112 protein-coding genes (2 of these 112 only partly in view) are annotated in these 115,343 nt (G+C 54.2%); 46 read left to right on the top strand and 66 right to left on the bottom strand.

The window, feature by feature from the left end:
* The 3 genes in view from astD to astC are tightly spaced (each overlapping or abutting the next) and all read right to left on the bottom strand, a layout consistent with a single transcriptional unit that may run on beyond the window.
* Positions 1-1,422 carry the 5' portion of a succinylglutamate-semialdehyde dehydrogenase gene (astD, locus tag HV242_RS08930; protein WP_020884423.1) on the bottom strand. It extends 66 nt beyond the left edge of the window, so the window shows 1,422 of its 1,488 coding nt (coding positions 1-1,422); its start codon is at positions 1,420-1,422; its stop codon lies beyond the left edge, outside the window.
* Entirely contained in the window at positions 1,419-2,453 is a 1,035-nt protein-coding gene (gene astA / locus HV242_RS08925) for an arginine N-succinyltransferase (RefSeq protein WP_014169664.1), read from the bottom strand. The genes astD and astA overlap by 4 nt, the downstream gene beginning before the upstream one ends.
* Positions 2,450-3,670, bottom strand: coding sequence for a succinylornithine/acetylornithine transaminase (gene astC, locus HV242_RS08920; protein ID WP_014169663.1), 1,221 nt, complete (start codon positions 3,668-3,670; stop codon positions 2,450-2,452). Before astC ends, astA begins: the two co-directional genes overlap by 4 nt.
* Before the next feature lie 433 nt (positions 3,671-4,103).
* Here astC and xthA point away from each other — a divergent pair, with 433 nt between their 5' ends.
* From xthA to HV242_RS08890, 6 genes are all read left to right on the top strand, one after another.
* Positions 4,104-4,910, top strand: a complete 807-nt coding sequence (gene xthA / locus HV242_RS08915; RefSeq protein ID WP_020884424.1) for an exodeoxyribonuclease III — start codon at positions 4,104-4,106, stop codon at positions 4,908-4,910.
* Between the two features lie 6 nt (positions 4,911-4,916).
* Complete coding sequence (locus HV242_RS08910; RefSeq protein WP_032677962.1) at positions 4,917-5,600, top strand: TVP38/TMEM64 family protein; 684 nt, start codon at positions 4,917-4,919, stop codon at positions 5,598-5,600.
* Between the two features lie 15 nt (positions 5,601-5,615).
* A complete protein-coding gene (locus HV242_RS08905) occupies positions 5,616-6,776 on the top strand; it encodes an ABC transporter substrate-binding protein (protein ID WP_458309219.1) in 1,161 nt (386 codons plus the stop codon).
* Entirely contained in the window at positions 6,749-8,278 is a 1,530-nt protein-coding gene (locus HV242_RS08900; protein ID WP_050736655.1) for an ABC transporter permease family protein, read from the top strand. Before HV242_RS08905 ends, HV242_RS08900 begins: the two co-directional genes overlap by 28 nt.
* Positions 8,278-8,898 (top strand): ATP-binding cassette domain-containing protein, encoded by a 621-nt coding sequence (locus tag HV242_RS08895; protein ID WP_032677960.1) that lies wholly within the window; start codon positions 8,278-8,280, stop codon positions 8,896-8,898. The genes HV242_RS08900 and HV242_RS08895 overlap by 1 nt, the downstream gene beginning before the upstream one ends.
* Positions 8,899-8,971: 73 nt before the next feature.
* On the top strand, positions 8,972-10,279 hold the full coding sequence (locus HV242_RS08890) for a sulfurtransferase (protein WP_050736654.1): 1,308 nt from the start codon (positions 8,972-8,974) through the stop codon (positions 10,277-10,279).
* On the opposite strand, the gene HV242_RS08885 is transcribed toward HV242_RS08890, so the two are convergent.
* The gene (locus HV242_RS08885; RefSeq protein ID WP_032677958.1) at positions 10,276-10,893 is read right to left on the bottom strand and encodes a CDP-alcohol phosphatidyltransferase family protein; all 618 of its coding nucleotides are present in this window, start codon (positions 10,891-10,893) and stop codon (positions 10,276-10,278) included. The two genes, HV242_RS08890 and HV242_RS08885, sit on opposite strands and share 4 nt — an antisense overlap.
* A complete protein-coding gene (locus tag HV242_RS08880) occupies positions 10,886-11,455 on the bottom strand; it encodes a carboxymuconolactone decarboxylase family protein (protein ID WP_032677957.1) in 570 nt (189 codons plus the stop codon). Before HV242_RS08880 ends, HV242_RS08885 begins: the two co-directional genes overlap by 8 nt.
* A 75-nt stretch (positions 11,456-11,530) precedes the next feature.
* Here HV242_RS08880 and HV242_RS08875 point away from each other — a divergent pair, with 75 nt between their 5' ends.
* Positions 11,531-11,947: a pyrimidine (deoxy)nucleoside triphosphate diphosphatase gene (locus HV242_RS08875; RefSeq protein WP_025204417.1), complete on the top strand. Its 417-nt coding sequence runs from the start codon at positions 11,531-11,533 to the stop codon at positions 11,945-11,947.
* Here the strand turns inward: HV242_RS08875 and HV242_RS08870 are convergent.
* On the bottom strand, positions 11,907-12,179 hold the full coding sequence (locus HV242_RS08870; protein WP_032677956.1) for a YnjH family protein: 273 nt from the start codon (positions 12,177-12,179) through the stop codon (positions 11,907-11,909). The two genes, HV242_RS08875 and HV242_RS08870, sit on opposite strands and share 41 nt — an antisense overlap.
* Before the next feature lie 228 nt (positions 12,180-12,407).
* Here HV242_RS08870 and gdhA point away from each other — a divergent pair, with 228 nt between their 5' ends.
* Complete coding sequence (gene gdhA / locus HV242_RS08865; protein ID WP_020884434.1) at positions 12,408-13,751, top strand: NADP-specific glutamate dehydrogenase; 1,344 nt, start codon at positions 12,408-12,410, stop codon at positions 13,749-13,751.
* Between the two features lie 49 nt (positions 13,752-13,800).
* Here gdhA and HV242_RS08860 read toward each other — a convergent pair whose 3' ends face one another.
* The 3 genes from HV242_RS08860 to HV242_RS08850 form a co-directional block, all read right to left on the bottom strand.
* Positions 13,801-15,708: a DNA topoisomerase III gene (locus tag HV242_RS08860; RefSeq protein ID WP_050736653.1), complete on the bottom strand. Its 1,908-nt coding sequence runs from the start codon at positions 15,706-15,708 to the stop codon at positions 13,801-13,803.
* A gap of 4 nt (positions 15,709-15,712) precedes the next feature.
* Entirely contained in the window at positions 15,713-16,756 is a 1,044-nt protein-coding gene (gene selD, locus HV242_RS08855; RefSeq protein WP_020884436.1) for a selenide, water dikinase SelD, read from the bottom strand.
* A gap of 116 nt (positions 16,757-16,872) precedes the next feature.
* Entirely contained in the window at positions 16,873-17,424 is a 552-nt protein-coding gene (locus HV242_RS08850) for an NAD(P)H nitroreductase (protein ID WP_014169648.1), read from the bottom strand.
* Between the two features lie 167 nt (positions 17,425-17,591).
* On the opposite strand from HV242_RS08850, the gene sppA reads away from it, so the two are divergent.
* The 4 genes from sppA (at position 17,592) to HV242_RS08830 (ending at position 22,609) form a co-directional block, all read left to right on the top strand.
* A complete protein-coding gene (gene sppA / locus HV242_RS08845) occupies positions 17,592-19,448 on the top strand; it encodes a signal peptide peptidase SppA (protein ID WP_050736652.1) in 1,857 nt (618 codons plus the stop codon).
* 63 nt (positions 19,449-19,511) lie between these two features.
* The gene (ansA, locus tag HV242_RS08840) at positions 19,512-20,528 is read left to right on the top strand and encodes an asparaginase (protein ID WP_020884438.1); all 1,017 of its coding nucleotides are present in this window, start codon (positions 19,512-19,514) and stop codon (positions 20,526-20,528) included.
* Between the two features lie 9 nt (positions 20,529-20,537).
* Positions 20,538-21,179 carry a bifunctional nicotinamidase/pyrazinamidase gene (gene pncA / locus HV242_RS08835; RefSeq protein ID WP_050736651.1) on the top strand — a complete coding sequence of 214 codons (642 nt, stop codon included), beginning with the start codon at positions 20,538-20,540 and terminating at the stop codon, positions 21,177-21,179.
* Positions 21,180-21,349: 170 nt separating this feature from the next.
* On the top strand, positions 21,350-22,609 hold the full coding sequence (locus HV242_RS08830; RefSeq protein WP_181616922.1) for a glycoside hydrolase family 18 protein: 1,260 nt from the start codon (positions 21,350-21,352) through the stop codon (positions 22,607-22,609).
* Between the two features lie 55 nt (positions 22,610-22,664).
* On the opposite strand, the gene HV242_RS08825 is transcribed toward HV242_RS08830, so the two are convergent.
* Positions 22,665-22,928 (bottom strand): YeaC family protein, encoded by a 264-nt coding sequence (locus tag HV242_RS08825; RefSeq protein WP_153852331.1) that lies wholly within the window; start codon positions 22,926-22,928, stop codon positions 22,665-22,667.
* A 56-nt stretch (positions 22,929-22,984) separates the two neighbouring features.
* Positions 22,985-23,398 (bottom strand): peptide-methionine (R)-S-oxide reductase MsrB, encoded by a 414-nt coding sequence (gene msrB / locus HV242_RS08820; protein ID WP_020884441.1) that lies wholly within the window; start codon positions 23,396-23,398, stop codon positions 22,985-22,987.
* A 341-nt stretch (positions 23,399-23,739) separates the two neighbouring features.
* Between msrB and gapA the strand changes: the two genes are divergently transcribed.
* Both gapA and HV242_RS08810 read left to right on the top strand, forming a co-directional pair.
* Complete coding sequence (gene gapA / locus HV242_RS08815) at positions 23,740-24,735, top strand: glyceraldehyde-3-phosphate dehydrogenase (RefSeq protein ID WP_020884442.1); 996 nt, start codon at positions 23,740-23,742, stop codon at positions 24,733-24,735.
* Positions 24,736-24,809: 74 nt separating this feature from the next.
* Complete coding sequence (locus tag HV242_RS08810; protein WP_044858683.1) at positions 24,810-25,694, top strand: D-hexose-6-phosphate mutarotase; 885 nt, start codon at positions 24,810-24,812, stop codon at positions 25,692-25,694.
* A 47-nt stretch (positions 25,695-25,741) separates the two neighbouring features.
* Here the strand turns inward: HV242_RS08810 and HV242_RS08805 are convergent, their stop codons facing one another.
* Together HV242_RS08805 and HV242_RS08800 are read right to left on the bottom strand one after the other, a co-directional pair.
* Positions 25,742-26,596, bottom strand: coding sequence for an aldo/keto reductase (locus HV242_RS08805; RefSeq protein WP_050736649.1), 855 nt, complete (start codon positions 26,594-26,596; stop codon positions 25,742-25,744).
* 91 nt (positions 26,597-26,687) lie between these two features.
* The gene (locus HV242_RS08800; RefSeq protein ID WP_014169638.1) at positions 26,688-27,437 is read right to left on the bottom strand and encodes a MipA/OmpV family protein; all 750 of its coding nucleotides are present in this window, start codon (positions 27,435-27,437) and stop codon (positions 26,688-26,690) included.
* Between the two features lie 432 nt (positions 27,438-27,869).
* On the opposite strand from HV242_RS08800, the gene yeaG reads away from it, so the two are divergent.
* The 4 genes from yeaG (at position 27,870) to HV242_RS08780 (ending at position 33,684) form a co-directional block, all read left to right on the top strand.
* A complete protein-coding gene (gene yeaG / locus HV242_RS08795) occupies positions 27,870-29,804 on the top strand; it encodes a protein kinase YeaG (protein WP_014169637.1) in 1,935 nt (644 codons plus the stop codon).
* Positions 29,805-29,905: 101 nt separating this feature from the next.
* A complete protein-coding gene (locus HV242_RS08790) occupies positions 29,906-31,186 on the top strand; it encodes a YeaH/YhbH family protein (protein WP_025204423.1) in 1,281 nt (426 codons plus the stop codon).
* Between the two features lie 640 nt (positions 31,187-31,826).
* Entirely contained in the window at positions 31,827-32,930 is a 1,104-nt protein-coding gene (locus HV242_RS08785) for a glycosyltransferase family 9 protein (protein WP_044868256.1), read from the top strand.
* Between the two features lie 253 nt (positions 32,931-33,183).
* Positions 33,184-33,684 (top strand): YbaK/prolyl-tRNA synthetase associated domain-containing protein, encoded by a 501-nt coding sequence (locus HV242_RS08780; RefSeq protein ID WP_014169635.1) that lies wholly within the window; start codon positions 33,184-33,186, stop codon positions 33,682-33,684.
* 20 nt (positions 33,685-33,704) lie between these two features.
* On the opposite strand, the gene yoaI is transcribed toward HV242_RS08780, so the two are convergent.
* Positions 33,705-33,809 carry a small membrane protein YoaI gene (gene yoaI / locus HV242_RS24220; RefSeq protein WP_014169634.1) on the bottom strand — a complete coding sequence of 35 codons (105 nt, stop codon included), beginning with the start codon at positions 33,807-33,809 and terminating at the stop codon, positions 33,705-33,707.
* 145 nt (positions 33,810-33,954) lie between these two features.
* Here yoaI and HV242_RS08775 point away from each other — a divergent pair, with 145 nt between their 5' ends.
* Positions 33,955-34,401 (top strand): DUF441 domain-containing protein, encoded by a 447-nt coding sequence (locus tag HV242_RS08775; protein ID WP_014169633.1) that lies wholly within the window; start codon positions 33,955-33,957, stop codon positions 34,399-34,401.
* On the opposite strand, the gene HV242_RS08770 is transcribed toward HV242_RS08775, so the two are convergent.
* Positions 34,385-35,176, bottom strand: a complete 792-nt coding sequence (locus HV242_RS08770) for an AraC family transcriptional regulator (protein ID WP_014169632.1) — start codon at positions 35,174-35,176, stop codon at positions 34,385-34,387. The two genes, HV242_RS08775 and HV242_RS08770, sit on opposite strands and share 17 nt — an antisense overlap.
* A 99-nt stretch (positions 35,177-35,275) precedes the next feature.
* On the opposite strand from HV242_RS08770, the gene HV242_RS08765 reads away from it, so the two are divergent.
* Positions 35,276-36,463 (top strand): CynX/NimT family MFS transporter, encoded by a 1,188-nt coding sequence (locus HV242_RS08765; RefSeq protein WP_181616921.1) that lies wholly within the window; start codon positions 35,276-35,278, stop codon positions 36,461-36,463.
* Between the two features lie 30 nt (positions 36,464-36,493).
* Here HV242_RS08765 and HV242_RS08760 read toward each other — a convergent pair whose 3' ends face one another.
* Positions 36,494-37,201, bottom strand: a complete 708-nt coding sequence (locus HV242_RS08760) for a CTP synthase C-terminal region-related (seleno)protein (protein ID WP_014169630.1) — start codon at positions 37,199-37,201, stop codon at positions 36,494-36,496.
* 151 nt (positions 37,202-37,352) lie between these two features.
* Between HV242_RS08760 and HV242_RS08755 the strand changes: the two genes are divergently transcribed.
* Complete coding sequence (locus HV242_RS08755) at positions 37,353-37,697, top strand: DUF488 domain-containing protein (RefSeq protein WP_014169629.1); 345 nt, start codon at positions 37,353-37,355, stop codon at positions 37,695-37,697.
* On the opposite strand, the gene HV242_RS08750 is transcribed toward HV242_RS08755, so the two are convergent.
* Entirely contained in the window at positions 37,698-38,003 is a 306-nt protein-coding gene (locus tag HV242_RS08750) for a nuclear transport factor 2 family protein (protein WP_181616920.1), read from the bottom strand.
* Between the two features lie 80 nt (positions 38,004-38,083).
* Positions 38,084-38,338: a putative hemolysin gene (locus HV242_RS08745; protein ID WP_050736648.1), complete on the bottom strand. Its 255-nt coding sequence runs from the start codon at positions 38,336-38,338 to the stop codon at positions 38,084-38,086.
* Positions 38,339-38,642: 304 nt separating this feature from the next.
* On the opposite strand from HV242_RS08745, the gene HV242_RS08740 reads away from it, so the two are divergent.
* Genes HV242_RS08740 through yoaJ form a run of 3 tightly spaced genes read left to right on the top strand, consistent with a single transcriptional unit; the run spans position 38,643 to position 39,890 of the window.
* Positions 38,643-39,671, top strand: a complete 1,029-nt coding sequence (locus HV242_RS08740) for a sensor domain-containing diguanylate cyclase (protein WP_050736647.1) — start codon at positions 38,643-38,645, stop codon at positions 39,669-39,671.
* Positions 39,672-39,716: 45 nt separating this feature from the next.
* A complete protein-coding gene (locus HV242_RS08735) occupies positions 39,717-39,815 on the top strand; it encodes a YoaK family small membrane protein (protein ID WP_014883431.1) in 99 nt (32 codons plus the stop codon).
* Positions 39,816-39,890: a protein YoaJ gene (gene yoaJ / locus HV242_RS24450; RefSeq protein WP_071605476.1), complete on the top strand. Its 75-nt coding sequence runs from the start codon at positions 39,816-39,818 to the stop codon at positions 39,888-39,890.
* Between the two features lie 54 nt (positions 39,891-39,944).
* Here the strand turns inward: yoaJ and HV242_RS08725 are convergent, their stop codons facing one another.
* The 3 genes from HV242_RS08725 to HV242_RS08715 form a co-directional block, all read right to left on the bottom strand.
* Positions 39,945-40,193: a GlsB/YeaQ/YmgE family stress response membrane protein gene (locus HV242_RS08725; protein ID WP_006174788.1), complete on the bottom strand. Its 249-nt coding sequence runs from the start codon at positions 40,191-40,193 to the stop codon at positions 39,945-39,947.
* 275 nt (positions 40,194-40,468) lie between these two features.
* Positions 40,469-41,941: a sensor domain-containing diguanylate cyclase gene (locus tag HV242_RS08720; RefSeq protein WP_032679672.1), complete on the bottom strand. Its 1,473-nt coding sequence runs from the start codon at positions 41,939-41,941 to the stop codon at positions 40,469-40,471.
* Positions 41,942-42,122: 181 nt separating this feature from the next.
* A complete protein-coding gene (locus HV242_RS08715) occupies positions 42,123-43,643 on the bottom strand; it encodes an EAL domain-containing protein (protein WP_080471946.1) in 1,521 nt (506 codons plus the stop codon).
* A 237-nt stretch (positions 43,644-43,880) separates the two neighbouring features.
* Between HV242_RS08715 and HV242_RS08710 the strand changes: the two genes are divergently transcribed.
* The gene (locus HV242_RS08710) at positions 43,881-45,392 is read left to right on the top strand and encodes an EAL domain-containing protein (RefSeq protein WP_050736646.1); all 1,512 of its coding nucleotides are present in this window, start codon (positions 43,881-43,883) and stop codon (positions 45,390-45,392) included.
* Here the strand turns inward: HV242_RS08710 and HV242_RS08705 are convergent.
* The 5 genes from HV242_RS08705 to icd all read right to left on the bottom strand — a co-directional run bounded on the left by HV242_RS08705 (position 45,389) and on the right by icd (position 50,086).
* Entirely contained in the window at positions 45,389-46,084 is a 696-nt protein-coding gene (locus HV242_RS08705) for a hypothetical protein (protein WP_050736645.1), read from the bottom strand. The genes HV242_RS08710 and HV242_RS08705 overlap by 4 nt on opposite strands.
* A gap of 243 nt (positions 46,085-46,327) precedes the next feature.
* A complete protein-coding gene (locus HV242_RS08700) occupies positions 46,328-46,573 on the bottom strand; it encodes a YmjA family protein (protein WP_047744441.1) in 246 nt (81 codons plus the stop codon).
* Positions 46,574-46,649: 76 nt separating this feature from the next.
* A complete protein-coding gene (locus HV242_RS08695) occupies positions 46,650-47,000 on the bottom strand; it encodes a DUF1304 domain-containing protein (protein WP_020884453.1) in 351 nt (116 codons plus the stop codon).
* A 199-nt stretch (positions 47,001-47,199) separates the two neighbouring features.
* Complete coding sequence (locus tag HV242_RS08690) at positions 47,200-48,246, bottom strand: glycosyl hydrolase (RefSeq protein ID WP_050736644.1); 1,047 nt, start codon at positions 48,244-48,246, stop codon at positions 47,200-47,202.
* A gap of 589 nt (positions 48,247-48,835) precedes the next feature.
* Positions 48,836-50,086: an NADP-dependent isocitrate dehydrogenase gene (gene icd / locus HV242_RS08685; protein ID WP_014169617.1), complete on the bottom strand. Its 1,251-nt coding sequence runs from the start codon at positions 50,084-50,086 to the stop codon at positions 48,836-48,838.
* Between the two features lie 117 nt (positions 50,087-50,203).
* Between icd and rluE the strand changes: the two genes are divergently transcribed.
* The 8 genes from rluE (at position 50,204) to HV242_RS08645 (ending at position 58,011) form a co-directional block, all read left to right on the top strand.
* Positions 50,204-50,857 (top strand): 23S rRNA pseudouridine(2457) synthase RluE, encoded by a 654-nt coding sequence (rluE, locus tag HV242_RS08680; RefSeq protein ID WP_032681233.1) that lies wholly within the window; start codon positions 50,204-50,206, stop codon positions 50,855-50,857.
* A 9-nt stretch (positions 50,858-50,866) separates the two neighbouring features.
* Positions 50,867-51,340 carry an NUDIX hydrolase gene (locus HV242_RS08675; protein ID WP_020884456.1) on the top strand — a complete coding sequence of 158 codons (474 nt, stop codon included), beginning with the start codon at positions 50,867-50,869 and terminating at the stop codon, positions 51,338-51,340.
* 40 nt (positions 51,341-51,380) lie between these two features.
* Positions 51,381-52,493, top strand: a complete 1,113-nt coding sequence (mnmA, locus tag HV242_RS08670; protein ID WP_032670452.1) for a tRNA 2-thiouridine(34) synthase MnmA — start codon at positions 51,381-51,383, stop codon at positions 52,491-52,493.
* Between the two features lie 27 nt (positions 52,494-52,520).
* Positions 52,521-53,150, top strand: a complete 630-nt coding sequence (hflD, locus tag HV242_RS08665) for a high frequency lysogenization protein HflD (RefSeq protein ID WP_014169611.1) — start codon at positions 52,521-52,523, stop codon at positions 53,148-53,150.
* A gap of 19 nt (positions 53,151-53,169) precedes the next feature.
* A complete protein-coding gene (gene purB / locus HV242_RS08660; protein ID WP_020884458.1) occupies positions 53,170-54,540 on the top strand; it encodes an adenylosuccinate lyase in 1,371 nt (456 codons plus the stop codon).
* A gap of 122 nt (positions 54,541-54,662) precedes the next feature.
* A complete protein-coding gene (gene phoP / locus HV242_RS08655; protein WP_032670531.1) occupies positions 54,663-55,334 on the top strand; it encodes a two-component system response regulator PhoP in 672 nt (223 codons plus the stop codon).
* Complete coding sequence (phoQ, locus tag HV242_RS08650; protein WP_044867219.1) at positions 55,335-56,798, top strand: two-component system sensor histidine kinase PhoQ; 1,464 nt, start codon at positions 55,335-55,337, stop codon at positions 56,796-56,798. It begins immediately after the preceding gene.
* 91 nt (positions 56,799-56,889) lie between these two features.
* Entirely contained in the window at positions 56,890-58,011 is a 1,122-nt protein-coding gene (locus HV242_RS08645; protein WP_032677894.1) for a ribosomal protein uL16 3-hydroxylase, read from the top strand.
* Between the two features lie 58 nt (positions 58,012-58,069).
* Here the strand turns inward: HV242_RS08645 and pepT are convergent, their stop codons facing one another.
* On the bottom strand, positions 58,070-59,293 hold the full coding sequence (gene pepT, locus HV242_RS08640; RefSeq protein ID WP_020884649.1) for a peptidase T: 1,224 nt from the start codon (positions 59,291-59,293) through the stop codon (positions 58,070-58,072).
* A 233-nt stretch (positions 59,294-59,526) separates the two neighbouring features.
* Between pepT and potA the strand changes: the two genes are divergently transcribed.
* The 4 genes from potA to potD are packed head-to-tail and all read left to right on the top strand — an operon-like array spanning position 59,527 to position 63,338.
* Positions 59,527-60,678 (top strand): spermidine/putrescine ABC transporter ATP-binding protein PotA, encoded by a 1,152-nt coding sequence (gene potA / locus HV242_RS08635; protein WP_171032980.1) that lies wholly within the window; start codon positions 59,527-59,529, stop codon positions 60,676-60,678.
* Positions 60,662-61,519 carry a spermidine/putrescine ABC transporter permease PotB gene (potB, locus tag HV242_RS08630; protein ID WP_020884651.1) on the top strand — a complete coding sequence of 286 codons (858 nt, stop codon included), beginning with the start codon at positions 60,662-60,664 and terminating at the stop codon, positions 61,517-61,519. Before potA ends, potB begins: the two co-directional genes overlap by 17 nt.
* Positions 61,516-62,307 carry a spermidine/putrescine ABC transporter permease PotC gene (gene potC / locus HV242_RS08625; RefSeq protein ID WP_014169603.1) on the top strand — a complete coding sequence of 264 codons (792 nt, stop codon included), beginning with the start codon at positions 61,516-61,518 and terminating at the stop codon, positions 62,305-62,307. The genes potB and potC overlap by 4 nt, the downstream gene beginning before the upstream one ends.
* Positions 62,304-63,338, top strand: coding sequence for a spermidine/putrescine ABC transporter substrate-binding protein PotD (gene potD, locus HV242_RS08620; protein ID WP_014169602.1), 1,035 nt, complete (start codon positions 62,304-62,306; stop codon positions 63,336-63,338). The genes potC and potD overlap by 4 nt, the downstream gene beginning before the upstream one ends.
* A 47-nt stretch (positions 63,339-63,385) precedes the next feature.
* On the opposite strand, the gene HV242_RS08615 is transcribed toward potD, so the two are convergent.
* A complete protein-coding gene (locus HV242_RS08615; RefSeq protein WP_050736643.1) occupies positions 63,386-64,615 on the bottom strand; it encodes an EAL and HDOD domain-containing protein in 1,230 nt (409 codons plus the stop codon).
* Positions 64,616-64,852: 237 nt separating this feature from the next.
* Here HV242_RS08615 and HV242_RS08610 point away from each other — a divergent pair, with 237 nt between their 5' ends.
* Entirely contained in the window at positions 64,853-66,784 is a 1,932-nt protein-coding gene (locus HV242_RS08610) for a methyl-accepting chemotaxis protein (RefSeq protein WP_050736642.1), read from the top strand.
* Positions 66,785-66,830: 46 nt separating this feature from the next.
* Here HV242_RS08610 and cobB read toward each other — a convergent pair whose 3' ends face one another.
* Genes cobB through lolC form a run of 5 tightly spaced genes read right to left on the bottom strand, consistent with a single transcriptional unit; the run spans position 66,831 to position 71,770 of the window.
* Positions 66,831-67,652 (bottom strand): Sir2 family NAD+-dependent deacetylase, encoded by an 822-nt coding sequence (gene cobB, locus HV242_RS08605; protein ID WP_014169599.1) that lies wholly within the window; start codon positions 67,650-67,652, stop codon positions 66,831-66,833.
* 14 nt (positions 67,653-67,666) lie between these two features.
* Positions 67,667-68,578: an N-acetylglucosamine kinase gene (gene nagK / locus HV242_RS08600; RefSeq protein ID WP_044867442.1), complete on the bottom strand. Its 912-nt coding sequence runs from the start codon at positions 68,576-68,578 to the stop codon at positions 67,667-67,669.
* A 54-nt stretch (positions 68,579-68,632) separates the two neighbouring features.
* Positions 68,633-69,877: a lipoprotein-releasing ABC transporter permease subunit LolE gene (lolE, locus tag HV242_RS08595; protein ID WP_063858493.1), complete on the bottom strand. Its 1,245-nt coding sequence runs from the start codon at positions 69,875-69,877 to the stop codon at positions 68,633-68,635.
* Positions 69,877-70,578 (bottom strand): lipoprotein-releasing ABC transporter ATP-binding protein LolD, encoded by a 702-nt coding sequence (gene lolD, locus HV242_RS08590; RefSeq protein ID WP_063858494.1) that lies wholly within the window; start codon positions 70,576-70,578, stop codon positions 69,877-69,879. Before lolD ends, lolE begins: the two co-directional genes overlap by 1 nt.
* The gene (lolC, locus tag HV242_RS08585; RefSeq protein ID WP_032681244.1) at positions 70,571-71,770 is read right to left on the bottom strand and encodes a lipoprotein-releasing ABC transporter permease subunit LolC; all 1,200 of its coding nucleotides are present in this window, start codon (positions 71,768-71,770) and stop codon (positions 70,571-70,573) included. Before lolC ends, lolD begins: the two co-directional genes overlap by 8 nt.
* Before the next feature lie 256 nt (positions 71,771-72,026).
* Between lolC and HV242_RS08580 the strand changes: the two genes are divergently transcribed.
* The 3 genes from HV242_RS08580 (at position 72,027) to ldtC (ending at position 77,810) form a co-directional block, all read left to right on the top strand.
* Positions 72,027-73,100: an acyltransferase family protein gene (locus HV242_RS08580; RefSeq protein ID WP_014169594.1), complete on the top strand. Its 1,074-nt coding sequence runs from the start codon at positions 72,027-72,029 to the stop codon at positions 73,098-73,100.
* Positions 73,101-73,248: 148 nt separating this feature from the next.
* Complete coding sequence (mfd, locus tag HV242_RS08575; RefSeq protein ID WP_050736640.1) at positions 73,249-76,695, top strand: transcription-repair coupling factor; 3,447 nt, start codon at positions 73,249-73,251, stop codon at positions 76,693-76,695.
* Between the two features lie 149 nt (positions 76,696-76,844).
* Positions 76,845-77,810: a L,D-transpeptidase LdtC gene (gene ldtC, locus HV242_RS08570; RefSeq protein ID WP_181616919.1), complete on the top strand. Its 966-nt coding sequence runs from the start codon at positions 76,845-76,847 to the stop codon at positions 77,808-77,810.
* A 79-nt stretch (positions 77,811-77,889) separates the two neighbouring features.
* Here ldtC and bhsA read toward each other — a convergent pair whose 3' ends face one another.
* Positions 77,890-78,147 (bottom strand): multiple stress resistance protein BhsA, encoded by a 258-nt coding sequence (bhsA, locus tag HV242_RS08565; protein ID WP_013097102.1) that lies wholly within the window; start codon positions 78,145-78,147, stop codon positions 77,890-77,892.
* Between the two features lie 244 nt (positions 78,148-78,391).
* Between bhsA and comR the strand changes: the two genes are divergently transcribed.
* On the top strand, positions 78,392-79,027 hold the full coding sequence (gene comR, locus HV242_RS08560) for a TetR family copper-responsive transcriptional repressor ComR (protein WP_014169591.1): 636 nt from the start codon (positions 78,392-78,394) through the stop codon (positions 79,025-79,027).
* A 60-nt stretch (positions 79,028-79,087) separates the two neighbouring features.
* Here comR and HV242_RS08555 read toward each other — a convergent pair whose 3' ends face one another.
* The 8 genes from HV242_RS08555 to hinT all read right to left on the bottom strand — a co-directional run bounded on the left by HV242_RS08555 (position 79,088) and on the right by hinT (position 85,175).
* Positions 79,088-79,627, bottom strand: a complete 540-nt coding sequence (locus tag HV242_RS08555) for a glycine zipper 2TM domain-containing protein (RefSeq protein ID WP_008500779.1) — start codon at positions 79,625-79,627, stop codon at positions 79,088-79,090.
* Positions 79,628-79,819: 192 nt separating this feature from the next.
* The gene (locus HV242_RS08550; protein WP_025204449.1) at positions 79,820-81,124 is read right to left on the bottom strand and encodes an NAD(P)/FAD-dependent oxidoreductase; all 1,305 of its coding nucleotides are present in this window, start codon (positions 81,122-81,124) and stop codon (positions 79,820-79,822) included.
* Between the two features lie 238 nt (positions 81,125-81,362).
* Positions 81,363-81,905, bottom strand: a complete 543-nt coding sequence (ycfP, locus tag HV242_RS08545; protein WP_013097106.1) for an alpha/beta hydrolase YcfP — start codon at positions 81,903-81,905, stop codon at positions 81,363-81,365.
* A 34-nt stretch (positions 81,906-81,939) separates the two neighbouring features.
* Positions 81,940-82,965 carry a beta-N-acetylhexosaminidase gene (gene nagZ / locus HV242_RS08540; RefSeq protein ID WP_020884661.1) on the bottom strand — a complete coding sequence of 342 codons (1,026 nt, stop codon included), beginning with the start codon at positions 82,963-82,965 and terminating at the stop codon, positions 81,940-81,942.
* A gap of 11 nt (positions 82,966-82,976) precedes the next feature.
* Entirely contained in the window at positions 82,977-83,801 is an 825-nt protein-coding gene (gene thiK, locus HV242_RS08535) for a thiamine kinase (RefSeq protein ID WP_050736639.1), read from the bottom strand.
* Positions 83,782-84,429, bottom strand: a complete 648-nt coding sequence (gene lpoB / locus HV242_RS08530; RefSeq protein ID WP_014169586.1) for a penicillin-binding protein activator LpoB — start codon at positions 84,427-84,429, stop codon at positions 83,782-83,784. Before lpoB ends, thiK begins: the two co-directional genes overlap by 20 nt.
* A gap of 10 nt (positions 84,430-84,439) precedes the next feature.
* Complete coding sequence (locus tag HV242_RS08525; protein ID WP_014169585.1) at positions 84,440-84,814, bottom strand: YcfL family protein; 375 nt, start codon at positions 84,812-84,814, stop codon at positions 84,440-84,442.
* A 1-nt stretch (position 84,815) separates the two neighbouring features.
* Positions 84,816-85,175: a purine nucleoside phosphoramidase gene (hinT, locus tag HV242_RS08520; protein WP_014169584.1), complete on the bottom strand. Its 360-nt coding sequence runs from the start codon at positions 85,173-85,175 to the stop codon at positions 84,816-84,818.
* 350 nt (positions 85,176-85,525) lie between these two features.
* On the opposite strand from hinT, the gene fhuE reads away from it, so the two are divergent.
* On the top strand, positions 85,526-87,715 hold the full coding sequence (fhuE, locus tag HV242_RS08515) for a ferric-rhodotorulic acid/ferric-coprogen receptor FhuE (RefSeq protein ID WP_050736638.1): 2,190 nt from the start codon (positions 85,526-85,528) through the stop codon (positions 87,713-87,715).
* A gap of 57 nt (positions 87,716-87,772) precedes the next feature.
* On the opposite strand, the gene ptsG is transcribed toward fhuE, so the two are convergent.
* The 14 genes from ptsG to yceD all read right to left on the bottom strand — a co-directional run bounded on the left by ptsG (position 87,773) and on the right by yceD (position 100,097).
* Complete coding sequence (gene ptsG, locus HV242_RS08510) at positions 87,773-89,206, bottom strand: PTS glucose transporter subunit IIBC (RefSeq protein WP_014169582.1); 1,434 nt, start codon at positions 89,204-89,206, stop codon at positions 87,773-87,775.
* Positions 89,207-89,503: 297 nt separating this feature from the next.
* Entirely contained in the window at positions 89,504-90,298 is a 795-nt protein-coding gene (locus tag HV242_RS08505; RefSeq protein ID WP_032677884.1) for a metal-dependent hydrolase, read from the bottom strand.
* A gap of 10 nt (positions 90,299-90,308) precedes the next feature.
* Positions 90,309-91,313 carry a DNA polymerase III subunit delta' gene (gene holB / locus HV242_RS08500; RefSeq protein WP_050736637.1) on the bottom strand — a complete coding sequence of 335 codons (1,005 nt, stop codon included), beginning with the start codon at positions 91,311-91,313 and terminating at the stop codon, positions 90,309-90,311.
* Positions 91,310-91,951, bottom strand: coding sequence for a dTMP kinase (tmk, locus tag HV242_RS08495; protein ID WP_014169579.1), 642 nt, complete (start codon positions 91,949-91,951; stop codon positions 91,310-91,312). The genes holB and tmk overlap by 4 nt, the downstream gene beginning before the upstream one ends.
* Positions 91,941-92,963 (bottom strand): cell division protein YceG, encoded by a 1,023-nt coding sequence (gene yceG, locus HV242_RS08490; protein ID WP_020884666.1) that lies wholly within the window; start codon positions 92,961-92,963, stop codon positions 91,941-91,943. Before yceG ends, tmk begins: the two co-directional genes overlap by 11 nt.
* Before the next feature lie 2 nt (positions 92,964-92,965).
* On the bottom strand, positions 92,966-93,775 hold the full coding sequence (pabC, locus tag HV242_RS08485) for an aminodeoxychorismate lyase (RefSeq protein WP_050736636.1): 810 nt from the start codon (positions 93,773-93,775) through the stop codon (positions 92,966-92,968).
* Between the two features lie 121 nt (positions 93,776-93,896).
* Positions 93,897-95,138 (bottom strand): beta-ketoacyl-ACP synthase II, encoded by a 1,242-nt coding sequence (gene fabF, locus HV242_RS08480; RefSeq protein ID WP_014169576.1) that lies wholly within the window; start codon positions 95,136-95,138, stop codon positions 93,897-93,899.
* A gap of 89 nt (positions 95,139-95,227) precedes the next feature.
* The gene (gene acpP, locus HV242_RS08475; protein ID WP_003857954.1) at positions 95,228-95,464 is read right to left on the bottom strand and encodes an acyl carrier protein; all 237 of its coding nucleotides are present in this window, start codon (positions 95,462-95,464) and stop codon (positions 95,228-95,230) included.
* Between the two features lie 154 nt (positions 95,465-95,618).
* Positions 95,619-96,353, bottom strand: coding sequence for a 3-oxoacyl-ACP reductase FabG (gene fabG / locus HV242_RS08470; protein WP_014169575.1), 735 nt, complete (start codon positions 96,351-96,353; stop codon positions 95,619-95,621).
* Positions 96,354-96,365: 12 nt separating this feature from the next.
* Positions 96,366-97,295 carry an ACP S-malonyltransferase gene (fabD, locus tag HV242_RS08465; RefSeq protein ID WP_014169574.1) on the bottom strand — a complete coding sequence of 310 codons (930 nt, stop codon included), beginning with the start codon at positions 97,293-97,295 and terminating at the stop codon, positions 96,366-96,368.
* A 15-nt stretch (positions 97,296-97,310) separates the two neighbouring features.
* Positions 97,311-98,264: a beta-ketoacyl-ACP synthase III gene (locus HV242_RS08460; RefSeq protein WP_014169572.1), complete on the bottom strand. Its 954-nt coding sequence runs from the start codon at positions 98,262-98,264 to the stop codon at positions 97,311-97,313.
* 6 nt (positions 98,265-98,270) lie between these two features.
* On the bottom strand, positions 98,271-99,305 hold the full coding sequence (gene plsX / locus HV242_RS08455) for a phosphate acyltransferase PlsX (RefSeq protein ID WP_014169571.1): 1,035 nt from the start codon (positions 99,303-99,305) through the stop codon (positions 98,271-98,273).
* 80 nt (positions 99,306-99,385) lie between these two features.
* Entirely contained in the window at positions 99,386-99,559 is a 174-nt protein-coding gene (gene rpmF, locus HV242_RS08450; protein WP_003857964.1) for a 50S ribosomal protein L32, read from the bottom strand.
* Positions 99,560-99,575: 16 nt separating this feature from the next.
* Positions 99,576-100,097 carry a 23S rRNA accumulation protein YceD gene (gene yceD / locus HV242_RS08445; RefSeq protein ID WP_014169570.1) on the bottom strand — a complete coding sequence of 174 codons (522 nt, stop codon included), beginning with the start codon at positions 100,095-100,097 and terminating at the stop codon, positions 99,576-99,578.
* A gap of 140 nt (positions 100,098-100,237) precedes the next feature.
* Here yceD and HV242_RS08440 point away from each other — a divergent pair, with 140 nt between their 5' ends.
* A complete protein-coding gene (locus HV242_RS08440) occupies positions 100,238-100,822 on the top strand; it encodes a Maf family protein (protein ID WP_032677877.1) in 585 nt (194 codons plus the stop codon).
* 63 nt (positions 100,823-100,885) lie between these two features.
* Here the strand turns inward: HV242_RS08440 and rluC are convergent, their stop codons facing one another.
* Positions 100,886-101,833, bottom strand: coding sequence for a 23S rRNA pseudouridine(955/2504/2580) synthase RluC (rluC, locus tag HV242_RS08435; protein ID WP_014169568.1), 948 nt, complete (start codon positions 101,831-101,833; stop codon positions 100,886-100,888).
* Positions 101,834-102,405: 572 nt separating this feature from the next.
* Here rluC and rne point away from each other — a divergent pair.
* The gene (gene rne, locus HV242_RS08430; protein WP_063858496.1) at positions 102,406-105,516 is read left to right on the top strand and encodes a ribonuclease E; all 3,111 of its coding nucleotides are present in this window, start codon (positions 102,406-102,408) and stop codon (positions 105,514-105,516) included.
* A 40-nt stretch (positions 105,517-105,556) separates the two neighbouring features.
* On the opposite strand, the gene HV242_RS08425 is transcribed toward rne, so the two are convergent.
* Positions 105,557-106,582, bottom strand: a complete 1,026-nt coding sequence (locus HV242_RS08425; protein ID WP_080471941.1) for a LysR family transcriptional regulator — start codon at positions 106,580-106,582, stop codon at positions 105,557-105,559.
* 19 nt (positions 106,583-106,601) lie between these two features.
* On the opposite strand from HV242_RS08425, the gene HV242_RS08420 reads away from it, so the two are divergent.
* A complete protein-coding gene (locus tag HV242_RS08420; RefSeq protein ID WP_025204459.1) occupies positions 106,602-107,816 on the top strand; it encodes an MFS transporter in 1,215 nt (404 codons plus the stop codon).
* A gap of 75 nt (positions 107,817-107,891) precedes the next feature.
* Here the strand turns inward: HV242_RS08420 and flgL are convergent, their stop codons facing one another.
* The 8 genes from flgL to flgE all read right to left on the bottom strand — a co-directional run.
* On the bottom strand, positions 107,892-108,845 hold the full coding sequence (gene flgL, locus HV242_RS08415) for a flagellar hook-associated protein FlgL (protein WP_050736632.1): 954 nt from the start codon (positions 108,843-108,845) through the stop codon (positions 107,892-107,894).
* Positions 108,846-108,859: 14 nt separating this feature from the next.
* Complete coding sequence (gene flgK / locus HV242_RS08410; RefSeq protein WP_050736631.1) at positions 108,860-110,500, bottom strand: flagellar hook-associated protein FlgK; 1,641 nt, start codon at positions 110,498-110,500, stop codon at positions 108,860-108,862.
* A 75-nt stretch (positions 110,501-110,575) separates the two neighbouring features.
* Positions 110,576-111,529: a flagellar assembly peptidoglycan hydrolase FlgJ gene (flgJ, locus tag HV242_RS08405; RefSeq protein ID WP_014169562.1), complete on the bottom strand. Its 954-nt coding sequence runs from the start codon at positions 111,527-111,529 to the stop codon at positions 110,576-110,578.
* Positions 111,529-112,626: a flagellar basal body P-ring protein FlgI gene (locus HV242_RS08400; protein WP_014169561.1), complete on the bottom strand. Its 1,098-nt coding sequence runs from the start codon at positions 112,624-112,626 to the stop codon at positions 111,529-111,531. Before HV242_RS08400 ends, flgJ begins: the two co-directional genes overlap by 1 nt.
* 12 nt (positions 112,627-112,638) lie before the next feature.
* Positions 112,639-113,337, bottom strand: coding sequence for a flagellar basal body L-ring protein FlgH (gene flgH / locus HV242_RS08395; protein WP_023311139.1), 699 nt, complete (start codon positions 113,335-113,337; stop codon positions 112,639-112,641).
* Positions 113,338-113,394: 57 nt separating this feature from the next.
* Positions 113,395-114,177, bottom strand: coding sequence for a flagellar basal-body rod protein FlgG (flgG, locus tag HV242_RS08390; protein WP_008500810.1), 783 nt, complete (start codon positions 114,175-114,177; stop codon positions 113,395-113,397).
* An 11-nt stretch (positions 114,178-114,188) separates the two neighbouring features.
* Positions 114,189-114,944 carry a flagellar basal body rod protein FlgF gene (locus tag HV242_RS08385; protein WP_014169559.1) on the bottom strand — a complete coding sequence of 252 codons (756 nt, stop codon included), beginning with the start codon at positions 114,942-114,944 and terminating at the stop codon, positions 114,189-114,191.
* A 20-nt stretch (positions 114,945-114,964) separates the two neighbouring features.
* Positions 114,965-115,343: the 3' end of a flagellar hook protein FlgE gene (flgE, locus tag HV242_RS08380; protein WP_014169558.1), read on the bottom strand. 830 nt of this gene lie beyond the right edge of the window; the window shows 379 of its 1,209 coding nt (coding positions 831-1,209); the start codon falls outside the window, past its right edge; it ends in the stop codon at positions 114,965-114,967.

Below are 115,343 nucleotides of genomic sequence, written 5' to 3'. Positions count from 1 at the left end.
CAGCGCAGGCGTTTCCAGGCTCGCCATCGGCCACGCGCAGTAATCTGCGGCATACCACGCGCTGGCGCGGTGGTTACCCGAAGCGCCTACCCCGCCAAACGGTGCCGTACTCGCCGCACCGGTAAGCGGTTTATTCCAGTTCACAATCCCGGCGCGTGCTTCGAGCAGCAGCTGATCAAATTTCTCACGATGCGGGGAAATCAGACCGCTCGACAGTCCATAGCGGGTGTGATTGGCCATCTCAATGGCGCTGTCAAAATCGTCATAACGCCAGACGCAGAGCAGCGGGCCAAAGACCTCTTCATCCGGCACGTTGCGTGCGCCACTCATCTCAACAATGCCCGGCGTCAGGAGCGATGTTCCTGGCTTGATTTGCTTTGGTTCAAGCAGGGTTTTCGCCCCGCGCGCCACGTGATCCTGCCAGGCTTTCAGCACGTTCAGCGCGGCCTGCTCGGAAATCAGCCCCCCAATAAACGGCTGTGGGTCGGCATCCCACTGCGCAGGCACCAGACGCGCGCTGATTTCCACCAGCCGCGCGAGGAAGGCATCGCCCTGGGCACCCCGTTTCACCAGCAGACGACGCGCGCAGGTGCAGCGCTGTCCGGCGGTAATAAACGCTGACTGGAGGGTCAAATGCACCGCCGCGTCGATATCATCGGGATCTTCAACGATCAGCGGGTTGTTACCGCCCATCTCCAGCGCGAGAATTTTTTCCGGCTGCCCCGCCAGCTGGCGATGCAGTTGGTAGCCCGTTCCGGCGCTGCCGGTAAACAGCAGGCCGTCGATATCACTCAACGCACTCAGCGCCTGGCCGGTTTCACGTCCCCCCTGCACCAGGTTGAGCACCCCGTGCGGCAGACCAGCCTGTTCCCAGAGCTTCACCACCACCTCACCGGTCAGTGGCGTTAACTCACTCGGCTTGAAAATCACGCTATTGCCCGCCAGCAGCGCGGGCACGATATGCCCGTTCGGCAGATGCCCCGGGAAGTTATAGGGGCCAAATACCGCCAGCACGCCGTGCGGACGGTGGCGCAGCGTGGCCGCACCGTCAGGCATATCGGTATGTTGCTCGCCGGTACGGGTATGGTACGCCTTCACCGAAATGGCGATTTTATTGATCATCGCCGTCACTTCGGTGGCCGCCTCCCAGCGCGGCTTGCTGGTTTCCTGAGCGATAACGCGCGTCAATTCGGCTTTATTGGCCTCCAGCAGTGATGCAAATTTCTCGACAATTCCCTGACGCACGGAGAACGGTTGTTTCGCCCATCCCGGGAAGGCGCGACGGGCGGCGTGACAGGCCTGTTCGACCTGCCCGGCGCTGGCATCATTTCCCTTCCAGAGCACTTCTTGTCCGACCGGATTGGTCTTTATGCGCGGCTCGCCTTCGCCCGTGACCCAGTCACCGTTGATCCATAAAGTCATGCTGTTTTCTCCTCAGGGCAGAGACGCACCAGGCGAACCGTGTCGCCGGCGTTACATTTCAGGGCATCCAGTTGCGCGGCCGTCAGCACCAGACGTTCACTTTTCGGGTTGGTTCGCACCAGCATGGCGCGGAAATTGTTGTACTGCTCGTTAGCCACCAGACATGCCGGCCACTCACCCGGTGCAGGCTGGCCTTCGGAAACCTCAACCAGCCGGCTTTTACGGATCGCACGCACGCGGTCGATATCGCACTCCAGGGTAGGTCCGCCGTCAAAGATGTCCACATAGTTACGGTAGCGGAAACCCTCTTTTTCCAGCACCGCCCGGGCCGGCGCGGTTTGCGGGTGCACTTCGCCAATCACCGCCTGCGCCTGGGGGCTTAAGAAATGGGTATAGATGGGGTGTTTCGGCATCAGTTCGGCGATAAACGCTTTCTGCCCGGTGCCGCACAGATAGTCCGCGCGGCTGAACTCCATCGAGAAGAAGCGCTCGCCGAGGCTCTCCCAGAAAGGTGAATAGCCGGTGTCGTCGATTACGCCGCGCATCTCGGCGACGACCTTTTCGTTAAAACGATCGCGGAACGCGGCCATAAACATGAAGCGCGACTTGGAGAGCAGATAACCGTTGCCCTCTTTTCGCCACGCAGGATCGAGGAACAGCGTGCAAAGCTCGCTGGCTCCCGTGTGGTCATTACAGAGAAAAAGCGTGGGCAGCGCGTTATAGACGTTCAGCTCTTTTGAGGCGTGAACCATCGTACCGACACGGTAGTTGTACCACGGGTCGTTAAGCCCGACGGCCACTTCGATTGCGCAAATACCGGCCACGGTACCGGTGTCGGTATCTTCGAGAACGAACACATAACCCTGTTCGCTTTTTGGCAACGTCCCCTGCCAGGTTTGCAGGGCGCGCTCAATGCGCGCCGACAGCGTTTTTTCATCGGCAGGAAGCGAGGTCAGCCCGCCTCCCGTCTTACCGGCAAGCTGCATGAGCCCGGCGATATCGCCGCGCTCAACGGGACGGATGACCATCATGATGACACCCCGGACTTCACATGTTCACAGGCCAGTGCAAAACGGTCTAAACCGGTTCTCACCTCTTCCTCGCTGACAATCAGCGCAGGGGCAAAACGCACCACGTTGGCACCGGCAATCAGTACCATCACGCCCATTTTTGCCGCTTCCTGTGAAATAAGTTTAGCTTTTCCGGCAAACTCAGGTGTGAGTTCGCAGCCAATTAACAGACCCAGACCGCGGATCTCTTTAAACAGTCCCGTCTTGCTGTTGATGGCGTTCAGGCGCTCAACAAACCAGTCATGACGTTGTTTAACGCCCTTGAGCACTTCCGGCGTGTTAATGATGTCGAGAACCTGCCCGGCCACGGCGGTAGCCAGCGGGTTACCACCGTACGTTGTACCATGCGTACCCACGGTCATTACGCTGGCGAATTTATCAGTGGTCAGCATGGCGCCAATCGGGAAGCCGCCGCCCAGCGCTTTCGCCGTAGAGAGCACGTCCGGCGTTACGCCGTAGTGCATATAGGCATACAGCTCACCGGTACGCCCCACACCCGTCTGGACTTCATCGAAAATCAGCACCGCGTGATGACGATCGCACAGCTCACGCAGCCCCTGCAGGAACGCTTTTTGCGCCGGAAGGACCCCGCCCTCACCCTGCATAGGTTCGACGATCACCGCACAGGTGGTGTCGTTGATAAGCTCACTGGCGGACTGCAGATCGTTATACACGCCGTGACGAATATCCGGCGGCAGTGGCGCAAAATCCTGCGAGTATGACGGCTGACCGCCGGCGCTGACGGTAAAGAGCGTGCGGCCGTGGAACGCGTTTTTAAACGCCACAATGCCGCTCTTATGAACGCCGAATTTATCGTGTGCATATTTACGCGCCAGCTTCAGGGCAGCTTCGTTTGCTTCCGCACCTGAGTTACAGAAAAAGACTTTTTCGGCAAACGTTGCGTCGATCAGTTTTTTCGCCAGTCGCAGAGCGGGCTCGTTGGTAAAACCGTTACCGGTATGCCAGAACTTCGCCGCCTGGTCGTTTAACGCCTGACGCAGTGCCGGGTGCGCGTGACCCAGAGCGTTTACCGCAATCCCGCCTGCAAAGTCGATATACTCTTTGCCCTGTTGATCCCACAGGCGTGAGCCTTCCCCCCGTACCGGAATAAAAGCCGCCGGAGCGTAAACCGGCATCATCCATTCATCGAAATTTTCACGCGTAATTGACAGAGACATAGCGACCTCATCCGGTAAATAAAAGGTTATTTAGATGTTAAATAATTGAGTGTTTGCACTGTGAATGTAGATTGCAGCCTTCGTGCCAGCCAGCGATAAAAATGCATAAACGGGTTAGGGTTACAGAATATCAATAAGTTACGATATGGAGTTATTCACTGTTATTGCATAAAAAGTGAATATTTTTACGACAAGCGGCGCTTTGCCGCACGAAAATAAGAAAGAGTATGCAGAAGCCAAATATAATTCTGGAATTGTGATCGCTCGCGAAATTTATCGGTTCTTTACGCCCTGTTGGGGGGCAATGCGCGTCAGAATGGTGCAAATATTGCACCGTTGGCATGATCTGTCGCAGTTATTGGTCGAACCCCGTAACAGTTGACGCAAATTCTGCTACCATCCATGCACTATTCACCTTGCATTGGCAGCGACTATGAAATTTGTCTCTTTTAATATCAACGGCCTGCGTGCCCGCCCTCACCAGCTTGAAGCAATTGTTGAGCAACATCAGCCAGATGTGATCGGCCTGCAGGAGACAAAAGTTCACGACGATATGTTCCCCCTCGAAGAGGTGGCGAAGCTCGGTTACAACGTCTTCTATCACGGACAGAAAGGTCACTATGGCGTGGCGCTGCTGACCAAAGAGACGCCGGTTTCCGTACGTCGTGGCTTCCCGGGCGATGATGGCGAAGCGCAGCGTCGCATCATCATGGCGGAAATTCCTTCACCACTTGGCAATATCACGGTGATTAACGGGTATTTCCCGCAGGGTGAGAGCCGCGACCATGAGACAAAATTCCCGGCCAAAGCAAAGTTTTATCAGGATCTGCAGGATTACCTGACCACCGAACTGAAAAAAGAGAATCCGGTGCTGATCATGGGCGACATGAATATCAGCCCGACCGATCTCGATATCGGCATTGGAGAAGAGAACCGCAAACGCTGGTTGCGTACCGGTAAATGTTCTTTCCTGCCGGAAGAACGCGAGTGGATGGAACGCCTGCTCGGCTGGGGCCTGGTTGATACTTTCCGCACCGCCAACCCGGAAACGCAGGATCGCTTCTCGTGGTTTGACTACCGCTCAAAAGGCTTTGATGACAACCGCGGTCTGCGTATAGACCTGCTGCTGGCCAGCCCGCCGCTGGCGGAACGCTGCATCGAAACCGGCATCGATTACGATATCCGCAGCATGGAAAAACCGTCTGACCATGCGCCGGTCTGGGCGAAATTCAAACTGTAACCTCGTGTGAACACGCAAAAAATACTCCTGATGTGCGCCCTTCTGGGCGCATTTGTTCTGACCTTCGTCTTTCTTCCGCCGGGGACGCTCTCCCTGGAAACCATCAAAACGCACCAGCAGTCGCTTCTCTTGCATGTGGAACAGGCACCGTGGCAAAGCGCGTTTTTCTTTTTCGCCCTCTACGTGTTGGTCTCCGCCCTGTCGATACCCGGTGCGGCGATACTGACGCTGCTGGCGGGAGCGCTGTTTACGCTGTGGGAAGGTACCCTGCTGGTCTCGTTTGCTTCTACCCTCGGCGCCACGCTGGCGATGCTTGCCAGCCGTTATCTGCTGCGCGACTGGGTACAGCGGCGATTCACATCGCAGATGAATACGGTGAATGCCGGTATGGCGCGAGACGGTGCAAGGTATCTTTTTGCCCTGCGTCTGATGCCCTTGTTCCCGTTTTTTCTGGTGAATCTGCTCATGGGGCTGACCCGTATTGCGGTCAGTCGCTACTGGTGGGTGAGCCAGGTCGCCATGCTGCCTGCAACCATTATCTTTCTGAACGCCGGACGCGCGCTGGGGAAAGTGAATTCGCTTCGCGATATTTTATCGCCGGGACTGATATTCGCCTTTACACTACTGGGGTTATTGCCGCTGGCGACGCGCTGGCTGTTTTCCCGTTTTACCCCATCATCAAAAAAGTGAGGCATTATGCGCCGTGTGCGTTTTTGCACGTTTCTGAGCGGTCTGCTGCTGGCAGCCCCGCTGTTTGCAGCGGACAACTGGCAGGCTATCCAACAACAAGCTAAAGGCCAGACCGTCTGGTTTAACGCCTGGGGCGGCGATCGGGCGGTAAACCGCTACCTCGAGTGGGTAAGCGGTGAGATGAAAACGCATTACGACATAACCCTTAAAATCGTCCCACTGGCGGATGCCGCCGATGCGGTCAAACGTATTCAAACAGAGGCCGCCGCAGGCCGGAAAACGAACGGGTCAGTCGACCTCTTATGGGTCAACGGTGAGAATTTCCGTACCCTTAAAGCCGCTAACCTGCTGCAAACCGGATGGGCGCAGACCTTGCCCAACTGGCGCTATGTCGATACCCGTAAACCGGTTATGGAGGATTTTGCTGTCCCCACCGATGGCGCGGAATCCCCGTGGGGCGGTGCACAACTCACCTTTATTGCCCGCCACGCAAGCCTGCCTGCGCCCCCAAACGATCCTCAGGCGTTGCTGGCGTATGCGCAGCAGCATCCGGGCAAAGTCAGCTACCCACGCCCGCCCGATTTTACCGGTACGGCATTTCTGGAACAGTTGCTCCTGACCCTCACCGCTCACCCGGAGGCGTTGCAAAAAGCCCCTGATAACACCTTTGCCCAGGTGACGGCTCCGCTGTGGCACTACCTGGACAAATTACACCCGCTGCTGTGGCGAAAGGGAGAGGACTTTCCTCCCTCGCCCGCCAGAACGGATACCTTGCTTGCCAGCGGTAGTCTTAATCTCTCCCTGACCTTTAACCCGGCACATGCGCAGCAAAAAGTGGCCAGCGGTGAACTGCCTGCCGACAGCTACAGCGTTGGTTTTGACAACGGAATGATAGGCAACGTCCATTTTGTGGCCATTCCGTCGAATGCCAGCGCAAGCGCAGGCGCGAAGGTGGTCGCCAATTTCCTCCTTTCACCGCAGGCGCAAATTCGCAAGGCCGACCCGGCCATCTGGGGAGACCCGAGCGTACTGGATGCGAAAACACTGCCCGAAAAAGAAGCGAAGCAGCTCGCTGCCCATACGCCGGCAGGGCTGCCGAAAATACTTCCCGAGCCGCACGCTGCCTGGGTTAACGCGCTGGAGCAGGAATGGCTGCGTCGTTACGGCACCCGCTGAGCTGGCTCGTCTGGCTGGCGATGGCGGTCATCTATATGCCGCTGCTCCCCGCCGCCGCCATACTGTTTGCCCCGGCATTCTCGCTGAACAACTGGCAGTTGCTGCTTAACGACCCGCAACTGCCACAGGCTACGGTCGCCACGCTGGTCTCAACGCTTATCGCGTCGCTGGGGTCGATGTTTATCGCTCTGGTGATCGTGGCCCTCCTGTGGCCGGGCGAGCGCTGGCGACGGCTCAGCAGCCGACTGCCGTGGCTGCTCGCCGTTCCTCATGTGGCCTTTGCCACCAGCGCTTTACTATTGTTTGCCGAAGGGGGCCTGCTGTATCAGGTGTGTAGCGTCTGTACGCCACCGCTTGACCGATACGGTGCAGGGCTGGGGCTGACGCTTGCGGTAAAAGAGAGCGCGTTTGTGCTGTGGGCCCTTTACGCCGTCCTGCCGGAAAAACGCCTTGCGCAGCAAAAGGTCGTGCTGCATACCTTCGGCTACGGGCGTTTTCAGGCGCTGAACTGGCTCATCCTTCCAACGATCGCGCCAGCTCTTGGCGCGGTGATGCTGGCGGTGCTGGCCTGGTCCCTGTCGGTTGTGGACGTGGCGATGATGCTCGGGCCTGGCAATCCCCCGACGCTTGCCGTACTGGCGTGGCAGTGGCTCAGTCAGGGCGATGCGCAGCAGCAGACAAAGGGAACGCTGCTGTGCCTGCTTCTCCTTCTGCTGCTGGCCGCGCTTTCTGCACTGGGTTACGGCGCATGGAGACTCTGGCGTCGCACGCTGCCGGATCTGAGCGGACGCCGTCGAATGTCGCTTATCGCGCCACCAGCGCGTCTGCTCAGCGGATTTCTGCCCGCCTGCGGGGTGCTTTGCGCGGTCGTGCTGCTCATGCTGGCGCAGCGGGACGACATCGGTGCGGTTGGCGCCAGCCTCTCCTTTGGCCTGCTCGCCAGCCTGATTTCGCTGGGGGTAATTGTTCTCTGGCTTGAGTGGGGACCGCAGCGAGGCACACAGTGGGTGTGGTTGCCGCTGGCGCTGCCGGCGCTGCCCCTCGTTACCGGACAATACGTTATCGCGTTGCGACTGGGTATCGACGGACACTATGCCGCCGTGCTGTGGAGCCATCTGCTGTGGGTTTTACCGTGGATGTTGCTGGTCCTCCAGCCAGCCTGGCAGAGGATCGATCCCCGGCTGATCCTTACCGCCAGAACGCTCGGCTGGCGGCGGGGAAAAATCTTCTGCTGGCTGAAATGCCCCTTGCTGGTACGCCCGGCGCTGCTGGCTTTCGCGACCGGGTTTTCCGTCAGCATGGCGCAATACATGCCAACCCTCTGGCTGGGCGCAGGCCGTTTTGCGACGCTGACCACTGAAACCGTGGCGCTCAGCAGTGGAGGCAGCATTCCGCTTCTGGCTAACCGGGCGCTGGGGTTGCTGTTGGTCACGGGGAGTGTGTTTGGCCTTGCCGCCCTGCTATCCCGGCTCGCAAGCCGTTACCGACGAGGATTACGTTAATGCTACAGGTCAGCAATCTCACCATTGAACCGCTTTTCCGCGAGGTCAATTTTTGTGTACCACGCGGCGAAATAGTCACGCTGATGGGGCCTTCCGGCAGCGGAAAATCAACCCTTTTTGCCTGGATGGTGGGCGCACTGCCAGACGACTTTCAGGCTCAGGGCGAACTGTGGCTTGATGAACGTCGCTGCGACGGACTGCCCGTGGAGGCCCGCGGGTTGGGGATCCTCTTTCAGGATGCCCTGCTGTTTGACCATTTCAGCGTCGGACAAAATTTGCTGCTGGCATTACCTGAACGGATTGTCGGACGAGCACGGCGGGAAGCGGTCGAGCAGGCGCTCGGTTCTGCCGGGCTTGTCGGGCATTACGCCAGCGATCCGGCGACCCTTTCCGGCGGCGAACGTGCCCGGGTCAGTCTGCTGCGTGCCCTGCTTGCAGAGCCGCAGGCGTTACTGCTGGATGAACCGTTCAGCCGTCTCGATAATGCGTTACGCGCCTCGTTTCGGGCATGGGTATTTGACACTACCCGCGCACGCAATATTCCGGTGGTTCTGGTCACGCATGACGACGAAGACGTGCCCCCGGGCGGCGAAGTGATTGGGATTTCTCGCTGGCAATAATGTGCTAACGCAATGTTTTACCTTTCAGGAGAGACGACAATGCCCCCCTCTTTTACTGACGTCAGGTTATTCGATGAAACGTGTTTCTCAACTGACCGCGCTGGCCATGCTGTGCGGCCTCGCTTCATTTTCCTCTCTGGCTGCTGATATGCCGCACGCCATGACGCTGTCTCAACTTCAGGCACAACACGGCGCGGTGATCGACACCCGCGCCAGCGCGTTTTACAACGGCTGGCCGCAAACGCTGAGCGCGCCCTCCGGGCATGAGCCCGCCGCACTTAACCTTTCCGCCACCTGGCTTGGCGCGATGAGCGATGACCAGATTGCCGTCTGGGCCAGACAGCACCAGCTTACGCCGGCCATGACGATCGCGCTCTACGGTCGCGACGCCGATAATCAGGCGGTCAAAGCGCGGCTGGAAAAAGCCGGTTACCACCAGATTTCCGTGCTCAACGATGCCCTGCAAGTACCTGAGCGTCTGCAGCGTTTGCCGCACTTTGAACAACTCGTCTACCCGGAGTGGATCCACCAGCTTCAGCAGGGTAAACCCGTCACTGCCGCGCCGACGGGCGACTGGAAAGTCATTGAAGCCGCATGGGGCGCGCCGAAGTTTTATCTGCTGAACCATATTCCCGGTGCCGGCTACATTGATACCAACGAAGTGGAAAGCGAACCGCTGTGGAATAAAGTTTCTGACGACACGCTAAAAGCGATGCTGGCGAAGCACGGGATCCGTCACGATACGACCGTCATTTTGTATGGCCGTGACGTATATGCCGCCGCCCGCGTGGCGCAGATCATGCTGTATGCGGGCGTGAAGGACGTCCGCATTCTTGATGGCGGCTGGAAAGCCTGGTCTGACGCGGGTCTGCCGGTTGAACGGGGAATGCCCAAAGACGTGAAGCCCGCCCCCGATTTTGGTGCACCGATCCCCGGCCAGCCGCAGTTGATGGTGGATATGGCGCAAGCACGCGGGATGCTGCATCGCCAGGACGCGTCGCTGGTCAGCATTCGTTCCTGGCCGGAGTTCATCGGCGAAACCAGCGGCTACAGCTACATCAAGCCAAAAGGTGAGATTGCCGGTGCCCGCTGGGGGCATGCCGGTAGCGACGCCACCCATATGGAAGATTTCCATAATCCGGATGGCACCATGCGCAGCGCTGACGACATCGCCGCCATGTGGAAAATCTGGAACATCCTGCCGGAACAGCACGTCGCGTTTTACTGCGGCACCGGCTGGCGTGCGTCCGAGACGTTTATGTACGCACGGGCGATGGGCTGGAAAAATGTCGCCGTCTATGACGGCGGCTGGTACGAGTGGAGCAGTCATCCACAGAACCCCGTCTCAAGCGGAAAACGTGGGCCAGAAAGTTCACGCTAACGGGTAAGTGACTTCAGCGTCACATACCCGCTCCAGATGCGCGTTGTGGTGGTCAGCCAGCACAACGCGCCAAATATCCACGCCAGCACGCTGAAGTGCGCTGGAAAGAGGCAGCACAGCACAAACAGCGCGATCGTCTCCGTCCCCTCCGTTAACCCACCAATATAGTAAAACGACTTATGCGCGTAGCCAGGGTTGTCGATGTTGTGTTTCGCTGCCAGCGCGGCAAATGCCAGAAAACTGCTCCCGGTACCGATAAAGGCAAACAACAGCCAGCCAGCGGCAAGCGCATTCTCTGCGGGGGCCGCCAGCGCGAATCCGAAGGGAACCAGCGCGTAAAACAGAAAATCGAGGGCGATATCAAGAAAGCCTCCCGCATCCGTCAGCCCGCGCCGGCGCGCCAGCGCACCGTCCAGACCATCCAGCAGGCGATTCAGCACGATGGCGACGAGCGCCGCCGGATACCAGCCGAGGGCCAGAAACGGTAAGGCCAGCACGCCTATGGCAAACCCGGTCAGGGTTAATCCGTCAGGCGTGATCCCCGGCTTATCCAGTACTGACACCAGTCGGTTGAGCGTGGGTTTAATCCGCGGGTGCAGATGACGATCAAGCATGGGGATCCTCTTTAAACGTGGCACATAACCCCTGCGCCGGGATGTCCAGCGCGGCATTAAAGCGTGCAGAGAGATTCTGAAACGCAATCAGCGCCGTCATTTCGGCGATCGCGTCCTCGCTGAAATGGCGTGTGATCTCACTTTTGATTTCGTCATCCACACGGGGCGGCGTCGCGGTGACAGCCTCGGCATAGGCCAGCGCCGCACGCTCCTCTTCGCTAAAAAGAGCGGAATCACGCCACGCGTTGACGGCCTGAACCTTATCCAATGCGCCCGAGCGCTCCGCCAGGCGCAAACTGTTGGCATCGATACAAAAAGCGCAGTGACAAAGCTGCGATACCCGGGTCATTAACAGCGAACGAAGCACCGGCGACAGGCGCGCGTGACGACGTTCGAGAAAACCGACGAACAATGCCACCAGCCAGAAAAGACGTGGCATCCTTCCCCACCAGCGCGTGGGGTTAAGCACGGCACCAAAGTGTTTTTTCTGCATGGCGGCAATCGGTTTTATGCTGACCGGAAGGGTGGCGATGGGATCTACCCAGGTGGACGTCTCTTTCACCTGATTCTCCTGATGGCTGGACTCTTAGAAAGGGCACGATAATATGGTGTTTTTCGCTAACAAGTATTGACGACCATGCTAAAAACAGTCGATGTCGTTGCGGCAATCATCGAAAAAGACAACAAAATTTTACTGGCCCAGCGCCCGGCTCATGCCGACCAGCCGGGCATGTGGGAATTCGCAGGCGGAAAAGTAGAAGCCGGTGAGACGCAGCCCGAGGCGCTTGTCCGCGAGTTGCACGAAGAGCTCGGCATCCACGCGCAGCCTGGTGAGTATGTGGCAAGCCATCAGCGCGAGGTGTCACAGCGGTTAATCAACCTTCACGCCTGGCACGTTCCGGCGTTCAGCGGCGCGCTGACGGCGCATTACCACAGTGCGCTGGTGTGGTGTACGCCCGAAGACGCATTTGGTTTCAACTTAGCGCCTGCGGACATCCCGCTGCTGGAGGCGTTTATTGTTTTACGCGACGCCAGACCAGCGGATTCGTGCTAATGGTGCGTTCATCACGCTGGCACTGCAACAGAATGCCGTCCGCTTTTACCACTGCCCCTTCCGAATAGTTCTGATCCTGATAGATGCAGCACTGGTTACACGGCTGCGCTCGCTGGCCGCTGGAGCTGAACACCTCCGGCGGCACATTCACGTCCACATCCGGGCGAATGCGGTCTGCCTGCGCGCCTGCGGTAAACATCAAACATAACGCGGTTATCACGTAACGGTTCATAGACTTATCTTCCTGTTGTGCCCTGATAAAGACTATAACGGTAATCCGGCGCAGAACCTTTAATTTATCTCGTCATCGCTTTTGGTTATGACGCAGCCCCGCTGATTAATTTCCCTTTCGGCATGCATTTCTGCTTGCTTCACAAAGCGGTACGGATGGTATAGTCAAAAAAACAACACAATTCGTATAAGCAATATACATAAAATAATATAAGGGGTTCTTATATCTATGGATCAGACACGCTCTCTGGAAACTTTCCTCTCTTATGTTCAACAGCGCGACCCGCATCAAAGTGAGTTTGCGCAGGCCGTACGTGAAGTCATGACCACGTTATGGCCGTTCCTTGAAGAAAACCCGCGTTATCGCCAGATGTCACTGCTTGAGCGCCTCGTGGAGCCGGAGCGCGTGATCCAGTTTCGCGTGACCTGGGTAGATGACCGTAATCAGGTCCAGGTTAACCGCGCGTGGCGCGTGCAGTTTAATTCCGCCATCGGCCCGTTTAAGGGTGGGATGCGTTTCCACCCTTCCGTGAATCTGTCGATTTTAAAATTCCTCGGCTTTGAGCAGACGTTTAAAAACGCCCTTACGACCCTGCCCATGGGCGGCGGGAAAGGCGGCAGTGATTTCGATCCGAAAGGCAAAAGCGAAGGCGAAGTGATGCGTTTCTGTCAGGCGCTGATGACCGAACTCTATCGTCATCTTGGTCCCGATACTGACGTTCCGGCGGGCGATATCGGCGTCGGTGCGCGTGAAGTGGGCTTCATGGCCGGCATGATGAAAAAGCTTTCGAATAACAGCGCCTGTGTCTTTACGGGCAAAGGGCTCTCCTTTGGTGGCAGCCTGATCCGTCCGGAAGCCACCGGCTACGGGCTGGTCTATTTTACCGAGGCGATGCTGAAGCGCCACGGCTTAGGGTTTGAAGGTATGCGCGTGGCGGTGTCCGGCTCCGGTAACGTGGCCCAGTACGCCATTGAGAAAGCAATGCAGTTTGGTGCCCGCGTGGTTACCGCGTCAGATTCACGCGGTACCGTGGTGGATGAAGCCGGTTTTACGGCCGAGAAGCTGGCACGCCTGTGCGACATTAAAGCCAGCCGCGACGGCCGTCTGGCGGATTATGCCCGTGAATTTGGTCTGACCTGGCTCGAAGGCAAACAGCCGTGGGGCGTGCCGGTCGATATCGCCCTGCCATGTGCGACCCAGAACGAACTGGATACCGAGGCCGCACGCACCCTGATTACCAACGGCGTGAAGGCCGTGGCCGAAGGGGCGAATATGCCAACCACCATCGAAGCGACCGATCTGTTCCTTGAGGCTGGCGTGCTGTTTGCGCCGGGCAAAGCCGCGAACGCCGGTGGCGTGGCGACCTCTGGCCTGGAGATGGCGCAAAACGCCGCGCGCCTCGGCTGGAAGGCAGAGAAAGTGGATGCGCGTCTGCACCACATTATGCTGGATATTCACCACGCCTGCGTCGAGTACGGCGGTGAGGCATCGCAAACCAACTACGTGCGTGGCGCAAATATCGCCGGGTTCGTGAAGGTCGCGGATGCGATGATTGGGCAAGGGGTTATCTAAGCACGCTGTCGCCCTTTCCCGTCGGGAGAGGGCAACAGCCGAAAGCACATCAGGCTGCGCTTTTTTTCTTTTTGAACGGTTTCTTCGGCGCACCACCCGGTGCAACCATCCCCCGGAACTGCTTCACCGGCGTATTACGCGCCTGGTTAATCAGCTCGTACAAGGTCCCCACCAGCGGCTGCATAAAATCCTGATAGCGACACTGCTTTTCACTGATTTGCGTCAGCACAGATTCCCAGTGTGCCGTCATGTCCGGCCTTGCGGCCAGCTCAGGCAGTGAGTGGATCAATGCGCGCCCCGGTTCAGTCGAGTGGATATAGCGCCCTTTTTTCTCCAGAAAACCGCGCTTAAACAGCAGCTCGATAATGCCCGCACGGGTCGCTTCCGTGCCCAGTCCGTCGGTGGCACGCAAGATCTTCTTCAGATCCTTATCCTGAACAAAACGGGCGATCCCGGTCATTGCCGAGAGCAGTGTCGCATCGGTGAAGTGGCGCGGCGGTTGGGTCTGGCGTTCAACCACTTCGCCTTTCTCACACAGCAGCTCGTCATCTTTGGCAACCACCGGCAGCGGCGTGCCGTCATTCTCTTCGTCACGCTCTTTGTTGCCAAGCAGCGTGCGCCAGCCAGCCTCCGCCAGGAAACGCGCCTTGGCGATAAATTTCCCTTTGGCAATTTCCAGCTCAATCACGCATTTGCGGAACACTGCATCCGGGCAGAACTGCATCAGATACTGACGAGCCACCAGGTTATACACCTTCGCTTCGTTTTCCGTGAGGTTAACGTTGCTGGCGCGCGCCGTCGGGATAATCGCATGGTGGGCATCCACCTTTTTATCATCCCAGCAGCGGTTATGAATGTCCGGATTCACAACCGGTTGCGGCAGCAGATCCGGCGCGTGAACGGCAATGGCGTTCATCACCGAGTGACGGCCGGCAAAGTGCTCTTCCGGCAGATACCGGCTGTCAGAACGCGGATAGGTAATGAGTTTGTGGGTTTCGTAGAGCTTCTGGCAGATATCAAGGACGTTCTGCGCGCTCAGACCGAAGCGTTTCGCCGCTTCAATCTGCAGCGCGGAAAGCGAGAACGGCAGCGGCGCGGGTTCTGATTCCCGTTTATCGTTATAGCTGGTGACAATAGCAGGCTGACCGGTAATCCGGTTGACCACGTGCTCCGCCAGCGGACGGTGCAGCAACCGCCCCTCTTCATCCTGATACGATTCGCAGGCATCGCTTGGCTGCCAGACGGCGGTAAAGCGCTCCTCTTTCGGCGTGACGATATGCGCTTTAACCTCAAAGAAATCTTTGGCGACGAAATTCTCAATCTCTTCGTCACGACGCACCACCAGCCCCAGCACCGGCGTTTGCACACGCCCGACGGAGAGGACGCCCTGATAACCGGCATTACGCCCCAGAATGGTGTAGGCGCGGGTCATGTTGATCCCGTAAAGCCAGTCAGCACGAGCGCGGGCCAGCGCGGAAACGCACAGCGGAATAAACTCGCTGTTCGCGCGCAGACGTGAAATGGCCCGCTCCACGGCCTGCGGATTGAGGTCGTTAATCAGGCAGCGCTGGACCTGCTGGCGTTTTTCCGGCGCCAGCTCCAGATAGTCCAGCACCTCATCCACCAGCAGTTGCCCTTCCCTGTCCGGGTCACCCGCGTGGATGACTTCCGTCGCGTCATGCAAAAAACGTTTAATCACGTTGAGCTGTTTGGTGACGGAAGGCCGTGGCTGCAGGCGCCATTTTTCAGGGACGATGGGCAGGTCATTGAGGTTCCAGCGGGCATAGCGGCTGTCGTAGACATCCGGCTGCGCCTGCTCAAGCAGGTGACCGATACACCAGGTGACCACCTGCCCGTTACCGCATTCGATAAAGCCGTCTCCCTTGCGATGCGGCTTCGGCAGCACATCGGCAATGGCACGGGCCAGGCTCGGCTTTTCGGCAATAAACAACCGCATTGAATTAACGGATCTCAATCATCGGTCGGCCACCGCGCGCGGTCACCAGTTCACCGATCGCCGTCAGGGTAATACCAAACTCTGCGGCCGTCGCCTGGACGTCGGCTTCAGCGTCTGGCGTGACCGCCAGCAGCAAACCACCGGACGTTTGCGGATCGCACAGCAGATTGCGCCACGCTTCAGGCATTTCGCCCATCAGATGACCATAGCTGGCAAAGTTACGCTGGGTACCGCCCGGAACGGCGCCCGCTGCAATGTACTCCTCCACACCCGGCAGCTTCGGCACGTCCTGATACCAGACCTGCGCCTGTACGCCCGCGCCCTGACACACTTCGGAGAGGTGCCCGAGAAGGCCAAAACCGGTCACGTCGGTCATGGCTTTCACGCCGTCGATATTCGCGAAAGCCGCACCCGCGAGGTTCATCTGGCACATGACCTCGGTTGCCAGCCCCTGGTGTTCCGGCTTCAGCAGCGATTTTTTCTCCGCAGTAGTGAGGACACCAATGCCCAGCGGTTTGGTGAGGAACAGCTTGCAGCCCGCCTGCGCGGTGCTGTTGCGTTTCACGCGCTCGGTGGGCACCACGCCCGTGACCGCGAGACCGAAGATCGGCTCCGGCGCATCGATAGAATGACCACCGGCCAGCGCGATCCCCGCCTGCTGGCAGGCAAAACGTCCCCCTTCAATCACCTCACGGGCAATTTCAGGGGCAAGGGTGTTAATCGGCCAGCCCAGAATGGCAATCGCCATAATCGGTTTGCCCCCCATGGCGAAAATATCGCTGATGGCGTTGGTGGCCGCAATACGCCCGAAATCGAACGGGTTATCGACAATCGGCATAAAGAAGTCGGTGGTACTGATAATGCTGGTGCCGTTACCCAGGTCATAAACTGCCGCATCGTCACGCGTTTCGTTACCGACAAGCAGGTTCGGGTCGACAAACTTCGCCTGTTCACTGTGGAGAATGGTCTCCAGCACTTTCGGGGAAATTTTACAACCGCAACCGGCTCCGTGGCTGTATTGCGTTAAACGAATGGTTTGCTCGCTCATGGACGTCTCCTGTCATCTCAATCGCGCTATGGTAGCGCTCATTCCATAAAGAGGTAAGTATGACTGTCTGAATTCTGCGGCAGATGCTCAGAATCCAGACAGTTTAGCGCGCGTTATCAGAAACGGCTGACGAAAGGCGTGGTGTCCGGCACATTAATGGTGGCGGAGGCTTTAAGCTGAGGCGTGCCGAGATAGAGGAAGCCGACAATTTTATCATGTTCGCCACAGGCGAATCCGTCGCGAACCGGCTGGCTGTTGGTCAGCGGCCCTGTGCGCCAGATACCGTTAAACCCTTGCGCCACGGCGGCCATTTGCATTGCCATGACGGCACAGCCTGCAGACATTTCCTGCTCCCAGACCGGCACTTTGTGGTCGGCCTGACATTTCGCCACGACAGCGATGATCATCGGCGCACGGAATGGTGCACTGCGGGCTTTCTCAATACCCTTCTCATCCTGACCTGCGGCAACCGCCCCCTGCTCCAGTATCTGACTGAAACGATCGCGGCCTTCACCTTCAATCACAAAGAAGTGCCATGGCTGCAGCGTACCATGATCCGGTGCACGCAGGCCGGCACGCAGAATATTCTCCAGTTGCTCCCCTGCCGGCGCCGGCTCGGTGAGACGTGAAGCGCTACGGCGGTTAACAAGCAGTTCAAGTGCGTCCATTGGTTAACTCCTTTCTTGAAATTTACTCACAAAATTAACACGGCGGCAGATTTTGTTACAGCGTAGCAGGCGATTCCTGCTGACAAGTGACGGTTGGGTCATTACGATAACCGCACATTGCCGTCCCGTGGCGACGGAAACAGTCATTTTCTGGTTAGGGAGAATACATGCGAACCCTTTGGCGAATCATTGCCGGTTTCTTTAAATGGACGTGGCGACTGCTCAACTTCGTCCGCAACCTGGTGATGAATATCTTCTTCATCCTCCTGGTTCTGGTTTGCGCAGGCGTCTGGATGCATATCAGCAACGCAAATCAGGCGCAGCATTCGACTCGCGGGGCGCTGTTACTTGATATCACGGGCGTCATCGTCGATAAGCCGTCCACCAGCAATCGTCTGGGCGTTATTGGCCGTCAGCTGTTTGGCGCGACATCAGACCGTCTTCAGGAAAACTCCCTGTTCGATATCGTCGACACCATTCGTCAGGCAAAAGATGACCGCAACATTACCGGCATCGTGCTGGATCTGAAAGATTTTGCCGGCGGCGACCAGCCTTCAATGCAATACATTGGTAAAGCGCTGCGCGAATTCCGCGACAGCGGCAAGCCGGTGATTGCGGTCGGGGACAGCTACAGCCAGGGGCAGTATTATCTGGCCAGCTTCGCCAATAAAATCTGGCTCTCCCCGCAGGGTACGGTCGATCTGCATGGCTTTGCCACTAACGGTCTGTATTACAAATCGCTGCTCGACAAACTGAAAGTCACCACCCACGTCTTCCGCGTCGGAACCTATAAATCCGCCGTGGAGCCGTTTATTCGTGATGATATGTCCCCTGCGGCCCGTGAAGCGGACAGCCGCTGGATTGGTGAGCTGTGGCAGAACTATCTGAGCACCGTGGCCGCTAACCGCCAGATAACCGCTGAACAGGTGTTCCCTGGCGCGCAGGGCGTGCTGGAAGGCCTGCGCAAGGTTGATGGTGATACCGCAAAATATGCGCTGGATAACAAACTGGTCGATGCGCTGGGCACCAGCGCGGATATCGAAAAATCACTGAGCAAACAGTTTGGCTGGAGCAAAGAGGATAAAAACTTCAGCGCTATCAGCATGTACGATTATGCGACCAAAAAGCCGGATGACAGCGGTGACAGCGTCGCGGTGGTCTTTGCTAATGGTGCCATCATGGACGGCGAGGAAACGCCGGGTAACGTGGGCGGCGATACCACCGCATCGCAAATCCGTGATGCTCGCCTTGATCCGAAAGTGAAGGCGATTGTACTGCGCGTAAACAGCCCTGGCGGCAGCGTCAGCGCTTCTGAAGTGATCCGCGCTGAACTTGCCGCGGCACGTGCAGCTGGCAAGCCGGTAGTGGTGTCGATGGGGGGAATGGCAGCATCGGGCGGTTACTGGATTTCAACCCCGGCTAACTACATCGTCGCCAACCCGAGCACGCTGACCGGCTCGATTGGCATCTTTGGGGTGATTAACACCGTGGAAAACAGCCTGGATTATCTGGGCGTCCATACCGATGGCGTTGCCACTTCACCGCTGGCGGATGTGTCGGTCACCAAATCGCTGCCGCCTGAAGTCTCTGAGATGATGCAGCTCAATATCGAGAACGGCTACAAGCGCTTTATTACGCTGGTGGCAGAGTCCCGTAAAAAGACACCGCAACAGATCGACGACATTGCGCAGGGCCACGTCTGGACCGGCCAGGATGCGAAGAATAATGGTCTGGTAGACAGCCTGGGCGACTTTGATGACGCGGTGAAGAAAGCCGCCGAACTGGCGAAGCTCAAGCAGTGGCACGTTGAGTATTACCAGGACGAGCCGTCGTTCTTTGACCTGGTGATGAACAGCATGTCCGGCTCCGTGCGTGCCATGCTGCCTGAGGCGCTGCAGGCGTATCTGCCTGCGCCAGTCGCGACGGCGGCTAAAGCGATGAAAGCGGAAAGCGACAAACTCGCGGCCTTTAACGATCCACAAAGCCGTTACGCGTTTTGTCTGACCTGTGCAAACGTCCGTTAAACACCGTCCCCTCTTCCCGTGAAGAGGGGATTTTTTTCTTTTGAAGAACAAGAACTCACTACCATGCAGAAGAAATCGATTTATGTAGCCTACACTGGCGGTACCATCGGTATGCAGCGCTCTGAAAACGGCTATATCCCGGTCTCCGGCCACCTTCAGCGCCAGCTCGCGCTGATGCCTGAATTCCACCGTCCTGAAATGCCTGACTTCACCATCCACGAATACGAGCCGCTGATGGACTCCTCCGATATGACGCCGGAAGACTGGCAGCATATCGCGGACGACATTAAAGCCCATTACGACCAGTACGACGGCTTTGTGATCCTGCATGGTACCGACACGATGGCGTTTACCGCCTCGGCACTCTCCTTCATGCTGGAGAATCTGGGCAAACCCGTCATCGTCACCGGCTCGCAAATTCCGCTGGCGGAGCTGCGTTCTGACGGGCAGATCAACCTGCTCAACTCCCTGTATGTGGCAGCGAATTACCCGATTAACGAAGTGTCGCTGTTCTTCAACAATCGACTGTATCGCGGCAACCGGACCACGAAGGCGCACGCCGATGGCTTTGACGCTTTCGCCTCACCGAACCTGCAGCCGCTGCTGGAGGCGGGCATCCATATTCGTCGTCTTGGCACCCCGCCTGCGCCGAGCACGGCGGGCGAACTGATTGTTCATCCGATCACGCCGCAACCGATTGGCGTGGTAACGATTTACCCGGGTATCTCTGCAGATGTGGTGCGTAACTTCCTGCGCCAGCCGGTGAAAGCGTTGATCCTGCGCTCTTACGGCGTGGGCAATGCCCCGCAGAACGGCGAGTTCCTGAAAGAGCTGCAGGAAGCGAGCGAGCGTGGGATCGTGGTGGTTAACCTGACGCAATGCATGTCCGGTAAAGTCAACATGGGCGGTTACGCCACCGGTAACGCCCTCGCGCATGCAGGCGTTATCAGCGGATTCGATATGACCGTTGAAGCCACGCTGACTAAACTTCACTATTTACTGAGTCAGGATCTGGACATTCAGTCCATCCGCAGCGCGATGATGCAAAACCTGCGCGGCGAACTGACGCCGGACGAATAAGGAGGCACCATGACGCAACGCGCCCTGTTACTGGTCGATTTGCAAAATGATTTCTGTGCGGGCGGCGCACTGGCCGTCGCTGAAGGTGACAGCACCGTAGACGTGGCGAATACGCTGATTGAGTGGTGCAAAACGCGGGGTGAGGCGGTTGTCGCAAGCCAGGACTGGCACCCGGCTGACCACGGCAGTTTTGCCAGCCAGCACGGCGTTGAGCCCTTCACGCACGGTGAACTTGACGGCCTGGCACAAACCTTCTGGCCGGATCACTGCGTGCAGCAGACGGAAGGCGCGCAGCTGCATCCGCTGCTGAATCAGAAGGCCATCGACGCGATGTTTCATAAAGGGGAAAACCCGTCTATCGACAGCTACAGCGCCTTCTTTGATAACGGACATCGCCAGAAAACGGCGCTGGACGGGTGGTTACGCCATCACGAAATCACCGAACTGATTGTGCTGGGTCTGGCGACGGATTACTGCGTGAAGTTCACCGTGCTGGACGCCCTCCAGCTAGGCTATACCGTCAGCGTCATCACCGACGGCTGTCGCGGGGTGAACATTCAACCGCAGGACAGCGCACAGGCGTTTATGGATATGGCCGCGGAAGGCGCCACCCTGTATACTCTGGAAGACTGGCTGGAAACGCACGCCTGACCTTCTCGCCGGGCAAGCCACAGTGCTGCCCGGCACGCCCCGTCTCATTCCCCATAAAGTGAACTCCCTCGCATCACCAGCGAAGCGGCAATGCTATTCTCTTCAGGCTGTTTTTTCGCCACGCCTTTTCCGTGGCGTGGTTATTTTTGTTAAGTCAAAGAGGAACTTGTATGAAACGTTTGCCTTTGCTGGCAGCATTACCCCTGCTTTGCGCGTCAGTTGCTTCCGCCACTCCCCTGATGTCTGTGGGATATTTTAATGGCGGTGGCGATGTCACCGCCGGTCCCGGTGGCGATATCAATACGCTCGACGTTCGTCAGATTACCCACCTGAACTACTCATTTGGTCTGGTCTATAACGATGAGAAAGACGAAACCCATGCTGCGCTGAAAGATCCGGCGAAACTTCATCAGATCTGGCTGTCGCCAAAAGTCGCCGCCGATCTGGCGCTAATCCCGACGCTGCGTAAGCAAAATCCAAACCTGAAAGTGCTGCTCTCCGTGGGCGGATGGGGTGCGCGTGGCTTCTCCGGCGCAGCCGCGACCCAAGAGAGCCGTGCGGTGTTTATCCGCTCGGCTCAGGAGATTGTCGAAAAATATGCACTCGACGGCATCGATCTTGACTGGGAATACCCGGTAAATGGCGCATGGGGACTGGTGGCCAGCACGCCAGCCGATCGCGATAACTTCACCGCACTGCTGAAAGAATTGCGCGCCGCCTTCGGCCATAAAAAGCTGGTCACCATCGCGGTGGGGGCAAATGCAGAAAGTCCGAAAAGCTGGGTGGATGTAAAGGCCATTGCCCCGCTGCTCGACTACATCAACCTGATGACCTACGACATGGCGTATGGCACACAGTATTTCAACGCCAATCTGTATGACTCTAGCGACTGGCCAACGGTGGCCGCCGCAGACAAATACAGCGTGGATTTTGTGGTGAACAACTATCTGGCGGCCGGGCTGAAGCCGCAGCAGATGAACCTCGGGATTGGTTTTTACGGCCGCGTGCCGAAACGCGCCTTGGAGCCCGGTATTGACTGGACAAAACCCGATGCGCAAAACCATCCGGTGACCCAGCCCTACTTTGGGCCTCAGGAGACCGGCTTGTTCGCGTCACTGGGTTACGACCTGACCAAAGATACGTATGTGAAGTACAACGATATTGTGAAAAAGCTCTTAAACGATCCGCAGAAGCGTTTTACCGAACACTGGGACGAACGGGCGCAAGTGCCGTGGCTTTCAGTGAATGCGGCGGACGGCAAGGCGCTGTTTGCCCTTTCCTATGAGAACCCGCGTTCCGTCGCCATCAAAGCGGAATACATCAAGGAGAAAGGTCTCGCCGGGGCGATGTTCTGGGAGTACGGCGCGGATGACAATAACCAGTTAGCGAAACAGCTGGCGGAGTCGCTGGGAATTAAACCCAAAGAGTAAGGTAAGCACGCCCTCTCTCCAGAGAGAGGGCGCTGGCAGGACTGCCGCCCCACCGTTACTGCATCTTTATCGTCGCGATCGGCTTTGGCGTGATACCGAAGTCCTCTTTCAGCTCGCGCTTGCTCTTCATCACCATCTGGCCTTGAGTGTCGATAGTCATGTGTTGCGCGTCGGTATTGTTACGCGCCTGCCAGAGCATCACCAGTTGCAGACTGTTCTCTTTTTGCTCCGGCGTGAGCGCGACACCGTCCGGCCATTTTCCCAGTTCAACAGCAGTCACCAGGCGCTGATACACCTCCGGCGTCATACCGCTAATCATGTCATCAATATTCACGATCTCTCCCTTTCAAAGGAATAATTTGCTGAATCGTTTTTTCAACCTTTGATCTGGTCACCGTTTTCATCATCGGTGAAGCTCATCGACGCTGAATTCACACAGAAACGCTCACCCGTCGGCTGAGGGCCATCCGGGAAGACGTGTCCAAGGTGGGCGTCACAGGTTCCGCAACGAATTTCAGTACGTACCATGCCGTGCGACGTGTCGCTCAGGTAGCGGATCGCATCGTCGCTGACCGGCTCATAAAAGCTTGGCCAGCCACAGCCAGAATCGAACTTCGTTTGGGAATTGAACAACGGGGCGTCACATACCAGACAGTGGTAGACACCGTCGCGCTTGTTGTGCAGTAAACGGCCGGTAAAAGGCGGTTCGGTTCCGTGATTTTGCGTCACGTAAAACTGCATTTCGGTGAGGTTTTTTTTCAAATCGTCAGGGTTACGTTGGTTCGACATATGCTTACATCTCGCTGTAGAAACAGACACCTTTTAACCCGGATTCTAACAAAACATTAACACCCTTGCGTGCACTTTTGTTCTAAACTTATGTGTCGCGAAAAGGCGGTCAGGCAATTGTGACCATGTTCACATTTTTATCCTGCGAGGACTTTAAAATGCCGCGCGCAGCCCCCATGTGGTTGCTAGCTCAAAGGGAAAGTGAGGCGAGTCAGTCGCACAAACGTTAGTCACAGGATTGATTTGTCGCAATGATTGACACGATTCCGCTTGACGCTGCGTAAGGTTTTTGTAATTTTACAGGCAACCTTTTATTCACTAACAAATAGCTGGTGGAATATATGACTATCAAAGTAGGTATCAACGGTTTTGGCCGTATCGGCCGTATTGTTTTCCGTGCTGCTCAGAAACGTTCTGACATCGAAATCGTTGGTATCAACGATCTCCTGGACGCTGAATACATGGCGTACATGCTGAAGTACGACTCAACTCACGGTCGTTTCGACGGCACCGTTGAAGTGAAAGACGGCCACCTGGTTGTTAATGGCAAAACCATCCGCGTTACTGCTGAGAAAGACCCAGCTAACCTGAAATGGAACGAAATCGGTGTTGATGTTGTAGCTGAAGCTACCGGTATCTTCCTGACCGACGAAACTGCGCGTAAACACATCACCGCGGGTGCGAAAAAAGTTGTTCTGACCGGTCCTTCTAAAGACAACACCCCAATGTTCGTTCGTGGTGCAAACTTCGAAACTTACGCTGGCCAGGACATCGTTTCTAACGCATCCTGCACCACCAACTGCCTGGCACCGCTGGCTAAAGTAATCAACGACAACTTCGGCATCGTCGAAGGTCTGATGACTACCGTTCACGCGACCACCGCGACTCAGAAAACTGTTGACGGCCCGTCTCACAAAGACTGGCGTGGCGGTCGTGGCGCGGCTCAGAACATCATCCCATCCTCTACCGGTGCAGCTAAAGCTGTAGGTAAAGTACTGCCAGAACTGAATGGCAAACTGACTGGTATGGCGTTCCGCGTTCCAACTCCTAACGTATCCGTTGTTGACCTGACCGTTCGTCTGGAAAAAGCTGCTTCTTATGAAGAAATTAAGAAAGCAATCAAAGCTGCTTCCGAAGGCGCAATGAAAGGCGTTCTGGGCTACACCGAAGACGACGTTGTATCTACCGATTTCAACGGCGAAGTGTGCACTTCCGTGTTCGATGCTAAAGCAGGTATCGCACTGAACGACAACTTCGTGAAACTGGTTTCCTGGTACGACAACGAAACCGGCTACTCTAACAAAGTACTGGACCTGATCGCTCACATCTCCAAATAAGTTGAGATGAGTTCTTGATCCAAAAAGGCGACTTCGGTCGCCTTTTTTATTGTTTTTAGACAGAGGATTGCTTAATGATTAATAAAATTTTTGCACTTCCGGTAGTCGAACAACTTACCCCTGTGCTCTCCCGCCGCCAGATTGATGGGGCGGATATCATCGTCGTTGACCACCCGCGCGTAAAAGCCTCCGTGGCGCTGAACGGCGCACATCTGCTCTCCTGGAAACCTGAAGGCGAAACGGAAGCACTGTGGCTGAGCGACGCGACCTCCTTTAAAAAAGGGGATGCGATTCGCGGCGGCGTGCCTATTTGCTGGCCATGGTTTGGTCCTTCCGCTGAGAAAGGCCTGCCTTCTCACGGTTTTGCCCGTAACCAGCAGTGGACGCTGAAAGCGCACAATGAAGACGATAACGGTGCGGTACTGACCTTTGAGCTGCAGGCGAATGAGGAAACCCGCGCCCTGTGGCCGCACGATTTCACCCTGTACGCACGCTTCAAGCTGGGCAAAACCTGCGAAATCGAACTGGAAGCGCACGGTGAATTTGAAACCACCTCCGCCCTGCACACCTATTTCAACGTTGGTGACATCAGCGCCGTGAAGGTGAGCGGCCTTGGCGATACCTTTATCGACAAAGTGGATAACGCGAAAGAAGGAAAACTGAGCGACGGCATTCAGACGTTCCCGGACCGTACTGACCGCGTTTACCTGCATCCGGAAGCGTGCAACGTGATCCACGACAGCGCCCTGAACCGTGGTATCGAAGTGGTACACCACCATCACAGCAACGTGGTGGGCTGGAACCCAGGCCCGGCACTTTCTGCCAGTATGGCCGACGTGCCTGATGACGGTTACAAAACCTTCGTCTGTGTGGAAACGGCGTGCGTCACTGCGCCACAAAAAACCAGCGAAGAAAAACCGTCTCGCTTAGGGCAGACAATCAGTATTGTGAAGCGCTAATACGCTACCGCCCCTCTTCCTGTAAAGGAGAGGGGCATGCGTCAGGATTAAACGACATCCAGCGGGAGTTTATGGGTGGGTGGTGGGAAAGCATTATCCAGTTTGTGACGTTCTTCCGCGGTGAGGGTTATCTCCAGCGCTCCAGCGTTGGCGTTAACATGCTCAATCGAGGCCGCTTTCGGTATGGCAATAACACCCTGATGGCGGATAACCCACGCCAGCAGAATTTGGGCGGCAGTGGCGCGGTGGTTATGCGCGATGGCATTCACGACCGGATGGTTCATCAGCCCCGAACGCAGGCGCCCGGCCTGAGCCAGCGGGCAGTAAGCCATCACCGGCATCGCCTGTTGCTGACACCAGGGAAGCAGATCAAATTCAATTCCCCGTGACGCCAGATGATAAAGCACCTGATTAGTGGCACAGGCGGAACCGCCCTCTTCACGCCACAGCGCCTGCATATCTTCATAATCCAGGTTTGAGACGCCCCAGCGGCCAATTTTTCCCTGCTGCTGGAGTGTGTCCATCAGCGTAATGGTTTCATCCAGGCCATAGTTACCGCGCCAGTGCAGAAGGTAGAGATCGATGTGGTCTGTCCCGAGACGTCGCAGACTGGCATCACACGCCGCCTGGCCTTTCAGACCGCCAGCGTTCCACGGGTAGACTTTTGATACCAGAAAAACGTTGTCGCGCTGGCCTTTAATGGCCTCCCCGACCACCTCTTCCGCTCCGCCTTCGGCATACATTTCAGCGGTATCAATTAACGTTAACCCCAGATCAATGCCCGCCCGCAGTGCATTCACTTCGGATTTACGCTGGCTGGCTTTTTCTCCCATATACCAGGTACCCTGTCCGATAGCCGGAAGTGGACGCCCTGCGGAAAAGGTCACGGTTTTTACGCTCATATCATCCCCTCTTTTTCGTTGCACCACACCAATGCAAACGGGGCGCAAACGCCCCGTTTTGATGCAATGATTGCACTGTTTTAATGCACAATCAGAACTTGTAGGACACACCGACTGAGAATATGCCCGCCCAGGACTTATCAACCATCGGGCTGTCTTTCACTTCATCGCTCAGACGCTCATAGCGCCCGGTACCGTAGACGTTCCAGTCACCGAGGAAGTTATAGCTTGCCGTCAGCTCAAGGTACGGATCCCAGCCGTCGTCCGCACTGTAGCTCTTCAGACCGCTACGACGGGATTCGTTCTTAGAAACACCATAGTAGTAGTCGTTGTAGTTCTCACTGTTATATTGCACACCGATACCCGGGGTTAGCGTTAACGCACCGTTGGTGTAGCGATAGAGCCAGGCCAGATCCCAGATAAAACCGTTACTGTTATCCAGCGTATCCCCCGCAAGCGCGGTACGCAGGAAGCCATATTCGGTGTTATGCACATAAGAGAGTCCCGCCATCATGGTGCTCTTACGCTTGTCGAGCTGGCGAAGCGCATGGCTGTCGCTGTCACCCGGCTTGAAGTGCGTCGGATCGTAGTAAGCCATGATGGAGAGCTTGTCGGCCGTATCATTCCAGAGATAGTAGCCACCGCCCAGACCGCGGAACCAGAAGTTATCGCCTTCATAGGTGACAACCGGAACTGGATAAACATCACGATCATACTGTTTGTATGGGCTGTTAATCACGCCAACGCCCGCGCCAACAGTCCACTGACTTTCCGCCGCCTGTGCGGTGCTAACAGCGGTTGCGGCAAGTACGCCCAATGCCAGAAGTTTGAGTTTGGTCACAATCCATTCTTTCCTGTAGTCAAATAATCAGCGAGAGAAGTTTAACCGCCATTGTCGTACATCCCAAAATTTTTTGCCTGCTAATCAGTCTGATTAACCCGTTATTTTCAACTTTTCAGGTGACAGCCTGCTTTCATTTATATGACTACTGAATGAAAAACGTGCTTTTACCCTAAAACAGCAGGGGAAATTTTTGGATGAGTTATTGATATGTCATTGAAATTAGATTTTATCGGCATGCAAGTTTTGCAAATGCCATCTACGCTTTAAATTAAGAAGAGTTTTTTCTGAACACCCTGCGGTTCTTAGCGTCTGACCTGGCACACAGGTTGCTGCTCTGGCAGTGAGGTGCGAGAGATTCTCTTCCGGGAGCCTCCACTACTCATACGAACGGCTCTTATCCTGTGCTAAAAAACGAAAGGACGGCATGCCATGAATATATTCGATCACTATCGCCAGCGTTATGAAGCTGCCAAGGACGAAGAGTTCACACTGCAGGAGTTTCTTACCATTTGTCGGCAAGATCGCAGTGCCTATGCCAATGCGGCAGAACGGCTATTAATGGCTATTGGTGAGCCAAACATGGTTGATACTGCCCTGGAACCTCGGCTTTCCCGTCTCTTTTCGAATCGGGTGGTCGCCCGATACCCGGCGTTTGAAGAGTTCTATGGTATGGAAGATGCCATCGAACAGATTGTCTCCTACCTGAAGCATGCCGCCCAGGGTCTGGAAGAGAAGAAACAGATCCTTTATTTACTCGGCCCTGTGGGTGGGGGTAAATCATCACTGGCTGAACGTCTGAAATCACTGATGCAACGCGTCCCTATCTATGTGCTGAGCGCTAACGGTGAACGCAGCCCGGTGAATGACCATCCGCTGTGCCTGTTTAATCCGCAGGAAGATGCGCAAATTCTGGATAAAGAGTTTGGTATTCCGCGGCGCTATCTTGGCACCATCATGTCGCCATGGGCGGCAAAACGCCTGCACGAGTTTGGTGGGGATATCACCAAATTCCGCGTCGTCAAGGTGTGGCCATCCATTCTGGAACAGATTGCTATCGCCAAAACTGAACCGGGGGATGAGAACAACCAGGATATCTCCGCCCTGGTGGGTAAAGTCGATATTCGTAAGCTGGAAAACTACGCGCAAAACGACCCGGATGCCTACGGTTACTCGGGTGCGCTGTGCCGCGCCAACCAGGGGATTATGGAGTTCGTTGAGATGTTTAAAGCACCAATTAAAGTGCTGCATCCGCTGCTGACGGCCACCCAGGAAGGCAACTACAACGGTACGGAAGGTATTTCCGCCCTGCCGTTTAACGGCATTATCCTCGCACACTCAAACGAATCTGAGTGGGTCTCCTTCCGTAATAACAAAAACAATGAGGCGTTCCTTGACCGTGTCTACATCGTCAAAGTGCCTTATTGCCTGCGGATCTCCGAAGAGATCAAAATTTACGAGAAACTGCTTAACCACAGTGAGCTGGTACACGCACCTTGCGCACCAGGCACCCTGGAAACGCTGTCGCGCTTCTCCATTCTCTCGCGCCTGAAAGAGCCGGAAAACTCCAGCATCTACTCGAAAATGCGCGTGTATGACGGGGAAAGCCTGAAAGATACCGACCCGAAAGCGAAGTCTTATCAGGAGTACCGCGACTACGCCGGTGTGGACGAAGGGATGAACGGTCTGTCCACGCGTTTCGCCTTTAAGATCCTCTCCCGCGTGTTTAACTTCGACCATGCGGAAGTGGCGGCAAACCCGGTTCATCTGTTCTATGTGCTGGAGCAGCAAATTGAACGCGAGCAGTTCCCGCAGGAACAGGCTGAACGCTACCTTGAGTTTCTGAAAGGCTACCTGATCCCGAAATATGCGGAGTTCATCGGCAAAGAGATCCAGACCGCCTACCTGGAGTCTTATTCAGAGTACGGGCAGAACATTTTTGACCGTTATGTCACCTATGCTGACTTCTGGATCCAGGATCAGGAGTACCGCGACCCGGATACCGGCCAGCTGTTCGATCGGGAATCACTGAACGCAGAGCTGGAAAAAATCGAGAAGCCGGCCGGGATCAGTAACCCGAAAGACTTCCGTAACGAGATTGTGAACTTCGTCCTGCGCGCCAGAGCGCATAACAACGGACGTAATCCGAACTGGACCAGCTACGAGAAACTGCGCACGGTAATCGAGAAGAAAATGTTCTCCAATACCGAAGAGCTGTTGCCGGTGATTTCGTTTAACACCAAAACGTCAACCGATGAGCAGAAAAAGCACGACGATTTTGTCGACCGTATGATGGAGAAAGGCTACACCCGTAAACAGGTTCGCCTGCTCTGCGAATGGTATCTGCGCGTACGTAAATCGTCTTAATACAAGTACAAATGCCCGGTAGCGCATACGCCTGCCGGGCTACAAAAAAATGTCCGGCACGTCCGGACACTGCAAGTTGGCAAATGCAGTACGGGGGATATATGACCTGGTTTATTGACCGTCGTCTTAACGGCAAAAACAAGAGCACGGTAAATCGCCAGCGCTTCTTGCGCCGTTATAAAGCGCAAATTAAACAGTCGATCTCCGAGGCCATCAACAAACGCTCGGTGACCGACGTCGACAGCGGCGAATCTGTCTCCATCCCCACCGATGACATCAGCGAACCGATGTTTCATCAGGGACGTGGCGGCCTGCGCCATCGCGTACACCCAGGTAATGACCACTTCGTGCAGAACGACAGAATCGAGCGCCCGCAAGGCGGCGGGGGCGGTTCAGGAAGCGGTCAGGGACAGGCCAGCCAGGACGGTGAAGGACAGGATGAGTTTGTCTTCCAGATTTCAAAAGATGAGTATCTCGACCTGCTGTTTGAGGATCTTGCGCTGCCGAATCTGAAAAAGAACCAGCATCGTCAGCTTAACGAGTACAAAACCCATCGCGCGGGATATACCGCAAACGGCGTGCCCGCCAACATCAGCGTGGTCCGTTCGCTGCAGAACTCTCTGGCGCGACGCACGGCCATGACGGCAGGTAAACGGCGCGAACTCCGCGAGCTGGAGAGCAACCTGAAGGTGGTGGAAAATACGGAACCGGCACAACTGCTGGAAGAGGAACGCCTGCGCAAAGAGATAGCCGAACTCCGGGCTAAAATAGACCGGGTACCGTTTATCGACACCTTCGACCTGCGCTACAAAAATTACGAAAAACGCCCCGAACCGTCGAGCCAGGCGGTCATGTTCTGTCTGATGGATGTCTCCGGCTCGATGGACCAGGCCACCAAGGATATGGCGAAGCGTTTTTATATCCTGCTCTATCTGTTCCTGAGCAGAACCTATAAGAACGTGGAAGTGGTCTATATACGCCACCACACTCAGGCGAAAGAGGTGGATGAACATGAGTTCTTCTACTCGCAGGAGACCGGTGGCACCATCGTGTCGAGCGCTCTGAAACTGATGGATGAAGTGGTGAAAGAGCGTTACGACCCGGCGCAGTGGAACATCTATGCCGCGCAGGCATCAGATGGCGATAACTGGGCGGATGACTCCCCGCTGTGTCACGATATTCTGGCGAAGAAAATTCTGCCGGTGGTGCGTTACTACAGCTATATCGAAATTACCCGCCGTGCTCACCAGACGCTGTGGCGTGAGTATGAACATCTGCAATCGATGTTCGATAACTTTGCCATGCAGCATATCCGCGATCAGGATGATATCTATCCAGTGTTCAGGGAACTGTTCCATAAACAAAGTTCAACAACAAGTTAATCATCATTAATCAGCCAGTTATTTATACTAACTGGCTGATCTTTTGGCTTTCAGGGTAATTAGCCTGTAAAGGGCAAGCGGATTATTTAATACCTCAACAATCCCATGTTTGACTAAAATTCTTTCTTCCGATATTGGCACACCCCTACCAGGGTTATATGTTTGTTGGATAAGCTATACGATAAACTAAGGATAAGCATATCCGGAGAAGGAAGAACAACAGGCGCATAAAAATTGCCCAAAGCAGGAACGTATTGCTGATCTACCAAAACCGAACATTGAATCCACCTTACCTCCAGTGTTAGAGTCATCAACTCGCGGCCATTTACACATAATTTTAAGCGTTAAGCCCCGTAGGGCCTTTTCACAGATGCGTTATGCAGCCATTGAAATTATTTCTCCACCGACGGCAGAACAACTTACCCAACTCCAGGGCGCGCCAGAGCTTACTGACGCACAGGTGGCCTACCTCGCAGTAATGACTGGTAGCAATCACTACAGGTAATATACGGGTGGAGAGCCTCCTCGTGGATGGGAATGCATATACTATTTTTATGGATGTCGAGCTGACTTTTAGCCAAAATGAAAAGAAATTGGTACCACGCTAACTAACACCAGATAAGTATTCAAGGAGTCTTTAATGTTTCGATGGATAAAAAAAGCAAACAGATCTAAAAACTATTTTTTGAAAAGGATCAAACTTAAGTTAAAACTTAACTTATTGAGTATGATTGCCGCTCAGGGGCGTACTTCTCGAACGAGACATGGGTCGGGCACAAACCATCTGATTATCCCCTTCATTGGTAAAGGGATTGGTGATGCTATTGTCATTGGTGGTGTGATTGAGACTCTGGTAAGAAACAATTTTCAGGTCTCTGTTATTGCAGATAAAAGGACACACTTTCTCTTCAAAGAATGGCACAATTTAGAAGCTCTTTACTTTTATGAACCTAACAACAAAAAGATGCTAATCAAGGTGTTAAGGGAACTTCCACCTTTTGTATTTGTTGACTCGCATGAAATAACTCATTCAAATGTCGAAACATTTAATTTAATCAGACTAATAAAACCACACAAAACAATCGGTTTTACCAGGAAGTATCGTATCTATGACGAAGTAATTAACATTAGCTGCCCTTTGTCACATATAAGCACAAGATACATTGATTTCCTGAAGCATCTGGGGATATCGGCACAGAACTATGATTACACTGTGATCATACCTGACGACGATGTACAAAAAGCAAAGGATTTTCTTAAGAAAACCACTGATAAAAAAACGGTTGCGTTCATTCCTTACGGCAGTGTTAGTGAACGTTTCTTCTCAACAGCGCAGATTGAGGCCATTACCAGTCACATGGCTAAATATAAAGATACTTTTCACTTAATCATTCTTGGCGAACAACATAAAATAAAGCCTATTCCCGATGCAGATCATGTCACTAAGAGTTCATTGCCCTCATTCTTTTCGGCTGCACAAATCATAAAAGAGAGTGCACTCGTGATTTCTCCAGATACATCATTCGTGCATGTATCCAGAGCATTTAAGAAAAAACTAATTTGCCTCTATCCATTTAAAATGCTTGTCGCTCAGGCAGATAATGCTGATGTCTGGGGGCCAAACTATGAATCAGCTATCCAGGTTAGACTGAAAGAGCGCCGCGTGATGGATACTGATGTTCGGCCTATACTGAATATTATTGACGAACAATTGAAGAGTATCGCCGATAATAGTTCGAGATAAAGAAATCACATCTGTAATTTTTCTCGCTTCTCAGGACTTTCACTTTATGAAACCTGAGAAGCTTCATGCCTGTTAAGCGTTTTTAAATCTTTCTCCGATCTCACCTGCACATTGCAGCTGGATATAATCTCTTCTGATGCCGACACACAATCAGCGGGTAAAGCAATCGCCCAACAGCAACGTCTATACCAACGGCGAAATATTCTGTGCTAAGGTTAAACGCTGCGTATTGGTATTTAACAGGTAAATCGCTATGTCTGATGACGTTAAGGGAACAACAACCCACCAGCAACTCATTACGTTGTTAACCCAGCAGGGCGCACGATTTCGCGTCATGGAGCATGACGCCGTGGGGAAATGCGAAGCGGTGAGTGAGATCCGCGGAACCGATCTGGGGCAAGGGGCAAAAGCACTGGTCTGTAAGGTGAAGGGAAACGGCGTAAAAAAACACGTTCTGGCGATCCTCGCCGCCGATCTGCAGGCCGATTTAAGCCAGCTTGCCAGCCATTTTGGGGGGATAAAAGCGTCTCTCGCAAGCCCTGCCGAAGTCGATACCCTGACCGCCTGCGTTTTTGGCGCCATTCCGCCTTTTAGCTTCCATCCCGATCTGGCACTGGTGGCCGACCCGCTCCTGTTTGAGCGTTTTGATGAAATCGCGTTTAACGCCGGTCTGCTGGAAAAATCCGTGATTATGGATACGCAGGATTATTTGCGTATCGCCCGTCCTGAGCTGGTGACGTTCCATAAAGCGTAATCGTGTAGGCTGGCATCACGTCAGCCTTTTTTTTCCAGAAAAATAACTGACGCGACCAGGATAATGGCAACAGCGAAAAACGATGAAGAGATGATCAGCGTTTCGACAAACATGTGATCGTACATTTTTGCGACCCTTTTTCGATGCCTGCCTCTGTTTTATCCCCCGTAAATGACAGGGTTATGACAGCAGTAAAATCTTTTTAAAAACTGTCTTCAGCCGTGTTTCCGCGTAAAGTAAGCAGGCTTACTCTTTTGGCAAGGATTCCTTATGTTTGACCCAACTCTGCTCATTCTTCTGGCCCTCGCTGCGCTTGGCTTTGTCAGCCATAACACCACCGTCGCTATCTCAATTCTGGTGCTGATCATTGTGCGCGTGACCCCGTTAAACACCTTTTTCCCGTGGATAGAAAAACAAGGTCTCACCATCGGGATCATCATTCTGACCATTGGGGTGATGGCACCTATCGCCAGCGGTACGCTGCCTGCCTCAACGCTGCTGCACTCGTTTGTAAACTGGAAATCGCTGATAGCGATAGCGGTAGGCGTTTTTGTCTCGTGGCTGGGCGGGCGTGGCGTAACGCTGATGAGCAGCCAGCCCTCGCTGGTGGCCGGTCTGCTGGTGGGAACCGTGCTGGGCGTGGCGCTCTTTCGTGGCGTTCCGGTGGGCCCGCTGATTGCAGCCGGGCTGGTCTCACTGTTTATCGGGAAGTCATAGTCAGGCTGGCAATATAGCGCGCTGGCGTCTGCCCCAGCCCCTTCTTAAACATCGTGATAAACGCGGTGGTGGAGTCGTACCCCAGCGACTGTGCCACCTGCTGTACCGACTTTCCCCCAATCAACAGCTGTAACGCCACAATAAGCTGCAGCTGATGCCGCCAGCGGCGAAAGCTCAGGCCCGTCTCTTTCACCACCAGGCGCGCCAGATTGCGCTCACTCATGGCGAAGTGGCTCGCCCATTGCGCCAGCGTCTGCCAGGCGGCAGGCTCTTCCGCCATCTTCTCGCTCATCAGCCGGATTTTTGGATGAGGCGAAACGGGCAGTTGCAAATGTTCCTGACGCTGCAGCGGTAGCTCGTCAAAAAGAACATCCACCAGACGCGATGTGGCAGCAAGCGAAAGTGCTTCACGTGATTTTTCCGCCAGCGATAAGATCAGTTCCCGCACCAGAGGGGAGATCTTCAGGGTGCAGCAGCGATCGGGCAAACTTACCGCTCCGGGTTCAATAAACAAAAAGCAAAGCTGGGCACCCGGCGTGGCCTTATTGCTGTGCGGCATCTGGCCAGGGATCCACACGGCATATTGGGGCGGTACCATCAGCATGGCGTTTTCCACTTCGCAGGTAATGGCTCCCCCCAGCGCCAGAATCAGCTGTCCCTTACGATGTTGGTGTCGCGGAATGTATTGTTCCTGCGCCACCACGCGGATGCGAAACGCGACAGCCGCATCATGCTGGCTATCGGGATCGTAGCCGTCCAGTCCGAGACCAATCATCAGGTTGTCCGATATTAGCGATAAACTGTCATTTTAGCCTGATTTCAACCGTGGAGAAAATCGGTATTGTGTGCGCTCGCTTGAACGTATGAGAACACAATGACTACTGCAATTCGGGTTTCAGGAAAACAGGGCGCGCTGCTGATCGCAGGTATCCTGATGATTGCCACTACGCTTCGCGTCACCTTTACCGGAGCAGCACCGCTGCTCGATACCATTCGTCTCGATTATGGCTTGAGTACAGCGCAAACCGGTCTGCTGACCACCCTGCCTCTGCTGGCTTTCGCCCTTATCTCCCCGCTCGCCGCAGGTGTTGCCCGGCGTATCGGCATGGAGCGCAGCCTGTTTATCGCCCTGCTGCTGATTTGCGTCGGCATTGCTGTGCGCTCCCTGCCTTCCGCCCCCCTGCTTTTCATCGGTACGGCGGTGATTGGCTGCGGTATCGCACTGGGCAATGTGCTGTTGCCTGGGTTAATTAAACGTGACTTCCCGGGACAGGTTGCCAGACTCACCGGTGCGTATTCCCTGACGATGGGGATCTCCGCGGCGTTAGGTTCCGTACTGATTGTTCCGCTGGCGCAAGGGGAAGCCGGCTGGCATGGCGCCCTGCTAATGCTGATGGCCTTTCCGCTGGCTGCACTACTGCTCTGGCTGCCACAGTGGCGTCAGAAACACGTTGCGACGGTGACCGGTGCAGGCGCGTTACATAACCGCGCCATCTGGCGCTCTGCCCTCGCCTGGCAGGTCACCCTTTTTCTGGGGATTAACTCGCTGATTTACTATGTCATCATCGGCTGGCTACCGGCGATCCTGCTCAGCCACGGGTATAGCGAAGCCCAGGCGGGTTCTGTGCACGGACTCTTACAGCTGGCCACCGCCGTGCCGGGTCTCGCTGTCCCGCTGATCCTCCATCGTCTGAAGGATCAGCGAGCAATCGCCGGCGTCGTGGCGCTGTTGTGCGCGATAAGCGCAGCAGGATTGTGGTTTGCGCCGGGAATGGCGGTCATGTGGACGCTGGTTTTTGGTTTTGGTACCGGGGCAACGATGATCCTTGGCCTGACTTTCATCGGGCTGCGCGCCAGCTCTGCGCATCAGGCCGCGGCCTTGTCCGGCATGGCACAGTCGGTTGGCTATCTGCTGGCCGCCTGTGGCCCGCCGTTGATGGGCAAAATTCACGATGCTGCCGGTGACTGGCGGTATCCGCTACTGGCCTGTGCACTGGCCGCCGTGATCATGGCCGTTTGCGGTATGCTTGCCGGGCGTGACCGGGAGGTCACGCCCCGTTAGTAGAATGGCAGACCACCAGGTCTGCCTTTTTTATCCGCGCGCCGCGCGCAGCATTGCCTGTACCAGCACCACCGGTCGACCTTCCAGCGCGGCACGTTCATGCTGGAATAAAGTGATCACGAAGAACGGATGGGTCAGTAGCTCCGCGGCGCGAATTTCACCCTGCTCGTCCCAGCCGGTGACGCGCATTTCGCCGCTCTCCAGCTCCCGTGCAAATTCCGGCGACACACCGTAATTGCAGTGATATCCCTCCACGATTTCCGGTTTGCCATAGGCTTTGGCGATGAGCGTATTGTTGCGCAGCTCAATTGCATCGGTTTTTTCCACCAGCGAGCAGGTTAATGGCGCAATCACCATTGTGCCTTCGGTATCCGTTTCGGCGTGCGCCGCATCGTGCCAGCCCAGCACATTACGGGCGTACTCAATCAGCGCATGCTGGAACCCGCCGCAGGTGCCGAGGAAGGGAATGCTGTTTTCGCGTGCGTAGCGTGCAGCGATAAAGGCCGCCGCCGTGTTTTTGTACGGGCTTGCGGGAACCAGCCAGATAGCGTCATAACCCACCAGATCTTCCGGGCTGGTCAGTTCCGTGGTCGCGAGCCAGTCATAATCAGCGGTGAGGTCAAGAACGGCAGCGGCGTCGTCAATTGCCAGCGGGATCGCCTGGTGCGCAATAACATCGGGATTGTAATCGCCAACCAGCGCAATGCGCAGTGTGGTTTTAGCCGGGAGGTGTTCCATGAAAGGTTCCTTATGCCTGAGTATTAGCAGATAACATAAGGAACCTCAGACTACCGATCTTCTGCAATTATCACAATACCTTAAATTGGGTGGGTAAAGACAAAGTGCTAGAGTAATACGCAGAACGTTTTGCCGCAGGTGAGGAGAAAAGATGATCCAGTGTAAACGCGTATACGAACAGGCAAGCCCGGACGATGGTTATCGGGTGCTGGTAGACAGACTCTGGCCGCGTGGCGTGAAGAAAACCGATCTCGCGTATGATGAATGGTGTAAAACGCTCACCCCGTCCAACGATTTACGCAAGGCGTTTCATAGCGAAACCCTTGATTTCAACGCCTTCAGCAAGGCGTACCGGGAAGAGCTGGCGCAGCACAAGGACGAGGGGTTGCGTCTTGCGGCGCTGGCCAGCAAGCAGACCTTAACCCTTCTCTATGGCGCGAAAGATAAGGAACACAATCACGCCCTGGTGTTAGCCGACTGGCTGCGTAATGTCTAGTCAGTCGATCATCAGTTCATCAAGGATTTGCGGCGCCGTATCCGGGGTAAGCGGCATCAGATGTTCGGCGCGAATAAACGCAAAGCCGTGCTGATTGTCAAACGCGAAGACATCACCGGTCACCAGCCAAAGCGCGCGATCCGAGGTGGCGGGTAACTGCGTCATGACGCCATTGACCGGATTAACGAAACGCTGGCCGGGCTGAAACAGGCCAAACAGTTCAACAGATTTACCAATATTACGACGGCCGGACGCCGTGCGGGCACCAATGATCATCGCCATGCTGCCCGGTTTAAGCTGAAACATACTTCTCTCACGATAACGGTAGCCATCGAAAGGCTAAGAATAATCCTAAAGAGAAGTGTACCGCAGCCACTGTCCCGCTGTCACCTGGCAGGTTGCGGATGATCGCGACGAAAAAGCGCCCATTCATCGATCACTTCGCCGCCGGGCAACTTGCACTCCGTGCGAACCCCTTGCGGGCTCTGAACCGGGACCTGTTCCCCGCCTTTATTCAGGCAGTAGACGGAGGCGGGATTAGCCATCCCGATAACATGGGGCGGTTTCGGGGCATCAGGCGGGGTTGTTTTGGAGGTACAGGCGGCCAGCGGTAACGCCAGTGCCAGAAGCAGTAATCTCATCTCATTGATCCTTTTCACTTCATCAGACTTTAAGGGTAACGGGTCATCGCCGCTTTCTCCACGATTTCTCCATCTTAACTGCACTTTTCCACACTACAGTGGCACGTGTTCTCAATGACCAGAGAACATCATTCCGTAATCAAGATGTCTTTGCCCCGGTCTCAACATCGGGGCTTTTTTTCTCCCCCGCTCCCCTGTGATGAATATTAAAATTTTTATATTCATGTTTTACTATGCCCGAAGTCGAAAAATTCAGCATAACATGCAGATGCAGACGTCTTCTGCATGGGAGTGAGCCTACGTCATGTCGGATATTATCCTTGCCCGTGTTTCAGAAACGCTCGCCACTGAGCAGTCCCTTGAAAGTCTCGTCCGCCAGCTGCTGGAGATGCTGGAGATTGTGACTGAAATGGAGTCCACCTACCTGACGAAGGTCGATATCAATGCGCGGCTGCAGCATATCCTCTACGCCCGCAACAGCAAGCAGATGCAGATCCCTGAGGGGCTGAGCGTTCCATGGGGCGACACCTTGTGTAAGCGCGCCATCGAGAGTGGTACGTTGTTCAGTAACGAGGTGGCAGAGCGCTGGCCGGATTGCGATGCCGCGAAAGCCCTTGGCATTACAACCTACATGAGTATCCCTATTCATCTTGCGGATGGTTCACTCTATGGCACGCTCTGCGCCACCAGCACGGAAAAGAAACATCCCAGCGATCGCGGTGAACAAGTTTTGAAATTATTCGCCGGGTTGATTGCCCAGTATATTCAGAAAGAGTCGCTGGTGATCCAGCTTCGGGAAGCCAATGCGGCACTCATTGCGCACTCTTATACCGATGCCCTTACCGGATTACCAAACCGTCGCGCCATCTTCGAAGAGCTGACGACCCTGTTTTCACTGGCAAAGCACCTTAAACGCAACGCCATCATCGCGTTTATCGACCTTGATGATTTCAAGCTGATTAACGACCGTTACGGGCATGAATCAGGCGATCGGTTCCTGATTGAAGTGGGTAAACGTCTGACTGAAGAAAAACAGGCGGACGAAATAATTGGCAGGCTGGGCGGTGATGAGTTTCTGGTGGCCTCGCTTAGCCAGACCAACAGTACGGGTGAGAGCACACTGATTAACCTGCTTAAAACGCGCCTCGACGCCCGTATTGCAGGAGAATACTGGCTGGGGAGCGTGAACATTATTTATCCTGGCGCCAGCTTCGGTGTGATTGAAGTTGACCCCGCCGTGACCGATCCGGACAGTGCGTTACGCGCGGCTGATGTCGCGATGTATCAGCATAAGAAAGGAAAAAGCAAAACGCGCTTTCTCGCGATGGATTAACCCCGTACACTCTACGGCGTTATAAAAACCGAAACAGGTGATGGTATGAGAATAGGGATCCTCTTCCCGGTCGTTATTTTTATAACGGCGGTAGTGTTTTTGGCCTGGTTTTTTGTCGGTGGTTACGCTGCTCCGGGGGCATAAATGAGAAAAACAACCCTCATTATGCTGATCGTGGCAATCGTGGCTGTTGCAGGCTCGCAGCTAGGCTGGTGGTAAACCCACCACGTAAAAAGGCCGCCATATGGCAGCCTTTTTCAACATTTATCAGGCTTAGCTTTTGATTTTTCTGTAGATAAACAGAACAACCAACGCACCGATCACCGCGACAGCGAAGCTGCCGAAGTTAAAGCCATCGACCTTACCAAAGCCGAACAGCGTACTGATCCAACCGCCCACCACTGCACCGATAATCCCCAGTATTACGGTGACGATAAACCCACCGCCATCTTTGCCCGGCATAATCCACTTCGCCAGAATACCTGCAATAAGCCCAAAGATAATCCAGGATAAAATTCCCATAAGTTTCCTCTCCGTATGGTTTTTGTCATTAAATCAACGACACAAGAAAGGATAGCACAGGATTTCAGAAAGGAAATTTGTGATAAGCATCACAGTGAGAGAGTGCGCGTTTATTCATCAACAGCACCACAAGAAATATGGGGTTGCATCTTTTGTTGAGAAAGATTATCTTTCTCAACACTGAATAGTTGAGTGAAACGCTCAGGTATTCAGTACGACATTGCTCACATTGCTTCCAGTATTTCTTGCCCACTCTAGAGTGGGCTTTTTTTTGCCTACACCGCTACAAAAGCGTGCCGGTTTCGCCCTGCACGTTTTGCCTGATAGAGCGCCTGGTCGGCGGCTATAATGATGTTCTGCTGGCTGCCCGCGATATCCACGGCACGCGCAGTGGAGATCCCGACGCTAACCGTGACCCGCCCGAAGGGACTGAAAGCATGTTCAATATGCAGCGAAAAGACATTGCGAATGATCGTCTGACCGAGGCGGAGCGCTTCCTGGATATCCGTGTCTGGCAGGATCAGTGCAAACTCTTCCCCACCATAGCGCGCCACAACCTGGTTGTCCCGGTTGAGGCTCTCCCTGAGGCTATTTCCCAGCAGGGTTAAACAGCGGTCCCCTTCGGGATGACCATAGTTATCGTTGTATTTTTTGAAGTAGTCCACATCGACAATCAACACCGAAATCGGGGCGTCGCTGGCCGCACAGGCCGCAATTTCTGACAGAATTTTTTCATCAAAAATACGTCGGTTGAAAAGCCCGGTTAGCGCATCTTCAGACGCAATAATCTTCAGCGCTCTGTTATCCCGTGTTTTCCTGGATAAATCGGAATAGAGGAAACAGGACGCCGCAATGAGTATCGCGGTAAAAACCAAAATGAGGACAGAAAGCTGGAGAGCCTGCTTGCGCCAGGGGGCGAGTGCTTCTTGCGTACTGACCGCCACGGTGGTGACGAGCCCGTAGCGCTTGTTCTTCTCGAAAGCATAAATGCGTTCGATTTTATCAAACCGTGAGACAGAGCTGGCGATACCCGCGTTTTGTACCTTGAGGTATGTCCTGAAGAGAGGCGAATCCGAAACAATCGCGCCGATGTAATTATTTTTAAACGGATGACGTACCAGCAACACGCCTGACTGGGTTGTTAAGCCGATCACGCCTGAGTGACCAATATTGATCTGCCCGTATAACGCCAGAAAATTTTCGATACCCAGCGTAACCACAACGACACCGTTAAACGCGCCGGTAGGGGTTTCCAGCCGACGACTAATGGTTATGACCCATTTACCATTCGTTCTGCTGACCACCGGCTGGCCAATAAAAATCTGCTGGCTCTTATTTTCTTTGTGGTAGATAAAAAACGACCTGTCCACCCCTTTCCGGGGTCCGGAAAAACTTTCATGCAGTGCCGTAAAAATATTCCCTTGCGCATCGTAAACAACCACATTATTTATCTGGATAAGAAGATTATCCTGATTGCTTATCATCCGCTGGATATTTTTGGCCTGTTGTGGGGTCATGCCATAAATTTTGATTATGTCGGAAACCGAAGTAATCAACATTTCACTTTGGCGCATGATCCCTTCGCTGTACACGTCTAAGGTATGGCTCAGGTTAGCAACGCTGGTATTTATTTGCTGGATTGACTGCTGCCTGGACGTGGTAATTTGGACGGCAAGCGACAGCGAAATGATCAATGAGACAATGATGACGGTAATAGTTGTTGTGTAAAAAGTATTTTTCACATGCACGAGCTCTTCCACCTTATCACGCCTGACATCCCTGGCTGACAACTTGAGTCACTGTAACAAAGCTCAGGATAAGAGGAAAATGAATTGCACTTAAGCATACAACAGAAATTTGATGATATTTCGCTTTTCGCAAACGGGCATCAGATATTATTACTGGGCCCCTTTCACAGAAAAAAATCTCTTACAGACTGACCTTCTCCAGCGGCTTAGATAAGATGACTTTAATAAATTCTTTATACGAGACCGGTTTACCAAAATAGTATCCCTGCAACAGGGTAATCTGATTACGGTTGAGATAGTCCAGTTGCTCCTTCGTTTCTACCCCTTCAGCCACGATATGCAGTGAGAGTTTTTTCGCCAGGTCAATCACACAGTCCAGCAGGATCGTAGAGTCTTTCGCCTCTGATACCCGGTTCACGAAACTTTTATCGATTTTAATATAATCAATCGCCAGCGCGTGCAGACAGGAGAGTCCGGAATACCCGGTCCCAAAGTCATCAAGCGCAATGACGAAACCGGCGTTATGTAACGCATTGAGATTTTCCACCAGATGAGGATTATCGATCAGCGGTTCACGCTCGGTCACTTCGAGAACCAGTTTGACCTCTTTACCATAAAAGCCTTTTCCAAAGACCCGGCAGTCAGCGATAAAAGAAGGCGCATTGATGTGTCTGGCGCTGATGTTCACCCCGATGTGAAATCCGTCCGGCAACTTAGGCAAAAGCGGCTTAAGCTCGGTCACCACTTTCGCCATTAACCCTTTGGTCAGCGGAATTATCAGACCGCTGCGCTCGGCAATCGGAATAAAAACATCCGGTGGGATAAAGCCTGATTTTGGGTGCTTCCACCTTGCCAGCACTTCCACGCCATACAAACCGCCGGTATCGCCATTCACGATCGGCTGATAGTACGGAACGATCTGGCCGTGGATGATGGCTTTACGCAGATCGTCTTCAAACGAGCTGCTTTTCCCCCTGTAGCGACGGATAAGAATGCCAACAGCTGCAGATAACGCAAGGATAAGCAGTATGAGGCTCCATCCCTGATGCAGTAAACGCGTCAGGCTGAAAAAGGCGGGAGGCTGCCAGGCCATGCTAAACGGAAAATGTGCCGATGCTGTTAAGGAGCCCGCCCACTTCACGGGGGGCCAGCCGGTCACATCCCCCGCGCCGGCTATCGCTTTTTCGCCAACAACCAGCCTCAGTCCCGTGCTGTTTGCTGCACTCGCAATAACATCCCGCAAATGCGCGTCGCTAACGCTTACGATAACGCGCCCTTTCGCGACGGGCATCTGGAAAAGTAACACCGGAATGCCGTTCACCAGGCGATTACCGGGGAGCAGCATCAATTCTTTGTTGGGCAGCGTCTGCGGGCGAACAATCAATACGCCGTTTCCGGGAAGGGAGGTACAGACGATCCTGCCCTGCTGCTCAATCATAATGGCGCGAAGATGCGGTTTCAGCGCAGCTTCCGAACCCAGTTCACGCTGTCCGGTGTCGGTACACCCTGCAGCGGCAACCCGTTTTGCGGTATCTGCAGCACTGACAGCCTCAGCAAGAATGGCCTCAATTTTACGCGTGCTTGCGGCGGCGGTTTCGGCATAATTTGACCGGGCCATATGCCACAACTGCCAGTTAATGATCAGCATGCCACTCAGAAACACAAATAAGGCACACAGAATGGGGAGCATAACGTTACGCACGATTTTTTCCTTAAGAGAAAAACGCTCATTTATGACCTGTATAAGGCGATCGCCTGGCAAACTCTGCGCTGCTTAAAGCAATGTGAAAAGTTTAGTTAAGATTTATCTTAAAAAACTGGTACTTCCGCATGAGTTACTCTGACTGAATAAGATAAACCTCCGTTATTATCAGGCTTGTGCCTTGCCCTGGCTGTGTTAAGATTTGTGAAATCAGGGAGCGAACGGGACAACTGGAAAATGAAAAAGATCATTGCCGTTGCTATCATTTCAACGTTGCTGGTCGCCCTCTCTCTCTACGCGGTTAATGCGGTTATCGTGGCCCAGCAAAAGAGCAAACAGCTCGAGGTTTCCCATTCCCTTTTGCAATATTCAGAAGGCCTCTCTCAAAGTGTGGCGCAGGCGCTCAAAAGCATTACTACACAGGGTTGTGATAAAACCAGTCTCGATAGTTACAGGCAGATAAAGTTAGATAGCCTCTATTTCGGGGATATCGGTTTTATTGAAAAGGGGAAAATAGCCTGTACTGCTTTTTGGGGTAAACTCGCCACTCCCGTTGCCCTTCCTGCAGAGCTGCATAAAACGCCACGGGGTTTTCTTCTGGCACAGTTTTCCAGAAAAGATTTTTTTACAGGCAATGCGGCAATTTATAATAACGTGATTATATTCACCTCCCGCTATGCTTACGATAAGTTCACGCCGATTACGGCGAACTATTCACTGAGTACGACGACCAAAGATTTCGGCAGAACATTTTTCTCAGCCTCCCCGGTGATAAAAGAACAGAGCTGGCTGCATTCGAATCTGTTTACCTTAACCCTGACGCAGTGCAGCGCCGTATGGGATTTGTGTGTGATCGTGAAGCATCACAACGCAGGGCTGGCTTCATTGTCTCTGGTGGTGTTTACCCTTCTCACGGCAATTCTGGCTTTCATCTGGATAGCGATCACGCTGTTTTTCTTCCGCATCTATGAAGATCGGTTCTCACTGGAGCGCACGCTGGTTAACGCGGTAAAAGCCAATACCATCAGCGTTAACTACCAGCCCATTATTCGAATCCAGGATAAAAAAATGGTGGGCGTCGAAGTTCTGTCGAGATGGCGCGATAACAATCATGGAGAGGTCTCGCCTGAGCTCTTTATTCCCTTAATTAAGAAAATTGGCCTGTATCAAAAGTATTATATCAATATCATCGAAAAATCCCTGGCAGAAATCGCCTCGCTGGCGATTAAACATCAGCTGGTGATTTCATTAAATATTGGCCGAACCGAGATTGAAGACGAGCAATTCATTAAGATTCTGTGTCGTGAGTGTTTAGTGAACAGCATTCCACTCTCCTTGATAAAAGTTGAACTCTCTGAAAAGGCGGTCTCCACTGCGGATGTTCTCGAAGGGTTTTGTCAGGCATTAAAATCACTGGGTGTGAGAATATCAATTGACGATTTTGGAGTGCAAAACTCTAACCTCGCCCGCATATCGCTTCTGGAATACGATGAGATCAAAATAGACAAATCGCTGGTAGATGGTATTAATGAGCATTATAAACAGAATATATTCGTCATCTTTAGTGACGCCCTCGCCAGACTGAATAAAACGCTCGTCTTTGAAGGTGTGGAAAGCGAAACGCAATATCGCTTTATCGCAGACCGGTATCCTGATGCCCTGATTCAGGGATGGTATTTCTCTAAATCACTGACCATTGATGAACTGACGCAGCAACTTAACAACGATAAGCAAAAACCAGCGCGTTAGCATGTCAACATTGACGACGTGACGGCTCTGCATAGCGTCCAGTTATAATTCACGACGTTGAGTTTTAGCTCTCCGCAAACCTCACCGTAACGCTGCATGCGGCGCTCACGGAAAAACGCCCTCAGTGATTCAGGCAGACAGTCTGCCTGGTAGCGCAACAGCGTAGTGTGCCAGAACGGCGCTGGCAAAAGGGTATTGCCATGACGTAAGCGCAACGCCTCTTGCCAGTCCGTGGTTAACAGACGTTCACAAAACGCCTGCCGCTGCCTCAAGGCAAGTGTATCGGGTATGCCTGCAAGCAAGAGCTGGTTGGGCAATGCCACCAGCCTGAGTTCCCGAACCGTGATGCCCAGACCGGCAAAAGGGGTCCATGCGTCGATAAGCTGATGCGTCTTCGCCGGTAACGGTGCATTCTCGTCGTAGAGAGGGAGCGTTATGGGTACGAAGGTGAAATGGAAGCCGGATGGCGGCTGGAGGTCTACTAACGAGTCGTGGCGGGTCAACGCCCGCAGTTCCCGAAACAACATGTCGAGAGACGCGGTCATTTCCGGCTGGAAACCTGTCGCCAGTGCGAGCTTTTGCGTAGCATAAAACGGCTCCCTTACCGCTCCGATACCGTCCCGCTTTTCCCAGAGCGCCAGCGTCTTAGCGTTGGTGTCGTGGTAATGTTTTTCCAGATCAGACGTTTCCATTTCTTTCCTAAAAACATATAGTCGTCACATTCAGACCGTAGATTACCCTGAAGCACACTCTCATTTGGTTAAAACGTGAAAAATTCTCTGTTGTTTCCGCTGGTACTCTTTTTCCTGATCGTTATTTTCGCCCTGCTCATCGGTAAACCCTCAACGCACATCCCGGATAAAAAATGCATGTGGTCCGATAGCGTGATGCTGAGCTGTTTAGCAAAGCATCAGCACAACGGTTTTTGAGGTGGACTATTCATTTCCCCACTGATTGAGGAAGTTCGCAATATCATCAATGCGCGCGCTACGGATGCCGGCTTCACTCGCCATCTCTTGCTGGGCTTCCTCGCTGATCTCTTCATTGTTCGATAAACGGGTGAGCAGCAACTGGAAATAACAGGCAAGAGGATCGCGCTCTGCCTCACTTACCGGCTCCGCGGCTTCCGACGCGTATTCATCGACGATGTCATAATACTTAAGTGGAATTTCATTGGGCATAAACAGTCTCTTCTCTGACCTTTAAGGGTAATGCGTAAGTATATCGGACGGCACTCTTAGACCAAAGCCTTGTTAATCAACGCAACCACAATGCAATCAATGCAGCCAGCGCCGGTAAAGCCTGAACATAGAGTATTTTTCGGCTGGCGGTCATGGCACCGTAAATGCCCGCAATCAACACGCAGGTCAAAAAGAAGAAGACCACAGGAACACCGCTTTCACCAAGCCACAGTCCCCAGAGCAGTCCCGCTGCCAGAAAACCGTTATACAACCCCTGATTTGCGGCCAGCACGCGGGTATCGCGTGCAAAATCAGGGCTGAGATTAAATGCCTTGTGGCCTGTTTTTGTGTTCCACAGGAACATTTCCAGAACAAGTATGTAGAGATGAATTAATGCAACAATAGCGACAAGGATCGTAGCTAACATCTTGCAGTCTCCCGCAGGCAGAGGAAAAAAACGAGGACCGTCTGGCCCCCGTTCACGTTTAACCCAGAATCTGGATGACATATTCGCGATGATCGCGTCGCCAGACTCTGAACATTTTAGCATCTTCTATAGCGTTAACGATCGGGCCAGCGACTTCAACCATTTAATATGGTGCATCAACATGACACCGGAACGAACGTTAACTCAGAACGCTGCCGTTCCATACATCTCCGAGATTTATTACCCGGTCATTATTGTATGCACCAGAGGCATTCAGGTTTTTCAGCGGGCTCCAGTCATTGTTCCAGGGGATAAACATGGTTGCTTTAGGGTATTTCTGAAGAATAACACTCACTAAGTTTGCATAATCAAACTGGCCGTTAATTGTTGATGGCCCCACTTCTGCAAAGGCAAACGGCTTATTCAATGCCACCATTTCATCGTAACCGTTTACAGTGGCAGGATTGTCTGTATACAAGTCCAGGCCAGTAATATCAACATACTCTGCGCCAGGGTAATAAGATGTCTTATAATCCCGGTTTGCATCAGGAGAGAAGACCCAGAGTAAATTGTTTAACCCTTTCGTTTTAACGAAATAGTTAAAGATATCCTGATACAGGCGTCGATACAGATCCATACGTACAGTATCGTTTGTATTCTCACCGGTTGCCCCCCACCAGAACCACTCGCCATTCATCTCATGCAAGGGTCGATAAAAGACGGTGACACCTTTCTCATTCAGTTGCTGTAGGCCCTGAGCGACTTTATCAAGCATTGCCAGCCAGCGCCCACGCGACGGTGTTCCAGACTGTAAGATTGCAGAAAATTCATCATTACTCACAGGATGCTTGAGAGCCCCCTTTCCATCACCTGGATTATTCCCCGCAAAACAAGGGTTTGGTAAATGGTGGCTGATCGCGACCAGTCCGCCTTTTTTCCAGTGGTCGATCAGATCGGCATTACAACCAAAATCGATCAAACTGGCTTCCTCTCCTGGGGTACAGGCATCCCAGCCACGGGCATAGTCAGCGCTATAAATAGCGGGGAATTTCCCGGTCAGGGCCTGCAGTTCTTTTCCTTGTTGCAGGGAAAAAGCATCGACGCCGCCGATATTGCTATAGCCACCAAAAATACCTGAAATGAGCTTTTTACCCTGTCGTTCGGACAGACCACTCAACCACTGATAAATCATTTTCGCATTATTATCTGCAGACTGATTTGCGGGTACTACAGTAAAAGTACTCATTTGTAGAATATCCTTACGTCTCGATTGGAAAATACATGGCAATGAATGACCATGCGTGTTTGCTATGTACACAATAAAACCGACATTTCCCGGCTTTATTTTTTCGTACAGTTTGTCTGACTTTTCCCACTACCGCGGAAAGTGCCAGCGCAGCAATACCGTTTGATTAAATAACTTGCTGCGACAGGGATATTTATAACAGCCGCCTGCTTAAAATGATGCTAATTCACGTTGTGCTATCTCCCGTAATACGAGTGATATTCCGCACACCAGAAAGTTATGCTGACAAGAGAATTAATGAGAGTTTCACCGTAATCGCGTCGTACCCGATAAGTCAGATCAGGTATTCATGAGCGCGGCACCGGGTGAGGCCGGACACCATAACAATGAATTTAGTGAGACGTGGAATTAAGATATTCAAGAAATTTTGGGGCATACATCGCCGAATCAAACGGCGAAAGCTCATGATGGCCCGGTAGAGTGTGGACGGTAAATGCTATTGAAGGAGGGGTTTTGATAACCGTACGAAATCGAATAATAAAAAACGGGAACCCATCGGCTCCCGTTCTTGTTTAACCCAGACTCTGGATTACATGTTCGCGATAATCGCGTCGCCAAACTCTGAACATTTCAGCAGCTTAGCGCCTTCCATCAGACGTTCGAAATCATAGGTAACGGTTTTCGCGTTGATCGCGCCTTCCATACCTTTAACGATCAGGTCTGCGGCTTCGAACCATTCCATATGACGCAGCATCATTTCTGCAGACAGGATGATAGAACCTGGGTTCACTTTATCCTGGCCGGCATATTTTGGTGCCGTACCGTGGGTCGCTTCGAACAGTGCGCACTCGTCACCGATGTTCGCACCAGGAGCGATACCAATACCGCCAACCTGCGCCGCCAGGGCGTCGGAGATGTAGTCACCGTTCAGGTTCATACAGGCGATAACGTCATATTCAGCAGGACGCAGCAGGATCTGCTGCAGGAACGCATCGGCGATCACATCTTTAATGATGATCTCTTTGCCGGTGTTCGGGTTCTTGATCTTCTGCCATGGACCACCGTCAATCAGCTCACCACCGAACTCTTCCATCGCCAACTGGTAGCCCCAGTCTTTGAATGCGCCTTCGGTGAACTTCATGATGTTGCCTTTGTGAACCAGCGTCACAGAGTCACGGTCGTTGGTGATCGCGTATTCAATGGCCGCACGCACCAGACGTTTAGTCCCTTCTTCGGAGCAAGGCTTGATACCGATACCGCAATGCTCAGGGAAGCGAATTTTCTTCACGCCCATCTCTTCGCGCAGGAATTTAATCACTTTCTCTGCGTCAGCAGAGTCCGCTTTCCACTCGATGCCCGCGTAGATGTCTTCTGAGTTTTCGCGGAAGATAACCATGTCGGTCAGTTCAGGGTGCTTAACCGGGCTTGGGGTGCCCTGATAGTAACGAACCGGACGCAGACACACGTACAGGTCCAGCTCCTGACGCAGCGCAACGTTCAGGGAACGAATACCGCCACCGACTGGAGTTGTCAGAGGGCCTTTAATAGCAACGCGGTAGTCGCGGATCAGGTCCAGCGTTTCAGCTGGCAGCCAAACGTCCTGGCCATAAACTTGAGTAGATTTTTCACCGGTGTAAATTTCCATCCAGGAAATTTTACGCTCGCCTTTGTAGGCTTTCTCAACAGCGGCATCAACCACTTTCAGCATTGCCGGGGTAACGTCTACACCGATACCGTCACCTTCGATGAACGGGATAATCGGATTGTGAGGAACGTTAATCTTGCCGTTTTGCAGGGTGATCTTTTTACCTTCCGCCGGAACAACTACTTTGCTTTCCATTAACCTCTCCTTCGAGCGCTTCTGGTTGTTACTGATCTTATGTTAATAAATTGTAATGAGCCCTTCGATAGTACCTGATTGTCCGACGCCATGAAAGGTCTTCGTTAATAGGCTATAATGCGGCAATTGATAACGTCTGAAAATACCATGAAGAAAACTTCTTTTACAAAACACCGGGTTGAGCGATTCAGCTCACGACAAGCCGCCAGAAGACCACAAGAATCCCAGCCAAAGCGGGTGATTTTGTTCAATAAACCCTACGATGTTTTGCCGCAGTTTACTGACGAAGCCGGACGCAGCACGCTGAAGGATTACATTCCTGTTCAGGGCGTCTACGCCGCTGGCCGTCTGGACCGGGATAGCGAAGGACTTCTGGTCTTAACCAACGATGGTGCCTTACAGGCCCGGCTCACTCAGCCGGGCAAACGCACGGGAAAGATTTACTTCGTCCAGGTTGAAGGTGAACCGGATGAAGAGACGCTGGCGACATTACGCCGTGGCGTGACGTTAAACGATGGTCCTACCTTGCCTGCAGGTATTGAGCTCGTCAGCGAGCCGGAATGGCTGTGGCCACGCACGCCGCCGATCCGCGAGCGCAAATCCATCCCGACGAGCTGGCTCAAAATCACCCTTTATGAAGGCCGTAATCGCCAGGTTCGCCGGATGACCGCACACGTGGGCTTCCCTACCCTGCGACTTATTCGCTACGCCATGGGCAACTACACCCTGGATTCACTGGCAAACGGTGAATGGCGGGACGTTACCCCTTAAGGAGTCACTATGTTTAAACCGCATGTCACGGTCGCCTGCGTGGTTCACGCGCAGGGTAAGTTTTTGGTCGTAGAAGAGAGTATTAACGGCAAGGCGCTGTGGAACCAGCCAGCCGGGCACCTTGAAGCCAATGAAACCTTACTGCAGGCCGCCAAACGCGAATTGTGGGAAGAAACCGGTATCCACGCGGAGCCGCAACACTTCATCCGTATGCACCAGTGGATTGCCCCTGATCACACTCCGTTCCTGCGCTTTTTATTTGCCGTCGAGCTTAGCGAAACGTGCGCCACAGAGCCGCAGGACGATGATATCGATCGCTGCCTGTGGGTCACTGCCGAAGAGATCCTGAACGCGCCAAACCTGCGCTCGCCGCTGGTTGCCGAGAGTATCCGCTGCTGGCAGTCTGCTGGTCGCCTGCCGCTTGAGGTGATTGGAGAATTTAACTGGCCGTTTACAGAGGGTGCCAATGGTGGGGGGGCGTGATAGAATACGCCGCCTTGAAGTTCAATGTCGTGAGTATTCCATGTCAGATAACAGCCAGAAAAAAGTGATCGTCGGCATGTCCGGCGGTGTCGATTCCTCCGTTTCCGCCTACCTGTTGCAACAACAGGGCTATAAGGTGGAGGGCCTGTTCATGAAGAACTGGGAGGAAGATGATGGCGAGGAATATTGCACTGCTGCTGCGGATCTCGCCGATGCGCAGGCGGTGTGCGATAAGCTGGGCATTGAACTGCACACCGTTAACTTTGCCGCAGAATACTGGGACAACGTCTTCGAGCTTTTCCTGGAAGAGTACAAAGCCGGTCGTACCCCGAACCCGGACATTCTGTGCAACAAAGAGATCAAATTTAAAGCCTTCCTGGAATTCGCCGCAGAAGATCTGGGTGCAGACTATATTGCGACCGGGCACTACGTGCGTCGTGCCGATGTGAATGGCAAAAGCCAGCTGCTGCGCGGTCTGGATGGCAACAAAGATCAAAGCTACTTCCTTTATACACTCAGCCACGAACAGATTGCGCAAAGCCTGTTCCCGGTAGGCGAGCTTGAAAAGCCGCAGGTGCGTAAAATCGCCGAAGAGCTGGATCTGATCACCGCGAAGAAAAAAGACTCCACCGGTATCTGTTTTATCGGCGAGCGCAAATTCCGCGACTTCCTTGGTCGTTACCTGCCGGCACAGCCGGGCAAAATCGTTACCGTCGACGGTGATGAGATTGGTCAACATCAGGGGCTGATGTACCACACGCTGGGCCAGCGTAAAGGGCTGGGTATTGGCGGCACCAAAGAAGGCAGCGAAGATCCGTGGTACGTCGTAGATAAAGATGTCGAAAACAATATTCTGGTTGTTGCTCAGGGCCACGACCATCCGCGTCTGATGTCCGTCGGCCTCATCGCACAACAGCTGCACTGGGTCGATCGTGAGCCGCTGAAGGGTACGCTGCGCTGCACGGTAAAAACACGCTATCGCCAGACCGATATCCCTTGTACCGTCACCGCGCTGGATGATGAACGCATTGATGTGCGTTTCGACGAGCCGGTTGCGGCGGTCACCCCAGGCCAGTCCGCCGTATTCTACAGCGGCGAAATCTGTCTGGGCGGCGGGATCATTGAACAGCGCCTGCCGCTGCCGGCCGTTTAACACGATTGCACTCATAAAGGAGAACGTGTGGCGAAGAACTATTATGACATCACCCTGGCACTGGCTGGAATTTGCCAGTCTGCCCGTCTGGTGCAACAGCTGGCGCATCAGGGTCATTGCGATGCTGACGCGCTGCACGTTTCACTCAACAGCGTTATCGACCTCAACCCCGGTTCGACTCTGGGTGTCTTCGGTGGGAGTGAAACCAATCTTCGTCTCGGTCTTGAAACTTTGCTTGGCGTGCTTAACGCCAGTAGCCGTCAGGGGTTGAACGCGGAGCTGACCCGCTACACGTTAAGCCTGATGGTACTGGAGCGTAAGCTCAGTGCGGCCAAAGGCGCGCTTGATACGCTCGGTGACCGCATTGCCGGGCTGCAGCGCCAGCTCGACCATTTTGATCTGCAGTCCGAAACGCTGCTCAGTGCCATGGCCGGCATTTATGTTGACGTCATCAGCCCGCTGGGCCCACGTATTCAGGTCACCGGCTCTCCTGCCGTGCTGCAAAGCCCGCAGGTTCAGGCAAAAGTCCGCGCCTCCCTGCTGGCGGGTATTCGTGCCGCCGTGCTGTGGCATCAGGTTGGCGGTGGCCGCCTGCAGTTAATGTTTTCTCGTAATCGCCTGACGACTCAGGCAAAACAAATTCTTGCTCATTGTTAACCTCCCGGAGTTGCGAATTATGGAATTATCCTCACTGACCGCCGTATCCCCTGTAGATGGACGCTACGGCGATAAAGTCAGCGCGCTGCGCGGGATCTTCAGCGAATATGGTTTGCTGAAGTTCCGTGTTCAGGTTGAAGTACGCTGGCTGCAAAAGCTGGCCGCCCAGGCAGCAATCAAGGAAGTTCCTGCTTTTGACGCCCAGGCAAACGATTACCTCGATAAAATCGTTGCTGACTTCAACGAAGAAGATGCTGCGCGCATTAAAACTATTGAGCGCACCACCAACCATGACGTAAAAGCGGTTGAGTATTTCCTTAAAGAGAAAGTGGCAAGCGTGCCTGCGCTGCATGCCGTGTCTGAATTCATTCACTTCGCCTGCACCTCAGAAGACATTAACAACCTGTCTCATGCACTGATGCTCTCCACCGCACGTAAAGACGTGGTGCTGCCTTACTGGCGTAAAATCATCGACGCGGTAAAAGCACTGTCTGTCGAATATCGTGATATTCCGCTGCTGTCCCGTACCCACGGTCAGCCGGCCACTCCCTCCACGATGGGTAAAGAGATGGCAAACGTGGCGTACCGTATGGAACGTCAGTATCGTCAGCTGGAGCAGGTCGAGATTCTGGGTAAAATCAACGGTGCGGTAGGTAACTACAACGCCCACATCGCCGCCTACCCGGAAGTGGACTGGCATCAGTTCAGCGAAGCGTTCGTGACCTCTCTGGGCATTCAGTGGAACCCGTACACCACCCAGATTGAGCCGCACGACTATATCGCGGAACTGTTTGACTGCATCGCTCGCTTCAACACCATTCTGATCGATTTCGATCGTGACGTGTGGGGTTACATCGCGCTGAACCACTTCAAACAGAAGACCATCGCCGGTGAAATTGGCTCCTCAACCATGCCGCACAAAGTCAACCCAATCGACTTCGAAAACTCCGAAGGCAACCTGGGCCTGGCGAATGCGGTGCTGCAGCACATGGCGAGCAAACTGCCAGTTTCCCGCTGGCAGCGCGACCTGACTGACTCCACCGTGCTGCGTAACCTGGGCGTGGGTATCGGCTACGCGCTGATCGCGTATCAGTCCACCCTGAAAGGTGTAAGCAAACTGGAAGTGAACCGCGACCGTCTGCTGGACGAGCTGGATCACAACTGGGAAGTGCTGGCAGAGCCCATTCAGACCGTCATGCGTCGTTATGGCATTGAAAAACCGTACGAGAAACTGAAAGAGCTGACGCGCGGTAAACGCGTAGACGCCGAAGGCATGAAACAGTTTATCGACAGTCTGGAACTGCCAGAAGACGAGAAAACCCGCCTGAAAGCGATGACCCCGGCAAACTATATCGGCCGTGCCATCACCATGGTTGACGAGCTGAAGTAACCTCCCTTCCCCCTTTCCGCCTGGAAAGGGGGCTGCTTTTCCCCGGTTTACTTAATGTTTATCCCCACAACAACATAATCAGCGTTAAACTATTCATACCATTCATATAGGGAGAAAAGATGATGCGCGTACTGGTTGTTGAGGATAACGCATTGCTACGCCATCACCTGAAGGTTCAGCTTCAGGAGATGGGACATCAGGTGGACGATGCCGAAGATGCAAAAGAAGCCGATTATTATCTCAATGAGCACCTGCCGGATATCGCCATCGTCGATCTCGGATTGCCTGATGAAGACGGTTTGTCGTTGATTCGTCGCTGGCGCAGCCATGATGTCTCCCTTCCGGTTCTGGTGTTGACCGCTCGTGAAGGCTGGCAGGACAAGGTTGAAGTGCTCAGCGCGGGCGCGGATGATTACGTCACCAAGCCGTTTCACATCGAAGAAGTGGCGGCACGCATGCAGGCACTGCTACGCCGCAACAGCGGCCTGGCCTCCCAGGTGATTTCGATTCCCCCTTTCCAGGTTGATCTCTCCCGTCGTGAATTCTCGATCAATAATGAAGTCATTAAGCTGACCGCGTTTGAATACACCATCATGGAAACGTTAATCCGCAACAGTGGCAAAGTGGTGAGCAAAGACTCCTTAATGCTTCAGCTTTATCCGGATGCCGAGCTACGTGAGAGCCACACGATTGATGTGTTGATGGGACGTCTGCGCAAGAAAATTCAGGCGGAGTACCCGCAGGACGTGATCACGACCGTCCGTGGTCAGGGTTATCTGTTCGAAATACGCTAAATGAAAGGGATCTTGCGTCATATTCTGCCCCTCTCGCTGCGGGTTCGCTTTTTACTGGCAACGGCCGCCGTCGTGCTGGTGTTATCCCTCTCCTACGGCATGGTGGCTCTGGTGGGCTACAGCGTCAGTTTTGATAAAACAACTTTTCGACTGTTGCGTGGTGAAAGCAACCTGTTTTATACCCTGGCGAAATGGGAAAACAACACGATCACCGTCGAAATGCCGGAAAACCTTAACCAGCAAAGCCCGACGCTGGCCCTGATTTATAATGAAAAGGGAAAACTACTTTGGGCACAACGCGATATCCCATGGCTGGTTAAAAGTATTCGTCCGGAATGGCTTAAGACCAATGGTTTCCACGAACTTGAAGCCGATCTGAACACCACCAGCTCGCTGCTGCGCGAGGACCGCTCCCTGCAGCAAAAGCTGAATGAGATCCGCGCAGACGATGCCGAAACAGAAATGACGCACTCCGTGGCGATTAACCTCTACCCGGCCACGATGAACATGCCGCAGTTAACCATCGTGGTGGTCGATACCATCCCGGTCGAACTTAAACGTTCTTATATGGTATGGAACTGGTTCGTCTATGTTCTGGCCGCGAATCTGCTGCTAGTAATCCCGCTGCTGTGGCTCGCCGCGTGGTGGAGTTTACGCCCCATCGAATCGCTGGCGAGAGAGGTGCGCGAGCTGGAAGAACATCATCGTGAGAAGCTCAACCCGGAGACTACCCGCGAGCTGACAAGCCTGGTGCGTAACCTCAACCGTCTGCTGAAAAGCGAACGTGAGCGCTATGATAAATACCGCACCACCCTCACCGACCTCACGCATAGCCTGAAAACGCCGCTGGCGGTGATGCAAAGTACCCTGCGTTCGATGCGCAGCTCAAAGCTGAGCGTTGATGACGCCGAGCCGGTGATGCTGGAACAGATCAGCCGTATTTCTCAGCAAATTGGTTACTATCTGCACCGTGCCAGCATGCGTTCCGGCAGCGCGTTATTGAGCCGCGAACTGCATCCTGTGGCACCGCTTCTGGATAACCTCATCTCCGCGCTCAACAAGGTTTACCAGCGCAAAGGGGTCAATATCAGCCTCGATATCTCTCCCGAAATCAGCTTTGTTGGTGAACAAAATGATTTCATGGAAGTGATGGGCAATTTGCTGGATAACGCCTGTAAATATTGCCTGGAATTCGTGGAAGTTTCCGCGCGTCAGACGGATAACGAATTGCATATTATCGTTGAGGATGATGGCCCGGGGATCCCACGCAATAAACGTGATGTGGTATTCGACCGCGGACAGCGTGCGGATACGTTACGCCCCGGCCAGGGGGTTGGGTTAGCGGTGGCACGCGAAATCGTCGACCAGTACGACGGAAAAATTGAAACCGAAGACAGTTTACTCGGAGGCGCCAGAATGGAGGTCATTTTCGGTCGCCAGCAGCCCACATCGAACGATAGTTAACCCGTTATGTGAAAAATGCGAGGATCTCGCACCCAGGCTCCTGTGCTTCCGTTATAATCCGAGTCAGTAAGAGCCTGCGGAATAAAAAAATATGGATTATCACTTAACACTTAACTGGCCCGAATTTATTGAACGTTACTGGCAGAAACGCCCGGTCGTTCTTAAACGCGGGTTCAGCAATTTTGTCGATCCTCTCTCCCCTGACGAACTGGCCGGCCTGGCCATGGAGAGTGAAGTCGACAGCCGCCTGGTAAGCCACCAGGACGGGAAATGGCAGGTCAGCCACGGTCCTTTCGAAAGCTACGATCACCTCGGTGAAAACAACTGGTCATTACTGGTTCAGGCGGTTAACCACTGGCATGAACCGACTGCGGCGTTAATGCGTCCGTTCCGCGCCCTGCCCGACTGGCGAATGGACGATCTGATGATCTCCTTCTCCGTGCCAGGAGGGGGCGTTGGTCCGCATCTGGACCAGTACGACGTGTTCATCATTCAGGGTACAGGCCGCCGCCGCTGGCGCGTGGGCGACAAAGTGCCGATGAAACAGCACTGCCCGCATCCGGACCTGCTTCAGGTCGATCCGTTTGAAGGGATTATCGATGAAGAGCTGGAGCCGGGTGATATTCTCTATATCCCACCAGGGTTCCCGCACGAAGGGTATTCGCTGGAAAACTCGCTGAACTACTCCGTCGGATTCCGCGCACCAAGCGGTCGCGAAATGATCAGCGGCTTTGCTGACTACGTGCTGCAGCGTGAACTGGGCAGCCATCGTTACAGCGATCCGGATGTGCCTGCACGCGAGCACCCGGCCGATATTGTGCCAGCCGAACTGGACAAGCTTCGCGGCATGATGCTGGATTTGATCAATGAACCGGCGCATTTCAGCCAGTGGTTTGGTGAGTTTATCAGCCAGTCACGCCATGAGCTGGATGTGGCACCGCCAGAGCCGCCATACCAGGCCGACGAGATTTATGACGCACTGCAACAGGGCGACAAACTGGTTCGTCTGGGCGGGTTGCGCGTACTGCGCATCGGTGAAGATGTTTTCGTTAACGGCGAGAAGCTGGACTCCCCTCACCGTCCGGCGCTGGAGGCTATTGCCAGCCACCTGACCTTAACGGCCGATACCTTTGGCGATGCGCTGGAAGATCCCTCTTTCCTCGCGATGCTCGCCGCGCTGGTGAACAGCGGGTACTGGTTCTTTGAGGACTAAACCGTAAAGAAAAGCGTGCCGGGTGGCGGCTTCGCCTGACCCGGCCTTTTTTTTGTCATTACCGCGCCGCGGTCAGCTCCGCAATTCGCACAATCACCTTCACCGCTTTTTCCATTCCTTCCAGCGTCACGAACTCGTGCTTGCCGTGATAGTTGTAGCCACCGGTAAACAGATTCGGGCAAGGCAGCCCCATAAACGACAGCTGCGAACCGTCTGTGCCGCCACGAATCGGTTTTAACAGCGGTTCAATATCACAGTCACGCATTGCCTGCTGCGCGATATCGAGGATATGCGGATGCGCCATCACTTTCTCGCGCATATTGTAGTAGCTGTCTTCGATAATCAGCTCGATATAGCAATCCGGATGCAGGCCCTTACCGACCTTTTTGGCTATCTCCATCATCTTACGTTTACGCGCTTCAAATGCTTTACGGTCAAAGTCGCGAATGATGTAGTGCATCTGCGCACTGTCTACGGTGCCTTTAATGCTGGTCAGGTGATAAAAACCTTCATAACCGTCGGTCTGTTCCGGGCTCTCTTCTGGCGGAACTTCCGCATGAATACGCGACGCCAGCGACAACGCATTCACCATGACCCCTTTGGCGGAGCCAGGATGAACGTTGTTTCCGACGATTTTGATTGTCACGGACGCGGCGTTGAAATTCTCGAACTCCAGTTCCCCTACGCCGCCACCGTCGACGGTGTAGGCCCACTTCGCGTTAAAAGCATCTACGTCGAAGTGTTTTGCCCCCTTGCCGACCTCTTCATCCGGCGTAAAGGCGACACGGATATCCCCGTGCGGGATATTTTTCTCTTTCAGCACCGCCAGCGCCGTCATGATCTCGGCAATACCCGCTTTGTCATCGGCACCCAGCAGCGTTTTGCCGTCGGTGGTGATGAGCGTCTGACCGAGCAGCTGGTGCAGCACCGGGAACATCACCGGCGACAGTACTTCGTCACCAATCCCCAGCGCAATGTCGCCGCCGCGGTAGTTTTCAACAATCTGCGGGTTCACATGTTTACCGCTAAAATCCGGAGAGGTGTCGACATGGGAGATAAAGCCAATCGCCGGGATATCACCGGAGACATTCGCAGGCAGCGTTCCCATCACAGTGCCTTTCTCGCTTAACGTGACGTTAACCAGCCCCATGGCGTCGAGCTGCTCTTTGAGCAGGTTTAATAACTTCCACTGGCCTTCGGTGCTTGGCACCTGGCGGACACCCGGTTTAGATTGGGTATCCAGCGAAACGTACTGTAAAAAACGCTCAAGTAATTTATCCATGCAGTCACCCTCACTTTTTGTGACAACATTATCAATAAGCATCAAAAGGCAAATATTGCGTCAGGTCACTTTTATCCCGCAAACGAGAATATTTTCCGTTTATATCGTATCCGTTAGTAAATGTAGCTTATGAATCAGTGACAAGGATTGGCGATTACAGTGGTTTGCCGTAGAATGTCCGCCCTCATTACGAGTCACCAAGGTGGTTACACACAAACCCCGCTTCGGTCTGCATCCCGGAGCGTCTATATGGGACAGCGCAAAAATTGAATACACAATCCCGTTCACGTTCACCGCTGGTGCAACTGGAACGAATTCGTAAAAGTTTTGATGGTAAAGATGTTATTTCCGGGCTCAACCTGACCATCAATGACGGTGAGTTCCTCACGCTGCTTGGCCCCTCTGGCTGCGGCAAGACAACCGTACTGCGCCTTATCGCCGGACTGGAAAACGTCGATAGCGGTCACATCCACCTTGAAAACCAGGATATCACCCAGGTCCCCGCCGAAGAGCGGCACGTGAATACCGTCTTTCAGAGCTATGCCCTGTTTCCGCACATGACCGTGTTCGAGAACGTCGCATTTGGCCTGCGGATGCAAAAAACCCCGGCCAGCGAGATCCCGGCTCGCGTTACCGACGCGCTGCGCATGGTGCAACTGGAAGAATTTGCCCAGCGTAAGCCACACCAGCTTTCCGGCGGCCAGCAGCAGCGCGTTGCTATCGCCCGCGCTGTGGTCAATAAACCGCGTCTGCTCCTGCTGGATGAGTCACTTTCCGCGCTGGACTATAAACTGCGCAAGCAGATGCAGAACGAGCTTAAAGCCCTGCAGCGCAAGCTCGGCATTACCTTTGTCTTCGTTACCCACGATCAGGAAGAGGCACTCACCATGTCGGACCGTATCGTGGTGATGCGTGACGGCAAAATCGAGCAGGACGGCACGCCACGTGAAATCTATGAAGAGCCGAAAAACCTGTTCGTGGCCAGCTTCATTGGGGAAATCAACATTTTCAACGCCACGGTGATTGAACGCCTGGACGAACAGCGCGTGCGGGCCAACGTAGAAGGCCGCGAGTGCAATATCACCGTGAATTTTGCCGTCGAAAAAGGGCAAAAGCTCAACGTCCTGCTGCGCCCGGAGGATCTGCGCGTTGAAGAGATCCACGGCAATACTGATGCCGAGGGCCTGATTGGCTATATCCGGGAGCGCAACTATAAAGGGATGACGCTGGAGTCTGTCGTCGAACTGGAAAACGGTAAGATGGTGATGGTCAGTGAGTTCTTTAATGAGGACGACCCTGATTTCGACCACTCCCTCGACCAGAAAATGGTTATCAACTGGGTAGAAAGCTGGGAGGTTGTACTGGCTGATGAAGAACACAAGTAAATTCCAGAATGTGGTGATTGCTACTATCGTCGGTTGGCTTGTGTTGTTTGTCTTCTTACCCAACCTGATGATCATCGCCACCAGCTTCCTGACCCGCGACGATACTGACTTCGTAAAGCTGGTCTTTACGCTGGACAACTACTCGCGTCTGCTCGATCCGCTCTATTTTGACGTGCTGTTGCACTCGCTTAATATGGCGCTGATCGCCACCGTTGCCTGCCTGGTGCTGGGTTATCCCTTTGCATGGTTTCTGGCACGTCTGCCGCAAAAAGTGCGTCCACTGCTGCTCTTTTTGCTGATCGTGCCTTTCTGGACCAACTCCCTGATCCGCATCTACGGGCTGAAAATTTTCCTCAGCACCAAAGGCTATCTGAACGAGTTCCTGTTGTGGCTGGGCGTGATTGATACGCCAGTGCGCATCATGTTTACGCCGGGTGCGGTCATTGTGGGTCTGGTCTATATCCTGCTGCCCTTTATGGTGATGCCGCTCTATTCCAGCATTGAGAAGCTGGATAAACCGCTGCTGGAAGCTGCGAGAGACCTGGGCGCCAGCAAACTGCAGACCTTTATCCGGATTATCATTCCGTTGACCATGCCTGGCATCATTGCAGGTTGTCTGCTGGTAATGCTGCCGGCAATGGGCTTGTTCTACGTGTCCGACCTGATGGGCGGCGCGAAAAACCTGCTTATCGGCAACGTGATTAAGAGCCAGTTCCTGAACATTCGCGACTGGCCGTTCGGTTCCGCTACCAGCATTACGCTCACGGTGGTGATGGGCCTGATGCTGTTGATCTACTGGCGTGCTTCACGATTACTGAATAAAAAGGTGGAACTCGAATGATCGGTCGACTGCTTCGCGGCGGTTTTATGACCGCCATCTATGCCTATCTTTATATTCCGATCATTATTTTGATCGTGAACTCGTTTAACAGCTCGCGTTTCGGCATCAACTGGCAAGGTTTCACTACCAACTGGTACAGCCTGCTGATGAACAACGACAGCCTGCTGCAGGCTGCTCAGCACTCCCTGACGATGGCGATTTTCTCCGCCACCTTCGCCACGCTGATTGGTTCGCTTACCGCCGTGGCGCTCTATCGCTATCGCTTCCGGGGTAAACCGTTCGTCAGCGGGATGCTGTTTGTGGTGATGATGTCGCCGGATATCGTCATGGCGATTTCGCTGCTGGTGCTGTTTATGCTGCTGGGCGTCCAGTTGGGTTTCTGGTCACTGCTGTTCTCCCACATCACTTTCTGCCTGCCGTTTGTGGTGGTCACCGTCTTCGCACGCCTGAAAGGGTTTGACGTACGCATGCTGGAAGCCGCAAAAGATCTGGGTGCCAGTGAGATGACCATCCTGCGCAAAATCATCCTGCCGCTGGCGATGCCCGCCGTGGCTGCCGGATGGCTGCTGAGTTTTACCCTGTCGATGGACGATGTGGTGGTCTCCTCCTTCGTCACCGGCCCGAGTTATGAAATTCTGCCATTGAAGATCTATTCAATGGTGAAAGTCGGCGTCTCGCCCGAGGTGAACGCGCTGGCGACCATACTGTTAGTGTTCTCGCTGGTGCTGGTGATTGCCAGCCAGGTTATTGCTCGTGATAAAACAAAATCTCAGGGGACAATGAAATGAAAAAAATGCTTGCCGCTGCGGCACTGGTGCTCGGAATGGGTGCCGCGCACGCTGATGACAGCAAAACGCTCTATTTCTATAACTGGACCGAGTATGTGCCACCGGGCCTGCTGGAGCAGTTCACGAAAGAGACGGGCATCAAGGTTATCTATTCTACCTATGAGTCGAATGAAACCATGTACGCCAAGCTCAAAACTTACAAAGAAGGCGCGTACGATCTGGTCGTCCCGTCGACCTATTTCGTCGATAAAATGCGCAAAGAGGGCATGATTCAGAAGATCGATAAAACGAAGCTCACTCACTTCAACAATCTCGATCCGGAGATGCTCAATAAGCCGTTTGACCCGAATAACGACTACTCCATTCCTTACATCTGGGGCGCAACCGCCATTGGTGTCAACAGCGAGGCTATCGATCCGAAAACCGTTACAAGCTGGGCCGATCTGTGGAAACCGGAATACAAAGGCAGCCTGCTGTTAACCGACGACGCGCGCGAAGTGTTCCAGGTAGCGCTGCGTAAGCTCGGCTACTCAGGCAATACGACGGACCCGAAAGAGATTGAAGCGGCCTATAACGAGCTGAAAAAGCTGATGCCTAACGTGGCGGCATTCAACTCTGATAACCCGGCAAACCCGTATATGGAAGGCGAAGTGAATCTGGGCATGGTGTGGAACGGCTCCGCGTATGTTGCCCGTCAGGCCGGTACGCCGCTGGAGGTAGTGTGGCCGAAAGAAGGCGGGATCTTCTGGATGGATAGCCTCTCTATTCCTGCAAACGCGAAGAACGTTGACGGTGCCCTGAAGCTGATTAACTTCCTGCTGCGCCCGGACGTCGCGAAACAAGTTGCGGAGACCATTGGTTATCCCACCCCGAACCTCGCTGCGCGCAAGCTGCTCAGCCCGGCCGTCGCGAACGACAAATCGCTCTATCCGGATGCGCAAACCATCAGTAAAGGCGAGTGGCAAAACGATGTCGGTGACGCAAGCCGCATCTATGAAGAGTATTACCAGAAATTAAAAGCGGGCCGGTAAGCGGCCAGGCTTTCTTCCTCACTCCGTCTTAGCGGAGTGAGGAACGATTAACTGACGGCGTTCTCCCCGGCCCAGATCGTGGCCTTCCTCATCGCCTCTACGATCTCGTCCTCTGCCAGCCCCAGCGCGTGACTTATTCTGCTTGCCTCATCCCACTGCTGCTGCTCGTAGTAATGGCAGAGGCGAACCATGTCCGCTAACTGCCCTTCCTGATGGCACAACGCATTACTCACGCTCTGCGGGACAGCAATTTGCGTCATCAGCTCTGCCATCGGCAGCTCAAGCAGGGTATCAAGCAGTGAGAACAGACCGCACATGAACGCATTCTCAGCCAGCATCGGCTCGTTCAGTTTCTCGGCAATCAGTTCACAGAATTTCCCGCGCATCATACTCATCGGGTAAAGCTCGGTGACGGTGTCGTTGGCTGCACTTGCCAGCACTACAACGGCTACAAACCTTCTGAGCTGATTTTCTCCAAGATACCTCAGCACTTCACTCAGGGTTAACTTGCTGAAATTACAGGCCCCCATGTGTTTAAAAGCGGTGTGCTTCATATAGCGCATGATTTTATAGGACAGCGTGAGGTCGCTTTTGATTAACGCCTCGATGATCCGAAAGTCAGGTTTATTGCGTCCTACTTCCATTTGCAGACGGAAAATTGCAAGCTGATTTTGCGATAGCCGTTTATATTTAATCACCTCCGGACGACAGAAAAAATATCCCTGGAAAAGAGAAAATCCGGCATCGCTGTATTGTTTGAATTCCTCTTTAGTCTCAATTTTTTCAGCCAGATATTTAATATGCCCGGTCAGGCTTTTACGCTCACTCAGGTAATTTTGAATTTGCGCTAAGGTGTAATTCTGGACATCGAATTTGATGATGGAAATATAGGGCAAGAAAACATCCCATTCCGGTGCGAGAGTGAAATCATCGAGCGCAAAGCAGTACCCGTGCTCATACATTTCTCTCACGGCCTGCAAAAGCGCCTCACCCGGGTCAGCATCTTCCAGGATCTCAATGACCACGTTGTTTTTGTCCAGCGCCTCAGCGCTGCGGTCGATAATCATCCGGGAAGGAAAATTGATAAACGACGTATGTTCCCCGGCGATGCGCTGGGACGGCACGGATAAGAACTGGTCTGATATCATTCTGGATGTGGCATATTCCGCCGACACATCGGGGAAACGGTTGGTCATTCCGTCTCTGAAAAGCAGCTCATAGGCCACGGTATTCATATCGAGGTTAAAAATGGGTTGTCTCGCGATAAATCCATACATATCCCATCCTCCTGAACGTCTTTATATTTATTAGCATCCCCTATCTGCACAACGATAACGAGCATTATCGAACACTAATTTGATTGAATGCACAAAATAAAAGCATCCACACTAATTAACGGGAATTAGCGTTCAAAAATTTAAATTAAATATACCCGGTGCTCTACAGAAACATGGCGAAATATCCGATAAGTGATCTGTGCCTGCCCGACATGCACGTCATTACGGGAGTTGAGAATGAAAGACGCCATGGTCCGAAAACAAAAAATAAGAGTCAAGACGTTGATGCTATTGTCCATTTTCCTCACCGTGACGGTGGGCTTTACGGCAACGATCGGTTTTATGATGTGGCAGTGGATGGATCAGCAAGAAGTGCTGGCTAAAAAACACATCCGTCAGATTGCTGAAGTGCAGTCGTTGCAGGTCAGTAAACAGATGGATTCCGCCCTGGCGGCCGCGCGTGACATGGGAAATAGCGCTCAGGCACTGCGCGACGCGGGCATCGTTGATCGACAGGGACTCAACCAGCTGCTAATCCATTATCTCTCAGCGCACCCTCAGTTTCTTTCAATGTCGATGGCCTTTGAACCTGATGCCTTCGATGGCAACGATGCCACCTTTGCCGGTCAGAGCGGTGAAGATCCTGCCGGACGTTACGCCCGCTACGTTGACCGCGACGCCACAGGCAAACCGGCATTACATCTGCTGACGGACATCGAAACGCCCGGCAGCGGCGATTATTATCTGCTGCCGAAGCAACGGCAAAAAGATGTCATCATCGAACCCTATATTTATCCCTACAATGGGGTGGACGTAATGCTCACCTCGATTGCCGCCCCCATCATGCGTGAGGGTCAGTTCCTGGGGTCCGTCACGTCGGATTTCTCACTCGCCACCCTGCAATCGATGATCGGGGCGATTAAGCCGTGGAACGGTACAGGCTACGCCCTGCTTCTGTCGGCGGGCAACAGCGTGGTTTCCAGCCCGGATAAACGTGCCGTAGGCAAGCCTTACACCGGAACTGTCACAGGGGATGAGGTGATACGCACAAACGATCCTCAACTGAAGGAAGAGGCGTTTATCACCTGGCAGGCGATTACCATCGGCAACAGTCAGACGCCCTGGAAGCTGGCTATCGTCACCCCGGTCAGCGAAGTGATGGCCGAGGCAAGACAATTTTTACTGAAAGCCATCCTCCTGATGGTGTTAAGCATTGTGGTTGTCAGCCTGGTCATGGCGCAAATCTTTACCCGTAAAGTGGACCGCCCGGTGGGGGGCGAACCGTCAGATGCCGCCGGGATCGCGCTGGCCGTGGCCGGCGGCGACCTGAACAACGCTATCCCGGTGCGTCCCGGGGATACCAGCAGTATTTTTTACGCCCTACACACCATGCAGATGCAGCTCAAGCGCATCGTGGGTAACATCAGCGAAGCCAGCCACTCCGTTCACGGTGGCACCAGTGAAATTTCGGCAGGCAATCTCGATCTGGCCTCACGCACCGAAGAACAGGCAGCGGCGATTGTCGAAACCGCAGCCAGCATGGAAGAGATTTCGGTCACGGTGAAAAATAACGCCGACAATGCGCACAAAGCTACCACCCTTACCGATCGTGCCGCGACCCTTGCCGGACATGGCGAGACGCTGGTGAACGATGTCGTGGTGGTGATCGGGGAAATTGACGAAAGCGCCCGTAAGATTGGAGAGATCAACAGCATTGTGGACGGTATCGCCTTCCAGACCAATATTCTGGCGCTGAATGCCGCCGTAGAAGCGGCGCGCGCGGGCGAACAGGGGCGCGGTTTTGCAGTGGTGGCGGGTGAAGTTCGCAACCTTGCCCAGCGAAGCGCCAACGCGGCAAAAGAGATCTCCCAGCTGATAGCCGAGTCTTCAGGCCGTGTCAGCAAAGGCGTTGAGCTGGTCAATGAAACCGGCGTCATGATGAAGCAGGTCATCGAGGCCGTGTCGCATGTGCATCTGGTGATTAACGATATTGTTCAGGCTCTGGATGAGCAGAATCGGGGAATTAGCCAGGTCAGCATTGCCGTCAATCAGATGGACAGCACGACCCAGCAGAACGCGTCCCTGGTACAACAGATCTCGGCAGCGGCCCTGTCGCTGGACGAACAGGCGAAATCGCTGGAGAAAACGCTGGCGTACTTTACGCCATAAACAAAAAAGGCACCCGCAGGACGGGTGCCTTTTCAGGCTATCGCGATTACAGCCCTTTCAGGAGCTTATCGACAAACTCCGGTACGACGGTACTGGCCAGGCCATAGTGCTTCTCTTCGAACTCGCTGCCCACCTGGCTCGGCTCCAGATTCAGCTCAACCGTATGCGCGCCGTGCAGCCGCGCTTCGTGAACAAACCCGGCCGCCGGATAGACATGGCCAGACGTGCCAATGGCGATAAAGACATCCGCCATGGCCAGCGCGCTGTAAATGTCATCCATACCAAGCGGCATTTCACCAAACCAGACCACATGCGGGCGCAGGCGCGATGGAAACTGGCAGCAATGGCACTTATCTTCAGGCAGCACGTCCTCTTTCCAGTCCAGCACCTGACCGCTCCAGGCGCAGCGAACTTTCAGCAGTTCACCGTGCATATGGATGATGTTTTTGTTACCGGCCCGTTCATGCAGATTGTCGATATTCTGCGTAACCAGCAAAAAACGATCGCCAAGCGCCTCTTCCAGCTTCGCCAGCGCCAGATGCGCCGGATTAGGCACAACCTCTGGCTGCTGCAGCTGACGACGGCGGGCGTTATAAAACGCCTGTACAAGATCCGGATCGCGGGCAAAGCCTTCCGGCGTCGCCACATCCTCAACACGGTGCTCTTCCCATAACCCGTCCGCAGCGCGGAAAGTACGAATACCTGACTCTGCGGAGATCCCCGCCCCGGTCAGCACCACCACTCTGGGTTTATCCATCGCTTCTGGCATCATTCTGTCTCTGAAAAAGATCCGCTGGCGCAAGCGCTCACGTAAGCGGCGTTTATTTTTGCGAAAACGGCTGAGTCGACCTAAGCGACGCGACAGCATAAAAACCTCGTAAACTAATCGGTGAGATGAAGGAATGCGGCTCCGCGCATCCCTCCTGCGTCCCCGTGTCGCGCACGTTCAATACGCGGCACGCGGGCAACCGGCAATAAATGTCGGGGCAAACGCCCGGACAGCTGTTCCGTTAACGCGCTAAAGTTTGAAAGCCCTCCCCCAATCACCAGCAGATCCGGGTCGACGATGGTGAGAATATTTCCCAGACACACCGCCAGCAGATCCAGATAGCGCTCAACGTGCTCTCGCGCCTGCGCATCCCCCTGCTCCCACAAGGTAATGATTTGAGGGGCTTCAAGTTTCTGATGATAGAAGTGTTCGTAAAGCCATGCAAACCCACGTCCGGAGAGGTAGTTCTCAATACAGCCATGCTGACCGCAACCGCAGCGGGTCAGCGGGAAGTCGCGCCCGACGACCGCCAGGGCATCAACCGGCAGGCGGATATGGCCGAACTCTCCCGTAATGTAACTGCGCCCGGTAATCGGCTTACCGTTGATGACGATCCCTCCCCCTACGCCCGTGCCGAGGATCAGCCCCATCACCAGCGGATAGCGCTGAAACTCATCGTCCCAGGCCTCGGAGAGTGCAAAACAGTTGGCATCATTATCTAAACGCACGTCGCGTTCAAGCAGAGCGGAGAGATCGGCGCGCAGCGGTTTACCGCTGGCAGCAGGAACGTTGGCCGCATACAGCGTACCATCGTCAGTTTCGGGCATTCCCGGAATACCAATGCCGACGCTGCCTTTCACGCCAAAACGTGAATCAGCTTGCGCCACCAGCGCGGCAATGGCAGTTAAAAATTCATCATAGCTTTCGCGTGGTGTGGGAATGCGGGTTTCCCACTGCAGTTTGAGGTTTTTATCAAACACGCCCAGCGCAATTTTGGTGCCGCCAATATCAAATCCATAATACATCACGCATTCCTCTTTTTGATTTGGCGGCCTGACGACCGCTAAATCATGACGTAATTACTGGCCACTTAATACCCTCGCCGGATCAATTCGGCTTGCGCGACGCGCCGGATACCAGCTTGCCAGCAGACTCAGTAAAAGTGCCGTTACCAGCACATAAAAAACGTCCAGCCAGTGCAATTCAGACGGCAGGAAGTCAATAAAATAGATATCACCTGACAGGAACTGGTGGCCAATAAGCGCCTCGATGCCATTGATAATTGGCGTCAGCTGCAGAGAAACCACCACGCCAATCACCACGCCGCAGAGGCTCCCGAACAGCCCAGCCAGCAGACCGTACCAGACAAAGATGGCGCGAATAAGACCGTCTTTTGCCCCCAGGGTACGCAGGACGGCGATGTCGCCGCTCTTGTCTTTGACCGCCATCACCAGCGTCGAGACGATATTAAAGCACGCGACCCCAATCACCAGCACCATCGCCAGATACATAATGGCGCGGATCATCTGGATATCACGGTACATATAACCGTAAGTGCCAATCCAGCTTTTGATGTAGACATAGTTATTGGTCACGCTGCCGGCATCACGCACCAGCTTATTGGCGTAGAAGACGTCGTTGACCTTAATGGCAATCCCCGTCACGCTGTCGGCCATGTCGAGATACTGGCGCGCGTCTTCCATCGGCACCATCGCAAAGCTGTGATCGAGCTGGCCGCTTAACTGAAGAATACCGGTGACGTGCAGACGTACGCGTTTAGGTTGCTGCAGCTTGTGGTCGGCACTGGCGTTCGGGATCATGATAGAGACCCAGTCGCCCTGCTTAACCTTCAGGGCCTCGGCAACGCCTTTGCCCATAATAATTTGCTGTTCACCGGCCTTAAAGTTTGCCCACGCGCCGTTTTGCACATATTTCGGCAACGCGCTGAGGCGCTCTTCCTGCACCGGGTTCACCCCTTTTACCTGAATGGCGCGCAGGTTAACGCCGCTCTCGACCAGCCCGGTAAAGTTAATGTAAGGCGCGGCCGCCACGATGCCTGGCACTTTTTCGATTTTGCTCAGGGCATCGCTCCAGTGCGTCCACGGCTGATTCACCGGTTCGATTTCACCGTGCGGGACCACCGCCAGGATGCGGTTATTCAGTTCACGCTCAAAACCGTTCATGGCGCTAAGGCCCACGATCAGCACCGCCACCCCCAGCGCAATACCGATGGTGGAGATCACCGAGATCAGTGACACCATGCCGCCGCGACGACGTCCGCGGCTAAAACGCAACCCTATGAGTAACGATAACGGTGAAGCCATTACTCCGCCCCCATCAGGGTCAGTTCTGGGTTCAGATGACCGTCGCGCATCTCAAGCTGACGTCCCATCCGTTTTGCCAGCAGGAGATCGTGGGTTACCACCAGAAACGCGGTTCCCTGCGAGGCATTCAACTCACCCAGCAGCTGGAAAATACTGTCCGCGTTGCGGGCGTCCAGGTTACCCGTTGGCTCATCCGCCAGTACCAGGCGCGGATTGTTGACCAGCGCACGCGCAATGGCCACACGCTGGCGTTCACCGCCGGAAAGTTCAGAAGGACGATGATTACCGCGATGCCCAAGCCCAACCGCTTTCAGCATATCGCTGGCGCGGGTGTTAATTTCTGCGGGTTTCTTTTTACCAATCAGCAGCGGCATCGCCACGTTTTCCAGCGCCGTGAAATCCGGCAGCAGGTGGTGAAACTGGTAGATAAAGCCCAGCTCGCGGTTACGCAGCTCCGCTTTTGCCGCAGATGACATTTTGCTCATTGGCTGGCCGGAGAAAATCACGTCACCGCTGGTGGGTGTATCCAGCCCACCGAGCAGGTGTAATAACGTACTTTTCCCGGAGCCGGAACTGCCCACAATCGCCATCATCTCACCTTCGCCCACGCTGAAGCTCACATTGTGCAACACGTCAGTCTGCACAGTGCCTTCCTGATAGCGTTTGGACAGGTTGTCGCATTGCAACAGGATCTTATTCATAACGTAAAGCCTCAGCGGGTTGAGTGGCGGCAGCGCGCCAGGAAGGATAAAGCGTAGAAAGCAGCGCAATGGCCATCGCAGCCAGCGCAATTCCAATCACCTGTAACGGTTCGATAGCCACGGGCAGCGCCGCACCATCAAGCAGAGCGCCGATGATCGGCATTAAATTGTTAAGCTGGCTGGCGAGCAGCGCCCCCAGCGCCGCACCGAGTAGCGCACCGATAATCCCGGCACTGGCACCCTGCACCATAAATACCGCCATGATCTGGCGCGGCGTTAGCCCCTGAGTCTGCAGAATGGCGACCTCACCCTGCTTTTCCATCACCATCAACCCCAGTGAGGTGATGATGTTGAAGGCCGCGACCGCCACGATCAGGCTCAGCAGCAGCCCCATCATATTTTTTTCCATCCGCACGGCCTGGAACAGCTCGCCCTTGCGTTCACGCCAGTCCTGCCATTTGGTCCCTTCCGGCAACGTTTGCTGGCTGAGGGTATCCACTTTTAGCGGGGCGTCGAGCCACAGGCGCCAGCCGGTGATATTCCCCGCCGGATAGCGCATCAGACGTGACGCGTCCTGAATATTCACCAGCATCTGATAACCATCGACTTCGCTGTTGGCGGCAAACGTGCCAACCACCGTGAATAAGCGCTGGCTTGGCAAACGTCCCATCGGCGTAAACTGACTGGCCGACGGTACCATTACACGCAGCTGGTCGCCACGGTTGACGCCAAGCTGCCCGGCCAGTTGCTCGCCGAGGATCACGTTATATTTGCCAGCTTCCAGGTCGGTCTGCTTCACGTTCACGAGGAATGGCGTCAGTGGGTCGTTTTGCGCCGGGTCAATGCCCAGCATCACGCCGACCGCCACGCTACGGGCGCTTTGCAGCACCACATCGCCCGTGGTTAACGGCGCAACGCGCGTGACACCCTGTAACTTCGCCGCGCTTTCCGGGAGCTGTTGTGGGTTAACGGAACCGTTGGTTGAGGAGAGGATAGCCTGCGGCATCAGCCCCAGGATGTTGTTTTGCAGCTCGCGCTCAAAGCCGTTCATGACGGAAAGAACCGTCACCAGAGCCATTACGCCAAGCGTAATGCCAATAGTCGAAAGCCAGGAGACAAAACGACCGAAGCGGTCCGCGGCGCGCCCACGCATGTAACGTAAGCCTATGAAGAGTGCGACAGGTTGGTACATGAAATCCGTCTGTTTGCTGATAGCAGACCCACGAGTATATAAGCGAATCCCTTAAGCGTAAATGACTGAAACCGTAAGCTTTGGTAATCATTTTTCTGAAAAATTCAGATAAATCAGGGTGCTACTCTCTGAAACCTCCCTGTACAGCCTCCACCTTTTCCGAAAAACCTCCTGATACAGACTGTTACCCGTTACATCACGGTTTTGTTTAACAACAATTGTTCGTTCGTTTATGGCAAAAAGGTAGTCGCGAACAATGAAGCAAAAAGCATTATGGATTAACCAGATAAAAGGGCTGTGTATTTGCCTGGTGGTTATCTACCATTCAGTCATCACCTTTTATCCCCATCTCAATGGGTTACAACATCCGTTATCCGGTCTTCTCGCCAAATGTTGGGTCTATTTTAATCTCTATCTTGCTCCCTTCCGCATGCCGGTGTTTTTCTTCATTTCCGGCTATCTGATTCGACGTTACATTGATGAGGTGGACTGGCGTACCAGTCTCGATAAACGGATCTGGAGCATTGTCTGGGTACTGGCGCTGTGGGGCGTTCTGCAATGGCAGGCGCTGAGCCACCTCAACGCCTGGCTTGCTCCCGAGCGTGAACTGGCCACTTCCTCCAATGCGGCCTATGCCGATTCCCTTTCCGGGTTTGTGAAGGGAATGCTCACCGCCAGCACCAGTCTCTGGTATCTGTATGCCCTGGTGGTCTATTTCACGCTGTGTAAACTGCTGAGCCGCTGGAAGCTGCCGGTACTGGGGCTGCTGGCACTGGCGAGCGTCGCGATAAACTTCCTGCCGCTGCCGTGGTGGGGAATGAACAGCGTGGTGCGCAACATGATCTACTACAGCCTCGGCGCGTGGTATGGCGCTGAGCTGATGGCGTGGATGAAAGGGTTCAATCTGCGTCGCGCCTGGCTGGCGTTAGCCGCGTTCGCTGCCGTTTCTGTGGTGCTGTGGTTTGCTAACGTCCCGCTGCTGCTCTCCCTGCTGTCGATTGTGTTGATCATGAAGCTTTTCTACAGCATTGAGCAACGTTATGCCGTCCATCCTAATAATCTGCTTAACGTGATCGGTTCTAATACCATCGCGATTTATACCACCCATCGCATCCTGATTGAGGCCTTTAGCCTGTTCCTGATTGGTGAGATGAATGCCGCATACTGGCCGGTCTGGGCGGAGCTGACGTTGATTCTGGTCTACCCGTTTGCCAGCCTGTTGCTCTGCACCGTTGCCGGGCTTGGGGTGCGAAAGGTCTCCACCGCACTGTTTGGTGATGTGTTCTTCTCCCCGCCTTCCACGCTTTCTCCGTCATCGGCCAGCCGCTGATGCGCTTTTCGCCCCCTTTTGGGGGCGAATTTCCTCCCTGTGCGGTTCCGGTTTGATTATGTAAAACGATCGAGGATAATAAAGACATTGCGTATCAGTGATATGCCCCAATACTGTTGGTATATCCCCAAGAGACTCTGACATAGCCATGCCTGAACACTATCGATATTCCTTGCCTGTCAAAGCGGGCGATCAGCGCCAGCTGGGCGAACTTACTGGCGCGGCGTGCGCCACGCTGGTGGCAGAAATCGCTGAGCGGCACCCGGGTCCGGTGGTACTGGTTGCCCCGGATATGCAAAATGCCCTGCGTCTGCATGATGAAATTCGCCAGTTCACTGACAATCTGGTGTTCAGTCTGGCCGACTGGGAAACGCTGCCGTATGACAGTTTCTCACCGCACCAGGAGATCATCTCCTCTCGTCTGTCGACCCTGTATCAGTTACCGACGATGCAGCGCGGCGTGCTGATCGTCCCCGTAAACACCCTGATGCAGCGCGTCTGTCCGCACAGCTATCTTCATGGCCATGCGCTGGTGATGAAAAAAGGCCAGCGCCTGTCCCGGGATGCCCTGCGTGCACAGCTCGACAGCGCCGGTTATCGCCATGTCGATCAGGTGATGGAGCACGGGGAATATGCCACGCGTGGTGCACTGCTCGATCTTTACCCGATGGGCAGCGACCAGCCGTATCGTCTGGATTTCTTCGATGATGAAATCGACAGCCTGCGCATATTCGACGCCGACACGCAGCGCACGCTGGAAGAAGTGGACTCCATCAATTTACTGCCCGCACATGAGTTCCCGACAGACAAAACCGCAATCGAACTGTTCCGCAGCCAGTGGCGCGACAAATTCGACGTCAAACGCGATGCCGAACATATCTACCAGCAGGTCAGCAAAGGGACGTTGCCGGCGGGTATTGAATACTGGCAGCCGCTGTTCTTTAACGAGCCTCTGCCCGCGCTGTTCAGCTATTTCCCGGCCAATACGCTGATTGTTAACACCGGTGATATCGACGCCAGCGCCAGCCGTTTTGAGAGCGAAACTCGCGCCCGCTTTGAAAACCGGGGCGTGGACCCGATGCGTCCGCTGTTGCCACCGGAGGTGCTGTGGCTGCGCACCGACGAGTTGAACGCCGAGCTGAAACGCTGGCCGCGTATGCAGCTCAAAACCGATTCGCTCGCCGACAAGGCCGCCAATACCAACCTCGCCTTCCGCACGCTACCGGATTTATCCGTTCAGGCGCAGCAGAAGTCGCCGCTGGATAATCTGCGCAAGTTCCTCGAATCCTTTACCGGGCCGGTCGTGTTCTCCGTTGAAAGCGAAGGCCGCCGGGAAGCGCTGGGTGAACTGCTGGGGCGGATCAAAATCGCGCCGAAACGTATTTTGCGCCTGAGTGAAGCCACCGGTAATGGCCGTTATCTGATGATTGGCTCCGCCGAACACGGGTTTGTGGATACCCTCAACAATCTGGCGCTGATTTGCGAAAGCGACCTGCTGGGGGAACGCGTGGCGCGCCGCCGTCAGGACAGCCGTCGCACCATTAATCCGGACACGCTGATCCGTAACCTCGCCGAACTGCACCCCGGCCAGCCGATTGTTCACCTCGAGCACGGGGTGGGCCGTTATCAGGGCATGACGACGCTGGAAGCCGGTGGCATCAAGGGCGAATACCTGATGCTGACCTACGCCAATGACGCCAAACTCTATGTGCCGGTCTCTTCACTGCATCTCATCAGCCGCTATGCCGGCGGTGCAGAAGATCATGCGCCATTACATAAACTGGGCGGCGACGCCTGGGCGCGCGCGCGGCAGAAAGCCGCGGAAAAAGTGCGTGATGTGGCGGCAGAGCTGCTGGATATCTACGCCCAACGCGCGGCCAAAGAAGGCTTTGCCTTCAGGCATGATAAACAACAGTACCAGATGTTCTGCGATAGCTTCCCGTTTGAAACCACGCCGGATCAGGCTCAGGCCATTAATGCTGTGCTGAGCGACATGTGCCAGCCGCTGGCGATGGACAGGCTGGTTTGCGGCGATGTCGGCTTCGGCAAAACCGAAGTGGCGATGCGCGCCGCCTTCCTCGCGGTAGAAAACAACAAACAGGTCGCGGTGCTGGTGCCTACCACCCTGCTCGCCCAGCAGCATTTTGACAACTTCCGTGACCGTTTCGCCAACTGGCCGGTTCGTATTGAGATGCTGTCACGTTTTCGCAGTACCAAAGAGCAGACGCAGATTCTGGAACAGGCCAGCGAGGGTAAGATCGATATTCTGATCGGCACCCACAAGCTACTGCAGAGTGATGTGAAGTGGAAAGATCTGGGGCTGTTGATCGTCGATGAAGAACACCGCTTCGGGGTCCGTCATAAAGAGCGTATTAAAGCGATGCGTGCCGACGTCGATATCCTCACCCTCACCGCCACACCGATTCCGCGAACGCTGAATATGGCGATGAGCGGCATGCGCGACCTGTCGATTATCGCCACGCCGCCGGCACGTCGTCTGGCGGTAAAAACCTTTGTTCGTGAGTACGACAACCTGGTCGTCCGCGAGGCTATTCTGCGTGAAGTACTGCGCGGGGGTCAGGTCTATTATCTCTACAACGACGTGGAAAATATCCAGAAAGCGGCGGACAGGCTGGCAGAACTGGTGCCGGAAGCGCGCATCGCTATCGGTCACGGTCAAATGCGCGAGCGCGAGCTGGAGCGGGTGATGAACGATTTCCACCACCAGCGCTTTAACGTCCTGGTGTGTACCACCATCATTGAGACCGGGATCGATATTCCGACGGCCAATACCATCATTATTGAGCGCGCGGATCACTTTGGACTGGCGCAGCTTCACCAGTTGCGTGGCCGCGTTGGCCGCTCGCACCATCAGGCCTACGCCTGGCTGCTGACCCCGCATCCGAAAGCGATGACCACCGATGCGCAAAAACGTCTGGAGGCTATCGCATCGCTGGAAGATCTGGGCGCGGGCTTCGCGCTGGCGACACACGACCTTGAGATCCGCGGTGCAGGTGAACTTCTGGGCGAAGACCAGAGCGGCTCGATGGAAACCATCGGCTTCTCGCTCTATATGGAGCTGCTGGAAAATGCGGTCGATGCCCTGAAGGCCGGACGTGAGCCATCGCTGGAAGATCTGACCAGCCAGCAAACTGAGGTGGAACTGCGCATGCCTTCCCTGCTACCGGATGATTTTATTCCGGATGTGAACACGCGTCTGTCGTTCTACAAACGTATCGCCAGTGCGAAAAATGAGAACGAACTGGATGAAATTAAGGTAGAGCTGATCGATCGCTTTGGCCTGTTGCCGGATGCCGCGAGAAACCTGCTGGATATTGCGAGGCTGCGCCAGCAGGCACAGAAGCTGGGCATTCGTAAGCTCGAAGGCAATGAAAAAGGTGGCGTGATTGAATTTGCCGAGAAGAATCACGTTAATCCGATGTGGCTAATCGGTCTGCTCCAGAAACAGCCGCAGCATTTCCGTCTGGATGGTCCAACGCGTCTGAAATTTACGCAGGAGCTGACGGATCGTAAAAACCGGATGGAGTGGGTTCGTCACTTTATGCGTCAGCTGGAAGAGAACGCTGTCGCATAATTCCCCTTCCCCCCGTTGGCGCAATGCTTACGGGGGGACAATTTACAAACTCTTTGCACTTCACCTGGATTTCCCGACATACCCATTCGCCATAATTATCGTTAACGCCTTATAAAACAATAACCTTATTATTTATATGGATTATGGTGATGATGACCTCTTCGCGTTTTACCCGCTGGATAACCGTGTTTGCGCTGGCAGCAACGGTCGCTGTTGCGCTTCCTGCACGCGCAAATACCTGGCCTCTTCCCCCTGCTGGCAGCAAGGTCGTGGGCGAAAACCGTTTTCATGTGGTTGAAAATAATGGGGGATCGCTCGAAGCGATTGCCAAAAAATATAACGTAGGCTTTCTGGCTCTGCTGCAGGCTAACCCTGGCGTCGACCCCTATGTGCCACGCGCTGGCAGCGTCCTGACCATCCCGTTGCAGACCATTCTCCCGGATGTAGCGCGCGAAGGGATCGTGATAAACCTTGCCGAGCTGCGTCTTTACTATTACCCACCGGGTAAAAATGAAGTCACCGTTTATCCAATCGGTATTGGCCAGCTGGGCGGCGACACGCTGACCCCAACAATGGTCACCACCGTATCGGATAAACGTGCCAACCCAACCTGGACGCCAACGGCTAATATTCGTGCTCGCTATAAAGCACAGGGGATTGATTTGCCGGCTGTGGTGCCAGCGGGTCCGGAGAATCCGATGGGTCACCACGCGATCCGTCTTGCGGCCTATGGTGGCGTTTACCTTCTGCATGGAACAAATGCGGATTTCGGTATCGGGATGCGCGTCAGTTCCGGCTGTATTCGTCTGCGCGATGATGATATCAAGACGCTCTATAGCGTGATCACGCCTGGTACTCGAGTGAATATTATTAATACGCCCATTAAGGTTTCTGAGGAGCCGGGTGGCGTAAGACTGGTTGAAATTCACCAGCCGTTATCGAAAAACATTGGCGACGATCCGCTGACACTGCCAATTAATCTGAATGCCGCGATGGTGAGCTTTAAAACGAATGCCCGCACGGATGGCATCGTGATGGAGCGTGCGATGGAGGCGCGTTCCGGGATGCCCACCGATGTCACCCGGCATCAGGATGTCACCCAGCAGTCGATGTAATCCCCAATAAAAAAAGCCCTGCTGAGCAGGGCTTTTTTACAGTGGCATCGCAGTGGCATAAATGAGGGTTTAGCCAGGCTTATTTGTAGATAACAGCGGTGCCGTGCAGGGTGTTAGGACCGGTCACGGAGGTGATGCGGAAAGATTTTGCACCCATCTCGTCAGCTTTCTGCGCCAGCTGATCTTCCAGTGAGCCCAGGTTAGTCCCGGCAGAAGCAGAGATAGTCCCGACTTTATGCTGGTCAGCAGGGGTTGATTGCACTTCAACAGCAGCGAAGCTTGCGAAAGAAAGTGAACTCAGAACAGCAGCAGCGATGAGGGTTTTTACGTTTTTCATGATTTTTACCTTTGGGCAGATGATTTGGAGGTCGTTAGCTATTTAGTTAACGATCGATAGGTAAATCATAAATGTGATCCAGCTCACGCGTCAACATCTTTTTATAACGAACATTAATTAAATTTTAAATCCGTTATTTTTCATACCCATATGATTAATTTATTTTTCTCTCATCAGTGCTGGTGGTCACCCGCGATTATTTTTATAATGATTATTCAACAAACCAACAGAGGACCAACGGCAAATGACAACCGACGTGACGAGTTGCGCGAAGAAAAGCCGTGGCCGACCAAAAGTGTTCGACAGGGATGCAGCGCTTGATAAGGCCATGACTCTCTTCTGGCAACATGGGTATGAAGCGACCTCGCTTTCCGATCTGGTGGAAGCTACCGGTGCCAAAGCACCCACGCTGTATGCTGAATTCACCAATAAAGAGGGGCTGTTCAGGGCAGTGCTGGACAGATACATTTCACGCTTTGCGGCGAAACACGAAGCCCAGCTGTTTTGTGAAGAGAAAAGCGTCGAACAGGCGCTACGGGACTACTTCACCACCGTCGCGACCTGCTTCACCAGTAAAGATACCCCTGCGGGCTGCTTTATGATTAACACCTCTGCCACCCTTGCGGCCTCCTCAAAAGAGATTGCCAACACGGTGAAATCGCGCCATGCCATGCAGGAAGAGACGCTAAGCGCGTTCCTGTCTCAGCGCCAACAACGAGGTGAAATTCCTGCGCATTGCAATCCACAGATGCTGGCGCAATACCTGAACTGTATTTTGCAGGGTATGTCGATAAGCGCTCGTGAAGGGGCTACGCTGGAAAAACTGCAAACCATTACCGCGACCACGCTGAAACTGTGGCCTGAACTGCTCAAAATCTGACGCAAAAAAAAAGCTCCTCAGCCTGAGCGCTTGAGGAGCTAAGTTCAGAGAACATCTTTTTTACACTTTGTTATTCAGTACCAGCTGGCCGTTTCCATCCAGCGGAATTTGAGTACCCGGGTCTTTATCCATGCGGATCTTGCCCTGCTGATCGCCAATTTTGTACGTCACGTCGTAACCCAGCATTTTCTCCGACTTGTCATAGACGGTTTTGCAGCGCTGCTGAGTCGTCGTGTACGTGTCGTTATCCTGCATAGCGCCCTGCACCTGGTTACCGGCATAGCCGCCGCCCAGCGCGCCGACCACGGTCGCCACATCTTTACCACGACCACCACCAAACTGATGGCCAATCACACCACCGGCAACCGCACCCAGTACTGAACCGGCGATACGGTTTTCATCCTGTACCGGACGGCGATGGGTCACGGAGACGTTACGGCACTCCTGACGAGGCGTTTTCACGGTTTCTTTAATCGGGGTAGCAGACACGACCTGTGCGTATTGTGGGCCGCGATCCAGTACGTTGAGACTGGCAACGGCAGCCACACCTAACGCAGCAGCGACGCCAATCCCTATACCCGCCAACATTGATTTATTCACGGGACTTCCTCCTTTGTTGCTATTGGTAACAATTTTGCAATGCAGGTCGCGCTTCGCCAATAAGACAAAGGATCAAAAAGTGGACATGGAGGAGAGATATATTGTGTTTAGGAGAACTCTTAAGCACTCAATGTACGATGAGCAGCATGATATGCTAAAAATCCCCTCCGGAGGCCCCGGAGGGAGAGAATATTAGTGCAGCTTCAGGCGTGGTCGAATAACGCGGTTGATTCGTCCCACCAGCATCATCAGCCCGGTTTTGAAGTAACCGTGCAGGGCAATCTGGTGCATACGATAGAGCGAGATATAGACAAAGCGTGCAATACGCCCTTCCACCATCATGGAGCCGCGCATCAGGTTACCCATCAGGCTGCCGACGGTAGAGAAGTTCGAGAGCGATACCAGAGAACCATGGTCTTTATAGACATAAGCTTTCATCGGCTTACCTTTGTACTGCGCCAGAATATTGTGCAGTACCAGGCTTGCCATCTGGTGCGCTGCCTGAGCACGCGGAGGCACAAAACCGCCCTCCGGACGCGCGCAGGAAGCACAGTCGCCGATGGCGAAAATATCCGGATCGCGTGTGGTTTGCAGGGTCGGCTCGGTCACCAGCTGGTTAATACGGTTCGTTTCCAGCCCGCCAATCTCTTTCATAAAATCAGGCGCTTTGATGCCAGCAGCCCAGACCATCAGGTCTGCTTTGATGTACTCGCCATCTTTGGTGTGCAGGCCGCCGTCGTCCGCGCTGGTCACCATGGTTTGGGTCAGAACCCGCACGCCCAGCTTGGTCAGTTCATTATGCGCCGCGCCGGAAATGCGCGGAGGCAGCGCCGGCAGGATACGTTCACCCGCTTCAACCAGCGTCACGTTCAGCGCGTCATTGGTTAAGCCTTTATAGCCGTAGCTGTGCAGCTGTTTCACCGCGTTGTGCAGCTCAGCAGAAAGCTCGACGCCCGTCGCCCCCCCACCAACAATCGCGATATTAACCTTCCCGTTCGCACCCATATTGCTGGTGTACTTCAGGAACAGGTTCAGCATTTCCTGGTGGAAACGACGTGCCTGATGTGGGTTATCGAGGAAGATACAGTGCTCTTTTACACCTGGTGTGTTGAAGTCATTGGAGGTACTGCCCAGCGCCATGACCAGCGTGTCATACGGCAGTTTGCGCTCAGGAACCAGCAGTTCCCCTTTTTCATCGCGCAGCTCTGCCAGGGTAATGGTTTTGCTCTCACGATTGATATCCACCACGGAGCCCAGCTGGAACTGGAAATGGTGATTGCGCGCATGTGCCAGATAGCTCAGCGCGTCCACGCCCTCATCCAGTGAACCGGTCGCCACTTCGTGCAACAGCGGTTTCCACAGGTGGCTGTGGTTACGATCCACCAGCGTAATTTTGGCTTTTTTGCCGCGACCGAGCTTCTTGCCTAACTGTGTAGCCAGCTCCAGCCCGCCAGCACCACCGCCGACAATCACTATCTTTTTCAATGGCGTAGTCAACGTGACCCCCTCAAATTATTAACCAATTGTTAATTAAAAGTTATAAAAATAACCCTTAATTAACAACAGGTTACAGCACTGAAACCATTCAGGTGCATTGAGAATACCACGTCAGGCGCATTGGTCATACCAAAATTGATATGCATCAAGTTTTGATGGCTTAAAAGTAGACAATTCTGGACAAAAAGAAAGCCCGGCGCGCTTTCGCGGCCGGGCCTGGCAGGTCGTACGCAGTGGCTTAGCCCAGGGTTTTGAAGGCTTTGATCCGCTGCAAATGCGGGGAGATGTTCTTGAATTTGTGGGTCTGTTCTTCATCCCAGACAATTTCATAGTAATGATGCAGCAGCTCAGCCGCCCGGTGGCTGTTAAGGGCTTCATCATTACGCGACAGGATCACCAGACAACGGTCGCGGTTTTTCTCCCGAAAATTACTGACGCACTTGGTGGCAATATCGACATACTCTTCAGGGCGGTCAATTTTACCTTCCATGTTCTCATTCGGGAAAAGATTAGGATTGAACACCACCTGGCGGATATCGCACAGGAATCCAATCCGCTCTGCCCAGTAGCCACCTAATCCCACGCCACAAATCAGCGGACGGTCATCGATGTTGAGCTGCAACATCTTGTCCACCTCTTTGAGCAGGTGCTGCATATCATGCTTTGGATGGCGTGTGCTGTAACTGATCAGCCGGACATCCGGATCGATAAACTGCAGCTGCAGGACCTTCTCATGATTACCAGGACTGTTTGAGTCAAAACCGTGTAAATAGATGATCATTGTCTTCTCACCACGCTACGCCTTCCGGGAGGATTTACAGGCTGGCTTTATGTGCCTGCCAGCGTTCATTCAGGGCTTCAAGCTGCGCGTTGACCGTCTTCCAGCGCGCCGAGTCCATCAGCTCCTGACGGCTAAATGAACCTTTATGATACAATTGTGTAACACGCTGTGCATTGATCGGCGACAGGTTATCCAGCACGCTGACGGCACCTTTACGATTATTGCAGACGAGGATCATATCGCAACCTGCGTCCAGCGACGCCTGACCGCGCTCGGCGTAGCTGCCCATAATCGCCGCCCCTTCCATCGACAAATCGTCAGAGAAAATCACGCCATTAAACCCCAGCTCCTGACGCAAAACGGTTTTCAGCCAGTGCGCGGACCCGCTTGCAGGACGCGGGTCGACGTCGCTGTAAATCACGTGCGCTGGCATGATGGCGTCCAGCTTGTTATCGGTGATCAGGGAGCGGAACACCGACATATCTTTGGCACGAATGTCAGCTTCCGGACGCGGATCGCGCGGCGTCTCTTTGTGCGAGTCGGCGGTCACCGCACCGTGTCCCGGGAAATGTTTCCCGGTGGTTTTCATTCCCGCGTCGTGCATACCGTCAATGAAACAGCTCGCTATCGCCAGCGCAATACGCGGATCTTCATGGTATGAGCGTTCGCCAATGGCGGCGCTGATATGCCCCACGTCCAGAACCGGCGCAAAACTGATGTCGATATCCATGGCAATCATCTCGCTGGCCATCAGCCAGCCAGCCTCTTGCGCCAGTTTGCCACCCTCTTCCGTGCCCAGTAATGCCGCAAAAGATTGGGCGGCAGGCAGGCGAGTAAAGCCTTCGCGGAAACGCTGTACGCGTCCGCCTTCCTGATCGACGGCCACCACCAGATGATTGCGCGATGCAGCACGGATCTGGCGCACCAGTTCTCGCAACTGCGCCGGATCGTGATAGTTGCGGGTGAACAGGATCAGGCCTCCCACCAGCGGGTGCGCCAGTATTTCACGCTCCTCCGCATCCAGTTCAAACCCTTCTACATCCAACATGACTGGACCCACACCAACCTCTCTTATCCTTTAGTTTGTAACTGACGCCAGGCATCATCTGCCAGCGCAATAAATTGTTTGTCTCGGGATTGCTGAAAGCGCATTTCAAACCAGCCAGCCATCAGCATGACGACCCACGGTCGCCAGCGCCTCACCTGACGCCCCAGGATACCGACATTCATGTGCGCTACCCGGGCGTAGTCGGTGATGAGCCGCTGCCGCGCAGCATCATCTTCCGACCAGACTGCCGCCAGCTCCAGCGCCACGTCTCCGTCACCGGCATACTCCCAGTCGATAAGCCTCGCACCGAGGGACGTATGAACAATATTTCCGGCATGAACATCCATATGCAGCGGCGAGAGCCGAAGCGGCTGCGGTTCGCCCGTTTTACGCAGCCGTTTTAGCTGTGCCAGCCAGAATGGGGTTCGCCTGTCGGCTGAAGCCTGCTGCCAGTATTGTTCAAGCAACGGCAGCAGCGTCACCCGCCACCCCAGACGCGGTTGCCGGTGCAGATGACAGAGCATAGCCGCAAGCACTGCCGTTTCCGGTAGCGTGTTGCCGATCTCCCCTGCCAGATACTCCACGGCCATCCAGCCCTGGCGGTAAAAACGGGGCTTTGGCACCAGATCCGCCGGAAGGCGTTTCAGTGCCCGAAACTGACGGCGGAAATGGGATGATGACGCTAAGGGATCGTGATTCTGCCGCAATACCAGACGTTGCTCGCCCTGCTCTATAATGCAACTCGCGCCGCCAAGCCCGGAAGGGGCCTGCGGCGCGATAAGGCGATACTGTGGAAAATAACGCGTCAGGATCTCTTCATGCGTCCTGTCAGAGTTGCGTAACGGCACCTTTACCTGACCAGATAATCTCGCCTGTCTGAACCAGCATCAGCTGCATCTGCAGGGCTGGCGTGTTCACATTACCGGTGGCACTGGAGTAAAGCACATACTGCGCACCGACGTTACGGGCAATCCCAATCGCCTTGCTGCGTGAACCGAGGCTGTCCTGCGGTGACAGGCCCAACTGCTGCTTGGCTACCGCGAGCTGCTGTGCCGAGACCAGCGTAAACTTACCGTTATTAGCCAGGGCATTGCGCAGGGTTTCTGTCGCTTCGCCCGCGTTTAGCGAACCGTTGGTACGGTTATTCACGCTATCAACCAGCAATACGCTGCCCGCGGTCACACCCTGAGCCTGCAGCATTTTGCCGACCATCGGTTGCATCGCACCGTTCCAGTCGTAATGGCGAACGCGCGGCGCAGGCTGCGATGTCTGATCCGGATGTTCAATTGGACCAGGCTGCGACGGAATAGACGGCACAGTCGGTACGGTTGGCGGCGGCTGCGTTGGCTGTGTCGGCTGCTCGGTACCCGGTTTGGCCTCTTCCACAGGCGCAGGTTCTTCAGTTCGGGTCACACACCCTGCGAGGAACAGAGCGAAAGCAGTCACGAGCGCATAACGGCTCAAATTTTTAATCAAGGTTCACCCCTTACAAATAAAGATAAAGTCTCACCTTATGTGCACCCAGATAGTTGGCGCTGCCATAGAGCGTTACCGACGATCTTGCCGGAATAGTGACGCTGCGCGGCGCTTCCAGCGGATGCATTTCAAGACCTCGTACGTCATACCAGAAAAAACGGTAGTGCACCGTCACTGGTTCTTGTCTTTCATTAAAGAGCGTAGAGGAAGCAGAAGAGTTGATTTCACTGATCGACAACGCAGGTTGTTGCGCCGTGATACCCGCAGCAAGTACGGAGGATTCCATCACCAGCGTCTGTTCATCGCTGACGGGGATCGCCGGACGCGTGCTGCACCCTACGATCAACATCGTCATTACCAGCGCTGCAATACGCCCTTTAAGCATGTCAAAGACCTTTATGTGCCAGCATCGGCCCCAGAGGACGTCCACCCAGCAGATGCATGTGAATATGATAAACTTCCTGACCACCGTGGCGATTACAGTTCATGATGAGACGGTAACCGTCATCAGCAATCCCTTCCTGCTCAGCAATTTTTGCGGCCACTGTCAGCATACGACCTAACGCTACTTCATGCTCGGTTTTTACGTCGTTTACGGTCGGAATCAGAATATTAGGAATAATAAGGATATGTGTCGGAGCCTGAGGAGAAATGTCCCGGAAAGCCGTCACCAGCTCATCCTGATAAACGATATCCGAAGGGATTTCGCGGCGGATAATTTTACTAAAAATCGTTTCTTCAGCCATGACCTTTTCCTTTTTTGTTTAATCTGGCGTAGTGCGCCGCCATTAACACATTCTCAGTATTACTGTGTGACACAACACAAGAGTATGAGCGAGATTCTCCTGTCCTTTCAACCTTCTCCACCGATTTCTTTCCTGAATGTCCTCCAGCTGCCTGGAGAGTGAGCGCTGACGCGTCGCGATCGCCTGAAACATTATTTCAGTTCCTTTTGACACATCTGTTTACACCGTTAATCTCAATGCGTATATTTCGCATTTGCATTTTCATGCGCATTTTCAACATAGAAAACGACATCAGCCCGTACATGCGGGACTGATGCAGACCACCTTCACCATTCATTAAGGGTTTGATGATGTCTTTCATTACTCATACCAGGGATGGGCAACGCCAGCCTGTCGCAACACCTTCGTTGCTGACAGCCTGTATTGCTATGGCATTGATGCCAACCGTCAGTTTTGCCGCCTCCACGACCGAAGATACGGTAGTTGTGGAGGGTGGCTTTGATAACGTACAGGATCCCTCCAGCGGACAGGATCAGGACTACAGCGTAAAAACCACCACCACCGGGACCAAACTGTTACTTGTTCCCCGCGATATCCCCCAGTCCGTCAGCGTGATTAGCCAGCAGCGCATGGCAGATCAGAACCTGCAGTCAGTCGGCCAGGTGTTAACCAACACCACCGGCGTAACGGCCCAGGTGCAGGACAGCGACCGCACCGTATTTTACTCGCGCGGATTCTTCGTCAGTAATTATGCGTTCGATGACCTGCCGACCTCCATCAGCGAAGTATGGAACTTTGGCGACACCGCCGCCGACACCGCCATTTATGACCGTATAGAGGTGGTTCGCGGCGCTACCGGGCTGATGTCCGGCACCGGTAACCCATCCGCCTACGTCAATATGGTGCGCAAGCACGCAGACAGTAACGTATTCAAAGGGAACGTCTCCGCCAGCTACGGCAGCTGGGACAAGCAGCGCTATGTGCTGGATTTACAGGCCCCGCTGGTAGAATCCGGCAAGGTGCGCGGTCGTCTGATCACCGGTTACCAGGACAACGACAGCGCTGTGGATAACTACCACTACCGTAAAAAATTCCTCTATGGCGTGGTGGATGCCGACGTCACCGACAGCACGACCCTCTCCGTAGGCTATGAATACCAGGAAAGTCACACCGCCGATCCCACCTGGGGCGGGCTGCCAACCTGGTATAGCGACGGAAGCAAAACGCATTACGACCGCAGCCAGACCGTTGCGCCTGACTGGGCTTACTCGGATAAAGACAACACCCGTATCTTTGCCAACCTGACCCAACGTTTTGACAACGGCTGGGAAGCGCACATCAACGGCATGCATGCGGAAACCCATTTCGACAGCAAACTGATGTATATGTCAGGCTATCCGGATAAAGAGACCGGGGCAGGCATGGTCGGCTACGGCGGCTGGAACCGCGGTGAACGTAAGCAGGATGCCATCGACGCCTTCCTGCGTGGCGATTTCAGCCTTTTTGGTCGTCAGCATGAGATGATGTTTGGCGGGAGCTTCAGCCGCCAGCGTAACCATTACGATAACAGCATGCCGGATGCGTTATACGGTATGGTGGATGTGGGTAATTTTAAAAACTGGAATGGCACTATCGCCGACCCGCAGTGGACACCGTGGAAGCTCTATAGCCAGGACGACATTCGCCAGTCTTCGGCGTATACCTCGGCCCGATTCTCGCTGGCCGACCCGCTGCACCTGATCCTTGGCGCGCGTTACACCAACTATAACATTCGCTATAACCCGGCAGGCTCCCCGGATACCCGTCTGGAAAGTTCCAAAGATGACGTAACGCCTTATGCAGGACTGGTTTATGACATCAATGAAGACTGGTCGACCTATGTCAGCTACACCTCTATTTTCCAGCCACAGGACAAGCGTGACGCGAGCGGTCGTTACCTCGACCCTACGACCGGTAAGAGCTACGAAGCGGGGGTGAAAGCGGACTGGTTCAACACCCGCCTGACCACCTCACTGGCCGTTTTCCGTATTGAACAGGATAACGTGGCGAGCAATACCTACACCTATATGCCGAGCGGTGAATCTATTTATGAATCACTGGATGGCGTGGTCAGCAAAGGGATTGAATTTGAGCTAAACGGTGCACTGACCGACAACTGGCAGTTAACCTTCGGGGCGACACGGTTTATTGCAGAAGATAAGCGCGGGAATGCCATCAGTTCCGATCAGCCACGTACGACCATGAAGCTGTTTACCCGTTATCAATTGCCTATGCTGCCGGAACTGGCGGTGGGCGGCGGGGTGAACTGGCAGAATAAAGTGTGGACGGATGTGGAGGGTGGCCCGGCAGGCCAGTCCCGTGCAGAACAGGGCAGCTATGCGCTGGTGAATCTCTTCAGCCGTTATCAGGTCACCAGGGATCTGGCCTTGCAGGCCAACGTTAACAACCTGTTTGATAAAAAATACTACGACTACGTCGGGTCATACGTTGTCTATGGCGCGCCGCTGAACGTCTCCGTCAGCGCGAATTACTCTTTTTAAGTTTCTACCCATAAAAAAGGCAGCCATTCGGCTGCCTTAGTCTCCCCAGGTCACAGCTTAGCTGTTGCGGATGTACTCATCCATTTCGGTTTTCAGGTTATCGGATTTAGTCCCGAAGATTGCCTGAACGCCCGAACCAGCAACAACAACCCCTGCTGCACCCAGTTTTTTCAGACCCGGCTGGTCTACTTTCGCGACGTCGGCAACGCTAACACGCAGACGAGTGATGCACGCGTCCAGGTTAGTGATGTTTTCTTTCCCGCCGAATGCGGCAACCAGAGCCGGAGCCATTTCGCTTGTCGCGGTGGCTTTGCTGTCTTCTGACGCATCTTCACGACCTGGTGTTTTCAGGTCCAGTGCTTTGATCAGCACGCGGAAGATGGTGTAGTAAACAACGGCATAGCACGCACCAACGATTGGGAACAGCCACAGTTTGCTGCTGTTACCGGACAGAACGATGAAGTCGATCAGGCCGTGAGAGAAGGACGTACCGTCACGCATACCCAGCAGGATACAGATTGGGAACGCCAGACCCGCCAGAACCGCATGAATGATGTACAGGATCGGCGCAACGAACATGAAGGAGAACTCGATCGGCTCGGTGATACCGGTCAGGAACGAGGTCAACGCTGCGGAGATCATGATACCGCCCACTTTTGCACGGTTCTCTGGTTTAGCAGAGTGCCAGATAGCAATTGCCGCTGCCGGCAGACCGTACATTTTGAACAGGAAGCCACCAGACAGTTTACCTGCAGTTGGGTCACCCGCCATGTAACGTGGGATATCACCGTGGAATACCTGACCTGCTGCGTTGGTGAATTCACCAATCTGCATCTGGAATGGAACGTTCCAGATGTGGTGCAGACCAAATGGTACCAGGCAACGCTCGATGAAGCCGTAGATACCAAACGCTACAACCGGGTTCTGATAAGCAGCCCACTGAGAGAAGGTCTGGATAGCGGAACCGATTGGTGGCCAGATGAAGGACAGGATCACGCCAGTGAAAATCGCTGCCAGACCAGAAATAATCGGAACAAAACGCTTGCCCGCGAAGAAGCCCAGATACTCAGGCAGCTTGATGCGATAGAAGCGGTTGAACATGTACGCTGCAATCGCACCGGAGATGATACCGCCCAGAACACCGGTGTCTGCCAGGTGTTTCGCAGCGATCTCTTCTGCCGGTAAATGCAGAACCAGTGGCGCAACCACTGCCATGGTTTTCACCATGATGCCGTAGGCAACAACTGCAGCCAGCGCAGAAACGCCGTCGTTATTGGTGAAGCCCAGCGCCACACCGATAGCGAAGATCAGAGGCATGTTAGCAAAGACGGAACCGCCTGCTTCGGCCATCACGTGGGAAACTACGGCTGGCAGCCAGCTGAAGTTAGCAGAACCGACACCCAGCAGGATACCTGCGATAGGCAGTACGGATACTGGCAGCATCAGCGATTTACCGACCTTTTGCAGGTTAGCAAATGCATTCTTAAACATAATTGAGAGTGCTCCTGAGTATTTGTGCTTTTTTTACGCTTTCACGCATTGGCCCGGGGGGAGTACCGTGCCGTGGACAGGACATCTAAGCGCCCTTTATTTATTACACAGAGTAAAATAATTCCCTCTGAGTTTGTTTGACGGCTATCACGTTTCAGCTTAAGACGGTCGAAAAACTTTCAGTTATTTACAAAAAGCATTTCTGGATGTGTCTAAATACACCTTCACCGCCCCAAATGAGGCGGTGAACTTTACTCGTTTTATGTATTAATTACGAGCCTAAAAAAAACAGGCGTATCAAACAGATTGCAGGCGGGCGGGGTCGATATGGAACAGCGTAGAGAAGTTGTCCGTCGTGACGCGGGCCAGCTCTTCAATGCTGACGCCTTTAAGCACGGCCATGTACTCGGCTACGTCTCTCGTCATGGCTGGCTGATTTTCTTTACCGCGATGCGGCACCGGTGCCAGATACGGAGAGTCTGTTTCCACGAGGATGCGATCGAGCGGAACATAGCGTGCAGCCTCGCGGAGTTGCTCAGCGTTACGGAACGTCACGATCCCCGAAAACGAGATATAAAACCCTAAATCAAGCAGTTTACCCGCTGTTTCTCTGTCTTCTGTGAAACAGTGTAGTACGCCACCGCAATCCGTCACCTTTTCTTCCTTCAGGATCGCCAGCGTATCGGCGCGCGCATCACGGGTATGGACAATCACCGGCTTGTTGAGCTCGCGACCAATGCGAATATGATGGCGGAAGGACGCTTGCTGGCGCGGTTTCGTTTCCGGCGTGTAGTAGTAATCCAGCCCGGTTTCCCCCATCGCCACGACGCCCTCTTCTGCGGCCAGCCGGCGCAGTTCCTCAACGTCGTATTCTTCATCCTGATTGAGCGGATGCACACCACAGGAGAAAACAACGTTCTCCCGCTCGCCCACCAGCTCACGCATGCCGCGATACCCCGGTAACGTTGTCGCCACGGCAAGGCAAAACTTCACATCACGGGCAGCGGCTTTGGCCAGCACGTCGTCCACGTTTTTATGCAGGGATTGATAATCCAGGCCATCAAGATGGCAGTGTGAGTCGACTAAAAACATAATGTCTCTCTCAGAGATGGGAAACAGGCGCTGTCACGCCTGGTTGCAGGTAATGTTCGATACGCAGCAACTGGTCGGTCAGTAAAAGCTCGCGATTAAGACCGGTCACTGTTAAAAGCTGTTCACGACTCTGACAGATATCGTGAAGGATAGCGTGTAATGATGCTCCTGACAGGCTGTTTGCCAGCGTGTTAACCAGCGGCCAGACGTCCGGGTTGGTCAGTAGCGTTGCTCCTTGCTGGAGTTTGAGCGCATCCAGAAGTAAGGAAGCCAGCCAGTGCAGACGTTCCGCGGCCTGCTCGCCGTTAAGCACAGGCAATAAACTTAGCCAGTCGCGGCTGGTGATGGAAGACTCAACGGCCCGGCAGAGCGCGTCTCGCTGTGACCAGACCTCTGGCTGCAGTAATGCCAGCGCCGCCGCGGGCGCACCACTGCTCAGGCGCAGCGCAGAGAGCGCCCCTTCCTGTGACGTTGTCACTTCTCGTTCAAGCCAGCTCAGCGCCCATGATTCCTGAGGCACCGCGAGGTGATGAAGACGACAACGGCTGCGCAGCGTTGCCAGCAAACGCCCCGGGTCACGACAGGAGAGAAGGAACCACGTTTTCTCCGGCGGTTCTTCCAGCGTTTTAAGCAGCGCATTCGCCGCCGCCTCGGTAAGCTGTGCTGCGTCTTTGAGCCAGACGACTTTTGCGCCGCTGAGCCGCGCATGTTCGTACAATTTTTCACTGACTTCACGCACGGCATCAATACCGAGCGCGCTTTTGCCCTTCTCAGGCTCGAGCGTGTAATAGTCAGGGTGCGTGCCCGCCTGCATTAACTGGCAGCCACGGCATTTACCACAGCTTTTATGGCCTTGCGGCTGCTGACACATCAGGAAGCGGGTGATGGCGTAAATCAATGCATCATCCCCCATTCCCGGCAGTGCCTGAATCAGTAACGCATGATGCCCCCGACCAGCCTGATAGCTTTCGATCAGGTTTTCAAAATGCGGGCGCAACCATGGGTACCATTTCATGCCTGTTGCTCCTGTAGCCACTGCGTAACCGTCTTCTGAATTGCGCGGGTGACCTCTTCCAGGGATTGCGTCGCATCAATGGTGCGAATACTGCCATCCTGATCCGCCAGTTCCAGATAGCGCGCGCGGGTACGGTTAAAGAAATCAAGCGACTCCTGCTCAATGCGGTCCAGCTCACCGCGAGCACGGGCGCGCTTGAGACCCACTTCCGGCGTCACATCCAGATAGAGCGTCAGGTCAGGGCGAAAATCACCCAGCACCGCATCGCGCAGCGTGGCCAGCATCGTCTGGTCAATACCACGTCCACCGCCCTGATAAGCCTGGGTCGACAGGTCATGACGATCGCCAATTACCCACTTGCCATTAGCCAGGGCCGGTTTAATGACCGTCTCCACCAGCTGCACGCGCGCCGCGTAGAACATCAATACTTCGGCTTTATCTGTGATGACCTCGTCACCTACGGATTTGATATCCAGCACCAGGCTTCGCAGCTTTTCGGCCAGTTGCGTACCGCCGGGCTCGCGGGTAAATACCATGTCCGCAACGCCAAGCGATTTGAGCGTATCCACCACCACGTTGCGGGCCGTGGTTTTACCCGCCCCTTCGAGTCCCTCAATGACAATATATTTACTGCGCATTTTTTTCCTTAAGTGCCTTCAGATAGTCCTGAACGGAGCGATTGTGGCTGGCAAGGTTGGTGTTAAAGGTATGCCCCCCTTTTCCATCAGCCACAAAATAGAGATACGGTGTTTTAGCAGGATGCGCAGCCGCACGCAGGGAAGCCTCGCTCGGCGTGGCAATCGGGCCCGGCGGCAGACCGCTAATCACGTAGGTATTATACGCCGTTGGCGTCTCCAGATCTTTTCTTGAAATCTTACCGGTATAACTCTCGCCCATTCCGTAGATGACGGTGGGGTCCGTTTGCAGACGCATGCCGATACGCAGGCGGTTAATGAAGACCGATGCCACCTGATCGCGTTCGGCGGCGACGGCCGTCTCTTTCTCAATAATTGAGGCCATCGTGACAAACTGGTTTTGATCTTTGTATGGCAGACCGTCCATGCGACCTTCCCAGGCGGAATCGACGGCTGCAACCATCTTTTTATGCGCCCGCTTAAGGATAGCTACATCGGTCGTGCCTGCGGTGTACATCCATGTGTCTGGCCAGAACCAGCCTTCCACCCACTCAGGGTGTTCAAATTTCAGTACCTCGGCCACCGTCTGATAGCGGTCATCTTTCAGGGTATGCTTAATGTACGGAGCATCGCGCAGCTGCTCGAGATAATCGCTCAGGCGCATCCCCTCAACAAAACGCAGCGGGAACTGCGCTTCTTTACCGCTTTCCAGCAGCTGAAGCATCTCTTTGACGGTCATCCCCGGCGTAAAGCGATAGGTACCGGCTTTGAAATGAGACAGTTCAGGCTCGATACGTAACAGCCACTGAAACACGCGCGGACGGTTAATGATCTTGTCGCCATAAAGCTGTTCGCCAAGCGCCAGGCGGCCCGTCCCCGCTTTCAGGGTAAAAATCGTCTCGTCTTTAATCAGGATCTTACTGTTCGCCAGCTGACGAACTTTCCACACTCCCGCTCCGCCGGCAAGACCCAGCGCAACGATAAGGAGGAGGACAAAGCGCAACATTTTCTTCATGACTATCGGGTTTGCTCACATATCGGGGCTAAAAACTGAAACAGCTCGCGCGAGGACAAGCTGTATTGACCATACGCGCGGACGGGTACAACCGGCATCAGCGCATTACAGATGATAATTTCATCAGCCTGGTGCAGCGCCTCTTCTCTCGCGCTCACTTCGACAACGCGAAAGCCAGAGTGTGCCAGCTGCTGCAAACAAAACTGACGCATAATCCCGTTGACGCCGGCCTGCTCGAGCGACGGCGTATAAACATCGTTCCCCTGCCGCCAGAGTAAATTAGCCGCACAGCATTCCGTAATAAACCCTTCGCTGTCAAGAACCAGCGCCTCATCAGCGTCCGTCTGTTCAAGATGAGTGCGAATCAGTACCTGTTCAAGGCGATTGAGGTGTTTTATACCGGCAAGCATGGGGTTTCGCCCCAGACGTACCGGGCTGAGCGTCAGCGTAACGCCCTCTTCACGCCAGCGCGGATAATGAGCAGGACAGGCAGACACCGAAAGGATCCGCGTTGGGTGCTGGCAAGCTGAACCGCTGTATCCCCGGCCACCGCTGCCGCGGCTGATAATCACCTTCAGAACACCGCTTTGCTTCCCGGCCGCCAGATGGCACATCTCCTGACGCAATGTGTCCCAGTGCGTGAAGGGGATCATCAAGGCTTCACAACCCTGCTGAAGACGACGAAGGTGCGCCTCGAGCAGGCAGACATTGCCGTCGAGAATGCGCGCTGTCGTAAAGCAGCCATCACCAAACTGAGTTGCCCTGTCACCAGCAGGCAGCGTGTTTTGCTCAAGGCCATTGATTAAAAACATGGTGGCTCCTTATGCGTGGGCATTTAGTCTGGCAGGATGCCATGCAGCCGACAAGAAGATTAGGCTTAATAAAAAAGGCCCGACAAGCGGACCTTTTTTTATCGCCATGATGCAGTCAGGCTCAGATCTTTTTGAAGATCAGTGAACCGTTAGTACCACCAAAGCCGAAGGAGTTACACAGGGTGTACTCCATACCACTTACCTGACGCGCTTCGTGAGGAACGAAGTCCAGGTCACAACCTTCATCCGGATTATCCAGGTTGATGGTTGGCGGAACAGCCTGATCGCGCAGCGCAAGGATAGAGTAGATAGACTCTACTGCACCCGCCGCCCCCAACAGGTGACCGGTCATGGATTTCGTGGAGCTCACCAGCACGCGGCTGGCGTATTCGCCGAAGATAGACTTAACAGCCTGAGCTTCTGCTTTATCGCCTGCAGGCGTAGAAGTACCGTGCGCGTTAACGTAACCGATGTGCTCCGGGGTAAGACCCGCGTCGCGAATCGCGTTGGCCATTGCCTGCGCGGCGCCCGCACCATTTTCTGGTGGTGACGTCATGTGGTATGCATCGCTGCTCATCCCGAAGCCGACAACTTCAGCATAAATCTTCGCGCCACGTTTTTTAGCATGTTCGTACTCTTCAAGTACGATCATACCCGCACCGTCACCCAGCACGAAACCATCACGGTCTTTGTCCCACGGACGGCTTGCCGCCTGCGGGTTATCGTTGCGGGTAGACAGCGCACGCGCTGCACCAAAGCCCCCCACTCCTAGCGGAGTACTGGCTTTTTCCGCACCGCCCGCAACCATAGCATCTGCATCGCCGTACGCAATCATGCGCGCGGCCTGGCCGATGTTATGCACGCCAGAGGTACATGCGGTAGCGATAGAAATGCTTGGCCCACGCAGGCCGAACATGATGGTCAGATGACCTGCCACCATATTAACAATCGTGGACGGAACGAAGAACGGGCTGATTTTACGCGGGCCGCCATTCATCAGAGATGTATGGTTTTCCTCGATCAGACCCAGACCGCCAATCCCGGAACCGATAGCGGCACCGATACGGGTTGCGTTCTCTTCCGTAATTTCAAGGCCAGAATCCTGCATGGCCTGAACGCCAGCGACAATTCCATATTGAATGAAGGCATCCATCTTGCGCTGTTCTTTGCGCGAGATGATCTCTTCACAGTTAAAATCCTTTACTAAGCCAGCAAATTTCGTTGCATAGGCGCTAGTATCGAAATGGTCGATTAGGCTGATGCCGCTCTGACCGGCAAGGAGAGCTTTCCAGGTGGACTCTACGGTATTGCCGACAGGAGACAACATGCCAAGTCCGGTCACAACTACACGACGCTTAGACACGTTTGTCCTCCAGGGAGGGATAAAAAAGGGATTCGTGGGACAAAAAAGATAAAACTCAGGCGGTCGAATGACCGCCTGGAGATGTTCACTTACGCCTGGTGACCGTTGATGTAATCAATGGCAGCCTGAACGGTGGTGATCTTCTCAGCTTCTTCGTCCGGAATCTCAGTATCAAACTCTTCTTCCAGAGCCATTACCAGCTCAACGGTGTCAAGAGAATCTGCGCCCAGGTCTTCAACGAAGGAAGCGGAGTTCACAACTTCTTCCTGCTTAACGCCCAGCTGTTCGCCGATAATTTTCTTAACGCGTTCTTCGATAGTGCTCATACTCTTAAATTTCCTATCAAAACTCGCTTTCGCGATGGTTTTCGTAGTGTATAAAATGTTGAAAAATTTGCAACTAAATCCCGGCAGTTCTTACCACGATTTTACGTTATTTTGAGGCCATTCGCCCTAATAACGCAAATATTTTTCATCGTGATTAAACCATGTACATCCCGCCGTTGACGTGGAGGGTCTCACCAGTGATGTAACCCGCTTCGTCAGAGGCTAAAAATGCAACCGCGCTGGCAATTTCTTTAGGGTCGCCTAAGCGGCCCGCTGGAACAGCTGCCAGCGTACCCGCACGCTGCTCATCAGTTAGCGCACGCGTCATGTCCGTTTCAATAAAGCCCGGAGCAACAACGTTTACAGTAATACCGCGGGACGCAACTTCACGTGCCAGCGACTTACTGAAACCGATCAGACCTGCTTTCGCCGCAGCGTAGTTAGCCTGACCAGCATTTCCCATGGTACCAACCACAGAACCGACAGTGATAATACGACCATGACGCTTTTTCATCATAGCGCGCATTACCGCTTTTGACAGACGGAATACAGATGACAGGTTGGTTTCGATGATATCGTTCCACTCGTCGTCTTTCATTCGCATTAACAGGTTATCACGAGTGATCCCGGCATTATTTACCAGAATATCCACTTCGCCAAATTCTGCGCGAATATTTTCCAGAACAGATTCGATAGATGCAGGTTCGGTCACATTCAGAACCAGACCTTTACCGTTCGCACCCAGATACTCGCTGATGGCCTTAGCGCCATTCTCGCTGGTTGCTGTACCAATCACTTTCGCGCCGCGCGCAACCAGTGTTTCAGCAATTGCACGCCCGATACCGCGGCTTGCGCCAGTGACCAGGGCAATTTTTCCTTCAAAACTCATGGTATTCCTCTTTTATTGCGAGAGTGCCGCTGACATCGCGTCCGGCTCGTTAATTGCCGAAGCAGTCAGGGTGTCAACAATACGTTTTGTCAGACCGGTGAGGACTTTACCTGGGCCGACTTCATACAGATGCTCAACGCCCTGAGAGGCCATAAACTCAACGGTTTTGGTCCACTGTACCGGGCTGTAGAGCTGGCGAACCAGCGCATCACGGATAGCGTCCGGCGAGGTTTCGCATTTCACATCGACGTTGTTCACAACGGAAATTGTCGGTGTGTTAAAAGTAATTTTTTCAAGCTCAACGGCCAGTTTATCGGCAGCAGGTTTCATCAGTGCGCAGTGGGACGGTACGCTGACGGGCAGCGGCAGAGCGCGCTTCGCCCCTGCAGCTTTACAGGCTGCACCAGCACGTTCAACCGCGTCTTTATGACCGGCGATAACCACCTGGCCTGGCGAGTTGAAGTTAACGGGAGACACCACCTGACCTTCAGCGGATTCTTCACACGCTTTTGCAATCGCAGCGTCATCGAGGCCGATGATAGCAGACATGCCACCGGTGCCTTCAGGTACTGCTTCCTGCATGAACTTACCGCGCAGTTCAACCAGACGCACCGCGTCAGCAAACGCGATAACACCGGCACACACCAGCGCAGAGTATTCACCCAGGCTATGGCCCGCGAGCAGCGCTGGCGCTTTACCGCCCTGCTGCTGCCAGACACGCCACAGCGCAACGGACGCCGTCAACAGCGCTGGCTGAGTCTGCCAGGTTTTGTTCAGCTCTTCGGCCGGTCCCTGTTGGGTCAGCGCCCACAAATCATAACCCAGCGCAGCGGAAGCTTCACGGAAAGTCTCTTCGATAACCGGATACTTTGCTGCCATTTCAGACAACATCCCAACGGCCTGAGAACCCTGGCCCGGGAATACAAAAGCAAATTGCGTCATTATTTAATCCTTATACTAGAAACGAACCAGCGCGGAACCCCAGGTGAACCCGCCACCAAAGGCTTCAAGCAAGACCAACTGGCCCCGTTTGATTCGTCCGTCACGTACCGCTTCATCAAATGCGCACGGTACTGACGCCGCAGAGGTATTGCCGTGACGATCCAGCGTCACCACAACGTTATCCATCGACATGCCCAGCTTTTTAGCGGTCGCGCTGATGATGCGCAGGTTCGCCTGATGCGGCACCAGCCAGTCGAGTGCGGAGCGGTCAAGGTTATTCGCTTCCAGCGTTTCATCGACAATGTGCGCAAGCTCAGTCACCGCCACCTTGAACACCTCATTACCCGCCATCGTCAGGTAAATAGCGTTATCCGGATTAACGCGATCGGCGTTAGGCAGGGTCAGTAATTCGCCGTAGCTGCCATCGGCATGCAGATGCGTAGAGATGATGCCCGGCTCTTCGGACTGACCGAGCAGTACCGCGCCCGCACCATCACCAAAAATAATGATCGTCCCACGATCGGTTGGATCGCAGGTACGTGCCAGCACGTCAGCACCGATGACCAGCGCATATTTCACGGCACCGGATTTAACATACTGATCGGCAACGCTCAGCGCATAGGTGAACCCTGCGCACGCTGCGGCAACGTCAAATGCCGGGCAGCCTTTAATGCCGAGCATGTTTTGCACCTGGCACGCTGCGCTTGGGAAGGCATGCGTGGCAGAGGTCGTGGCAACCACGATCAAGCCAATCTGATCTTTATCAATGCCCGCCATTTCGATAGCACGCTGCGCGGCTTCGTAACCCATGGTCGAAACGGTTTCGTCTGGCGCGGCAATACGACGTTCACGGATACCTGTGCGCGTGACAATCCACTCGTCAGACGTATCTACCATTTTTTCAAGATCGGCGTTGGTACGCACGTGTTTTGGCAGGTAGCTGCCGGTACCTAAAATCTTCGTATACATGTACGCTCAGTCACTTTTAGCTAATACAGATTCCAGGCGAGCGGCAATCCGCTGAGGGACTTGTCGCTGCACCGCCTGCACTGCCTGTTCAATGGCGACAGTAAATGCTCGCTGATTGGCGGCACCATGACTCTTAATCACGATGCCGCGCAATCCTAACAGACAGGCGCCATTATACTGGTCGGGGTTGAGGTGACTGAATCGCCGCGTCAGGCTTTTTTGTAACCAACGCTTTAATAAAATCAACCACCAGGCGCTTTTTTTGCCTTCTCCCTGCGATTTAAGCAGTGAGAGAAACATTCGCACGACCCCTTCCATGGTCTTCAACGTTACGTTCCCGGTGAAGCCATCACACACCAGAACATCCGTTTTCCCCGTCAGCAACTCATTGGCTTCGAGATAACCAATATAGTTGATGGAGGGAACCTGTTTGAGCAATTCGGCAGCTTCGCGAATACTGTCCAGGCCTTTGGTCTCTTCTTCACCGATGTTCAATAACGCAACACGGGGATTGTTTATCCCGACCACTTCTTCTGCCAGCACCGACCCCATCACGGCAAACTGAGCCAGCATTGTACTATCACAATCGACGTTAGCACCCAAATCGAGCACCACGGTCTTGCCCTTCTGCTGGTGCGGTAATACCGTCACCAGCGCCGGACGCTCAATACCTTCAATAGGTTTGAGCAACAATTTCGACAGCCCCATCAGCGCGCCGGTATTTCCCGCACTGACGCAAGCCTCCGCGCGTCCTTCCTTCACCAGCTCCAGCGCCATTCGCATAGAACTGCCCCGGCTATTGCGAATCGCCTGCGATGGACGTGCATCACTGGCAATAACTGACTGCGCAGGAATAATCTGCAGACGCGAACGTTGTTCGAAGTCAGCTTTTGCAAGTAATGGCGTGATTGTGTCGGGATTGCCGACTAAAAGAAGTGTGAGTTGCGAATTAGAATTCAGTGCCTGCAAAGCTGCAGGCACTGTCACGGAAGGGCCAAAATCCCCTCCCATGACATCTAACGCCAGGGTTAGACGTGTCAAGGTATCGTCACAGCCTGGTTCGGTAAATTCCCCGTTTGCACGGGGAAATCCTCACTAAGCCTAATCACGCTGACGCGTGATTACTTAGTGATAACCTTGCGGCCGCGGTAGAAACCGTCAGCGGTGATGTGGTGACGCAGGTGTTTCTCACCAGAAGTCTTGTCTACAGACAGGCTGGTAACTGCAGTCAGCGCGTCATGGGAACGACGCATGCCACGTTTGGAACGGGTTGGTTTATTCTGTTGTACGGCCATGGACCTTACTCCTCAATTACTTACGCTTTAAGCTGGCTAATACGGCAAATGGGTTTGGTTTTTGCGCTTCATCAGGCAGTTCCCCAAAGACCATGTCCGCCTCGGACACTTCACAGTGTTCAGATTCATGCACCGGAACGACTGGCAAGGAGAGGATGATTTCATCTTCAACCAGAGCCAGAAGATCGATTTCACCGAATTCATTAACTTCAATCGGTTCATACGCTTCCGGGAGTGCTTCAGCCTGTTCGTCAGAACGGACCGGACTGAAACAATACGTTGTGTGAACATGCTGTACAAACGGTTTCCCGCAACGCTGACATTCGAGGGTTACCGTCACCTTTGCATCACCGGTTAAAACGGCGAGACGCTGGTTATCGATAGCGAACGACATGGAGCATTCTACATCACTGTCCACACTGACTACGGATTCGGCGACACGCTCAGCCTGATCGGAAGTATAAATACCTTCGTAATCGAGGCGTTTTTGAGCCGTGCGAACCGGATCAAGAGTCAGGGGTAATTTTACCTTTTGCATAGGGCGCGCATATTAACTTTGTAACGTCATATAGTCAAAGAAAAAGGCAACCACAGCTGCCTTTTGCCAATTATTCGCACACATTGCGGCCTGTAGTTTAAAATGGCTGGCATCGATACGCTATATCTGGTGATAAAAATATGCCAAATCTCGTTCTTGCCTCCACCTCACCCTACCGCCGAATGTTGCTGGAAAAGCTCGGGATCCCGTTTGAATGCGCGGCGCCGGAGGTTGACGAGACGCCACAGCCGGGCGAATCACCGCGTCACCTGGTCACCCGTCTTGCGAAGGAGAAAGCGCAATCACTTGCCGCACGCTACCCTTCGCATTTGATTATAGGCTCCGATCAGGTTTGTGTGCTGGACGGTGTTATCACCGGAAAGCCGCACACTGAAGCGAATGCCTGCCAGCAGCTTATGCAAGCGCGAGGCAATATCGTCACCTTTTATACGGGTCTGGCGCTCTACAACTCCGCCTCGGGTCACCTGCAAACCGAATGCGAACCTTTCGACGTCCATTTTCGCCATCTTAGCGAGCAGGAAATCGCCGACTATGTGCGTCGGGAGCGACCGCTCAATTGCGCCGGAAGCTTCAAAAGTGAAGGTCTGGGGATTGCCCTGTTCGACAAGCTGGACGGACGTGACCCGAACACGCTGGTCGGGTTGCCGCTGATAGCATTGTGCCAGATGCTCAGACGCGAGGAGTGTAATCCGCTGAAGATGTGAGTATTACGGGTGATGCATCACTTACCGGCCTGAGAGACCTCAGGCCGGTAAGTGCCGGCCAAATCAGCCGCGCAGCACCTTCAGGCAGCGTTTTAACTGCTCATCAAGGGGGGCTTCAATGCGAATTGTTTCGCCGGTATTCGGGTGAGTGAACGTCAGTGCCGCCGCATGCAGGAACAGGCGTGACAACCCGGTGCCCGCCAGCTGCTTATCAAACTCCCTGTCACCATAGCGGTCATCAAATGCGATCGGATGACCGGCATACTGCGTATGTACGCGGATCTGGTGGGTACGGCCGGTTACCGGGCTGCAGCGCACCAGCGTGGCGAACGCATAGCGCTCTTCCACTTTGAAACGCGTCTCAGACGGCTTCCCTTCCTGATTCACACGTACAATGCGCTCACCGCTTTGCAAAATATTCTTCAGCAAAGGTGCCTGCACCGCCTTAACGTGGGACTGCCAGTGGCCACGAACCAGCGCCAGATAATCCTTCTGCATCCCTTTTTCACGCAGCTGCTCATGCAGGGAACGCAGGGCAGAACGTTTTTTTGCGACCAGCAACACGCCGGAGGTATCGCGATCGAGACGGTGAACCAGTTCAAGGAAACGGGCTTCAGGGCGCAGCGCACGCAGGCCTTCAATCACGCCAAAGCTGAGACCACTCCCGCCATGGACAGCGGTACCTGACGGTTTATTCAGCACCAGGATATGATCATCCTCATAAAGGATAACGTCACTCAGGGCGGCCACTTTCTGCAACCTGGGTGAAACGACCTCTTCTTCGCGTTCCGCAACACGGACCGGCGGGATACGCACTTCATCACCGGCTTCGAGTTTGTACTCAGGCTTCACGCGTTTTTTGTTAACCCGCACTTCACCCTTGCGCAGGATGCGGTAAATCATGCTCTTTGGCACGCCTTTGAGTTGGGTGCGCAAAAAGTTATCGATACGTTGCCCCGCGTCGTCTTCCGCGATGGCAACCATTTTTACGGCTGGAGTCTCTGTTTTCATGGTTGGCGATTCTAAATATCGTCAGCCATTAGCGCCACTCATTTTTCTATGCTTATATTTACTTTTATCCGGCCTGTCCCCTGTTTCACGCAATCGATTTGGTGGTTATTAAACCAATCACCACCTTGAAGTGAAGAAACTGTGAGTAACCGGGTGATAATTGGTAAAAGTCATCTTGCTATAACCCGGCGAGCAGTGGAATAATGAACTCGTTTTCCGTGTTAAATCCTGGTTAAGTAAGGATCTCGACGGAATGACCAATTTTGTCTGACCGATCATCCACGCAGCAATGGCGTAAGACGTATTGATCTTTCAGGCAGTTAGCGGGCTGCGGGTTGCAGTACTTCCCGGTATAAGGATTGTTCTCTGGAGAGTTCTACCCAGGCAATTCCCCTGATAATTGCGCTGTGTTTCCGTATGAAATACAGGCAACCGACACTCTGCGCCTCTTAAGCGAGCGACAACCGTGAGGTTGGCGACGTGAATAGACACGAGGCCATCGGTTCATACCCCGGAAAGCGTCACCTTGCCCGCAGCTTTGTCGTCAATGTAAGAATAACGAGTAAGTTACGATGAAAAGAATGTTAATCAACGCAACTCAGCAAGAAGAGTTGCGTGTCGCCCTTGTGGATGGGCAGCGCCTGTACGATCTGGATATCGAAAGTCCTGGACACGAACAGAAAAAAGCGAACATTTACAAAGGTAAAATCACCCGCATTGAACCAAGCCTTGAAGCTGCATTTGTCGATTACGGTGCTGAGCGTCACGGTTTCCTCCCTCTGAAAGAAATCGCCCGCGAATATTTCCCTGCAAACTATAACTCCCATGGCCGCCCAAACATCAAAGATGTGCTGCGTGAAGGTCAGGAAGTCATTGTTCAGATTGATAAAGAAGAGCGTGGCAACAAAGGTGCCGCACTGACCACCTTTATCAGTCTTGCGGGAAGTTATCTGGTTCTGATGCCAAACAACCCGCGTGCCGGTGGTATCTCTCGCCGCATCGAAGGTGATGACCGTACCGAGCTGAAAGAAGCGCTGGCAAGTCTTGAGCTGCCTGACGGCATGGGGCTTATCGTGCGTACCGCAGGCGTCGGCAAATCTGCCGAAGCGCTGCAGTGGGACTTAAGCTTCCGTCTGAAGCACTGGGAAGCAATCCAGAAAGCGGCAGAAAGCCGCGCAGCGCCGTTCCTGATTCACCAGGAAAGCAACGTGATTGTGCGTGCCTTCCGTGACTACCTGCGTCAGGACATCGGTGAGATTCTGATCGATAACCCGAAAGTGCTTGAGCTGGCGCGCCAGCACATCGCTGCGCTGGGTCGTCCGGATTTCACCAGCAAAATTAAACTGTACACCGGTGAAATCCCGCTGTTCAGCCACTATCAGATCGAATCGCAGATTGAATCCGCTTTCCAGCGTGAAGTGCGTCTGCCATCCGGTGGTTCTATCGTTATTGATACGACCGAAGCGCTGACCGCCATCGACATCAACTCCGCACGTGCTACGCGCGGCGGTGATATCGAAGAGACCGCCTTCAACACCAACCTTGAAGCCGCTGATGAAATCGCCCGCCAGCTCCGCCTGCGCGACCTGGGTGGTCTGATTGTTATCGACTTTATCGACATGACCCCTGTTCGCCACCAGCGTGCGGTTGAAAACCGTCTGCGCGAAGCGGTACGTCAGGATCGTGCTCGTATCCAGATTAGCCATATCTCACGCTTCGGCTTGCTGGAGATGTCCCGTCAGCGTCTGAGCCCTTCACTCGGTGAATCCAGCCATCACGTCTGTCCGCGCTGCTCCGGTACCGGTACCGTTCGTGATAACGAATCTCTGTCCCTCTCTATTCTGCGTCTGATTGAAGAAGAAGCGCTGAAAGAGAACACCAAAGAGGTTCATGCCATTGTTCCCGTGCCAATTGCGTCCTACCTGCTGAACGAAAAACGTGCGGCCGTCAGCGCAATTGAATCACGCCAGGGCGATGTTCGCTGCATCATCGTGCCTAACGATCAGATGGAAACCCCGCACTACCACGTGCTGCGTGTCCGTAAGGGTGAAGAGACCAGCACGCTCAGCTATCTGCTGCCTAAGCTGCATGAAGAAGAGATGGCGCTGCCTTCCGATGAAGAACCTGCCGAGCGCAAACTGCCAGAGCAGCCAGCCTTAGCGACCTTCATCATGCCTGAAGCTCCGCCAGAAACGGCACTGGAAAAACCCGTGACCAAACCGGTTGCGCCAAAACCAGAAGCCGTTGCGGTCAAAGCCCAGCCAGAACAACCGGGTCTGCTGAGCCGCCTCTTCGGTGCGCTGAAAAAGATGTTTGCAGGCGAAGAAGTCCAGCAGCCTGAGCAACCGAAAGAAGCACCGAAAGAAGCGAAACCTGAACGTCAACAGGACCGTCGTAAACGTCAGAACAACCGCCGTGACCGTAACGATCGTAATGACCGTAACGAACGCCGTGACAACCGTTCGGACAATAATGAGGGTCGTGAGCAACGCGAAGACAACCGTCGCAACCGTCGCGAGAAGCAACCGCAGAATGTTGAAGATCGTGAAATTCGCCAGCAGGCGGGCGATGAGTCTGAGAAGAGCAAACAGCGCGACGAGCAGCAGCCACGCCGTGAGCGTAGCCGTCGTCGTAACGACGAGAAGCGCCAGGCGCAGCAGGAAGTCAAAAACCTGAACCGCGAAGAGCCTGTTGAACAACAGGAAAGCGAGCAGGAAGAACGTACTCAGGTTATGCCGCGTCGTAAGCAGCGTCAGCTGTCACAGAAAGTGCGTGTAGGTGCCCTGCCGGTGGAAGAGACCGTCATCGTCCCTGCAGAAGCAAGTGACACTGCACCAGGCACTCAACTGGAGAAAGTGGATCTGCCTGCCGTCGTCGAAAACAACGCTGAGCAAGACGATAACGGTGAAGGCCGTGATAACGCGGGTATGCCACGTCGTTCACGCCGTTCTCCGCGTCACCTGCGCGTCAGCGGTCAACGTCGTCGTCGTTATCGCGATGAGCGTTACCCGACACAGTCGCCAATGCCATTAACCGTGGCGTGCGCGTCTCCTGAAATGGCATCCGGTAAAGTCTGGATCCGCTACCCGGTTGCTCGTCAGGAGCAGGTTGTGGAAGAACAGGCTGTCACCGAAGAGGTGATTGCCCCGGTAGCCGCAACTGAAGAAGCGGTAAATGAAGCCGCTATCGTGGTTGAGCCACAGGCCGTTGAGTCAGAAGCGCCTCATGCAGTAGACGTTGAAACCACGCACCCAGAAGTGATTGCCGCGCCGGTTGACGCCGCACCGCAGCTTATTGCTGAAGAAGACACCGTGGTCGCTGAAGACGTTGTTGCTGAGGTTCAGCCAGCAGCAGCGGTAGAAGAGACCCCGGACGTGGTTGTTGAAACCGTGACTGAAGACGTGGTTCAGGACGTTGAAATTGACGTCGAACCGGTGCGTGAAGCCGCGAAAGCAGAAGAGCCAGAAGTGAAAGCCGAGCCGGTAATCACAGCGCCGGCCCCTGCTCACGTTGCGACAGCCCCGATGACTCGCGCACCAGCGCCGGAATATGTGCCGGAAGCGCCGCGTCACAGTGACTGGGTCCGCCCTGCGTTCAACTTTGACGGTAAAGGCTCTGCCGGTGGCCACAGTGCAACGCATCAGGCGACGGCACCGGCTACCCGTCCGCAGTCTGTTGAGTAACGACACATAGCGTAAAAAGCCGACCTTCGGGTCGGCTTTTTTATTGCTCGCGTGCCGGCTTTCTCATACCCGCAATGTCCGGCATCACCCTCTTCATCATCTCCAGAAAACGGCGTAAACGCGCCGGATAATAACGCGACCACGGATAAACCAGATGAACCGGGAGCGCGGCGGGCTGCCACTGTGGAAGCAAATGCACTAAGCGCCCTTCCTGGATATCCTGCTTGACCGTCCAGCTTGAAACCATCGCCACCCCTAATCCTGTCAGGGCGGTATTGCGCGCAACATGCAGGCTATCCGTGCTTAGCCGTGGCGCAATGGAGATGCGTTTTACCTGCGAAAGATCATCCCACAACTCCACATGTCGCTGATAGAACGTGCTGATGGCAATCCAGGGCAGCGCCTGCAGATCCTCCGGTGTGTGAACCGGCGCAAACTGGTCCAGCAGCGCAGGCGAAGCCACCACACAGCGTGGCACTTCCGCCAGCAGCACGGAGACGGTTGCCGGATCCACCTCTGCGCCAACTCGAATAGCACAATCCAGATTGTCGCTCAGAAAATCCACCGACTTATCGTTGAGCATCCACTCCACCGACAGCTGAGGATAACGCTGCAAAAACTCCGTTAACGGCCTCAGAAGCTGATCCTGCCCAAAGGCGTGCGGTGCACGTACCCGTAACACCCCGACCGGCTCGTCCTCTGTCTGACCGATTTCATCTTCCAGTGCCAGCCAGCTATCAATGACCCGCCGGGCATGTTGATAGCAGCGCTCGCCGTCATCGGTAAGTTTTGTTGCATGGGTGGTTCGCAATAAAAGCCGTACCCCCAGCAGCGTTTCCAGAGACTGAAGACGGCGGCTCACCGTGGCCTGGCTCGTCGCAAGCAGTCTTGCCGCCCCGGATAGCGATCCGCTTTCCACAATACGAACAAATGTGCGCATGAGTTCAAGCCTGTCTATACGCTCAACTCGCTTCATCATTTTCCCTGCTATACGCCAAACGTATAAGCGTTTTACCACCAGGCCCTCTACCGTCGCAAGGCGTAGTGATAAAAAATAGCAGCACATTATGAGTGAGGAACGTCTTATGAACACAACAACTGCTCCCCATGCCGCCAGTCGCTGGGTGATTTTTATGCTGGCTCTGGGGGCTGGCTTTAGCGTCGCATCCATTTACTACGCGCAACCGCTGCTGCCGCTGATAGGCGCCGACCTTCATCTTAGTATTGAAGGGATGGGGCTGGTCCCGACGCTGACCCAGGCAGGCTACGCGCTCGGTATTCTTTTTCTGTTGCCACTTGGCGATCGTCACGACCGCAGGACGTTAATCCTGATAAAAAGCGCCGCCCTGGCACTGTTTCTGCTGGGCTGCAGCCTGACCGGGCAGCAGCACTCACTGCTGATGGCAAGCCTGCTGATTGGCATGGCCGCGACCATGGCACAGGATATCGTTCCCGCAGCGGCTATCCTCGCCCCCGAAGGGAAGCAGGGAAAAACCGTGGGAACCGTGATGACAGGGTTGCTGATGGGCATCTTGCTGTCGCGAACCGTCAGCGGTGTGGTGGGTGAAGCTTTTGGCTGGCGCGTCATGTATCAGCTGGCCGCTGTAAGTATCGCATTCATTGGGGCGGTGATGTGGCGGGTACTCCCGCGTTTTGCCATTCACTCCACGCTGAGTTATCCCGCCCTGATGCGCTCAATGGAACATCTGTGGCGTCGTTATCCGGCTCTGCGTCGTGCAGCACTGGCACAGGGTTTTCTGTCGATTGCCTTTAGCGCCTTCTGGTCAACGCTGGCGGTTATGCTGCTGGAGCGCTATCACCTGGGGAGCGCCGTCGCGGGTGGTTATGGTATTGCCGGGGCCGCGGGGGCCTTAGCCGCCCCGCTGGCGGGAGGTCTGGCGGACAAGCTGGGCGCCGGAAAAGTCACGCAGCTTGGCGCGGCACTGGTTACCGTCTCGTTTGCCCTGATGTTCCTGATGCCCGCGCTGGGTCTTCATGGACAACTGATTCTGATTGCTGTCTCAGCCATCGGGTTTGATCTGGGCCTGCAGTCCAGTCTGGTGGCGCACCAGAATCTGGTCTATAGCCTTGAGCCTCAGGCCAGGGGGCGTCTTAATGCCCTGCTGTTTACGGTGGTCTTTATCGGCATGGCGTTGGGTTCGGCTGCGGGGAGTAAAATCTACACGCTGGCTGGCTGGACGGGCGTGGTTGCCCTGGCAACGGTATGCGGTGTCATTGCGCTGGCAATACGTCTGATTGAAAGTGCACGCGTCGCCTCCGCACCGGCAGAAATCGCGTAAAAAAAATGCCCAATCCACACGGATTGGGCAGTAAAACATGCCCAGTTTCAAGACATGTTCCAAGAGGTCAAGATGTTATCTGTTCAGCTGGAACAGGGACATGCCCTGCATATCGCTAAACGCTTTATAAGATGCCTGCAGCGCGGCCTGCTGCATGGTGTAAGAGGAGATCGCTGCGTTCCAGTCCACATCAACCAGGTCGCTCATCTGCTTAGTCTGGCCCAGTGCACGATCGTCACCAAGTGTATCCAGCTTTTCAAGCTCGTTCATCTTGGTACCCACATCAGCAACAACAGTAAGGATATTGTTCTGGGAATTTTTGATACCAATTTGAGCATTTGCAATCACCTGAGCTTGCGCAGCTGCAGCTGTCGGATCGTTCTCAATCGGCGTTTTCAGCGAGGCAACGGTGGCATCAAGGATTTTGAACATATTTGTTTCGCCATATCCCCCACCCGGCACTTCCTGTGCATTACTCGTAATGCTCTCGAAAATTTGCTGCCCAGTATGGCTAATTGCCATGTTTCGTGCCGTATCGACTTGCTGAGTGATCGGCTCAAGGCCACCTTTGTAATCCCCGGTAGCAGAATCAAACGGTGCACTTTCTGTTTTATATCCTGCAAAGATAAAACGACCATTACCATCGGCTGTATTGGCCAGGTTCATGAGCTGATCGCGCACGCCCTGGATATCAGTTGCCAGGGAAAGGCGGTCATCATCACTTAATGTCCCATTTGCAGCGTAAACTAATTTCTCACGCACGCTCGATAAGGCGGTGTTAACCTGAGCCAGTACATTATCCTCGAGCGAGACTTTTTGCGTAGCAAACGTACGCGCCAACGCAAACTGGCTATTTTGTGACTGTGATTGTGACAGAACAATAGCCTGCGACGCCGCGATGGGATCGTCCGACGGGCGATTGACACGCTTGCCGGTGGACATTTGTTCACCATAACTCAACCACTTGCTCTGGGAATCGGTGATCCCGCGCATGTTTTGGTCGTACATCATCTGGGTGCTAATACGCATGTTTCACCTCAGCCTTAGCGAATATTAATGATTGCATCAAAGAGCGAGCTGGCAGTTTGTAGAACCTGCGCATTAGCGAGGTAATACTGCTGATAGCGCTGCAAATTGCCGTACTCTTCGTCAAGGTTTACCCCTGAGATCGACTGCTGCTGTTTGGTTAACTGCGTCGCCACATTCGCTTTCGTTTCGCTGCTGGTTTTCAGTGCCGCTGTTGAGCTACCAACGGTACTGACGAGGGAAGCATAAGCATCATTGAAAGACTTATTCCCGCCGACAAGCTTGCTATTTTGCAGATCCAGCAATTTTTGACCGTTGCGGTTGTCACTTTCGCCACCGGCGCTTGTCGATGCCATCGCCAGTTTGGACTCATCATTAAACTTGAGTTCCATGTTTACGATGACATCAGAAACGGGCTTAACAACAAAACTGTCTTTGTTATTCGCGGTACCGCTCACGTTGACATTCAGGCCGTCGAAAGACAGATTGCCGCTCGCATCCGGACTCATCGTGAAACTGGTCTTATCCGACGTACGCGTAATGGTCCAGTCGGTTCCGTTGAACTGCAGCTTATAATCGGTTGCCTGGACTTTAGTACTGTCAGCCACGGAGGCTGTCAGCGCGGCGGTACCTGAATTCTTGCTGTTGGACACAACCGCAGGCGAGCCAAAGTCAAAGAGCTTGCCGCCAGCATCGCCGTTAGCATCAAAACCCGCTTCATGCTGCTTGTTCATCGCGTCAGCAAAGGCCAGCGCCATCTGGTTAAGGCTATTACGCGCTTTATCCAGATCTTCAGAACGGAAGGTGAGTAAACCGCCAAGGGTGCCGGTGGTAATCAGCTTCTCAGGAATTTCGATATTGCCTGTAACATCATCGGTATAGGCCAGCGTTGTACGGGTTGGGTCTGCGCTGGATTTCACCGCAGCCAGCTGGTTCGCTTTGCTCCCCTGTACCAGGCTGTAACCGGTGCCAAATGAGACGTTATACGTGCCGCCATCCTGCACAGAAACTTCAACACCGACAATTTTATTCAGTTCGCTCACCAGCTGATCGCGTTGATCGAGCAGGTCATTTGGTGATGAGCCAGCACCCACGCCGGTCAGACGGGAAATCTGATCGTTCAGGTTCGCAATCTGTTTGGCGTAGTTATTAATTTGATCGACGCTGGCAGAAATCGCGGTATTCACCTGAGAATCCTGATCGCGAAGATACTGATCGTTGGTTTTAAACTGATTGACCAGGCCATCCGCTTTGCCCAGCACCGTCTGGCGCGCAGCCGGATCTTCTGCGTTGCTCACCAGCGTCTGCAGACTTTTGAAGAAGTCCTGCAGCGTGGTAGAGAGCGAGTTGGTGGTATCCGAGAGCACATCGTCGATTTTTGACATTTGCTGATAGCGCGTAGTCAGGCCGCTGCTCTGGGTCTGCGCGGCGCGCAGCTGGTTGGTAATGAATGCATCATACTCACGCTGGACACCGGAGACATAAACCCCGTTACCTACCCAGCCACCGCCGGTCAGCGTGCTGTTCGACGCGCCCAGCACTGTCGTCTGGCGGGTATAACCTGCCACGTTATAGCTTGAAATATTATTACTGACGGTATTGAGTGCCGACTGCGCAGCACTGAGGCCACTCATGGCACTGTTAATCAAACTGGACATGGGGGTTCCTTTTATACGTTCAGACACGAGTCCTGATGAAGGTTATCGGCAGCCTCCACCGGGACTTGAGAACTTTCAGAACAGATTTTCGATATCTGTGCTATAGGCTTTACTGACCTTCTCGCCCATCGATTTCAGCTGCTGAATCATGCTGGTGAGCTTACGCGCATAGTTCGGATCGGTGGCGTAGCCCGCGTTCTGCAGTGCCTGAGCGCCCTGCTCCGCGGTTGCCGCCTGTGTAACGGCGGTGTAACGCGGATTTCGGCTCAACAGGCCCACATAGTCGGATAAGGCTTCCAGATAGGAGCTATAGACGCGGAATTTGGCTTTAACCTTCACCGCCGCACCGTTTTCATATTCAGTGGTGGTGATCTCGGTTGTCGGCCCCTTCCAGCTCGACGTGGCCTTCACGCCGAAGATGTTAAAGCTCGGATCGCCGTTTTCTTTACGGATCTGCCGCTGACCCCAGCCGGACTCCAGCGCCGCCTGCGCGAGGATCAGGTGGTGAGGCACGCCGCTCTGTTCACTGGCAAGACGTGCCGGCAGCGAGAGCTGCGCCAGGAAGTCTTTGCTGTCGCCAGAAAGTGGCTCATCGCTGGTACTCGTGGCCTTCGGTACGGCTTTGCGCACCATCTGCGTCAGGGCCTGATTCTGATAACTGGTCACCGTTTGCAGGTCGAACTTCATCGGCACCTGCTGTGGCTTATCATCCGGCTGGATGCCCTGCGCGGCTTCGGTCTGTTTGACAATCATATCAGCCAGACCGAGTCCTTTCCCGGCGGTCATCTGCTGCGCAATCTGCTGGTCATACATGCTGGTGTAAAGACGGGTTGAATCACTGCTGAACATCCCGTCTTTCGGCAGGGTTTCACGCATGCTTTTCAGCATCATCTGTACAAACATCCCTTCCACCTGGCGGGCGACCGGGCGGATATTCGCCGCCGGGTCCTTACCTGCTTTGGTTTTCAGTTCGTTGAGCGACTGGGCATCCCAGGCAGCACCGGTCAACAGCTTGCTATCGGTCAGCATCAGATGATTTCCAGTTTGGCGCGCAGACAGCCCGCGCTTTGCATGGATTGCAGAATCGACATCAGATCCATCGGCGTCGCCCCCAGGGCATTCAGGGCCCGAACCACGCTATTGAGGTTCGCGCTGGAGCGTACGCTCTGCAGCGATCCACCGCTCTGGCGCAAATCAATCTGCGTTTGTGGCGTCACCACGGTCTGGCCACCCCCGAACGGGGTATCAGGCTGACTGACGTTGGCGGAGCGGTTGACCGTCACGGAGAGGTTACCCTGCGCCACGGCACAGCTGTCGAGCGACACTTCGCGGTTCATTACGACCGAACCGGTGCGCGAGTTGATAATCACTTTGGCATCCTGAACCGGAACATTCACTTCCATATTCTGGATATCAGCCAGCATACGGACCTGGTTGCTGCTGCCGGTAGAAGTGCGGATCTGCACGGTACGGGCATCCAGTGCCGTGGCGCTGCCGTAGCCGCGGCTACGGTTGATGGTGTCGGCAATCTGCTGCGCCATTGTGAAGTCTTCATTATTCAACTGCAGGTTAATGGTGTTACCTGCGCCAAACTGGGTCGGCAGTTCACGCTCAATGATTGCACCATTGGTGATACGCCCGCCGTTCAGCTGGTTCACCTGCACACTGCTGCCACCCGCAGACGCGCCGGCACCGCCGACAAGAATGTTCCCCTGCGCCAGCGCATAAACCTGGCTGTCGACCCCTTTCAGCGGAGTCATCAGCAGCGTGCCGCCACGCAGGCTTTTGGCGTTACCCATTGACGAGACCACGACATCAATCGTCTGCCCCTGGCGCGCGAACGCCGGGTAGGAGGCGGTGACCATGACCGCGGCCACGTTTTTCAGCTGCATGTTGGTTCCCGCCGGGACGGTAATACCGAGCTGGGAAAGCATGTTGTTCAAACTTTGAGTCGTGAATGGCGTCTGGGTGGTCTGGTCGCCCGTTCCGTCCAGACCCACCACCAGGCCATAGCCAATCAGCGAGTTTTCGCGTACGCCCTGAACGCTGGTGAGATCGCGAATACGGTCAGCCTGGGCAAACGTTGCCACCAGCGCCAGCGCCACGGCGAAGATCGATTTAAACATGGGTCACCTCGCTTACATCGGCGATAAGTTAAGGAAGAAACGCTGCAGCCAACCCATATTTTGCGCTTCATTGATGTAGCCGTTACCGACGTACTCGATGCGCGCATCCGCCACCTGGGTGGACGGAACGGTGTTGGTGCCGCTGATGGTGCGAGGATTAACCACGCCCGAGAAACGAATGAACTCAGTGCCCTGATTGATGGCGATCTGTTTTTCACCCACAACGTGTAAATTGCCGTTAACCAGCACCTGGTCAACCGTCACCGTCAGCGTGCCGCTAAAGGTATTGCTGGCATTCGCGCCACCTTTACCGTTAAAGGTATTGCCGCCAGAGGCCTCGACATCAGCACGCGCATTGCCGAACAGGCCCTGCAGATAGCGTGGAACGGTATCGAAACCGAAATTGGTTTTGCCATCGCGGCTGGCATTCGCCGACGAGCTCTTGCTCGCGCTGACGTTTTCCTGCAGCACAATGGTCAACGTATCGCCGACATTACGCGGGCGGCGATCTTCAAACAGCGGTTGATAGCCATAATTGATTGGCTGCGCGGTCTGGAAAATGGAGCCGTTCACCACTGGCGCCGGGCCAGGAACGGGTTGGGCGGTAGTCGCACCCTGCACTAAAGGTTTAGACGGGATCAAGGCACACCCGCTGAGGGTGACAGCCAGAACAGTCAGTATCGGATAACGAAACGCCGCGTTTTTTTGCATTGCCTTCATCTTCGAAAACAGGGAGCCGGCGCGGCGTTGACCGCACCGGGCTACACCTTAGAGTTGCGTCAGTTTCTGCAGCATCTGGTCGGTCGTCGACACTGCTTTACTGTTAATTTCATACGCGCGCTGGACCTGGATCATATTCACCAGCTCTTCCGCAACGTTCACGTTCGAGGTTTCCACATAACCCTGATACAACAGACCCGCACCGTTGAGGCCCGGGGTGCTTTCATTTGGCGTACCGGAGGATTGCGTTTCGGTGTAGAGGTTCTCACCAATGCTTTCCAGACCGGTGTCGTTCATGAAGGTGGTCAGGTTTAGCTGTCCAACCTGAACAGGTGCGGCCTGCCCCTGCTGCGTCACACTCACCACGCCGTCACGCCCGATAGTAATACTCAGGGCATTCGCCGGGATGGTAATCGCAGGCTGAACCTGGAAACCACCCGCCGTCACCAGCTGACCATTCTGATCGACCTGGAACGATCCGTCGCGGGTATAGGCAGAAGTACCGTCAGGCAACTGCACCTGGAAGAACCCCTGGCCTTTGATTGCCACGTCTTTGCTGTTGTTGGTCTGAGACAGGTTGCCCTGGCTATGCAGACGCTCGGTGGCTACCGGACGAACACCGGTACCAATCTGCAGACCGGATGGCAGCGTCGTTTGTTCAGAAGACTGCGCTCCCGGCTGGCGGATGGTTTGATAAAGCAAATCTTCGAAAACGGCACGCTGACGCTTGAAACCATTGGTGCTGACGTTTGCCAGGTTGTTGGCAATCACATCCATGTTGGTTTGCTGCGCGTCCAGGCCAGTTTTCGCAATCCATAAAGAACTGATCATAAGGAGTCCTGTTAACTCATAGCCAGAAGTTGGTTAGCCTTGCCCGCGTTCTCATCAACGCTGCTGATAATCTTCATCTGCATTTCAAAACGACGGGCACTGGCGATCATGTCGGTCATCGCTTCGACCGGCTTGACGTTACTGCCTTCCAGAACGCCGGACATCACGCGGATGCTCGGATCGGCCTGTAACGTGGCCCCCCGAGTGGCCTGGGTCGCCTGGGTCAGACGGAACATCCCGTCATCGCCACGCTGCACCTCTTTGCCTTCCGCCTTCACCAGCTTCAGACGCCCGACGGGCGCAACGGTATTGGCCGGATCGCCCGGATTCAATGCCGAAATGGTCCCGTCGGCCGCGATAGTCAGCTCAGACCCTTCCGGCACCGTCAGCGGACCCGCTTCACCCATTACCGGATGACCCTGAATCGTCAGCTGGCCCGTGGCACTCACCTGGATGTTACCGTTACGGGTATATCCTTCACCGCCGTCAGCGGTCTGCACCGCCAGCCAGCCGTCCTGTTGCAGGGCAACGTCCAGCGGGCGTGAGGTGTAATCCATCTGCCCTGGCGTCATATCCGCACCCGGCGTGGAGGCCGTGACCAGCGTACGCGTCGGCAGGGAGAGCCCTTCCACCGGGACCGCACGCAGCGCATTAAGCTGCGCACGAAAGCCCGGTGTAGAGGCGTTTGCCAGGTTGCTGGCAGTAACAGCCTGCTGATTGAGCGTCTGGCTTGCCGCGCCCATCGCGGTATATATTGCGTGATCCATTGCGCTTTCCTGTCAGCCGCTTAACGCAGGTTAACCAGCGTGTTGAGGATCTGATCCTGGGTTTTGATGGTCTGTGCGTTCGACTGATAGTTACGTTGCGCGACGATCATGTTCACCAGTTCTTTACTCAGATCCACGTTAGACGCTTCCAGCGCACCGTTGGTCAGCGTACCGAAGTTACCGGAGCCCGCGGTACCCAGCAGCGCCACGCCGGAAGACTGGGTGGCAGACCAGACGTTATCGCCTTCAGACTTCAGACCTTCGTTGTTGGCGAAGTTAGCCAGCACGATCTGGCCCAGGGCCTGGGTCTGTTCGTTGGAGTAGTTACCCACCACGGTGCCGTCGTCGTTGATCTGGTAGCTCACCAGATCACCCGGTTTGTAACCGTTCTGGTTGGTT

The sequence above is a fragment of the Enterobacter sp. RHBSTW-00593 genome, assembly GCF_013784105.1.
In the GTDB taxonomy this organism is placed as follows: domain Bacteria; phylum Pseudomonadota; class Gammaproteobacteria; order Enterobacterales; family Enterobacteriaceae; genus Enterobacter; species Enterobacter ludwigii.
Note: the sequence above shows the minus strand (reverse complement) of the source record. Positions and strands in the feature narration are given on the sequence as shown.

Coding starts and splice junctions, on each gene's coding strand:
- astA (WP_014169664.1), bottom strand. CDS start 2,453: ATGATGGTCATCCGTCCCGTTGAGCGCGGCGATATCGCCGGGCTCATG.
- astC (WP_014169663.1), bottom strand. CDS start 3,670: ATGTCTCTGTCAATTACGCGTGAAAATTTCGATGAATGGATGATGCCG.
- xthA (WP_020884424.1), top strand. CDS start 4,104: ATGAAATTTGTCTCTTTTAATATCAACGGCCTGCGTGCCCGCCCTCAC.
- HV242_RS08900 (WP_050736655.1), top strand. CDS start 6,749: ATGGCTGCGTCGTTACGGCACCCGCTGAGCTGGCTCGTCTGGCTGGCG.
- HV242_RS08895 (WP_032677960.1), top strand. CDS start 8,278: ATGCTACAGGTCAGCAATCTCACCATTGAACCGCTTTTCCGCGAGGTC.
- HV242_RS08890 (WP_050736654.1), top strand. CDS start 8,972: ATGAAACGTGTTTCTCAACTGACCGCGCTGGCCATGCTGTGCGGCCTC.
- HV242_RS08885 (WP_032677958.1), bottom strand. CDS start 10,893: ATGCTTGATCGTCATCTGCACCCGCGGATTAAACCCACGCTCAACCGA.
- HV242_RS08875 (WP_025204417.1), top strand. CDS start 11,531: ATGCTAAAAACAGTCGATGTCGTTGCGGCAATCATCGAAAAAGACAAC.
- HV242_RS08870 (WP_032677956.1), bottom strand. CDS start 12,179: ATGAACCGTTACGTGATAACCGCGTTATGTTTGATGTTTACCGCAGGC.
- gdhA (WP_020884434.1), top strand. CDS start 12,408: ATGGATCAGACACGCTCTCTGGAAACTTTCCTCTCTTATGTTCAACAG.
- HV242_RS08860 (WP_050736653.1), bottom strand. CDS start 15,708: ATGCGGTTGTTTATTGCCGAAAAGCCGAGCCTGGCCCGTGCCATTGCC.
- selD (WP_020884436.1), bottom strand. CDS start 16,756: ATGAGCGAGCAAACCATTCGTTTAACGCAATACAGCCACGGAGCCGGT.
- HV242_RS08850 (WP_014169648.1), bottom strand. CDS start 17,424: ATGGACGCACTTGAACTGCTTGTTAACCGCCGTAGCGCTTCACGTCTC.
- sppA (WP_050736652.1), top strand. CDS start 17,592: ATGCGAACCCTTTGGCGAATCATTGCCGGTTTCTTTAAATGGACGTGG.
- ansA (WP_020884438.1), top strand. CDS start 19,512: ATGCAGAAGAAATCGATTTATGTAGCCTACACTGGCGGTACCATCGGT.
- pncA (WP_050736651.1), top strand. CDS start 20,538: ATGACGCAACGCGCCCTGTTACTGGTCGATTTGCAAAATGATTTCTGT.
- HV242_RS08830 (WP_181616922.1), top strand. CDS start 21,350: ATGAAACGTTTGCCTTTGCTGGCAGCATTACCCCTGCTTTGCGCGTCA.
- HV242_RS08825 (WP_153852331.1), bottom strand. CDS start 22,928: ATGATTAGCGGTATGACGCCGGAGGTGTATCAGCGCCTGGTGACTGCT.
- msrB (WP_020884441.1), bottom strand. CDS start 23,398: ATGTCGAACCAACGTAACCCTGACGATTTGAAAAAAAACCTCACCGAA.
- gapA (WP_020884442.1), top strand. CDS start 23,740: ATGACTATCAAAGTAGGTATCAACGGTTTTGGCCGTATCGGCCGTATT.
- HV242_RS08810 (WP_044858683.1), top strand. CDS start 24,810: ATGATTAATAAAATTTTTGCACTTCCGGTAGTCGAACAACTTACCCCT.
- HV242_RS08805 (WP_050736649.1), bottom strand. CDS start 26,596: ATGAGCGTAAAAACCGTGACCTTTTCCGCAGGGCGTCCACTTCCGGCT.
- yeaG (WP_014169637.1), top strand. CDS start 27,870: ATGAATATATTCGATCACTATCGCCAGCGTTATGAAGCTGCCAAGGAC.
- HV242_RS08790 (WP_025204423.1), top strand. CDS start 29,906: ATGACCTGGTTTATTGACCGTCGTCTTAACGGCAAAAACAAGAGCACG.
- HV242_RS08785 (WP_044868256.1), top strand. CDS start 31,827: ATGTTTCGATGGATAAAAAAAGCAAACAGATCTAAAAACTATTTTTTG.
- HV242_RS08780 (WP_014169635.1), top strand. CDS start 33,184: ATGTCTGATGACGTTAAGGGAACAACAACCCACCAGCAACTCATTACG.
- yoaI (WP_014169634.1), bottom strand. CDS start 33,809: ATGTACGATCACATGTTTGTCGAAACGCTGATCATCTCTTCATCGTTT.
- HV242_RS08775 (WP_014169633.1), top strand. CDS start 33,955: ATGTTTGACCCAACTCTGCTCATTCTTCTGGCCCTCGCTGCGCTTGGC.
- HV242_RS08770 (WP_014169632.1), bottom strand. CDS start 35,176: ATGATTGGTCTCGGACTGGACGGCTACGATCCCGATAGCCAGCATGAT.
- HV242_RS08765 (WP_181616921.1), top strand. CDS start 35,276: ATGACTACTGCAATTCGGGTTTCAGGAAAACAGGGCGCGCTGCTGATC.
- HV242_RS08760 (WP_014169630.1), bottom strand. CDS start 37,201: ATGGAACACCTCCCGGCTAAAACCACACTGCGCATTGCGCTGGTTGGC.
- HV242_RS08755 (WP_014169629.1), top strand. CDS start 37,353: ATGATCCAGTGTAAACGCGTATACGAACAGGCAAGCCCGGACGATGGT.
- HV242_RS08750 (WP_181616920.1), bottom strand. CDS start 38,003: ATGTTTCAGCTTAAACCGGGCAGCATGGCGATGATCATTGGTGCCCGC.
- HV242_RS08745 (WP_050736648.1), bottom strand. CDS start 38,338: ATGAGATTACTGCTTCTGGCACTGGCGTTACCGCTGGCCGCCTGTACC.
- HV242_RS08740 (WP_050736647.1), top strand. CDS start 38,643: ATGTCGGATATTATCCTTGCCCGTGTTTCAGAAACGCTCGCCACTGAG.
- HV242_RS08735 (WP_014883431.1), top strand. CDS start 39,717: ATGAGAATAGGGATCCTCTTCCCGGTCGTTATTTTTATAACGGCGGTA.
- HV242_RS08725 (WP_006174788.1), bottom strand. CDS start 40,193: ATGGGAATTTTATCCTGGATTATCTTTGGGCTTATTGCAGGTATTCTG.
- HV242_RS08710 (WP_050736646.1), top strand. CDS start 43,881: ATGAAAAAGATCATTGCCGTTGCTATCATTTCAACGTTGCTGGTCGCC.
- HV242_RS08705 (WP_050736645.1), bottom strand. CDS start 46,084: ATGGAAACGTCTGATCTGGAAAAACATTACCACGACACCAACGCTAAG.
- HV242_RS08700 (WP_047744441.1), bottom strand. CDS start 46,573: ATGCCCAATGAAATTCCACTTAAGTATTATGACATCGTCGATGAATAC.
- HV242_RS08695 (WP_020884453.1), bottom strand. CDS start 47,000: ATGTTAGCTACGATCCTTGTCGCTATTGTTGCATTAATTCATCTCTAC.
- HV242_RS08690 (WP_050736644.1), bottom strand. CDS start 48,246: ATGAGTACTTTTACTGTAGTACCCGCAAATCAGTCTGCAGATAATAAT.
- icd (WP_014169617.1), bottom strand. CDS start 50,086: ATGGAAAGCAAAGTAGTTGTTCCGGCGGAAGGTAAAAAGATCACCCTG.
- rluE (WP_032681233.1), top strand. CDS start 50,204: ATGCGGCAATTGATAACGTCTGAAAATACCATGAAGAAAACTTCTTTT.
- HV242_RS08675 (WP_020884456.1), top strand. CDS start 50,867: ATGTTTAAACCGCATGTCACGGTCGCCTGCGTGGTTCACGCGCAGGGT.
- mnmA (WP_032670452.1), top strand. CDS start 51,381: ATGTCAGATAACAGCCAGAAAAAAGTGATCGTCGGCATGTCCGGCGGT.
- purB (WP_020884458.1), top strand. CDS start 53,170: ATGGAATTATCCTCACTGACCGCCGTATCCCCTGTAGATGGACGCTAC.
- phoP (WP_032670531.1), top strand. CDS start 54,663: ATGCGCGTACTGGTTGTTGAGGATAACGCATTGCTACGCCATCACCTG.
- phoQ (WP_044867219.1), top strand. CDS start 55,335: ATGAAAGGGATCTTGCGTCATATTCTGCCCCTCTCGCTGCGGGTTCGC.
- HV242_RS08645 (WP_032677894.1), top strand. CDS start 56,890: ATGGATTATCACTTAACACTTAACTGGCCCGAATTTATTGAACGTTAC.
- pepT (WP_020884649.1), bottom strand. CDS start 59,293: ATGGATAAATTACTTGAGCGTTTTTTACAGTACGTTTCGCTGGATACC.
- potB (WP_020884651.1), top strand. CDS start 60,662: ATGAAGAACACAAGTAAATTCCAGAATGTGGTGATTGCTACTATCGTC.
- potC (WP_014169603.1), top strand. CDS start 61,516: ATGATCGGTCGACTGCTTCGCGGCGGTTTTATGACCGCCATCTATGCC.
- potD (WP_014169602.1), top strand. CDS start 62,304: ATGAAAAAAATGCTTGCCGCTGCGGCACTGGTGCTCGGAATGGGTGCC.
- HV242_RS08615 (WP_050736643.1), bottom strand. CDS start 64,615: ATGTATGGATTTATCGCGAGACAACCCATTTTTAACCTCGATATGAAT.
- HV242_RS08610 (WP_050736642.1), top strand. CDS start 64,853: ATGAAAGACGCCATGGTCCGAAAACAAAAAATAAGAGTCAAGACGTTG.
- cobB (WP_014169599.1), bottom strand. CDS start 67,652: ATGCTGTCGCGTCGCTTAGGTCGACTCAGCCGTTTTCGCAAAAATAAA.
- nagK (WP_044867442.1), bottom strand. CDS start 68,578: ATGTATTATGGATTTGATATTGGCGGCACCAAAATTGCGCTGGGCGTG.
- lolE (WP_063858493.1), bottom strand. CDS start 69,877: ATGGCTTCACCGTTATCGTTACTCATAGGGTTGCGTTTTAGCCGCGGA.
- lolD (WP_063858494.1), bottom strand. CDS start 70,578: ATGAATAAGATCCTGTTGCAATGCGACAACCTGTCCAAACGCTATCAG.
- lolC (WP_032681244.1), bottom strand. CDS start 71,770: ATGTACCAACCTGTCGCACTCTTCATAGGCTTACGTTACATGCGTGGG.
- HV242_RS08580 (WP_014169594.1), top strand. CDS start 72,027: ATGAAGCAAAAAGCATTATGGATTAACCAGATAAAAGGGCTGTGTATT.
- mfd (WP_050736640.1), top strand. CDS start 73,249: ATGCCTGAACACTATCGATATTCCTTGCCTGTCAAAGCGGGCGATCAG.
- ldtC (WP_181616919.1), top strand. CDS start 76,845: ATGATGACCTCTTCGCGTTTTACCCGCTGGATAACCGTGTTTGCGCTG.
- bhsA (WP_013097102.1), bottom strand. CDS start 78,147: ATGAAAAACGTAAAAACCCTCATCGCTGCTGCTGTTCTGAGTTCACTT.
- comR (WP_014169591.1), top strand. CDS start 78,392: ATGACAACCGACGTGACGAGTTGCGCGAAGAAAAGCCGTGGCCGACCA.
- ycfP (WP_013097106.1), bottom strand. CDS start 81,905: ATGATCATCTATTTACACGGTTTTGACTCAAACAGTCCTGGTAATCAT.
- HV242_RS08525 (WP_014169585.1), bottom strand. CDS start 84,814: ATGCTTAAAGGGCGTATTGCAGCGCTGGTAATGACGATGTTGATCGTA.
- hinT (WP_014169584.1), bottom strand. CDS start 85,175: ATGGCTGAAGAAACGATTTTTAGTAAAATTATCCGCCGCGAAATCCCT.
- fhuE (WP_050736638.1), top strand. CDS start 85,526: ATGTCTTTCATTACTCATACCAGGGATGGGCAACGCCAGCCTGTCGCA.
- ptsG (WP_014169582.1), bottom strand. CDS start 89,206: ATGTTTAAGAATGCATTTGCTAACCTGCAAAAGGTCGGTAAATCGCTG.
- HV242_RS08505 (WP_032677884.1), bottom strand. CDS start 90,298: ATGTTTTTAGTCGACTCACACTGCCATCTTGATGGCCTGGATTATCAA.
- holB (WP_050736637.1), bottom strand. CDS start 91,313: ATGAAATGGTACCCATGGTTGCGCCCGCATTTTGAAAACCTGATCGAA.
- tmk (WP_014169579.1), bottom strand. CDS start 91,951: ATGCGCAGTAAATATATTGTCATTGAGGGACTCGAAGGGGCGGGTAAA.
- yceG (WP_020884666.1), bottom strand. CDS start 92,963: ATGAAGAAAATGTTGCGCTTTGTCCTCCTCCTTATCGTTGCGCTGGGT.
- pabC (WP_050736636.1), bottom strand. CDS start 93,775: ATGTTTTTAATCAATGGCCTTGAGCAAAACACGCTGCCTGCTGGTGAC.
- acpP (WP_003857954.1), bottom strand. CDS start 95,464: ATGAGCACTATCGAAGAACGCGTTAAGAAAATTATCGGCGAACAGCTG.
- fabG (WP_014169575.1), bottom strand. CDS start 96,353: ATGAGTTTTGAAGGAAAAATTGCCCTGGTCACTGGCGCAAGCCGCGGT.
- fabD (WP_014169574.1), bottom strand. CDS start 97,295: ATGACGCAATTTGCTTTTGTATTCCCGGGCCAGGGTTCTCAGGCCGTT.
- HV242_RS08460 (WP_014169572.1), bottom strand. CDS start 98,264: ATGTATACGAAGATTTTAGGTACCGGCAGCTACCTGCCAAAACACGTG.
- rpmF (WP_003857964.1), bottom strand. CDS start 99,559: ATGGCCGTACAACAGAATAAACCAACCCGTTCCAAACGTGGCATGCGT.
- yceD (WP_014169570.1), bottom strand. CDS start 100,097: ATGCAAAAGGTAAAATTACCCCTGACTCTTGATCCGGTTCGCACGGCT.
- HV242_RS08440 (WP_032677877.1), top strand. CDS start 100,238: ATGCCAAATCTCGTTCTTGCCTCCACCTCACCCTACCGCCGAATGTTG.
- rluC (WP_014169568.1), bottom strand. CDS start 101,833: ATGAAAACAGAGACTCCAGCCGTAAAAATGGTTGCCATCGCGGAAGAC.
- rne (WP_063858496.1), top strand. CDS start 102,406: ATGAAAAGAATGTTAATCAACGCAACTCAGCAAGAAGAGTTGCGTGTC.
- HV242_RS08425 (WP_080471941.1), bottom strand. CDS start 106,582: ATGTGCTGCTATTTTTTATCACTACGCCTTGCGACGGTAGAGGGCCTG.
- HV242_RS08420 (WP_025204459.1), top strand. CDS start 106,602: ATGAACACAACAACTGCTCCCCATGCCGCCAGTCGCTGGGTGATTTTT.
- flgL (WP_050736632.1), bottom strand. CDS start 108,845: ATGCGTATTAGCACCCAGATGATGTACGACCAAAACATGCGCGGGATC.
- flgK (WP_050736631.1), bottom strand. CDS start 110,500: ATGTCCAGTTTGATTAACAGTGCCATGAGTGGCCTCAGTGCTGCGCAG.
- flgJ (WP_014169562.1), bottom strand. CDS start 111,529: ATGCTGACCGATAGCAAGCTGTTGACCGGTGCTGCCTGGGATGCCCAG.
- HV242_RS08400 (WP_014169561.1), bottom strand. CDS start 112,626: ATGTTTAAATCGATCTTCGCCGTGGCGCTGGCGCTGGTGGCAACGTTT.
- flgH (WP_023311139.1), bottom strand. CDS start 113,337: ATGCAAAAAAACGCGGCGTTTCGTTATCCGATACTGACTGTTCTGGCT.
- flgG (WP_008500810.1), bottom strand. CDS start 114,177: ATGATCAGTTCTTTATGGATTGCGAAAACTGGCCTGGACGCGCAGCAA.
- HV242_RS08385 (WP_014169559.1), bottom strand. CDS start 114,944: ATGGATCACGCAATATATACCGCGATGGGCGCGGCAAGCCAGACGCTC.